Origin of the sequence: Sodalis sp. RH20, assembly GCF_047324205.1 — a bacterium.
Classification (GTDB): Bacteria; Pseudomonadota; Gammaproteobacteria; order Enterobacterales; family Enterobacteriaceae; genus Acerihabitans.
Window position 1 is genome coordinate 5,873,270 of sequence record NZ_CP178733.1, and the last position, 99,360, is coordinate 5,972,629.

Here is a 99,360-nt window from a genome sequence, read left to right on the forward strand (position 1 = left end):
ATAAGCCCCACCGTTTCGGTGGATTGCTGCGCCAGCGCCCGGGCATTGGCGTTGGGATGATATTGCAGCTCTTCCATGGCGCCAAGCACCGCCTGGCGGGAATTGTCGCTGGCCTTCGGTGAATTATTGATAACGCGCGAGACTGTGGCGACTGATACACCCGCCAGTTTAGCTACATCCTTTATGGTGGCCATATCGCTTACAAGCTCTCAATAGGGTAATCGTTTACATTATTAAGTTTTACGGAAAAAGCCCGCCGATGCAAGGCGTTGGCGCACAGCTTTGGTGATCGCTGCGGTATAAATGAAAATTATCGCCGCGACTGATTTTCTGCTTTGTGGCGGGGGGGCGATTAATGTTAGTTTTATGTTTCAATTCCTGAACAAGACACCAACAGCATGGCTATTTCACGTTTCCCCCATCTGGCCCATTGGGGGGCGTTTACCGCAGTGGTCGAGGACGGCAGGTTAATCGGCTGCGAGCCCTTCGCCGGCGATCCGGACCCGTCGCCGCTGCTGGACTCCATCGCGCCGATGCTATACTCGGACCAGCGGATCCGCCAGCCGGCGGTGCGCCGCTCCTGGCTGCAAAAAAGGGAGCGCAGCGACGGCGCGCTGCGCGGCCGGGAAGCCTTTGTCGATGTCAGCTGGGATGTGGCGCTGGACCTGATTGCCGATGAGAACCGGCGGGTGCGCGATCGCTACGGCGCGTCCGGCATTTTTACCGGCTCCTACGGCTGGTCTTCCGCCGGCCGTGTCCATCATGCCCGCTCGCTGGTCAGGCGCTTTTATTTTGCCGGCGGCGGGGCGGTAGACCAGGCGGGCAACTACAGCTGGGGCGCCGCGCAGTTTTTCCTGCCGCATGTCATCGGCACCTTCAGTCCGTTAACCGGGCGCGTCACCGCCTGGCCCAGCGTGATTGCGCACTGCCGGCTGTTTATCGCCTTTGGCGGCCTGGCGCTGAAGAATGCCCAGGTTTCGTCGGGAGGCGCGGCCGAGCACACGCTGAAACCCTGGCTGAAGCAACTGGCGGCTAAAGGCACGCCGGTGATCAACATCAGTCCGACCCGTGATGATTGCCCGGCGTTCCTCCAGGCGGAGTGGATCCCCATCCGCCCGAACACCGACGTGGCGCTGATGCTGGCGCTGGCCTATGAAATCCAGCGCCTCGGCGCGCAGGATGACGCCTTTCTGGCCCGCTATTGCGTCGGATATCAACAGCTGGCCGGCTATCTGCGCGGGCAGGATGACGGCATCGGCAAAACGCCGGCCTGGGCCAGCGCCATTACCGGCATACCCGAGGCGCGCATTGCACGCCTGGCGCGCCAGCTTATCGGCGTGCGCAGTTTCATGACCTGTTCTTACGCCGTCCAGCGGGCGCACCGGGGCGAACAACCCTATTGGATGGTGATTGCCCTGTCCGCCATGCTGGGGCAGGTTGGCCTGCCGGGGGGCGGTTTTGCCTTCGGCCACGGTTCGATGAACGGCGTGGGCAATCCGCGCCTGGACGCCCAGGCGCCGACCCTGCCGCTGGGGCCGAACGCCGCCGCCGGCCTGACCATTCCCGTGGCGCGCATCGCCGATATGCTGCTCAATCCCGGCGGACATTACACCTTTCAGGGCGAGGACCGGCGCTATCCGGATATCCATATGATCCACTGGGCGGGCGGCAATCCCTTCCATCACCACCAGCAGCTTAACCGCCTGCTGGCGGGCTGGAGCAAACCCGATACCGTGGTTGTGCAGGATATCTGGTGGACGCCGGCGGCGAAGCTTGCCGATATCGTCCTGCCGGCGACCACCTCCCTTGAGCGCAACGATATCGGCGGGTCTTCGCGCGACAGTTACGTGCTGGCGATGCATAAGGCCGTGGAGCCGCGGCACCAGGCGCGTAACGATATGGATATCTTCGCCGATCTGGCCGATCGCCTGGGCTATCGCGCGGCATTTACCGGCGGACGGGACGAACAGGACTGGATAGAGCATCTCTACCGCCAAAGCGCCGAGTCCCACGCCCGCGCCGGCCATGCGTGGCCGGCGTTCGCGCAGTTCTGGCGGGAAGGCCATATCAAGGTGCCCGCGCCCGCGCAGGATTTTATCTTGCTGGGGGATTTTCGCCGCGACCCGCTCGCGCATCCGCTGAAAACGCCGAGCGGGCGCATCGAGCTGTTCAGCGCCGCCATCGCCGGTTTTGGTTATGCCGATTTCGCCCCGCATCCGCAATGGCAGCCGCCGGCGGAATGGCTGGGCAGCGCGCTGGCCGCAACCTATCCGCTGCATTTGATTAGCCTGCAGCCTAAAGATCGGCTGCATAGCCAGCTTGATCCCGCGCCCCTGGCCCAGGGAAATAAAACCGCCGGCAAGGAGACGCTCCATATTCATCCCGATGATGCCCGCCGCCGCGGCATCCAGGACGGCGAAATAGTGGAGGTGTATAACCAGCGCGGCCGGATCCTGGCGGGCGCCAGGCATAACGACGGGGTGGCGCCCGGCGTTATCCTCATGGCCACCGGCTCCTGGTTTTCGCCGGGGCGGCAGGGCGATGAGGCCGGTATTGAACAGTCCGGCAATCCCAATGCGCTGACGCTGGATATCGGCACCTCGCCGCTGACCCAGGGCCCCAACGCCATGGGTTGCCTGGTGGAAGTGCGCAGGCGGTAAGGCTGAACGCCGTCGCCGCCGCCGGCCGTGACCAGCCGCGACCGCATTGTTTTAGACGGTCCGGGCGATAACCTGGCCGAATGGAATCAATGATGGGGTAAATTTTACAGTTGGTTTCATTTCGAGCGGTAATCTTGCGATTATGCGGTAGTGTAATCGGGTGACGGACTATAGAGTAGGTACTCCCAGAGGTATTGATTGGTGAGAAATCAGCATACTCTGTATGTTGAAACCATTTCAGTTGCACCAACCTACGCGGATGCGTAGGTTTTTTTTTGCCCGCGCTTTTCAGTTCCCGCCGCACGCTATTGTTATCCCGGACTTTATGTATGACCGCTTTTAGGTTGTAATACCTTTTGTGCGCCGCTTTTTTTTCTCTTCACCGGTTACCAGGCAAAAGGACCAGATTATGCAACAGGCAACGTTGGTAAATGAATACGGCCAGCCTATCGGCGCCCGGCTTGCGGACTGGCAGTCCCGTCCGCTGCCGCAAAAAATTACCCTGGCCGGGCGTTTTTGTCGCCTGGAGCCGCTGGCGTTAACCCATAGCCCGGCGCTGTTCAGCGCCTGGCACAGTATCGCCGACGAACGCGACTGGACCTACTTTTCCCGCCGCCGGCCGGCGACCCCCGCCGCGTGCGATGCCCTGATCGCCGCCAATGCGGCCAGCGGCGATCCGCTGTTTTACGCGGTCATCGACCAGGCTACCGGGCTGGCGGCGGGCTCGGTGGCGCTGATGCGCATCGACCCGGCCAACGGCGTGCTGGAAATCGGCTGGGTTAACTGGTCGCCGCTGATGAAACGATCGCCCTGCGGCACCGAAGCCATCAGCCTGCTGCTAAGCTATAGCTTTGACACCCTGGGTTACCGGCGCTGCGAATGGAAATGCCATAGCCTGAACCAGCCTTCCAACCAGGCGGCCCGCCGGCTGGGGTTTCAGTACGAGGGCACCTTCCGCCAGGCGGTGGTGGCCAAAGGACACAATCGCGATACCTGTTGGTATTCCATTATCGACAGCGAATGGCCGGCCGTCGGCCGGGCGTTGCGGGCCTGGCTGGATAGCGATAATTTTAGCGCCGAAGGCAGGCAAAAGCGGCCGCTGGCGGATTTCAGGTCCGCAAACCAATAAGGAGATGGTATGCTTTTTTCTGTGTTGCGCCGGCTGTTCCGGCTGCTTTATCGGGTGGAACTGATTGGCGATACGCGGGTATTGCAGCAGCCGAAGATCATGATTACCCCGAATCATGTCTCGTTTATGGACGGTATTCTGCTGGCGCTGTTTTTGCCGGTAAAACCGGTATTCGCCATTTATTCCACGATTACCGACGTATGGTATATGCGCGTGGTAAAACGTTATGTGGATATCCTGCCGCTCGACCCCACCAAGCCGCTCAGCATTAAACAGCTTATCAAGTATGTCGGCAGCGGCCGGCCGATTGTGGTCTTCCCCGAGGGGCGCATTTCGGTCACCGGGTCGCTGATGAAAATCTACGATGGGGCGGCGTTCGTTGCGTCCCGTTCGGGCGCAACGGTGGTGCCGGTCTGGCTGGATGGGCCGGAACTGACGCCGTTCAGCCGCATGGGCGGCATCATCAAGCGCCACTGGTTTCCCAAAATCACCCTTCATCTGCAGGCCCCGGTGTCCCTGCCGATGCCCGCGGCGCCCAGGGCGCGCGATCGCCGCCGGCTGGCCGGCGAGAACCTGCATCGCATCATGATGGAGGCGCGCATGGCCTCCCGGCCCCGGCAGACGTTGTATCAGGCGCTGCTGGCGGCGGCCCGGCGCTATGGCGTCGGCAAGCCCTGCATCGAGGATATCGCCTTCAGTCCGGACAGCTATCGCGGATTATTGAAAAAAATCTTCGGCGTCAGCCGGATTCTCGAACGTTTTACCGCCCGCGGCGAGCATGTCGGCCTGCTGCTGCCCAACGCCACCATTACCGCCGCCGTTATCCTCGGCGCCGGTCTGCGCGGACGCATTCCCGCGTTGCTGAACTATACCTCCGGCGCCAGCGGCATCAACAACGCGCTTAAAGCCGCCACCATCAATACTATCGTCACTTCCCGCCAGTTCCTGGACAAAGCCAAGCTGGCCGGCCTGCCGGAACAGGTCACCGGGGCGCGCTGGGTCTATCTGGAGGATCTGAAAGATCAGGTGACGCTGCGGGATAAGCTGTGGATCCTTGGGCATTTACTGTTCCCGGACCGGGCCGAGGTGGCGCAACAGCCCGGCGACAGCGCGCTGGTGCTGTTTACCTCCGGCTCGGAAGGCACGCCGAAAGGCGTGGTCCATTCCCATGACGGCATCCTGGCCAATATCGAGCAAATCCGCACGGTGGCCGATTTCACCCCGCGTGACAAATTTATGTCGGCGCTGCCGCTGTTCCATGCGTTCGGCCTCACCGTCGGTTTGCTGACCCCGCTGCTCACCGGGGCGCGGGTGCTGCTTTATCCGAGCCCGCTGCATTATCGCATTATTCCCGAGCTGGTTTACGACCAGAACTGTACCGTGCTGTTCGGCACCTCCACCTTCCTGGCGCAGTACGGCCGTCTGGCCCACCAGTATGATTTCGCCCGGGTGCGTTATGTGGTCGCCGGGGCGGAAAAATTGTCCGAAAACACCCGCTTGCTGTGGCAGGAAAAGTTCGGCATCCGCATTCTGGAGGGGTATGGCGTCACGGAATGCGCGCCGGTGGTGGCGATCAATGTTCCGCTGGCGGCGAAGCCTCATACCGTCGGCCAGATCCTGCCGGGCATGCAGGCGCGGATCATCGCGGTGCCGGGCATTGAACAAGGCGGGCGGCTGCAGCTGCGCGGGCCCAATATCATGCGCGGCTACCTGCGGGTGGAACATCCCGGCATCCTGGAAACGCCGGCGGCCGACAACGAACAGGGGGTGCGCGAAGAGGGCTGGTACGACACCGGCGATATCGTCACCCTGGACGCCCAGGGATTTTGCGCCATCCAGGGCCGGGTAAAACGCTTTGCCAAGCTGGCCGGCGAAATGGTGTCCCTGGAAAGCGTCGAGCAACTGGCCCTGAAGGTATCGCCGGACGCACGGCACGGCGCATCCGCCAAAAACGATAAAGCCAAGGGCGAGGGCCTGGTGCTGTTTACCACCGATGCCGCGCTGACGCGGGAGAAGCTGTTCCAGCAGGCCCGGCAGGACGGTATTGCCGAAATCTACGTGCCGCGGGATATCCGCCACCTCGACGCGCTGCCGTTGCTCGGCAGCGGCAAGCCCGATTATGTAGCCTTGAAAAAAATGGCGGAAGCCACGGAGCCACAGGGATGAACCCATCTGTAACCACTCCGGCGGGCGTATTATCCCGACCGATGCTGGCGGTCATGTCCGCGCAGTTTTTTTCCGCGTTTGGCGATAATGCGCTGCTGTTCGCCACCATTGCATTGATCAAGGAACAGCAATATCCGGCGTGGAGCCAGCCGGTGCTGCAAATGTTGTTTGTCGCCGCCTATATCGTGCTGGCGCCCTTTGTCGGCCAATTCGCCGACAATTTCGCCAAGGGCCGGGTGATGATGGCGGCTAATTCCCTGAAGCTTGCCGGCGCGCTGCTTATCTGTTTCGGTTTTAATCCGTTTATCGGTTATTGCCTGGTGGGGATTGGCGCGGCGGCTTACTCGCCGGCCAAATACGGCATTCTGGGCGAATTGACCCAGGGCGGGCAATTGGTCAAGGCCAACGGCCTGATCGAAGCCTCGACCATTGCCGCCATCCTGACCGGTTCCGTGGCCGGCGGGGTACTGGCCGACTGGCATCTGATCACGGCGCTGGCGGTCTGCGCCCTGACCTATGGCGTGGCGGTGGCGGCCAATCTGTTTATCCCGCGCCTGCCCGCGGCGCGCAAGGACAGCTCCTGGCATCCGGCGCGCATGGCGGGCCATTTCGGCACCGCCTGCCGCCTGCTCTGGCGCGACGGCTACACCCGCTTTTCCCTGATCGGCACCAGCCTGTTCTGGGGCGCCGGGGTGACCCTGCGTTTCCTGCTGGTGCTCTGGGTGCCGGTGGCGCTGGGCATTAACGATAACGCCACGCCGACCACCCTCAACGCCATGGTGGCGGTGGGCATCGTGTTCGGCGCCGGCGCCGCGGCCAGGCTGGTCACGCTTGAGACGGTACGGCGCTGCATGCCGGCGGGCATCCTGATGGGCGTGGTGGTGGTGGCGCTTTGCCTGCAACATCATTTGTTGCCGTCGTATCTGCTGCTGGCGCTGATCGGTATCCTGGGCGGCTTTTTTATCGTGCCGTTAAATGCGCTGCTGCAACAGCGCGGCAAGGAGAGCGTAGGCGCGGGCAATGCCATCGCGGTGCAGAATTTCGGCGAGAATATCGCCATGCTGCTGATGCTGGGGCTGTATTCGCTGGTGGTCAGGCTTGGCGTGCCGGCCGTGATTATCGGGGTGGGCTTCGGCGTCGTATTCGCGCTGGCGATTGCCTTGCTGTGGCTGACCACCCGCGCCGGCAAAACCGCCGGCTGAAGCCGTGGCGACACGCGGAGCGACCGATAGCGCCGCTCCGTGCGGGTTAAGGCGCCGGGATGGTAAAGCGCTGATGGATGTTTTCCAGTTCGGCGATAATCTCGTCGTTTAACGTCAGTTCCAGGCTATCGAGATTGGTCTGTAACTGTTCCAGGGAAGTGGCGCCCAGCAGGGTAGACGCCACAAACGGTTGCCGGCGCACAAACGCCAGCGCCATCTGCGCGGGGTCAATGCCGTAGCGCTGCGCCAGCGCCACATATTCGGCAATCGCCTGCTGGGTATGGGGCGCGCTGTAGCGGGTAAAGCGGCTGAACAGCGTATTGCGCGCGCCCGCCGGTTTGGCGCCATTGAGGTATTTACCGGTCAGCGTGCCGAAGGCCAGGCTGGAATAGGCCAGCAGCTCCAGCCCTTCAAACTGGCTGATTTCCGCCATGCCCACTTCAAAACTGCGGTTCAACAGGCTGTAGGGATTCTGCACCGTGACGATGCGCGGCAGATCGTGCTTTTCCGCCAACTGCAGATAACGCATGGCGCCCCAGGGCGTCTCGTTGGAGATGCCGAGATAGCGGATTTTCCCCGCCCGTACCTGCTCGGCCAGCGCTTCCAGCGTTTCGAGTATGGTTACCGCCAGTTTTTCGTCGGTGTACTGGTAATTCAGTTTGCCGAAGCAGTTAGTGGCGCGCTGCGGCCAGTGCACCTGGTAGAGATCGAGATAATCGGTGCCCAGCCGCTGCAGGCTGGCGTCCAGCGCCATGCGGATATTCTTGCGATCCAGTATCTGCTGGGGCCGGATGCCGGCGTCATTGCCGCGCGTGGGGCCGGCGACTTTGCTGGCCAGGATCACCTTTTCCCGTCCGCCCCGTTGCTTAAGCCAATTGCCGATATAGGTTTCGGTCAGTCCCTGGGTTTCGGGGCGCGGCGGCACCGGATACATTTCAGCCGTGTCGATCAGATTCACCCCGGCGGCAACGGCATGATCCAGCTGCGCATGGGCATCGGCCTGCGTATTTTGCTCGCCAAAGGTCATGGTGCCCAATCCCAGAACGCTGACTTCTAGTGAACTATGGGGAATACGGTGATAATGCATTGAGGCTTGTTCCTTAATGTCTGAAAAGATCAGGCGTCAACAGGCGCCGCCCGATCAGACTATAACCAAGCCAGGGCGCGGGGAAAAGCGCAAAATGGGCGGGCGGGGATGTTTAACCGACAAGGGCGCCGAACGCTCAGCGCGCGATCATCTGCGATACCTCATTACCGTTAATCTGCATATCATTGCCCTGCTCGTCGGTATAGCGAATCAGGCCGGTGGACTTATCCAGTTTAGGTTTGCCCTGGGTCAAAATCATCCGGCCGTCCTTGGTCGCCATCACATAATCACTGGCGCAACCCGATAGCATGACGGTGAATAACACCGCCGATACGATTGCCACTTTTTTATTCATGTTATGTCCATGTTAAGCATTGGATCAATTACGACGGGCGTGGCTGACTTTCTTATTCCTGAGAAGGTTCAGCGCCTCGACGCCCATAGAGAAAAACATCGCAAAATAAATGTAGCCTTTAGGTACATGAATATCAACGCTTTCGAGGATCAGGGTAAAGCCGATTAAAATCAGGAACGCCAGCGCCAGCATCTTGACCGAGGGATGGCGGGCGACGAACTCTCCTATCGGCCGCGCGGCGAACATCATCACGCCCACCGCGATCACCACCGCCGCCATCATGATAAACAGGTGATTGGACAGGCCGACGGCGGTAATCACCGAATCCAGGCTGAAGATAATATCCAGCAGCATGATTTGCGTGATGGCGCCGAGAAACGAACTGACATTGGTGCTTTGATCGGCTTCACCCCCTTCCAGCGCCTGGTGGATCTCCCGGCAGGATTTCCAGATAAGGAACAATCCTCCCAGCAGCAATATCAGGTCGCGAATCGATACCTCGGTCGCGAAAACGGTAAACAACGGGTAGGTAAGGCGAATCACCCACGAAATGGACGCCAGCAGGCAAAGCCGCATGACCATGGCGCCGAACAGGCCCAGACGGCGGGCTTTGGCTTGCTGTCTCGCGGGCAGCTTGGCGACGACCAGGGAGAGAAAAATGATATTATCAATACCAAGGACGATTTCCAGAACAGTCAGTGTTCCCAGCGCCAGCCACGCATCGGGATCCACGATCCAATCAAACATTGTGATCCATTACCTAAATGTAAACGAAGCTTAAACGAATATTATAAACAGGTCCAAAGGGCAGCAGGCAAGGTAAAATGCATTTACATCAGGAAATGCCGTGCCAGCATTGGCCCGGTGAAGGTCTTTTTCAGGTAAAACCCGCGCGGTAACGTCATGATCGGCTGGCCGAATTCGCCGATGGCCCTGGTCAGCGCCCGGCTATTGGCGGCCTTGGGCCTCAACTGCAGCACCTCGCCGTGGCGCGCGGTGATATGTTCCACGCGCCCGAGTACGATTAAATCCATTAATTCCTCCCAGTCATTTTGCAACAGCGATTCTTCCTCGGCGCTGGGACTCCACAGCAGCGGCGTGCCGATACGGCGTCGGGTGAGCGGGATCGCGCGTTCGCCTTCCACCGGTATCCACAGTACCCTGGCCAGCTTATACCTGACATGGCTGGACGCCCAGGTGACGCCGCTGTTGCCGGTCAGCGGCGCGACACAGACAAAGGTGGTTTCCAGGGGGCGGCCGCGGCTGTCGACCGGTATGGTTTTCAGTTCCACCCCGATGGCGGCAAAATCCTGCTCGGGTTTACTGCCCGCGCTGGCGCCCAGGTAACGTTCCAGCAAGACGCCGATCCAGCCTTTATCACGTTTCAGGTTGGCCGGCAGCACCAGGCCCGCGTGCGCCGCCAGTTCACCCAGATTATAGCCCGCCAGGGCGCTGGCGCGCGCCAATAGCTCTATTTCGTCCCCCGGCGGGAGGATCGGTGTGGCGATGAGGGGAAGGGTCATAAATAGTTATCCGCGTGCTGTATAAAAACTAATCGGCCGCCGGGGCCGTCCGACCCAGGATCGGCATTTAATCATCAGCCATAAATAATAGCATGATTTCACACTCTTTTTTAAGCGCCGATCGCGTTTTGCCGCCGGCGCGCCCGAGGTTGTACACCTGAAGCGGGCGACAATGAACAGGATCTTACACCATGTTATCCACAGAAGTATGGGATAAACCTAATAAACTGGCACTACTGTCACTATTTACAGCCTTGACGCCCCTGTTTTTTACAGGTTTGTACATATATCGCCGCGCTTTACAGCATAATTTGTGGATAAAATCATCATCGTCTGTTTTTTAACCTCATCGCGCGCAACCGGTGGACAGGCGGATCCCGCACGATCGTTCCCACTGCGGGATCCGGCAACAGGCGATTGAAAATCATTGTGTTTTCCCGCGGCGCGTTTTGCAAAGCCGGCGCGCGGCGAAAAGTTTTCCCTCTTTAACCCAGTGTTCTGCACATACCTATCCACAGAAAAAGTGAATAAAAGCACCGGCAGTTATCCCCGGCTGTTGATAACCATGCCGCATCCGGACGCCATTCGACGTCCAGGAAGTCGGACATTCCTTAAAAGCAGTGGTTTACCGTATTGAGCGAGTGTGAAACAATCAGGCTATCTTGCATTTTATGTAATCGAGGTAGTCCGGTGATCGATGATGATGGCTACCGCCCGAATGTTGGTATTGTGATCTGTAATCGTGATGGGCAGGTGGTATGGGCCAGGAGATATGGGCAGCACTCATGGCAGTTTCCCCAGGGCGGCATTAATCCCGGCGAAACCGCGGAACAGGCCATGTACCGTGAACTGTACGAAGAGGTCGGGCTGAGCCGTAAGGATGTGCGCATACTGGCCTCCACCCGTAACTGGTTGCGTTACAAGCTGCCGAAGCGTCTGGTACGCTGGGACACCAAGCCGGTTTGTATCGGCCAGAAGCAAAAATGGTTCCTGCTGCAGCTCATGTGCCCGGACGCCGATATCAATATGCAGCGCGGGGGCACCCCTGAGTTCGACGGCTGGCGCTGGGTCAGTTTCTGGTACCCGGTGCGCCAGGTGGTTTCTTTTAAGCGGGACGTTTACCGCCGGGTAATGAAAGAGTTTTCTACTATTGTCATGCCGTTGCAGGAAAGCGCTGTGCAACGGACTCTCCCAGGCTACAGACGGAAGAGGGGTTAAGCCACGCAGAATATGCTCACGCGCTTGCGGGAAATCGTTGAAAAGGTCGCCGCCGCGCCGCGCCTGTCGGATACGCTGGAAATTCTGGTCAATGAGACCTGTCTGGCGATGGATACCGAAGTCTGTTCGGTTTATCTGGCCGATAACGATCGCCGCTGCTACTACCTGATGGCCACGCGTGGTTTGCAAAAACCGCGCGGGCGCACCATCACGCTGGCTTTCGACCAGGGGATCGTCGGGCTGGTGGGCCGCCTGGCGGAGCCCATCAACCTGGCCGATGCCCATAACCATCCCAGCTTCCAGTACATTCCGGCGGTAAAAGAAGAGCGTTTCCGCTCCTTCCTCGGCGTGCCGATTATCCACCGCCGCCAGCTGCTGGGCGTATTGGTGGTGCAGCAGCGCGAACATCGCCAGTTCGACGAAAGCGAAGAATCCTTTATGGTGACGCTGGCCACGCAAATGGCCGGTATTTTGTCGCAATCCCAGCTCAACGCGCTGTTCGGCCAATACCGCCAGACGCGCATCCGCGCGCTGGCCGCCGCCCCCGGCGTGGCGATAGCCCAGGGGTGGGTGGACAACAGCCAGCCTTCGCTCGATCAGGTTTTTCAAGCTTCGTCGCTGGACAGCGCGCGCGAGCGCGAGCGCCTGACGCTCGCCCTCGGCGAAGCGGCGGCGGAGTTCCGCCGTTTTAGCAAGCGTTTCACCGCCAATGCGCAAAAAGACAGCGCGGCGATTTTCGATCTCTACTCCCATTTGCTTAACGACGCGCGCTTAAAGCGTGAGCTGTTTGCGCGAATCGATGCCGGCGCCATGGCCGAATGGGCGGTAAAACAAGTTATCGAGCTGTTCGCCGAGCAGTTCGCGCAGTTGAATGACAGCTATATGCGCGAGCGCGCCGGCGATTTACGTGCCCTCGGGCAACGCCTGCTGTTTCATCTGGGCGATAACATCCAGGGCGAGACGCCCTGGCCGTCGCGTTTTATCCTGGTGGCCGATGAGCTGAGCGCCACACTGCTGGCCGAGATGCCGCAGGACAAAATGGTGGGCGTGGTGGTCAGGGACGGCGCCGCCAATTCCCATGCCGCCATCCTGGTGCGGGCCATGGGCATCCCAACCGTTATGGGCGCCGATATCCAGCCGGCGCTGCTAAACCAGCGGCTGTTGGTGGTGGACGGTTATCGCGGCGAGCTGCTGGTGGATCCCGAACCGGTGCTGGTGCAAGAGTACCAGCGTTTAATCAGCGAGGAAAAACAGCTCAGCCGCCTGGCGGAAGACGATGTGGAACAGCCGGCGACCATGAAAAGCGGCGAGCGCATCCAGGTGATGCTTAACGCCGGCCTGAGCGCCGGACATGAACAGCGTCTGGGCAATCGCGTGGACGGCGTCGGCCTCTACCGCACCGAAATTCCGTTTATGCTGCAAAGCGGATTTCCGTCCGAGGATGAACAGGTCGCGCAATACCAGGGCATGTTGCAGCTGTTCCCGGCCAAGCCGGTGACGCTGCGCACGCTGGATGTCGGCTCGGATAAGCAACTGCCCTATATGGCGCCGCTTAATGAGGAAAATCCCTGCCTGGGCTGGCGCGGTATCCGCATCACGCTCGATCAACCGGAAATTTTCCTCATCCAGGTGCGCGCCATGCTGCGGGCCAACGCGGCTACCGGTAATCTCAGTATCCTGCTGCCGATGATCACAAGCGTCGACGAAATCGACGAGGCCCGGCGCCTCATCGACCGCGCCGGGCGCGAGGTGGAGGACATGCTGGGGTACGCGCTGCCGCCGCTGCGCATCGGGGTGATGATTGAAGTGCCCGCCATGGTGTTTATGCTGCCGCTGTTGATCAACCGGGTGGATTTTGTCTCGGTGGGCAGTAATGACCTGACCCAGTACCTGCTGGCGGTGGATCGCAACAATACCCGGGTGGCGGCCATGTACGACAGCCTGCATCCGGCCATGCTGCAGGTATTGGTGAAAATCGTCGCCGAGTGCCGCCTGCTGGGGCTCGATTGCAGCCTGTGCGGCGAAATGGCCGGCGACCCCATGGGCGCGCTGCTGCTGGCCGGCATGGGTTATCGTACCCTCAGCATGAATGGACGCAGCGTCGCCCGCATCAAATACCTGCTGCGTAATGTGGAGCTCGGCGACGCCGTTACCCTGGTGGAACGGGTGCTCACCGCGCAAAATGCCATCGATGTGCGTCATCAGGTGGCAGCGTTTCTGGAGCGCCGCGGGCTGGGCGGTCTTATCCGCGGCGGCAGGTAGGACGGCCGGCGGCGCAACCCGATATTAAAAACGCGTAAATTTTCCGTCGCCCCGCCGCGAACATTAGGCCGCTATGCTATGATATGCCGCCATCGGACGAACCAGGCGCACGGCGACGCAACGCTTTTTCGTGACCGAACGGCCTGCCGCCCCGTCGCACCGACGCGGTGAAAATGACTTAAATCGTGGTGATGAATGACAATGAATTATCTGGCCTTCCCGCAGTTTGACCCGGTGATTTTTTCCGTGGGACCGGTGTCGCTCCATTGGTACGGCCTGATGTACCTGGTCGGTTTCGTCTTTGCCATGTGGCTGGCGGTGCGCCGCGCCAACCGGCCCGGCAGCGGCTGGACCAAGGATGAAGTGGAGAATCTGCTGTATGCCGGGTTCCTGGGCGTGTTCCTGGGCGGACGCATCGGCTATGTGCTGTTCTATAACCTGCCGCAGTTCCTCGAGAATCCGCTTTATCTGTTTAAGGTATGGGACGGCGGCATGTCGTTCCATGGCGGCCTGATGGGCGTTATTATCGTGATGCTGTGGTTTGCCCACCGCACCAAACGCCATTTCTTCCAGGTGGCGGATTTTATCGCCCCGATGATCCCCTTCGGCCTGGGCGCCGGCCGGCTGGGCAATTTTATCAACGGCGAACTTTGGGGGCGCGTAACGACGGATACCCCGTGGGCGATGCTGTTTCCCAGCTCGCGCGCCGAGGATCTGGCCCTGCTGCCTTCGCATCCGCAATGGCAGGCGCTGTTTAACCAGTATGGCGTATTGCCCCGCCATCCCTCGCAAATTTATGAACTGCTGCTTGAAGGCGTGGTGCTGTTTATCATCCTGAATGTGTTTATCCGCAAGCCGCGCCCGCTGGGCAGCGTCTCCGGCCTGTTTCTGATGGGGTACGGCGCGTTTCGCATCATCGTGGAGTTTTTCCGCCAGCCCGACGCGCAGCTCGGATTATTCGACGATGCCATCAGCATGGGGCAAATCCTGTCGTTGCCGATGATTATCGCCGGTCTGATTATGTTTATCTGGGCCTACCGCCGCCGCCCCCAGCAACAACTGTCCTGAGGTCACATGAAACAGTATTTGGAACTGATGCGCCTGGTTCGGCATCAAGGCACGCCGAAAGCCGATCGCACCGGCACCGGCACCTTATCGATTTTCGGCCATCAGATGCGCTTTAACCTGCAGCAGGGTTTTCCGCTGGTCACCACCAAACGCTGCCACCTGCGCTCGATCATTTATGAGCTGCTGTGGTTTCTCAACGGCGATACCCAGGTGGATTATCTGCACGAGCACAACGTGTCCATTTGGGACGAGTGGGCGGATAAGGACGGCAATCTCGGCCCGGTGTACGGTAAGCAATGGCGCGCCTGGGGCGCGGCGGACGGCCGCCGGATCGATCAGCTGAGCCGGGTGATCGAGCAGTTGCGCCAGGACCCCGACTCACGGCGCATTATCGTTTCCGCCTGGAATGTGGGCGAGCTGGATCAGATGGCGCTGGCGCCTTGCCATGCCTTGTTCCAGTTTTATGTCGCGGACGGTACGCTGTCCTGCCAGCTTTACCAGCGCTCATGCGATATTTTCCTCGGCCTGCCGTTTAATATCGCCAGCTACGCGCTGCTGGTGCATATGGTGGCGCAGCAGTGCGACCTGCGGGTGGGGGATTTTGTCTGGACCGGCGGCGATACCCATCTTTACAGCAATCATCTGGAGCAGGCCGACCTGCAGCTGACGCGCGCGCCGCGTGAACTGCCGCGCCTGGTGATCAAGCGTAAGCCCGCGTCGCTGTTCGACTACCGTTTTGAGGATTTTGATATCCAGGGTTACGACCCGTATCCGCCAATCAAGGCGCCCGTGGCAATCTGATATTGCGCGCCCGTTAACGCGTCTGCTTTGCAAGGGAGGTTAACGGGCCTGCCGCGCCGTGGGGCGCCATAGTTTTGTTATGCTCCCCGCAATATTTTGTCTGTTTGCACCTCTCCCCTAAATCCATGCGACAGCCCGTCGCACTTTGCGTCTTACCCGGTAGCGCGGCGGGATGGATAGCCGCTATCCTGCGGTGCATGAAAATTCCCAACCTGTCACAGCGGGGCTATACCCTGATTGAAATGATGCTGGTGCTGGCCTTGACGGCGATGCTGGCGCTGTCGGGCACGTTTGTCTGGCGGCATTACCAGCATAAATCCCAGCTCGAACACGCGGCGCGCCAGATAGCGGATTTCATGCAGCGTTTACAGTGCCGGGCCGCCTGGGGCAATCATCATTATCGCATCAGGGTGCGAACCGGCCTGGACTGGTCGCTGGAGGCGCGTGGGGACGCGCAGGCGCACCCTATGCCGGCGCCGGCAATGACCTTGCGGCGGCAGGCGTCCGCCGGGAGTATCCGGCTGGAGATTTCCACGCCCGGCTACCTTATCCTGGCGGGGCTGCGCAATACCGCCACGCCGGCCCACCTGACGCTCAGCAACCCGGCGGGCAGGATCAGGGTTATCCTGTCTGGCAAGGGGCGGGTCAGGGTGTGCAGCGAGCACGGCCGCTGGGCGGGGATCGGGCCGTGCTAAACCGGGCGCAGCGGGGGGCGGGCCTGGCGGAAACCCTGGGCGCCCTGGCGGTGGTGTCCCTGCTGCTGCTGGCCGGCCTGCGGCTGTTGCCGCTATTGCATCGCCTCAGCCACGGCGGCATGCAACAGGCCAGGCTGGTTCGGCAGATTGATTACAGCCTGCTGGCCATGGAAAAAGATTTGCGCCGCGCCGGTCATTGCCGGCCGCCCTGCGCACGGTCCGGCGTCGTGCTGGGGCAGCGACGCGGCGAGCGTGAAAATTCCTGCCTGATCGTCAGTTACGCCTTTTATCCGACCGGGGCCAGAACGGCGGGAGGCCGCGTCGTCAACGATACCTTCGGCTACCGTTTGCATCGCGGCGCCTTGGAAACCCAGCGCGGCGTCAGGCATTGCGACGAGGCGGGCTGGGCCAATATGCACGATCCCCGGCAGGTGCGGATAACACGGCTCAGGTTTGAACCGGTGGCGGCCCATGCATGGCGGATCACGCTGCATGGCGTGCAAAGCGATCGTCCCGGCAGCGGGTATCGGACCAGCCGGATCGTTGTCGGGCGTAATGGATGAATACTCAATCGCAGCGGGGCGGCGGCTCCCTGGCGGCGCTGCTGGCCGTATTGTTTACCGGCATGGCGGCCCTGGCGGCGTGGCAGCGTTTTATGGATGCTTCCCTGGCGTTGATTGCCGATGAACAGCATTACCTGAGCGCTTTTCATCAGGCCGAATCCGCGCTGTCGTGGGGAACCGGCCAGTGCTGGCGGGGGGAGGACGGGCAATGCCTGCGGCCGCCGGGCGGAAATTTCCAGGCCTGCCTGCTGGCGGGGGCGGGCGGCAGATGGATACTGCGCGGCCACGGCGATGGTGTAGCCGAACCGGTGTATCTGTACCGCGTGGTGGCGATGCGCCCTGTGGGGCAGTTGGGGGACGGCGCAACATCATGGCGTCTGACGCCGCTGCCCGCGGGCTGGCTGGACTACCACCCGGGCTGAATCCTTTGCGAGGTGTAATGAAAAGCTATCATCAGCGGGGGCACGGCATGCCGGAAGCATTAATGGCGGTACTGTTGTTTTCGCTGGTGGCGCTGTTTATGCTGCACTATCTGCAGCGGCTGGCGAACCGGCAGGAAGATGTGCGCCAGTACCGCCAGGCATTGACGCTCAGCCACCAGGCGTTGGAAGGATATCGCCTGCCAAGCCTGCGGGACAGGCTGACAGCATGGACCTGCCCGCCGGTTGGCGGCTCGATATCGTCGTACAGCCGCTGGCCGGCGGCTGTACGCGGGTCAGTGCCGGGGTCGCAACCGCGCGCGGGCAACGGGCAACGCTGTGCGAATGGTTTTGTTTGCCCGTGGATGCGAAGCGACGTGGGGGTGATACCGTCGATGGCGGGTGATCAACGCTTGTTTTCAGCGCGAATACCGCTAGAGTGTCGGCATGAGTAACACCCGTTGGTTCAGGCGAAAGGGGGCGGCATGTTTACGGTGTACCATTCAAACCAGCTGGATTTGCTTAAAGCGCTGGCCGCCGCGCTGATCGAGGGGCGTCCGCTGCGCGATCCGTTCCAGCCGGAGGTGATCCTGGTGCAAAGCTCCGGCATGGCCCAATGGATGCAGATGGCGCTGGCGGCGCGGTTCGGCATTGCCGCCAATATCGAATTTCCCTTGCCGGCAAGCTTTATCTGGCAAATGTTCACCCGCGTATTGCCGGATATCCCGCAGGAGAGCGCGTTCTCCAAGGATGCCATGACCTGGAAACTGATGGCATTGCTGCCAAAGCTGTGCCAGCAGCCCGGGTTCGAGGTGATCTGCCAGTACCTTAAGGATGACGGCGACCGGCGTAAATGTTTCCAGTTTGCCGCCCGTATCGCGGATCTTTTCGATCAATACCTGGTCTTCAGGCCGGACTGGCTGGAGCGCTGGCAGCGCGCAGAGCCGGTGCCGGACCTGGGCGATGCCCAGTCCTGGCAAGCCCCCCTGTGGCGGGAACTGGTGGCGTTCACCGACCGGGCCGGGCAATCTCCCTGGCATCGCGCCAACCTCTACGCGCGGTTTATCCAGACGCTGGAAGAGGCGGCCGAATGTCCGCCGGGCCTGCCCGAACGCGTATTTATCTGCGGCATTTCCGCCTTGCCCCCCACCTATTTACAGGCGTTGCAGGCGCTGGGGCGCCATATCGACATTCATCTGCTTTTCACCAACCCTTGCCGCTATTATTGGGGCGATATCCGCGATTACGCCTTCCTGGCCAAGTTGCAAAACCGCAAACGCACCCATTACCAGGAGCCACGGGAACAGGGCCTTTTCCGCCGGCCGGCGGAGGCCGGGGCGCTGTTCAACGACGCGGGAGAACAGCAGGTCGGCAATCCTCTGCTGGCTTCCTGGGGTAAACTGGGCCGCGATAACCTGTATCTGCTGGCCCAGCTGGAGGGCGTCCAGGAAGTAGACGCCTTTGTCGACCCGCCGGACGACGGCCTGCTATCCACCCTGCAGCGCGACATACTGGAACTGGAAGATCATGCCGTGGTCGGCATGACCCGCGAGACGCTGGAGAACAGCCGGACAAAACGGCTGCTGCAGCCCTCCGATCGTTCCCTCAGCCTGCATGTCTGCCACAGTCCGCAGCGCGAGGTGGAAGTGCTGCACGATCGGCTGCTGGCGATGATCGGCGACGATCCCAGCCTGTCGCCCCGCGACATTATCGTCATGGTGGCGGATATCGATCGTTATACGCCCGCGATCCAGGCGGTATTCGGTCATGCCGGCAGCGGGCGCTATCTGCCGTTTGCCATTTCCGACCGGCGCGCGCGCCATATCCATCCGGCGCTGCCGGCGTTTTTGTCCTTGCTGGAGCTGCCGCAAAGCCGCTTCGCCGCCGAACAGGTGCTGGCGCTGCTTGAGGTGCCGGCGGTGGCGGCGCGTTTTTCGATTAACGAGGACGGGCAGAAGTTGCTGCGGCAATGGGTCGCCGAGTCGGGCATCCGCTGGGGCCTGGACGACGATAATATCCGCGAGCTGATGCTGCCCGCCACCGGCCAGCATACCTGGCAATTCGGACTGACGCGCATGCTGCTGGGGTACGCCATGGACAGCCATAGCGGGGACTGGCGCGGTATTCTGCCTTACGACGAATCAAGCGGGCTGATTGCGGAACTGGTGGGCCATCTGGCGGAATTGCTGGCGCAGCTCAGGCGCTGGCGGGACATCCTGCGGGAACCGCGCGACCTGGCCGGATGGCTGCCCTGTTGCCAGGAACTGGCGGCGGACTTTTTCCTGCCGGACAGCGAGACCGAAGCCGCGCTGGCCCTGCTGGAAACCCAATGGCAGGAGATCCTGCAATTCGGCCTGCAGGCTGCCTATGACGAACCCTTGTCGATCACGCTGCTGCGCGACGAATTATCCGCCCGGCTGGATCAGCAGCGCGTCAGCCAGCGCTTCCTGGCGGGCACGATTAATTTTTGCACGCTGATGCCCATGCGATCCATCCCTTTCAAGGTTGTGTGCCTGCTGGGCATGAACGACGGCGTCTATCCGCGTTCGCTGCCGCCGCTGGGGTTCGATTTAATGGCCGGCCAGGCGAGACGGGGCGACCGCAGTCGCCGCGACGATGACCGCTACCTGTTCCTGGAAGCATTGCTGTCGGCCCAGCAGCGTTTTTACATCAGTTTTATCGGCCGTTCTATCCAGGATAACAGTCAACGCTATCCGTCGGTGCTGGTCAGCGAATTGATCGAGTATGTCGCGCAGAGTTTTTACCTGCCGGGGGATGAGGCGGTGGATGTGGACACCAGCGCCGCCCGGGTCAGCGCGCATCTGTGCCAGTGGCACAGCCGCATGCCGTTTGCCGCCGAGAATTTTATCAAGGATACCGAACAGCAAAGTTTTGCCGCGGAGTGGCTGCCCGCCGCCAGCGCGGGCGGCAAGCCCCATCCCGAGTTTACCCGTCCGCTGGACCCGCAGCCGGTTACCCTGCTGGCGTTTGACGTGCTGAAACGGTTTTACGGCCACCCGGTGCGCGCCTATTTCCAGCAGCGCCTGGGCGTCTATTTCCGCCTGGAAGAAACCGAGCTGTCCGCCGACGAGCCGTTTGTCGTCGAAGGCCTGGACCGCTACCAGCTTAACGACCAACTGCTTAATACGCTTATCGCCGGGGAAGATCCCGACCGGCTTTACCGTACCTTCAGGGCGGCCGGATACCTGCCCTACGGCGCATTCGGCGAACTGTATTGGGCCAAACAGCGCGATGAAATGGCCCTGCTGGCTGAAACGGTGCGCGAACAACGCCGTGATGGAGCGCAAAGCATTGAGATAAGCCTGATGCTGGGCGACGTCGAACTGAGCGGCTGGCTGCCCCAGACGCAGAGCGACGGCTTGCTGCGCTGGCGTCCGGGCGTTTTATCGATGAAAGACGGCATGGCGCTGTGGCTGGAGCATCTGGCATGGTGCGCCATGGGCGGCGGCGGGGAAAGCCGCATGTACGGCACCAAGGGCCAGTGGCGTTTTGCCGCGTTGACGCCGGAGCAGGCGAAAGCGTTTTTACTGACGCTGGTAACGGGTTATGGCCAGGGCATGAGCACGCCGCTGCTATTATTACACCGCGCCGGCGGCGCATGGCTGGCACAAAGCTACGACCACGACACGGGCGCCATTGACTGGGGGGAATCCTGCCAGCTCCAGGCGCGCGATAAGCTGATGCAGGCCTGGCAAGGGGACGGCTACACGCCCGGCGAGGGACAAGACCCCTACCTGCAGCGGCTGATGCGGCAATTAAACTCGCCGCACGTCGAGGCGATTATCCAGGCGGCGCAAACTTACCTGCTGGCGCCGTTCAGCCTCAATCTGGCGGAAGCCGAAAAGGCACGACGGGGGAAAAAAAGCACGTTAAGCTAACAACACCGGCGATAGCCGGTAAATACATCGCGAAATAAGCGAAGAGGCCATGGCCGGCCCTTCAGGGTTGTTGGAGAGTGGAATGCGTAGATTGGTTGTGGGATTGTTCAGTTGTGCTGTGTTGTGTTGTTTGGGCATTGCGCCTGCCGTAGCGGATGTCGCCGGCTGGCAGCCGATAAAGGAGACCATCCGCAAGAGCAGCAAGGACATACGCCAGTACCAGGCCGTCAGGCTGGCCAACGGCATGACGGTATTGCTGGTCAGCGATAAGCAGGCGGTGAAGTCGCTGTCCGCCCTCGCGGTGCCGGTGGGATCGCTTGAGAACCCGGATGACCAGTTGGGCCTGGCCCACTATCTTGAACATATGATCCTGATGGGGTCGAAAAAATACCCACAGCCGGAAAACCTGGCGGAATTCCTGAAAAAGCACGGCGGCGATCATAACGCCAGCACCGCCTCCTACCGCACCGCATTTTACCTCGAGGTGGAAAATAACGCCCTGGAGCCAGCCATCGATCGCCTGGCGGACGCCATCGCCGAGCCGTTGCTCGATCCCGGCAACGCCGACAAAGAACGTCATGCGGTCGATGCCGAACTCACCATGGCCCGCGCCAATGACGGCTTACGCATGGCGCAAATCCGCGCCGAAACCATGAATCCCGCCCATCCCGGCTCGCGTTTTTCCGGCGGTAACCTCGACACCCTACGCGATAAGCCGGGCAGCAACCTGCACCAGGCGCTGAAGGCGTTTTATCATCGTTATTACTCCGCCAACCTGATGGTGTCGGTGATCTACGGCAACCAGCCGTTGCCCGAATTGGCGCGGATCGCGGCCGCCACCTACGGACGCGTGGCCAACCGCCACGCCACGGTGCCCAAGATTACCGCACCGGCGGTGACAAAAAAGCAAACCGGCGTCCTGATCCACTACCAGCCGGTGCAGCCGCAGAAAATGCTGCGCATCGAGTTTCCCATCACCAATAACAGCCAGGCTTTTCGCAGTAAAACCGATACTTATATCAGTTACCTGATTGGCAACCGCAGTCCGAACACCCTGGCTGACTGGTTGCAGAAACAGGGACTGGCGGATGCCATAGACGCGGGCGCCGATCCCATGGTCGATCGCAACGGCGGGGTGTTCGCCATCGCCACGTCCCTGAGCGATAAAGGGCTCAGGCAACGGGATGAAGTGGTGGCGGCAATCTTCAGTTACCTGAAGACCCTGCGCGAACAAGGGATACAGAGGCAATATTTCGATGAGATTGCCCATGTGCTGGAACAGGATTTCCGCTACCCGGTGATTACCCGCAATATGGATTATATCGAATGGCTGGTGGACTCCATGCTGCGGGTGCCGGTACAGCACGTGCTCGATTCCGCCTATGTGGCGGACCGCTACGATCCCAAGGCCATCGCCGCGCGCCTGGACGGCATGACGCCGGACAAGGCCCGCATCTGGTTTATCAGTCCGGACGAGCCGCATAACAAAAGCGCTTATTTTGTCAACGCGCCTTACCAGGTGGATAAAATCCCGGCGCAACGGCTGACGTTATGGCGCCAAACCCAGCCTCATATCCAGCTGTCGCTGCCGGCGCTCAATCCCTATATCGCCAGCGATTTTTCATTAATCAAAGCCACCGCGGCGCCGGCCTATCCGCAGTTGCTGATCGACGAACCGGGACTGCGGCTGCGTTATATGCCCAGCCGGTATTTCGCCGACGTGCCGCGGGCGGATATCACCCTCAATTTCCGTAATCCCGCCGTCATGGCTTCCGCCCGCAATCAGGTGCTTTATTCCCTGAACGACTATATCGCCAGCCAGGATCTGGCCGAGCTCAGCAATCAGGCCTATGTGGGCGGCATCAGCTTTTCCACCTATGAAAACGACGGGTTGACCATTAAAGCCTCGGGGTATACCCAGCGCCTGTCGCAACTGGTATTAAGCCTGGTGGAGCGTTACGCCACCTTTACGCCGACGGTTGATCAGCTGTTACAGGCCAAAAGCTGGTATCGCCAGCAGCTGGACGGCACGGAAAAAGAGAAGCCGTACGCGCAGGCGATGATCCCGGTCAAAGTGTTGTCGGCCCTGCCGTATGTGGAACGGGATGAGCGGCGCGCCCTGATTGACGGCATGACGGTACAGGATGTGATTGATTACCGCGAAACCCTGTTCAAGCCCACCGCGCTGGATATGCTGGTGGTGGGCAATATGACGCCGCAGCAGGCCACCGAACTGTCGGCACAGCTGAAGAAACAGATAGGTTGGACGGGCACGCAGTGGCGGCGCGCCGACAAAGTGCAGATTACCCGGCCGCAGCTGGCCGTGATGCAAAAACAGGGCGGCAGTTCTGATGCGGCGCTGTCCGCGGCGTATGTCCCCGCCGGCTATGACCGGATACAGGGCATGGCTAATAGCTATATGCTGGCGCAAATCGTGGAGTCCTGGTTCTACCAGCAGCTGCGCACCCAGGAACAGTTGGGATATGCGATTTTTATGGTGCCGGTATTTGTCGGCGACCAGGGCGGGATCGGTTTTGTGCTGCAAAGCGGCACCCGGCAGCCCGCATACCTTTACCAGCGCTACCAGGCGTTTTTCCCCGAGGCGGAACGGCGGCTGCGCGCTATGGCGCCCGCGGATTTCGAGCAGTATAAGCAAGGCATTATCAGCCAATTGCTACAGCAGCCGCAGACGCTGGCCGAAGAAGTGGGACAATATACCGATGACATCGAGCGCGATAACCTGTCTTTCGATACCCGTGCTAAAGTAGTGGCGGCGCTGCGGCAGATGACGCTCGCGCAGCTGGCTGATTTTTTCCATCAGGCGGTAATTGCGCCGACCGGGCTGGCGCTATTATCCCAGATTGGCGGCAGCGGCGACGGCCACGCTCCGGCGGAATATGCCGCGCCCGCGGGCTGGCAGCTTTATCCCAACGCCTCGGCGCTGCAAAGGACGTTACCCGTACTTGCTCATCAATAGAGGAAAACAGCATCCTTGACCGCGCAGATACTTAATCCGCTGACGTTGCCGTTGCAGGGCGCAAGCCTTATCGAGGCGTCGGCGGGTACCGGGAAAACCTACACGCTGGCGGCGCTTTATCTCCGCCTGCTGCTGGGGCTGGGCCAGCAGGCGGCTTATCAGCGCCCGCTCAGCGTGGAAGAAATCCTGGTGGTGACCTTTACCGAGGCGGCCACCGAGGAACTGCGGGGACGCATCCGGGAGAATATCCACCGCCTGCGGCTGGCCTGCGTGCGTGGTCCTGCCCTGAGTGAACCCGGCAAGGACGACCTGTTTCAGGAACTGCTGGCCCAGGTCGCCGATACGGAGCATGCCGCCCGTTTACTGCTGGCGGCCGAACGGCAGATGGATGAAGCGGCGATTTATACCATTCATGGCTTTTGCCAGCGCATGCTCGGCCAGAATACCGTTGAGTCGGGTATGTTGTTCCAGCAAACCCTGGTGGAAGACGAATCGGCGCTCAGACGCCAGGTCTGCGCCGACTTTTGGCGCCGCCATTGCTACCCGCTGCCTTACGCCATCGCCCAGGCCATACACCAGGAATGGGACGGTCCGGAAAAACTGTTGGCTGAATTGCTGCCTTATATGCAGGGCGAGGCGCCGGTGGTGCGCAATCCGCCGGATAAAACCGAGTCCATCCTGGCGCGGCATGAGCGCATTATCGCCCGCATCGACGCCCTTAAGCGGTCATGGCGCCAATCCGCCGGTTTGTTGCCGGCCCTGGTGGGCGACTCAGGCGTCGATAAGCGCTCATACAGCAGCAAGAACCTGCCTGTGTGGCTGGATAAAATGTCAGCCTGGGCCGCCGCGCCAACCGATGATTATGCGGTGCCAAAAGAGCTTGAACGCTTCCGCCAATCGGTACTGCGCGCCAAAACCATCAAGGGCAGCCCGCCCGAACATGCCCTGTTCGACGAAATCGACCGGTTTTTCCAGGAGGCGTTGACGCTGCGCGAGCTGATTTTTGTGCTGGCGCTGGATGAAATGCGCCTCGCGCTGCAACTCGAAAAGCGCCGGCGCGGTGAACTGGGCTTTGACGATCTGCTTAGCCGTTTTGACGAGGCGCTGCGGGGCGAGGGCGGTGACGCCCTGGCGCAGTCGGTGCGCGCGCGCTATCCGGTGGCGATGATTGACGAATTCCAGGATACCGACCCCCAGCAATACCGCATTTTCCGCCGCCTCTATGGCGGGCAGCCGGCCTGCGGCCTGGTATTGATTGGCGATCCCAAACAGGCGATTTATGCTTTTCGCGGCGCGGATATTTTTACCTATATGCGCGCCCGCAGCGAAGTTAGCGCCCACTATACTCTCGGCACCAACTGGCGCTCCTCGCCGCCCATGATCGGCGCGGTGAACCGCCTGTTCCAATCGCTCGCAAACCCCTTTATTTTTGCGCAAATTCCCTTTTTGCCGGTCGCCGCCGCCCCGGAAAACGACGCGCTATCGCTGATGGTCGACCAGGCGCCGCAGCCGGCGCTGCGGGTCTGGCTGCTGGCGGGGGACGGAACCGGTGTAAGTGAGTACCAACATTTAATGGCGCGCCAGTGCGCCGCCGCCATCAGCGACCTGCTGACCGCCGGCCGGGACGGGCGCGCCTGGCTTAACGGCCGCAAGGGACGCGAGGCGCTGCAGGCCTCGGACATGACGGTGCTGGTGCGTAACCGTAATGAAGCCTCCCTGGTGCGCGACGCGTTAAGCGCATTGTCGATCCCCGCGGTTTACCTGTCCAATCGTGACAGCGTTTATGAAACGCCGGAGGCGCGCGAGCTGCTGTGGTTGTTGCAGGCAATCCTGATCCCGGGCCAGGATAACGCCCTGCGCTGCGCCCTGGCCACCAGCCTGATGGGGCTAGACGCCCAGGATATCGATGCCGTCAACCACAACGGCCAGGCCTGGGACGCGCTGGTGGATGAGTTCGCCGGGTATCGCCAGCTGTGGCGGCAACGCGGTGTGCTGCCGATGCTGCGCCAGGTGATGATTGCCCATCAGATAGCGGAGAACCTACTGGCCAGCGTTAATGGCGAACGCAGGCTGACCGATCTGCTGCATCTGGCCGAACTGCTGCAGGAAGCCTCGGCGCAGCTGGATAACGAACACGCGCTGGTGCGCTGGCTGGCGTTGCAGATTGAACAGCCCAACACCCAGGCCGATAACCAGCAGCTGAGGCTGGAAAGCGACCGCCATCTGGTGAAGATCACCACGGTGCATAAGTCCAAGGGATTGGAATTTCCCCTGGTATTCCTGCCGTTTGTCGCCGATTTCCGGCTGCAAAAGCGCCCCTTGTTCCATGACCGCAGTGATTTCCAGGCCTGGCTGGATCTGGCGGCCTCCGAGGAGAGCCTCGCGCTCGCGGAGGAAGAGCGGTTGGCGGAAGACCTGCGCCTGCTGTACGTGGCGCTGACCCGTTCCATTTATCAATGTTGCATCGGTATCGCGCCGCTGTTTCGCGGCACCCGTGCCAAAAACGGCGATACCGATGTGCATCAAAGCGCGTTGGGCTACCTGATACAGCAGGGCGAGCCCGGCGGCGGCGCCGTCCTGCGGGCGCGGCTTGAGCAACTGTGCGCAGCGGATATCGCCCTGGACGTGATTACCCAGCCGCAGGGGCACCCCTGGCAACCGGCCGTGACGGCGCGGCATAGCCTCGCCGCCCGGCGCTTTCAGCCGCGCGCGCAGGACAATTGGCGCGTCACCAGCTATTCCGGCCTGCAACAGCACGGCGGCGGACCGGGGCTGATGGAACTGCTGCCCCGGCTGGACGTCGACGCGGTGGGCGAACGCCGTCAGGACGCCGAACCCGAGCTGTCGCCCCATACCTTTGCGCGCGGCGCCTCCCCCGGCACCTTCCTGCACGCCCTGTTTGAATCGCTCGATTTTACCCGGCCGCTTGATGAGGATTGGCTCAGTGGGCAACTGGCGCAAAACGGCATCAGCGACATTTGGCGACCGGTTATCGGGCAGTGGATGGACCGGGTATTAAACGCGCCGCTCGGCGCCTCCGGCATTACGCTCTCCCGACTGGCGCCGGGGCGGAAACAGGCGGAGCTGCAGTTCTATCTGCCGATCGACGCCACGGTGACCGCCGGCGCGCTGGATATGCTGTGCAAACGCTACGATCCGTTGTCCGCGCGCTGCCCGCCGCTGGATTTTCCCCAGGTGCGGGGAATGCTGAAGGGGTTTATCGACCTGGTATTTTGCTGGCAGGACCGTTATTACCTGCTGGACTACAAATCCAACTGGCTGGGCGAAGACGATGCCGCCTATACGCCCGAGGCGATGGCGCAGGCCATGGCGGAGCATCGCTACGATCTGCAATACCAGCTTTATACCCTGGCGTTGCACCGTTACCTGCGCCATCGCCTGGCGGATTATGATTATCGCCGCCATTTTGGCGGAGTCTTTTATCTGTTCCTGCGCGGCGTCGCGGCCGATAATCCCGGCAACGGCATATTTTACTGCCGCCCTGAACCGGCCCTGATTGACGGGCTGGATACATTATTCAGCCAGGGCGCGGCGGTCACCAGCGAGGATAAGGCGATTTAATGGACGTTGTGATCGAGCAGGCGCAATTACTGCGGCTTTGGCGGCCGCTGGATATCCAGTTTGCCCGCATGCTGGCGAGCGCGGATGAGCCGGCCCTGCTGCTGGCTTGCGCTTGCCTGAGCGCCGACGCCGGCGCCGGACATGTTTGCCTGCCGTTGACGCTATTGCAGCCCGGCGGCCTGTTCAACGGCCGGCATCCGCAGCTGGCCGAGCATGCCTGGCGCCTTGCCGGCAAGCCCTCGCCGGACGAGTGGCCGCGTTTGCTGAACGCGTCGCCGGCGGTCAGCGACGGTTCCAGGCCCACCCCCCTGGTATTAGATCAGGGCCGGTTGTATTTGCAGCGCATGTGGCAAAATGAACGGCGGGTCGCGCATTTTTTTAACGCCATCCGGCCCATGCCCGCTGGGGATGAAGCGCTTATCAGGCGGGTGCTGGACCGGTTTTTCCCGGCCGGCGCCGATGCGGTGGACTGGCAAAAAGTGGCGGCGGCGGTGGCTATCACCCATCCGGTGGCGCTGATTTCCGGCGGCCCGGGCACCGGTAAAACCTCGACGGTGGCGAAAATGCTGGCCGCCATGGTGGTGCTGGGCGGCGATGCCCGTCTGCGTATCCAGCTGGCGGCGCCCACCGGGAAAGCGGCGGCGCGCCTGAGCGAGTCCCTTGGCGCGGCGCTGGCGGCGCTCGGCCTTGACGAACGGCAGCGGCGGCTGTTCCCCGCGGAAGCCGTGACGCTGCACCGGCTGCTGGGCGCGCAGCCCAACAGCCAGCGCATGCGTTACCATCAGGATAATCCGCTGCATGTGGATATCCTGATTGTCGACGAAGCCTCGATGGTCGATCTGCCGATGATGGCCAGCCTGATCGCCGCGCTGCCGCCGCAGGCGCGGGTGGTTTTTTTAGGCGATCGTTGCCAACTGGCGTCGGTGGAAGCGGGGGCGGTGCTGGGCGACATCTGCTTTCTGGCGGAGAACGGCTATAGTCCCGGGCGTAATGCGCAGCTGCGGCGGCTTACCGGCTGCGAGGTGCCGGCGGGCACGCCCGTGGCGGGACACCAGACGGGGGACAGCCTGTGCCTGCTGCGTAAAAGCTACCGCTTTGACGCGGGATCCGGCATCGGCCGTCTGGCCAATACCGTTAACAACGGCGATGGCCGGGGGGCGCTGGCGTTGCTGAAAGCCGGGCGTGATGAGGACGTGGCCTACGCGCCGGTGCGCGACGGCGAAGACTATCTGCGCCTGCTCGACGGGTGCGTGGCGGGCTATCGTGATTACCTGCGGCTGGTGCGGGACGGCGCCGGGGCAGGCGCGGTGTTAGCGGCATTTGACCGCTACCGCCTGCTGTGCGCGCTGCGCGAAGGGCCTTTCGGCGTCGCCGGCCTTAACGCGCGGATTGAACAGGCGCTGGCCCAGGCGGGGTTGATTAAGCGCCAGGCGGATGCCGCCGGCAGGGGGTATGCGGGACGGCCGCTGATGATCACCCGCAATGCGCCGTCCCTTGGACTGTATAACGGCGATATCGGTATTATGCTGCCGGATGCGCAGTCTGCGCTGCGGGTCTGCTTCCCGCTGCCTGACGGCACCATCAAGGCGGTGCCGCTAAGCCGTCTGCCCGATCATGAAACCGCTTTTGCCATGACGGTGCATAAATCCCAGGGGTCGGAGTTTATCCATACGGCGCTGGTGCTGCCCAACCAGTTTCTGCCGGTGCTAACCCGCGAGCTGGTCTATACGGCCATTACCCGCGCCCGCGAGCGGCTGTCGGTCTATGCCAACGACGAGGTGATAAGCCAGGCCATCGCCACGCCGACCGAGCGGCGCAGCGGCCTGCGGGAATTGCTGTTAAAGGGGTAGGCCGCCGGCAGGCTTGCCGGCGCACGCGGTAGCCGGCGGGCGTCCCGGGAATGCTCGCCGGCGCAGCCCGGTTACTGGCCGGTGAGGTCCGCCACCAGGATTTTTGAACGGCGATGGTAGTTATACAGCGCCTGCTTCTGCTGCGGCAGCACTTCCACTTCCGCCGGGGTAAAACCGCGCTCCTGGAACCAGTGAATGCTGCGCGTCGTCAGTACAAACAGCTTTTTCAGCCCCATCTGGCGCGCCTGCTGCGTAATGCGCTGCAACAGCATTTCGCCGCGCGACGAACTGCGGTAATCGGGATGCACGGCCACGCAGGCCATCTCCCCCAGCTGTTCTTCCGGAAAGGGGTAAAGGGCGGCGCAGGCAATGGTCAGGTTGTCCCGTTCGATAATAGTGAATTTATCGATTTCCATTTCCAGCTGTTCGCGGGACCGGCGCACCAGGATGCCCTGCTGCTCCAGCGGGCGTATCAATTCCAGGATGCCGCCGATATCGTTAATGGTCGCGCGCCGCACCTGTTCCGCGCTTTCCATCACGATCTGGGTGCCGATGCCTTCGCGGGAGAACAGTTCCTGCACCAGCGCGCCGTCATCCTGATAGCTGATCAGATGGCAACGGCGCACGCCGCTGCGGCAGGCTTTCACCGCGCCGCGCAAAAAGCGCACCGTGCCGGAATGGTAATCGCCTTTTTTTTCCAGCGCGTCGATACGCAGCTGGGCCTCATTGGGAAACAGTTCGGATATTATCTCGCCCTTATCGTCACACACCCCTTGCGAAGAACAAAAGCCGATAATCTTTTCCGCTTTCAGTTTGATAGCCAGCTGGGTGGCCACTTCTTCCGAGGTCAGGTTAAAGCTCTCGCCGGTTACCGACACCGCCACCGGGCCGAGCAGCACGATAGCGCCGCTGTCCAGCTGGCGATGTATCGCCTCGTCGTCGATACGGCGGATGCGGCCGCTGTGGCAGTAGTCCACCCCGTCGTCCACCCCGAGCGGCTGGGCAATGATAAAATTGCCGCTGACCACATTAATATGCGCCCCCTGCAGCGGCGTATTGTTCAGGCTCATGGACAGCCGCGCGGTAATATCCAGCTGCAGCAGGCCGGCCGCCTGCTTGACCAGTTCAAGGGTCGGCGCGTCGGTGACGCGGGTGTGCTTGTGGTAAATAGGTTCCAGGTGGTGCACCGACAGATTGGCGTCGATTTGCGGCCGTGCGCCGTAGACCAGCACCAGGCGGATGCCCAGGCTGTGAAGGAGGCCGATATCATTAACGATGTTGGCGAAGTTTTCATGTTCGATGGCTTCGCCGCCTAACATGACGACAAACGTCTTGCCCCGATGGGCATTGATATAGGGAACTGAGTGACGAAAGCCTTGGACCAGTTCAGTACTACGTTCCTTCACGGCAAATCCTCTGTGAATGATTATTCTGATTTTGTGTATTTTTATTCTATAAATAGGGTATTGGCAAGCAGCATTTTTCCCCATTCTTGTTTGTAAAGAATCGAAAATAAACCCCGAAGCACTAAGCATAGAGCCTTTTAAGGATGACAGATACCGGCGGATTCGCTAAAGTTTTTGCCATTCGAAAAAATGACTGCTTTTTCATTATATTAGCTTTTATCCTGGGGCGATATGCCGGATTCACATCATAATAAGGGGCGCAGGCGGCTGCTGCAGGCAACCGCCGCCACCTGGCTGTTAACGCTCAGTCGCATCGGAATGGCGGCGCCGCTGGTGGTGGCCGTGCGCATCTGGCCCGCGGCCAGTTATACCCGCATTACGCTTGAATCCCAGTCCCCCTTGCGCTATCGCCAGTTTGTCCTTGGCAATCCCGACCGGCTGGTGGTGGATATCCAGGATGCCCAGCTTAATTCGGTGCTGAAGGGCGCCGGTCAATTGGTCAGGGAAGAGGACCCCTACATCAGCCGGATACGGGCCGGCCAGTTTGACGATCGCACCGCCAGGATGGTGATCGAACTGAAGCAGCCGGTCCAGGCGCGCTTCCTGGCCCTGCCGCCGGTGGCCGGGTTCAAACATCGTCTCATCATGGATCTCTATCCCCGGGCCGGCAGCCGTTCCGCGCTGCAGGACGATCCGCTGCTGGCGCTGCTGGAGGACTACAATCAGGGCGATCTGGCGCGCAGCCTGCCGCCCGAATCCCAGGCGCCGCGCGCCGGCAAAGCCGGGCGCGACCGGCCGGTTGTCATCATGCTCGACCCCGGCCATGGCGGTGAGGATCCTGGCGCCATCGGCAAGTTCCGCACCCGCGAAAAGGATGTGGTGCTCAAGATTGCCCGCCACCTGCGCGCCTTGATTGACCGCGAGTCCAATATGAAAGTCTATATGACGCGCAATGAGGATGTCTTTATTCCGCTGAAGGTCAGGGTGGCGAAAGCGCGCAAACAGCGCGCGGATCTGTTCGTCTCTATTCATGCCGACGCGTTTACCAACCGCGCGGCACGCGGCGCGTCGGTGTTCGCGCTGTCCACCAAAGGGGCCACCAGCGCCGCCGCGCGTTTCCTGGCGCAAACCCAGAACGCCGCGGACGATATCGGCGGGGTAGGCAAAAGCGGCGACCGCTATCTGGATCATACCCTGTTTGATTTGGTGCAGACCGCCACCATCAACGACAGCCTGAAATTCGGCAAGGCGGTGTTGCATCATCTGGGGACAATCGCGCACCTGCATAAACGCAGCGTGGATCAGGCAGGTTTTGCGGTGCTCAAGGCGCCCGATATTCCCTCCATCCTGGTGGAGACCGCGTTTATCAGCAATGTGGAAGAGGAGCGGCGCCTGCGCACCACGCATTTCCAGCAGCAGGTGGCGCACGCCATCCTGGCGGGCATCAAGGCGTATTTTGCGGCGGGTGGGGTGATCTCGGGCCGGTGAGGCGGCGCGTTTTGCGTAATGCAGACAACAAAAAACCCACCTTAGAGTGGGTTAAGCGCTTTAGCCTGTCATTTTTCAAGAAGTGGTTGCGGGGGCCGGATTTGAACCGACGACCTTCGGGTTATGAGCCCGACGAGCTACCAGGCTGCTCCACCCCGCGTCCGATATACTACATCTGTGAGCAGTCAGATGCTTGCTTCTTTTACTCTTTTTTTTAATTCTTTTCTTAACGTATGACTTTTACTGCTTAATTGGTTGCGGGGGCCGGATTTGAACCGACGACCTTCGGGTTATGAGCCCGACGAGCTACCAGGCTGCTCCACCCCGCGTCCGTGGAAGCGCACTATACTCCGGACAGCCTTTGATGCAACCCCTTTTTGCGATTAATCGCCTGCTATAATGATTTTTGTTTAAAGAGGCGCTTTTTTGCCTGTTTTATAAGCAAAACAGACGGTTGTTTTTGCAATAATGCATTTATCTATTGAACCGCCTTTGCTATCGTTCGCCGTTGATACATAGGCAAATGGAACCGGCATGAGAACGTTATGAACAAACAATGGGCACACTATCTTTTCATTGGCCTGATTTTCGCCATTCTGGCCGGCTGTTCGTCGCGCCCCACCGATCGTGGACAACAGTATAAAGATGGTCTTCTTACCCAGCCGTTCGGGCTGGTCAATGAACCCAATGCCAAGGGGCGACCGGTTAATGCCAAGGACTACGCCGATCAGGTGGCTGAAACGCAATACGCCGCCGCGGGCCTGTATAGCCGCAACAGCGCCAATTTCGACGCCGTCAAGCGCTGGGCCATGGCGGGCGCGGATACCCGCCAGCTCAGCCAGTTCGGCGTCAAGGCCTACCAGATGGAAGGGGTGGATAATTACGGCAATGTACAGTTCACCGGCTATTACACGCCGGTGATTCAGGCCCGCTATACGCCCCAGGGCGAATTTCAGTATCCGCTGTACCGCATGCCGCCCAAGGGCAGGAACCGCCTGCCCGACCGCGCCGCCATCTACGCGGGCGCGCTTGACGGCCGTAATCTGGCCATCGCCTACAGTAATTCGCTGATGGATAATTTTATGATGGAAGTGCAGGGCAGCGGCTATGTGGATTACGGCGACGGCCGGCCGCTCACCTTTTTTGGCTATGGCGGTAAAAACGGACACGCCTACCGCAGCATCGGTAAGATATTGATCGATCGCGGCGAAGTGGCGCGCGAGGATATGTCGATGCAGGCGATTCGCCAGTGGGCCTCGCGCCACAGCGAGACCGAGGTGCGGCAACTGCTGGAAGAGAATCCGTCCTATGTGTTCTTCAGGCCGGTTCCCTTCGCGCCTGTAAAAGGCGCCAGCGCCGTGCCGCTGGTGGCCAAGGCCTCGGTGGCGTCGGATCGCTCGCTGATCCCGGCCGGCACCACGCTGCTGGCGGAGGTACCCCTGCTGGACAACGCCGGCAAATTTACCGGTAAATATGAGATGCGCCTGATGGTGGCCCTGGATGTGGGCGGCGCCATAAAAGGACAGCATTTTGATATCTACCAGGGCATCGGCGCCGAGGCCGGCCACGCGGCGGGTTATTACAACCACTACGGCCGGGTATGGGTATTGAAAGGGTCGCAGGACAGCGCCCCGTTATTCACGGGCGAGAGCCAGGGCCTGACAACCCGGGCCAGCACCGGCCAGGTACAGGTTACCTACGATAATTAGATGCTATTGGCACCGCCAATAAGGTTAGCAAGATGAACGGGCACCCTTCACACGCGTACCAGTCAGACGCGTATCTGCAGCGGTTCGGCGGCACCGCCCGCCTGTATGGCCGGCAGGCGCTGGACGTGTTTTTCCGCGCCCATGTCTGCGTGATAGGCATCGGCGGCGTGGGCTCATGGGCGGCGGAGGCGTTGGCGCGCACCGGCGTCGGCGCCATTACGCTTATCGATATGGATGATGTGTGCGTCACCAATACCAACCGCCAGATCCATGCGCTGCGCGAGCAGGTGGGACAGCCGAAAACCGAGGTCATGGCCGCGCGCATCGCCTCGATCAATCCGGAATGCGTGGTGACCTGCGTGGATGATTTTATTACCGCCGACAACGTCGCGGCCCTGCTCGATCGCGGCTTCGACTATGTTATCGATGCTATTGACAGCGTGCGGCCGAAAGCGGCGCTGCTCTCATACTGCCGTCGTTATAAAATCCCGGTGGTCACCGTGGGCGGGGCGGGCGGGCAAATCGATCCCACCCGCATCGCGGTGGCCGATCTGGCGAAAACCATCCAGGATCCGCTGGCGGCAAAACTGCGCGAGCGGCTCAAGCATGATTTCAACGTGGTAAAAAACAGTAAAGGCAAATTGGGCATAGACTGTGTCTACTCCACCGAGCATCTGGTCTATCCGCAGCCGGACGGCTCGGTGTGCGCGTCGCCTGCCACCGCCGTTGGGCCCAAGCGCATGGATTGCGCCTCCGGCTTTGGCGCGGCGACCATGGTCACCGCCAGCTTCGGGTTTATCGCCGTATCCCATGCGCTAAAAAAAATGCTGGCCCGGGCGGCGCGGGGCGTCAGCGTTTAATATAGCTCTCGGCAATGGCGTTGATCCGCCCGGCGATAGCCGCCAGCCCGCCGGCGCGGCTGACGCTCAGCTCGGCGCGCAGCCCCAGGTCGTCAAACGGCGCCAGGGGATCCCTGTGGGACAGTTGTTCCGGCGTTTGGCCTTCGCTGCCGGCCAGCACCACGGCCAGCAGACCCTTGACGATGCGCCCGTCGCTGTCGGCATAAAAATGCAGCGTACCGTCGCGCAGCCGCTGATGGCCGAGCCAGACGCGGTTTTCGCAGCCCGTCAGTATCGTTGCCGGCGTTTTCAGCGTATCCGGCAGCGGCGGCAGCGCCTTGGCCAGCAGGATAATCTGCCGCAGGCGATCTTCCCAGGTCCGGCAGCCGGCAAAGCGTTGCGTCAATTCCCGCATAGCGATCTCGCCGCCGAAAGGATGGCTGCCCGCTTGATGTTCTGTCATGACGTTATCCCCATCAGAATCAATCCCTCAGCAGGGAGACGGCTTTTTCCACCGACGCGACCAGCCGGTCGACGTCATGGCGGGTATTATAGGGCGCAAAAGAGGCGCGCAGGGTGCCGGATACGCCCAGCGCCGCCATCAGCGGCTGGGCGCAATGCTGCCCGGCGCGCAAGGCAATGCCGTCCTGCGCCAGGATCATGGCGATATCCTGATGGTGAAGACCGGCAAACACAAAGGATAACACACTGGAACCCGGTGCGCGGAACGCGCGAAAACCCGGCAGGGCGGACAGACGTTGCGCGGCGAGGCCGGCCAGCCCGGCGCTGTATTCCTCCGCGGCCGCCAGATCCTGCGTGCGCAGCCAGTCGAGCGCGGCGCCCAGTCCAAGCACGCCGGCGATATTGGGCGTGCCCGCTTCAAAACGCAGCGGCGCCGCCTGCGGAATAAAACCGTCAAAACCCGCCGCGGTCAGCATCTTGCCGCCCCCTTGCCAGGGCGGCATGTCCTCCAGCAGCGCCGTTTTGCCATACAGCACGCCGATGCCGGTCGGGCCATACAGTTTATGGCCGGAAAAAACGTAGAAATCGATATCGGCGTCCCGCACGTCGGGGGGACGGTGCACCGCACCCTGCGCGCCGTCAAGCACGATCGCCGCCTGCGGGTAGCGGCGGACCAGGGCGGTGATGCCCGCCAGATCCGGGCAGGCGCCGGTGACGTTCGACATCTGTGTCACGGCCAGGATACGGGTTTTGCCGTTCAGCAGCCCGGCGAGTTGCGCCGGGTCCGGCAGCCAATCGCGTCCCAGGGGCCATCGAACCACCCGCGCGCCGGTCTGCTGCGCCACCATCAGCCAGGGGATGAGATTGGCGTGATGCTCGGCCTCGCTGACCAGGATTTCGTCACCCGCCCGCAGGCGCGGCCGGGCATAACTTTGCGCCACCAGGTTAATCGCCTCGGTGGCGCCCCGGGTCCAGATAATGCCGGCGGCCGGAGCGCCGATCCAGGCGGCGGCCTTGAGGCGCGCCTGCTCATAACGGGCGGTAAGCGAAACGGCGCCGGGATACTGGCTGCGATGGACATTGCCGGTGCCATGGCGATAAAAGGCGTCGGTGGCATCAATGACCGCGTCGGGCTTCAGGGCGGTGGCGGCGCTGTCCAGATACACCGCGTCATTATCCAGCGCGGGGAAATGACGGCGGAAGGCGGCAAAATCAAATTCGGTCATGGTTACCTCATACACCTTGTTTCGGCAAAGCAGAACTACAGACTTATCCTATTATCGCCGTCTGGAGGGGATAAGTGACAGGATTTAATCCGGTTTTATGGAAAAATGAACAATGCTTGTTATGCTGATTATTATCAGGTAAGCAAAATACCTGCCTGCCTGGAAGCTTAATAACAGAATTAAGTGGTGATTTTTTATTTTTAAAATGAGATTGCAAGGAGATAACGATGAAGAAAACAGCCGCAATGCTATCCGCTTTTTTGTTTGCCCTGACGCTAAGCGCATGTTCAAGCAACTATGTTATGCACACCAACGACGGGCGCACCATCGTGACGTCCGGCAAACCAAAGGTTGATGATGAAACCGGCATGATCGGTTATCAAGACGCCAACGGCACCGAGCAGCAAATCAACAGTTCCGATGTCAAAGAAATGATGAAGGCGCAATAAGCGCCCGTTTTTGCCAAGCCGGACAATACCAAACCCTGCCGCACTTCATGATTGCCGGTTATCAGGCATAAAAAAGCACCGCCTCAGGCGGTGCTACATATTTCACGTATTGGACAGACAGAAAAATGTTCAGTAAGGCTGAAAAGAATAAAAAATAGTCACCTGGCACGATAAGACCGGTTACCGTAAATACCACAGGCCCGAAAGACAGACCAAAAAGGGCAAACACAACACCACACCGCAGGCCAAAAGCTCGCCTGAATGGCAAAATCCAGACTTACCTTTCGTTCCGGCCCGCGTGGTAGAGCGATACTATAGGTATTTGCTGGTGCATCCACAACGGACAAATTATAATGTCTCGGATAAAAAAAACTAATAGGTCAATTCTTCGTGCCCATCTTACTTGCCACCGGCGCAGAAAAGCGTCTCGCCCATGTCTAAACGCTTACCGCCGCTAAATGCCTTGCGGGTATTTGATGCCGCCGCCCGTCATTTAAGCTTTACCAAAGCGGCCGAGGAGCTGTTCGTCACCCAGGCGGCCGTCAGTCACCAGATCAAGTCCCTGGAAGATTTCCTTGGGTTGAAGCTGTTTCGCCGCCGTAACCGATCGCTGTTGCTCACCGAGGAAGGACAAAGCTACTACCTGGATATCAAGGAAATTTTCTCGGCGCTCATCGACGCCACGCGCCGGCTGCAATCGCGCAGCGCCAAAGGCGCGTTAACGGTCAGCCTGTTGCCCAGTTTCGCCATTCAGTGGCTGGTGCCGCGTTTATCCAGCTTCAATAGCGCCTGGCCGGGGATTGATGTCCTGATCCAGGCGGTGGATCGCGAAGAGGACAAACTGGCCGATGACGTTGACGTCGGCATCTTTTACGGCCGCGGCAACTGGCCCGGGCTGCGGGTGGAAAAACTGTATGCCGAATATTTGCTGCCGGTCTGTGCGCCCGCCCTGCTGAGTGGGGCGCACCCGCTGAAAACGCCCGGGGATTTAGCCTATCATACCCTGCTGCATGATGCGTCGCGCCGGGACTGGCAGGCCTATACCCGTCAGTTGGGGCTCACTCATCTTAACGTGCAGCAGGGGCCGATTTTCAGTCACAGCGCCATGGTACTGCAGGCCGCCATCCATGGTCAGGGGGTGGCGCTGGCCAATAATGTCATGGCGCAGACGGAAATCGAGGCGGGCAGGCTGACCTGTCCGTTTAACGACGTATTGGTCAGTAAAAACGCTTTTTATCTGGTTTGTCATGACAGCCAGGCGGAAGTGGGTAAAATAGCCGCCTTTCGCCAATGGATCATCGGGCGCGCGGCGAGCGAACAGGAAAAATTCCGTTTCCGTTATAATAACGGTCATACGGTTGAATCCGAATAAATATCACAAAAATAACACCCTAATCAGGATTAATACGATGCGTAGTCGCGCTATGTTGGTATTTGCCGCCGTCAGTGGTCTAATCTATGTCGCCCTTGGCGCTTTCGGCGCCCATATCCTTAGCCAGACGCTGGGCGAGCTGGAATTGGCCTGGCTGAAAACCGGCCTGGAGTATCAAGGATTTCACACCCTGGCCGTGATGGCGCTGGGGGTTGCCATGCAGCGTAACGCCAGCGTGTGGTTTTACTGGAGCGGTGCGCTGCTGGCCATCGGTATTGTCCTGTTTAGCGGCAGCCTCTATTGCCTGTCGCTGTCGCATCTGCGTCTGTGGGTTTATGTTACGCCGATAGGCGGGGCCTGCTTTGTGGCGGGTTGGACGTTAATGTTAATTGGCGCGCTGCGTCTGAAGAAAAAGGCCGATCGCCGTGAATAAAGTTATTTTATATTGCCGACCCGGATTTGAAAAAGAGTGCGCCTCGGAGATTACCGAAAAAGCCGGCGCCCTGGAAATCTATGGTTTTGCGCGGGTTAAGGACAACAGCGGCTACGTGATCTTTGAATGCTATCAGCATGAAGAAGCAGACCGGCTGATCCGCGAGCTGCCGTTTCGCGAGTTGATCTTTGCCCGGCAAATGCTGCTCACCGGGGAATTGCTGCGCGATTTGCCGGTGGACGACCGCATCACGCCGATAGTCGGCATGCTGACCGGCGCGGTGAAGGGCGCCGGCGATTTGCGGGTGGAAGTGCCGGATACCAATGAAAGCAAGGAACTGATGAAGTTCTGCCGCAAATTTACCGTGCCGCTGCGCGGGGTCCTGCGCGCGCAGAAAATACTGGCCGTGCGGGAAGAGCCGTTCCGTCCGGTGATCCACGTGTTTTTTATTGCCCCGGGCTGCTGTTATGTCGGGTATTCCTATAGCAATAACAACTCGCCGTTTTATATGGGCATCCCGCGCCTGAAATTCCCGTCCGAGGCGCCGAGCCGTTCCACGCTGAAGCTGGAAGAGGCATTTCATGTTTTTATTCCACGTGATGAATGGGATGAACGGCTGGGCAGCGGCATGTACGCGGTGGATCTGGGCGCCTGCCCCGGCGGCTGGACCTATCAGCTGGTCCAGCGCAGCATGATGGTGCATGCGGTGGATAACGGCGACATGGCGGAGAGCCTGATGGCGACCGGGCAGGTCATCCACCACCGCGAGGATGGATTCAGGTTCGAGCCGCCGCGCAATAATGTGTACTGGCTGGTCTGCGATATGGTGGAAAAACCGGCGCGGGTGGCGCAGTTGGCCGCCGATTGGCTGGTCAAGGGGTGGTGCCGCGAGGCTATCATCAATCTTAAGCTGCCGATGAAAAAGCGCTACGAGGAAGTGAGCCAGAACCTGGCGCTGCTGCGCGCGGCCCTGAAGGAAAATGATATTCATTCCGAGGTCCACGCCAAGCAGCTTTACCACGATCGCGAAGAGGTGACGGTGCATATCCGCCGGTTCTGGAGCGCGGTGCCGGGACGGCGGGACGAACGCTGAAGCCCGGGGTCAAGTTAATCATTATTCTCGCTCACCATGGCGTCGTCAGGCCGGCCCCGGTCTTCCCAACGCAGGCGAGGGTGGCGGATTAAACCCAGGCGGCGTCGGTTATAACGGCCTTGTACCCAATCTTAATTGCTGCAGATTGCCATCCAGATGGATGCCGGTATCAAGCGTCGCCACCTGTTGGCAGGTAAAGGCTATTTCCCGCTGCTGTTCGAGCCTGGCGCGCCACTTGCCGCCCAGTTGATCCAATTGCTGATACAGCGCGGCTAAGGATCCGGCCTGGCCGATTAGCAGGGCGGCGGTTTTGGGACCGATGCCGGTGACGCCCGGGATTTTGCTGCCGCTGATGCCGGCCAGGCCCCAGTAATCGGTAAGCTGCCGCGGCTGTACGCCAAAGGTATGGGTGACGAACGGCATATCCAGCCAGCGTTTCTGGAAATAATCACGGATTTGAATCGACGGCGACAGCAGTTGGCAATATCCCTTGTCGGTGGAAACCAGCGTCACGCGGTGGCCCGCCGCGGCCACTTTGCATGCCAGCGTCGCGGCAATATCATCCGCTTCATAGCCCGCCGCCTGCCAGCTGGATACGCCCGTTCGGGCAAAAGACTGTTTGATGTCCGGCAGCAGGAGCCGCAAATCCTCAGGCATCGGCGAGCGGCCGCCCTTATAGCCTGGCAACCGTTGGTGCCGCCAGCTCTCATGACGTTCCTCATCGTCGAATACCGCCACCGCGTGAGTCGGCGCGCTGTGCAGGATTAACTGCTGCAGCGCATGCAGGCAGGAGGCCGCGCAGGACGCTCCCTGCACCGCGTGGATGCGGCGTATCAGGTTTAACGCATCGACAATCAATAAGTGAACCGACATGGCATACCGTCCTGATCATTTACCGGCGCGGCGGCAAGCCGGGCCGGTAAGCCGTGGTGCCGCCCTGCCGGGCCGCGAGGCGCGGGATTAAATACAAATCTCGTAGCAGGGGATATAAGCGCTGCCGGGCAGCTTCATCCGGTGCTGGGCGACAAAACCCTGCAACAGGGCGTCCATGCGTTTCATGATGGCCGGGTCGCCATGCAGCTTATAGGGACCGTACTGCTCAATCAGGCGGATGCCGGTTTCCTTGACGTTGCCGGACACGATGCCCGAAAAGGCCCGGCGCAGCGCGGAGGCCAGCTGTTCGGCCGGCTGGTCGCGATGCAGGTTCAGGTTGGCCATATTTTCATGGGTCGGGTCGAACGGATGCTGCAGGTCCGGCGCGATGCGCAGCGACCAGTTAAAGCTGTAGGCGTCGCCGGTGTTGCGACGGTTTTCCTTCACTTCCGGCATCGCTTTTTTCATGCGCCGGGCCACTTCGGCGGCATCGTCGATAATGATGGTGTAATACCGGCGGGCCTGCTCGCCCAGGGTGCTGACAATAAACTCGTCCAGGACCCGGAAATAATCGGCGCTGATGCCGGGACCGGTCAGGATCAGCGGCAGCACCTGGTGTTTATTCTCCGGGTTCATCATGATGCCGAGCAGGTAAAGCAGCTCTTCGGCAGTGCCCACGCCGCCGGGGAAGATAATGATCCCATGGCCGATACGCACGAAGGCTTCGAGGCGTTTTTCGATATCCGGCATGATAATCAGCTCGTTGACCAGCGGGTTAGGCGGCTCGGCGGCGATAATAGAGGGTTCGGTCATGCCGATAAAACGCCCTTCCTTGTAGCGCTGCTGGGCATGGCCCACGGCCGCGCCTTTCATGGGCGCCTCCATGGCGCCCGGACCGCAGCCGGTGCAGATATTCAGCTCGCGCAGGCCCAGCTGGCTGCCGACATTGCGCGCATAAAGATATTCGGTTTCATTGATGGAATGCCCGCCCCAGCAGACGATCATGTTCGGCGCCTCGCCCACGTGCAGGCCGCGGGCGTTGCGCATGATGGAAAACACCAGGTTGGTGATATGGACGGAGTTTGTCATGTCCAGGTGCTGATGATGGCCGGCGCTGACAATCTGGCCGTTGACGAACAGGATATCGCGCAGCACCGCGAACAGGTTCGCCTGCAGCGAGCGGATAATCCGGCCGTCGACAAAGGCTTCCTCGGGCGGGTTGACCAGCTCGAGCTTGACGCCGCGCTCGCGGCGCAGCACGTTGATATCGAAATCCTGATAGCGGGCCAGCAATTCCTTGCTGCTGTCAGTCTGGCTGCCGGAATTGAGCACCGCCAGCGAACAGTTGCGGAATAAGCGGTAAAGATCGCTGCTGGCGGTACGCTTGAGCATATCGACTTCGAGTTGTGACAATAAATCCATTGAGCCAAGGGGGCTGATATGCGTAATCAATATAACTCCTTGTGTGCGACTCGGCACAAAATGCAAACAGACAGTCGACGCGGCCGCCGGAGCGCACGATGGCGGCGCGTTCGCTGTTTTCTAGTCAGGTTAACCATAATAATATCGGCGCGGTTTTACCAACGGTCCGCGCCAAAATGCCTCTGAGTTGCGCGCCTGCGCGCATTATTGCCGCGCCAGGCGGCTTTTTGACGGGACAAAATCCGTATTGCTCCGCCAGGGATTGATGTCCAGGCCGCCGCGCCGGGTATAGCGCGCGTACACCGCTAAGCGCTCCGGCCGGCAAAAACGCATCAGATCGGTATAAATCCGCTCCACGCATTGCTCGTGAAATTCATTATGCTGGCGAAACGATACCAGATAACGCAGCAGGGCTTCGCGATCGATACGCGGGCCCCGGTAGCTGATTTGGACGGACCCCCAGTCGGGCTGGTGGGTAATCAGGCAGTTGGATTTCAGCACGTGGCTGACCAGGGTTTCGCTGACCGGCTGGGCGCCCGCGGCGGCATTCTTCAGCCAATCGGCGTTGAAGGCGTAGTCATCGATGGCGATGTCCTGCTCGTCGATGCACTCGCCGGTAAAATCGGCAACCGGCTGATTTGTCAGCTCGCCGAGCCTGAACAGCGTAACGCCCACTTCGCCCACGGCGCACCGGGCGAGATCGCGGGTTAATATTTCCCGCACCGTGGCCCAGTCGGCAAACCGGGTTTGATTGAAACTGTTAAGATAGAGCTTAAAGCTTTTGGATTCAATCAGGTTAAGGCTTTGCGCGTTCAGGATGACTTCACCCATTGCGACCTGGGGCAGGCCCTTATCGTTGAGCCATGACAGTTCATAAAGCGTCCAGATATCGGCGCCGTGAAACGGCAGCGCCCGCGCGTCGATGCCCAGCGGCTCGCGATTGAGCGCGCGCGGCACCGCCTGCAGCAGCGTGGCGTCGTACCGGTCGCGATAGGCGGTGGGTTTACCCAGCGTCAAATGATCCAGGGTGTGGCGTTCTTCATTCAAGGACATAATAGAGTATCCGGCATGTTCCGTAGTGCAATGCGCTTAGTGTAACGTAGAGAGTCGTAAGATGAGAGAGAATATGGATTACCAAGTGTCACAGTCATTACAGGATTTCACCCGCCGTTATCTGCGCCACTGGCAGTCTCTCACCGGCCATGGGCCCGCCAGCCAGGCGCTGTATGGCGTTCCTTCTCCCTGCGTGGTAAGCGAGGACGACGGCCGGGTAGTCTGGCAACCGCGCCAGCCGGAAGAGGCGCTGACCCTCGCCGGCGTCGAGCGGGCGATGGACATGCAGCTGCGTCCGGCGGCCTGGGATTTTTATTGCACCCAGCTTGCCGGCGATATGGCCGCCTCTTTCCAGGGCCAACCCCTGGAGCTGCTGCAAGTCTGGAGCGCGGCGGACGGGGTGCGCATCCAGGAAAACCTCATCGGCCACCTGCTGATGCAAAAGCGGCTTAAGCTCCCTCCCAGCGTATTTATCGCCACCACCGACTCCGAGCTCAGCCTGGTGTCTTTATCCAACCTGACCGGCGAAGTCCTGCTCGAAGAAGTCGGCCGGAAAAAAAATACGGTGCTGGCGCCGACGCTGCAGGACTTTTTATCCCGCCTCGATCCCTGTGTTACATGAAAAACCGAGCGGGTTTTGCAACAATGCATGTGAGAGATCTCTTACATTTCATGTAAGACAAAGCTATTAATTCAGGTTTTTTTAATCACTGGAAAGCGGAATTAAACGCTATTAATCAATAAATTAATTAGCAGAATTAACAGTGCGGTGGTAAACAATGTTCGCTATTAACAGTGATCGTCTTGTATAAGCGGTTCGATTAAGCGATCTTACCATTCGGTTCAGGACGCGGCAAACGCCGTTGGTATTGGGCCAGCCTATTAGGGAAGGGCCCAGGACGGGCTGCAACAGGGATGGCTTCATGAAGAGGCCCGGACGATTCAGGATGATGAGCGGGACACCTCCAGGATGGAGAATGTGCGCGGGTCAGGGAGTACCGGCGGGGCGGGAATGCCTGCAGGAAATACGTTGGAGAACGTAGGCGGCTTTCACGGATGGAGATTGCCGACAAGGAGTGTTGCCAAGTTATCGTGAATATAACGCTTATCATGGATGAAGGCAGGGAGCACAACAATAGCGGGATTGCTATAAACGAACCGGGGGTACTGTAGCGATACAGTACCCCCTTTTCTTTGGCGCGCCGGGCATGGCGCGTAGCGTCTTGACAGGCGCTGTCCCTTGACCGTGGTGGTTAAGGGGCGACTTGGCGGTGAAAGCCCTCTGCACACCCGGCGAGGGGGACGTGCTAGCTGAACGGCAAGGGTGCCCACCGCGAGGTGGGATCTGAAGGCAGCTGAAGGCAACATGCTGGCCTAACGAACAGGGATCGGTTTAGGCGAGACAGCGGGATAAGGAGGCAAATATCATCAAAGCCCCAATACTTGCACAGAACGCTGTGACATACAGTGGAGAGGTATAAGCAGGGCGGTCACGCGCATCATCCGGGGAGAGCTATACGTTTGCCATGGTACTACCGAGCGCTGAGAGGCGACGGAATGAACGTACAGAAGTCAGCCGAGGCCCGTAGTAGCGGTGCAAAACCGGCATGGTGAAGGGCTGAACATTTACAACCGTGATCAGGACAGGTTATTTCGATGCGTATTGATGAGGCACAAGCGCAGAATGCCGCGGCCCGGACAGGAGGAAGCGCATAGTATTTGCAAGAGCCTGACGCGGATGCTGAAATGCGCACGGCGCAACCTGAGCAAACGAAAGCGGAACAACCGTTGTCAATCGAAGCGGTGATAACCCGCAGCAACCGGGTGCTGGCCCGTCAGCGGGTGATTGAGAACAAATGCGCGCCGGGTGTAAATACCCTGGGCCTCGGGGAACTCAAAGACTGGCTGAAACGGCTTTGGCCGACGGTCAAAGCGGCCCCGCTGGACGGTAGCTTTATACCGCGGGCGATACGTCGGGTCGAGCTCCCCAAACCTAATGGCGTAGTCAGAGTCCTGGGTATCCCCACGGCCGTGGACCGATTGATCCAGCAGGCCATCCAATAGCACCTCACCCCTTAATATGAGCCTACGTTTTCCGAGTTTAGCTACGGCTTTAGGCCGGGACTCAACGCATGGCAGGCAGTGCGTCAAGCACAGGCCTAAGTGCGAAGTGGTCGGCGCTGCGTGGTGGATAGGGATCTGGAAAAATTCTTTGACCGGGTTAACCACAATATCATGATGTCGAGACGAAGCCGCAAAATCAAAGATGCCAGATTGCTCAAGCCCATCAGGCGGTACCTGGAAGCGGACCTGGTCAATGGTAAGGTGGCGACAAAGCGACGGGAGGGAATGTCGCAGCGCAGTCCGTTATCGCCGTTACTCTGCAACCTGCGATTGACCGACCTTGACCTTGAGCTGGAGCGCAGGGGGCGCCGGTTCCGCCGTTACGCAGATGACTGTAATAATACGTGAGCAGTCGCAAAGCGGGGAAAAGGCGATGAACTCGATAAGCCGGTACCTGTAAAAGCATCTCCATCTGTCGGTAATTCCAAACAAAAGCGCGATGGCCGGGCCCTGAGAGCGCAAGTTCCAGGGATATAGCCTGACGTGGCACAAACGGGTAAAACTGAAGATAGCCGCGAGCAGCGTGGCAAGGCTGAAGGATAAAATCCGCAGCCTGACGACAGGCGACTGTTCAAAAGCGCTGAAAACGGTGATCGGCGGGCTTGCGCCGGTGCTACGAAGGTGGATAAGTTACTGCCGGCTGACCAAAGTCAAAGGGATACTGGACGAAATGGATGGCTGGGTTCGCCGTAAACTGCGTTACTGCTGTGGCGGCACTTGAAAAGGACGAGCAAGCGGGCAAGGATGCTGATGAAAATAGGCCTAGATGAAGAAAGGGCGTGAATATCGGCGACGATCCGACGGGGTCTCTGGTAGAACGCGGGGGCCAGTCATATGAACCACGCGTTAGCGAAGAAAGTGTTCGAGCGCTTAGGACTGTGAACACTGCTGGAGTTGTATAGTGAGTTCCAGCGCTGTAAATGAAGCGCCGTATACGGAACCGTGAGAGGACGGTAGGAGCAATCCCGCCGCCTACTCGATGGCGCGCCGCCTATTACGCAAAGTATTTTGCCGTGCGTTGCCCCCCTGGATTTTCCTGCCGGTTAAAAGAAATTAAATATAATTAAATCTATTAGATATCTATTTATTTGAATTTACCCGCCGGCATCAACCAAACATCAACAAGTGAATGTTTTGTTTATAAAGCCCGCTATTATAATTGTGTTTTTTCTAGAAAAAACAGTACGCTGGCAACCTGATTCGCTCATCTTATAATAATGAGAACTGATTATGCCCATAAATAATGTACAACAAAATTTAAATCATACCCTTTCTTCACTGATGGAAGAAGGTAAAAATAACAATCATTTGCTCAAGAAAGAAATAAGAATTATTTATACAAAAGAGGTCCATGGGGAAATTGAGTCTTTTGAAAAAATGTTTTTAACAAAATATATTCTTCAAGTGAAGAATGATTTCGATGATATAATTGATATAATGGGATTTGATAAGCATTTAAGCAAGTCTATAAATATATTCATTCAAAAATTGGCAGACCCAAGTGAGATACATCCCTCGATTAAATATAATATATATCATGAGCTTAGTAATTGGCTTCTGCAATTAAAATCCCTTAAGAAACCAATATGCGAGACGATAGTAGATGAAGTTAGAAATACGCTCAGCGATCTTGAATATTGTGTTTCCGGTTCACTGATTAGAATCCAACAGACGTGCCATAAAATTAATCTAATCAAAAGTGCAGGGTTGGTTGAAAAACTTGAAAATGAAAAAAACACGATAGCGAATGATGTGATTTCCTGGTTTGTGAGTAATAATCACCAATCTATATCCGTAGCTATGGAAATACATTATGTCAATGCTTATAAATTGATGCTAAACAAAGAACATAACTGGAATCTGGCAAGCTCTGACAGCGATCCTTTCCATGGCGTGCATATGAAAGAAGAAATCAGTGAACTATTTCCACGTTTATTGATAGAGATTAATAATAACTGTCAGGTGCCCGCGCTAATAAAAAAATATGGTGATTGTATTTATGAGCAGCTTGTAAATATTAGTAATAAAAAAGCTAACCATGTTATCGACGGTACTCAATGTTATTTGACTGTAGAAGGATATCGCGCCATCTTTGGCAGCCCAGAGGTTATTTCCCTTAAAATAAATGATTGGGCGATTGTAGAGGAAGGTGATATAGCCGGCCAATATCACTTGTTGCCGAATGCTGAAGGTATTTATATTGCCTTGGCCACGGCGCTTGTGGATTCTGGACAAGCTACATTAAAAAATGAAATTAGCACTCCCGACTTCAGTTTAATGTCAGCGGCCAATATATTTTGGTTTTTAGATAAAAATTCAGATATTCGTAGCCTTGTTACTCTTGAATTATTACAACAAAATAAAATAAGTGGCAAGCAAAGTTCTGAACTTTTGTATTTCGCTATTGATAATACATTAACGGAAAAAGTTTCTTATTTTTTTGACACCGAATGGTTAATAGATATTAAGGATTTTTCCAATAATATTGATAACGAAAAACGTTACAAGGCTTTATTGTTTTGTATAAATAATAATATTTTTAATGAAAAAGATTATGCCGAGTCGATGAACAAATTCGTGATGTATGCCTTGACATATAATGATACCGAGATGGTTAAGAAATTAATAACTAATAATAAGAAAACTTATAACATAAATTACAAAGATCTTCATGGTAAGACAACCTTGTTTTACGCTCTGGAAAATAATATCTCTGTTGAGATAATTGAATTTTTATTGGCAAATAATCTCGATCAAGGTAATGAAGTTCTTGCCCTCGATCAAGCCTTAATTGCGTCCGTTAATAAGAAGCGCCTCGAAGTGGCGCAGGTTTTACTGAAATATGGCGCCAAACTCATGCCTCAGAAGCATAATGGGGAAACTGCGCTGTTTATAGCTATAAAGAACGAAGATATAAACATGGCTAAACTTTTACTGGAACATAGCGCGAGCGCGGACGTCGAGCATGTCAACATGAAGGGAAATGCTCCGTTGACCTTCGCGGTCGCCAGCAATAATTTAGAAATGGTTAAATTATTACTCAGCCATGGCGCTAATATCAATCATGCCGATCTAAATGGAAAAACCGCTTTATTAATTGCCATTGCAGCTAAATATTATGACATGGCTAAAATTTTACTTGAGAATAACGCCTCTGTTCATTTTAAGGATAGAGATGGGTGGGATGCTTTGGTAAATTCAATTTATATGGACGATTTAGATTTAGTGAAGTTGATTGTTGATTACAAACCAGATTTTTATTCAAAAGATCAAGATGGAGTTCCAATGGGTATTTTGATGGCTCTAACCCAAAAACGTTACGATATAATTGAATTTCTTTTAAAAAACAATTTTGATGTGAATGAAATGATAAGTTTGGGCGCCGAAAGACCTTCATTTCCAGCTCAATTCATAGCGATCGAAGCGAATGACATTAAAATTTTCAAGATGTTTATTGATAGCGGTAAGCTAAATTTGAATATGCAAACAGATACCGGCAAAACATCGTTATTATATGCAATTGAAGTGGGAGCAACCGAGATAATAGAACTTTTGTTAAATGAGAAAAAAATCAATTTCAATTTAGAAGATGCATCAGGCGTAAATGCGTTAATGATGGCTGCTAGTAATGATTTGGGTAGTATCGTTGTTAAATTGTTCGAGAAGATTAAGTCCAATACCGATGAAACTGCTTTACCTTTGAAAACGGCTTTTTTCCTGGCAGTGGAAAGTGGACGGTTCGATCAGGTTGAAAACTACGTTAAACAAGATCACTCTTTAATTGATTCGACACAATTAACCGGGAAAACGGCTCTGTATATCGCCAGTCTGACGGGTGATACGCAAATGATTGATTTTTTGCACAAAAAATGTAATGAAGCTGGATTTTGACAATAATATTGCCAAATGAATATGTAGCCCGATAGAGAAGGATAGGGTTGCGATACGGGCAAAGCCGAGACGGTTAAAAGCGGATGCAGGTAATCAAACCGTGCCCGCTGGGCGCAAGTTAAGAAGGGTAAGATGCTTAAAAATCCTGAATGGCGCCTGGTATCGCCTTTCAGGATTATCTCCTCGCTTAGCGTTCGGGCTATTCCACGCATTGTTACAGACGGTCGCGGTCGCCGGTGCCAGCAGCTGTAATTATCAGGCTAACTTTATATGTCATAATTAGTACCGGACAAAGTTAAGTGCTATGCTTTGCCGCTTTGTCAGATCAGGCGCAGCAGTCCTTTACGGGGAGCATACGATGGATTTCCACCAACAGGTTCGCCAGCGGCTGTTTGCCGTTGAGCAGGCGATGCGTTCATTGTCAATATGGCAGCCGCAGCCGCCGGCGCGCGAGGCGTTTGAAAGCCGGGAGCCGTTTTGTATCGATACCATGCGCCCCGAAGAGTGGCTGCAGTGGATCCTGCTGCCGCGTATGCACGCCTTGCTCGATCAGCAGGCGGCACTACCGCGGCGCTTCGCCATCACGCCCTATTTTGAGGAAGCGTTTGCGCACGCTGCCGGATTGCTTACCCAGTTACAGCGGCTGGACGACTTACTTAATATCGATTCCCCCCAGGATCCCCCTACGCAGGCGCCGAAAATTCAGCATGATTGAGATCTGTTACCAGGACGAATATATCGTGGCGGTCAATAAGCCGGCAGGGTGGTTGGTACACCGCAGCTGGCTGGACCGCAAGGAAAAAATAGTGGTGATGCAAACGGTGCGCGACATGCTGGGACAGCATGTCTTTACCGTCCATCGCCTGGACCGCCCCACGTCCGGCGTGCTGTTGCTGGCGCTGTCCAGTGACGTGGCGCGCAGCTTATCCGAACAGTTCGAACAGCACGGGATCAGGAAAACCTACCATGCGGTGGCGCGCGGTTATATGGAAGGCGACGGCGTGATCGATTATGCCCTGACCCAGGAACTGGACAAGATAGCCGACAAATTCGCCCAGCCGGACAAGGCGCCGCAGCAGGCGATAAGCCATTACCGGACGCTGGCGCAGGTAGAAATGCCGGTGGCTATCGGCCGCTATCCCACGTCCCGCTACAGCCTGATGGAACTGCTGCCGCAAACCGGGCGCAAACATCAGCTGCGCCGCCATATGTCCCATTTGCACCATCCCTTGATCGGCGATTCCACCCACGGTGATTTACGCCAGAATCGCGGATTTGCCCGCACCTTTGACTGCGCGCGGTTAATGCTGCACGCCAGCTGCCTGGAGTTAACCCATCCTGTCACCGGGAAACCGTTAAAAATCAACGCCGGCTGGGACCAGACCTGGCAGGATCTGATGGTACGGTTCGGCTGGACCGGTATTATCCCTGACTATGAAAGGGTTGAGTTTCCCGGGGCATCGGGTCAGGATATGGCATCTTCTACGCTGACGGAATGAAAGGGAGTCAAAGCATGGCCCAAGTGGGTATTTTTGTCGGGACAGTCTACGGTAATGCCTTATTGGTCGCCGAAGAAGCGGAAACCCTCCTGGCCGAGGCGGGCCACGAGGTAAAATTATTTGACGAGGGCACGCTGGAGTCCTGGCAATATTATCGGCAACATCATGTGCTGATCGTGACCTCCACCACCGGGCAGGGCAATTTCCCGGACTCCATCGCGCCGCTGTTCCAGGCGGTAAAGGATCATGTCGGCTACCAGCCGGAACTGCGGTATGGCCTGATTGCCCTGGGCGACAGCAGCTATGACAATTTCTGCGGCGCCGGGCATACCTTTGACGCGCTGTTGCAGGAGCAGGGCGCGGTCAGGGTGGGGGAGCTGCTGGAAATCGATGCGCTGGCGCACCCTGAACCGGAGGTGATCTCCGGCCCCTGGGTCAAAAAATGGGCCGAACTGATCAAAAGTTAACGTCGAGCCCCGGCGCGCTATGCCCGCCAACGCCGAACTCAACGCAGTCGTGTTCAAGGGAGAGCGTGCCAATGGGGTCGAATCGGGCGTGGTGTTCCCGCCCGACCGAGGCCCCATGGCGCGGTATGTCCGCCAACGCCGATCTCAACGCAGTCGTGTTCAAGGGAGAGCGTGCCAATGGGGTCGAATCGGGCGTGGTTTTCCCGCCCGACCGAGCGCCCCATGGCACGGTATGCCCGCCAACGCCCATCTCAAAGCAGACATGTTCAAGGGAGAGCGTGCCAATGGGGTCGAATCGGGCGTGCTTTTCCCGCCCGACCGAGCGCCCCATGGCACGGTATGCCCGCCAACGCCGAACTCAACGCAGACGTGTTCAAGGGAGAGCGTGCCGATGGGGTCGAATCGGGCGTGCTTTTCCCGCCCGACCGAGCGCCCCATGGTGCGCTAGGCCCGCCAACGCCGAACTCAACGCAAACGTGTTCAAGGGAGAGCGTGCCGATGGGGTCGAATCGGGCGTGGTGTTCCCGCCCGACCGAGGCCCCATGGCGCGGTATGCCCGCCAACGCCGAACTTAACGCAGACGTGTTCAAGGGAGAGCGTGCCAATGGGGTCGAATCGGGCGTGCTTTTCCCGCCCGACCGAGGCCCCATGGCATGCTAGGCCCGCCAACGCCGAACTCAACACAAACGTGTTGAAGGGCGGACGTGCCGGCGGGATTATGGCTTATTGCGGGTCAGCTTTTCCAGATCGGCCTCGATCTCGGCGATCTTATTGGACACCACGCTGTCCAGATGGCGCAGATCTTCCAAAATCTTATGTTTCAAATCCACCTCGGTCTGATCGCGCAGACAAAGCTGATCCAGCTCGTCAATCACATAACGCAGATTAGGGCTGATTTCGTTAATTTCGCGATAGCCCTCGGCGACGTTATCGGAAACCACGGTTTTACGCTGGCGCGGATATTTAAATTTAACGCTCTTGGCAAAAAATTCGCCTTTATCCCGCCGAAAATAAATTTTCAAAATATCGTTATTGGCTTCCTGACGCAGGCTGTATCTGTCGATATCGTCCGGATGATTAACGCCAAGGCTTTTAAGATTATCGTACATAGCGCTACCTCTGGTATGTAATGCCGGGGTTCCGGGATGATTATGACGCCCGCGGGCGCCATAAAATGTGATTAACGGCTAAGATTGCAGCCAGATATCCGGGCGGTTAACGCTTTCGCCACTAAAGATATTAGTCTATCGTACGCAACAGCTCATTGATACCGACCTTGCCGCGGGTCTTGGCGTCGACTTTCTTGACGATAACCGCGCAATACAAACTATAACTCCCGTCCTTTGAGGGCAAATTGCCGGAAACCACCACCGAACCGGCCGGCACGCGACCATAGTGCACCTCGCCGGTCTCACGGTCATAAATCTTGGTGCTCTGGCCGATAAACACGCCCATGGAGATCACCGAACCCTCCTCGACTATCACGCCTTCCACCACTTCCGAACGGGCGCCGATAAAACAGTTATCCTCGATAATAGTGGGATTGGCCTGTAGCGGCTCCAGCACGCCGCCGATACCGACGCCACCCGAGAGATGAACGTTCTTGCCAATCTGCGCGCACGACCCCACCGTCGCCCAGGTATCCACCATGGTGCCTTCATCCACGTAGGCACCGATATTCACATACGAAGGCATCAGCACGGTATTGCGGGCGATAAACGCGCCCTGGCGCACGCTGGCGGGGGGCACGACGCGAAAACCTTCGCGCTGGAAACGGGCGGCGTCGTATTGGGCGAATTTCATCGGCACTTTATCGAAGTAGCGCGTTTCCGCCCCTTCCATAACCTGGTTATCGCTGATGCGAAAAGACAGCAATACCGCTTTTTTCAGCCATTGATGAGTGATCCATTCGCCGTTGATTTTTTCCGCCACGCGCAGTGCGCCGCTGTCCAATTGGCTGATAACGCGCTGGACGGCGTCGATGGTGACGCTGTCGGCCGTGGCCGGCGTAATGTCCGCGCGGCGCTCGAAGGCGTTTTCAATGATCTGTTGTAATTGCTGCATCCTGTCTCAGTCCCGTCTCTTGTCAAATGGATAAATGGGCGCAGCGGACCTGCCGTCCGCGCACGCACCCGTTGTATCATATTTTATCGTTTGGATTGAGCGCCTCTGTCAAGCGCCGTTCCAGTTCCTGCTGTATTTCCGGACTTAATGCGCGCCGATCGCTGCCCGCCAGGATAAATAAGTCCTCAACCCGTTCGCCGATGGTGGAAATCCTGGCGCCGTGCAGCGACACGCCCATATCGACGAACACCTCGCTGACGCGGGCCAGCAGGCCCGGCTGATCCAATGCCGTCAGTTCCAGATAGCTGCGCCTGTCGGAATGGGTCGGCAGGAACACCACCGAGGTGGCGACATTAAAATGCCGCAGCTTCGGCGAAGGACGGCGCACGCGCGGATGCTGATACTTGCCCGGCTGCAGCGTTTGCAGCAGCGCCTGGCCGATAACCTGATGGCGATCCGGCGCCAGGGGGCTGCCGTCCGGCTCCAATACCACAAAGGTATCCATGGCCATGCCGTCGCGGTTGGTAAAGATCTGCGCGTCATGCACGCTCAGGTTGCGCCGGTCCAGCTCGCCGGTCACGGCGGCGAACAAATAGGGACGGTCCTGGTTCCAGATGAAAATTTCGGTGCCGCCGCGGGTGGCCTGCGGGCTTATCAGTACCAGCGGCTCATTGGACCGGTGGCGCAGCAGATGGCGGGCGTGCCACGCCAGCTGATTCGGCGAGTGGCGCAGAAAATAATCCGCGCGGCAACGGCTCCAAATGGCGTGCAGCGCTTCTTCGTCGATGTTCTCCATCCGCAGCAGCGACAGCGCCTGCATCCGGTGGTGGCGGATCCGGGCGCGCATATCCGGCGCGCTTTGCATACCGCGGCGCAGGAGTTTTTCGGTGGCGAAAAACAGCTCGCGCAGCAGGCTCTGCTTCCAGCTGTTCCAGAGGGTTTCATTGGTGGCGCAGATATCCGCCACCGTCAGGCACAGCAGGTAATGCAGCCGGTTTTCGGTTTGCACCTCGGCGGCGAATTCCCGCAGTACGTCCGGATCCTGGATATCCCGCCGTTGCGCCGTGACCGACATGACCAGATGATAACGCACCAGCCAGGAGACCAGTTGGGCTTCGCGGGCGTGCAGGCCGTGCAGCTCGGCAAATTCCAGCGCGTCTTTCGCCCCCAACTGGGAATGATCGCCGCCGCGCCCCTTGGCGATATCATGGAACAGCGCCGCCAGCAGCAGCAGATGCTGGTGCGCCAGGCGCGGGAACAGCTCGACGCATAACGGATGCTGCGGACGCACTTTTTCGTCGGCGAAACTTTCAAGCTTCATCAAGACGCGGATGGTGTGCTCATCCACCGTATAGGCATGGAACAGGTCGAACTGCATCTGCCCGACGATATTGCTCCACTGCGGCATATAAGCCCAAAGCACGCTATGACGGTGCATGGGCAGCAAGGCGTGCCGCACCGCGCCGGGATGGCGCAGGATGGCCAGGAACAACTGCCGCGCCTTGGGGTTGTTGCACAAGGGTTCGGCCAGATGACGGCGGGCGTAGCGCAGCTGGCGCAGCGTGGCGGAATAGATGCCGGTGATCTTCTGGTGCACCACCATCTGGTAGAACATGCGCAGTATGGCTTCCGGCTCGCGCGCGAACAGCGTTTCGTCGCGCAGGTCGATAAGGCTGCCGCGCAGCTGGAAGTCGGCGTCCAGCGGCTGGGGTTTATCGTCCGGCCCCAGGGCCAGGATGGCCTCGTCGAACAGCTGCAGCAGCATCTGGTTCAGCTCGCCGATGCGGCGGGTGACGCGGAAAAAATCCTTCATCATCCGTTCGACCGGCAGATTGCCCTCGCCGCCGTAGTGCAGGATTTGCGCCACGCTTTGCTGGCGGTCGAACAGCAGCCGGTTATCGTACCGGTTCAGCACCAGGTGCAGCGCGAAACGGATGCGCCAGAGAAAACTCTGGCATTCGATAAGTTCATCGCGCTCGGCCTGGGTAAGAAAACCGAAGCCGACCATTTCATCCAGCGACGTGGCGCCGAAATGACGATGGGCCACCCAAAGCAGGGTATGGATATCCCGCAGGCCGCCCGGGCTGCTTTTGATATCCGGCTCCAGGTTATAGCTGGTGCCGTGGTAGCGCTGGTGCCGCTCTTCCTGCTCCGCCAGCTTGGCCGGGAAAAATTCACGGGAAGGCCAGAATTCCTCGCTGAAGATGCTCTTTTGCAATTTCAGGAATAACGCCACATCGCCGCAGATCAGCCGCGACTCGATCAAATTGGTGGCGACGGTCAGGTCCGCCAGCCCTTCCTGCAGGCATTGCTCCAGGGTGCGCACGCTATGGCCGACTTCCAGTTTTAAATCCCACAGCAGCGTCAGCAGCTCGCTGACGGCATGGGCCTGCGTGGCCGAAAGCGGATCCTGGCTCAGCACCAGCACGTCGATATCCGATAAGGGATGCAGCTCCGCGCGGCCATAGCCGCCTACCGCCACCAGCGCCGTTTCCGGCGCCGCGCCGAAGCCGTACAACCGCCACAGCTGGCGCAGCAGCTGATCGATATACAGCGCCCGCGCGTCGATCAGCGTCTCCGCCGACACCCCGGCGTTAAACGCCTCGGCCAGCCAGGTCTGGAAATCATCCAGCCGGCTTTTGAGAAAAGTGCGGTTCAAGGCGTCGTCCGGCCAGGTCAGCGGCGAGGCGGGCTTGGCCGGCAGGACGGCGGTGGCGGCGGGCTTGTCGGCGTACAGCAGGATTTTATCCGGCATAGGAGACCCATGGTAAAGCCGGTAGGTCCGGGGCGGGGCACATCGGCCCCGGACTACCCGCGGGAGGAGAAGACATGGCGCGCGGGACGCCGCCGGCGGGCGGGCGCCGCGCGGTTAACAATCAGGCCGCGTGCGTAATGACCGTCGGCAGCGTATCGTCGCTGCGCAGGGTCATGATTTCACAACCGCTGTCGGTGACCACAATAGTATGTTCGTATTGCGCCGACAAGCTGCGATCCTTGGTCTTTACCGTCCAGCCGTCCTTCATGGTGCGGATGCGGTAGTCGCCGGCGTTGACCATGGGTTCGATGGTAAACGCCATGCCCGGCTGCAGTATCACGCCGCCGTCATCGGCATCGTAGTGCAGGACCTGCGGCTCTTCGTGAAAACCCTCGCCGATGCCGTGCCCGCAATATTCGCGCACCACGGAAAAATTTTCCGCCTCGACAAACTGCTGGATGGCCTTGCCCAGCGTGCGCAGGCGAATGCCGGGCTTCACCATATTGATGGCCAGGTACAGGCTCTCCTTGGTGATGCGGCACAGGCGCTCGCCGAGGATGGTCGGCTTGCCGACGATAAACATTTTCGACGTGTCGCCGTGGAAGCCATCCTTAATGACCGTCACGTCGATATTGATGATATCGCCGTCCTTAAGTATTTTTTCATCCGAGGGAATGCCGTGGCACACGACTTCGTTAACCGAAATGCAGACCGACTTCGGGTAACCGTGATAGCCGAGGCTGGCGGAAATGGCGTGCTGATGAACGGTGATATGCTCATGGCACAGGCGATCGAGCTCGCCGGTGCTGACGCCCGGGACAACATAGGGCTCGATGATTTCCAGCACTTCAGCGGCAAGCCGGCCGGCAACGCGCATTTTGGCGATATCATCGGAATTTTTAATTGGAATGGCCATGAATAGATCCACAGTCGGCGTGAAAGTCGACAAATTATGATTAAGCTTAAGTAGAGGATAATGTTACCAGTCCAGCCATAAGACTGCCAAATTATCATTTGGTGCCGGTGCCGTGACTGAACAAAGAGTGGAGTCCGGGCGCGGATTATGGTATAAAGCGCGCCGACGATCGGCGTAGAGTATTTTGGTCCTATGCGCCGTTCAGATCAACTAAACTCAATTGTGTAATTACACACACGTGTCGGCACATGCGCCGGGGTGCCTTGGCCAGTAAGGCGGGGTCGGTCGTATGGGACACGTGGAGGCATAACCCCAAACTTTAACAAGAGGTTTAATCATGGCTACTGTTTCCATGCGTGACATGCTCAAAGCGGGTGTACATTTCGGTCACCAGACCCGTTACTGGAATCCGAAAATGAAGCCTTTCATCTTCGGTGCGCGTAATAAAGTACACATCATCAACCTTGAGCAGACGGTACCGATGTTCAACGACGCCCTGGCCGAATTGAACAAAATTGCCTCCCGCAAGGGTAAAATTCTGTTTGTCGGCACCAAGCGCGCGGCAAGTGAAGCGGTAAAAGAAGCTGCCAACAGCTGCGATCAGTTCTTCGTGAATCATCGCTGGTTAGGCGGGATGTTGACCAACTGGAAAACGGTTCGTCAGTCCATCAAGCGTTTGAAGGATCTGGAAACCCAGTCCCAGGACGGCACGTTCGAAAAGCTGACCAAAAAAGAGGCGCTGATGCGCACTCGCGAACTGGCCAAGCTGGAAAACAGCCTGGGCGGGATCAAGGATATGGGCGGCCTGCCTGACGCGCTGTTTGTTATCGATGCCGAGCACGAGCACATCGCTATCAAAGAAGCGAACAACCTGGGCATCCCGGTGTTCTCTATCGTTGATACCAACTCCGATCCGGACGGCGTGGACTTCATCATTCCGGGTAACGATGACGCCATCCGCGCCATCAACCTGTACCTGACCGCCGTTGCCACCGCCGTTCGCGAAGGCCGCTCTCAGGACCTGGTTGAACAGGCCGAAGAAAGCTTTGTAGAAACTGAGTAATAAGGCATGCTCTTCATTGAGCCCTTATTAACCAAGTTTTAACTATGTTGGTTAGAGGGCCTGGCTTCAGGCCCTCTTTTTTACCTATCCCCCTCATGGGATAACGAGGAAAAAATAATGGCTGATATTACCGCCGCCCTGGTGAAAGAACTGCGTGAACGCACTGGCGCAGGCATGATGGAATGTAAAAAAGCGCTGGTTGAAGCTCAAGGCGATATCGAGCTGGCTATCGACAATATGCGTAAATCCGGTCAGGCCAAGGCCGCCAAGAAAGCGGGCCGCGTTGCCGCCGAAGGCATCATCCTGACTAAAATCGCCGCCGACGGCAAATACGGCGTTATCGTCGAGCTGAACTGTGAAACCGATTTCGTGGCCAAAGACGGCGGATTCAAAGCCTTCGGCGACGAAGTGATCAGCGCGGCCCTGGCCGAACGCATCACGGATATCGAGACGCTGAAAGCCAAATTTGAAGATCAGCGCGCCGCGATGGTTGCCAAGATCGGCGAAAACATCAATATCCGCCGCGTAGCCGCATTGGCGGGCGACGTGCTGGGTTCTTACCTGCACGGCGCGCGTATCGGCGTTATGGTGGCCGCTACCGGCGCCGACGAAGAACTGGTCAAGCATATTGCCATGCATATCGCCGCCAGCAAGCCTGAATATGTCCATGCCGAAGACGTACCGGCGGACGTGGTGGCCCGTGAGCACCAGATCCAGCTGGATATCGCCATGCAGTCCGGCAAGCCGCGTGAAATCGCCGAGAAAATGGTTGAAGGCCGCATGCGTAAGTTTACCGGCGAAATCTCCCTGACCGGCCAGCATTTCGTGATGGATCCGAGCAAGACCGTGGGCCAGTTGCTCGAAGAGCATAAAGCCACTGTTGCCGACTTCATCCGTTTTGAAGTGGGTGAAGGCATCGAAAAAGCGGAAGTCGACTTCGCCGCCGAAGTTGCCGCCATGAGCAAACAGTCTTAAATTAGAACTCCGGAACCGCCATCAGGCGGTTCCTTTTTATGAGCTGAAATAAAGTCAGGGGACTTTTGCCGCATAAAAACTGCAACGCGCGGTCCAGCAGTCGGATCCGCCCATCTCGTTATCGCTGCTTAGGAACAGAACAAATGGCAACCAATGCAAAACCCGTATACCAGCGTATCCTGCTTAAATTGAGCGGTGAAGCCCTGCAAGGCGCAGAAGGTTTTGGTATCGACGCTAGCGTCCTGGATCGCATGGCCCAGGAAGTGAAGGAGCTGGTCGAGCTGGGCATCCAGGTCGGCGTGGTGATAGGCGGCGGCAATCTGTTTCGCGGCGCGGGACTGGCCCAGGCGGGGATGAATCGCGTGGTCGGCGATCATATGGGCATGCTGGCGACGGTAATGAACGGGCTGGCGATGCGCGACGCGCTGCATCGCGCCTATGTCAACGCCAGGCTGATGTCGGCCATTCCGCTTAACGGCGTGTGCGATAACTACAGCTGGGCCGAGGCCATCAGCCTGCTGCGCAACAACCGCGTGGTCATCTTCTCCGCCGGTACCGGCAATCCTTTCTTCACCACCGACTCCGCCGCCTGCCTGCGCGGCATTGAGATCGAAGCCGACGTGGTGCTGAAAGCCACCAAGGTGGACGGCGTATTTTCCGCCGATCCGGTGAAAAACCCTGATGCTACACTGTATGAACAGCTCAGCTACCAGGACGTCCTGGAGCAGGAGCTGAAAGTGATGGATTTGGCGGCGTTTACCCTGGCGCGGGATCATAATATTCCCATCAGGGTATTCAATATGAACAAACCCGGCGCGCTGCGGCGGGTGGTGATGGGCGAGAAGGAAGGCACGCTCATTACCAAGTAGCATTTGTTCGCCAGGTTACAGTATCATGCCGATTTTACGGCAATAATAGACACGACTGGCTGCGGCTGGTCAGACTATCACGGGCTTGACGTAAGCTTAAGCCCGCCCGGATAACCAGTTTCCAAGGGTTCGCAACGTGATTAATGAAATCCGCAAAGATGCAGAGCAACGCATGGAAAAATGCGTAGAAGCATTCAAAAACCACATCGGCAAAATCCGTACCGGCCGAGCGTCTCCGAGCCTGCTTGATGGTATTCAGATCGAATATTACGGTACGTCCACGCCGCTGCGCCAGCTGGCGAACGTGGTGGCCGAAGATTCACGCACTTTGGCCATTACCGTATTCGATCGCTCCCTGAGCGCCGCGGTGGAAAAAGCCATCATGGCCTCCGACCTGGGCCTGAATCCCTCGTCCGCCGGCACCGTGATCCGCGTTCCGCTGCCGCCGCTGACCGAGGAACGCCGCCGTGATCTGATCAAGATCGTGCGCGCCGAGGCCGAGCAGGGCAGGGTATCGGTGCGCAACGTGCGCCGCGACGCCAACGATAAAGTCAAAGCCATGCTCAAGGATAAAGAAATCAGCGAAGACGAGGATCGCCGTTCGCAGGATGATATCCAGAAGCTGACCGATGCCTTTATCAAGAAGGTCGACAGCGCCCTGGCCGACAAAGAAGCCGAGTTAATGGAAATCTAAGCTAACGGCGCTACGCTGACGTCATGCCGGCCTGCAGGGGCCGGCAGCGCGCCGGCCCGTCAAACACGCCGCGGCGGCCAATCAATTATATTGTTTGTCCGCCGCGGTTTTTTTTGTCGGCAACGTCATAGACAAATGTTGCGCAACGTTCCAGACTACTGTGCCTTCTTTATTTTTAACACGCGGTTGTCCAGAGTACCTCATGAGAAATTTGACGATTCTCGGCTCCACTGGTTCGGTTGGAACCAGCACACTGGCCGTTGTTCAGCAAAATCCGGAAAAGTTCGCCGTGCGCGCCCTGGTGGCCGGACGAAACAGCGCCGTCATGGCCCGACAATGCCTGGCTTTTCGTCCCGCGTATGCCTGTATGGCCGACGAGGCGTCGGCGCGTGAGCTCAAACGCCTCCTGCATGAGGCGGGGAGCGCCACCGAGGTCATGGCGGGGCCGCGGGCCGCCTGCGAACTGGCGGCTCTCGACGGGGTCGATCTGGTGATGGCCGCCATCGTGGGCGCCGCGGGGCTGCCGTCGACCCTGGCGGCAATCCGCGCCGGTAAATCCGTGCTGCTGGCCAATAAAGAGGCGCTGGTGACCTGCGGCAGGCTGTTTATAAACGAGGTTCGCCAGAGCAAAGCGCAACTATTACCGGTGGACAGCGAACATAATGCGATTTTTCAGAGTTTACCCGAACCATTTCAGCGTCAGTTAGGGTACGCTTCCCTGGAGGCGCATGGCGTGTCGAGCATCATCCTCACCGGTTCCGGCGGCCCGTTTCGCACCACGGCCCTGTCTGAACTGGACGCCATGACGCCGGATCAGGCCTGCGCCCACCCCAATTGGTCGATGGGGCGCAAAATCTCCGTTGATTCGGCGACGATGATGAACAAAGGACTGGAGTATATCGAGGCGCGGTGGTTATTCAACGCCTCGGCGGCGCAAATGGAAGTGATTGTGCATCCGCAGTCGGTGATTCATTCCATGGTGCGTTATCGCGACGGCAGCGTGCTGGCGCAGTTGGGTTCGCCGGATATGCGCACCCCCATCGCCCACGCGATGGCCTATCCCGAGCGGGTGGCGGCCGGGGTCGAGGCGCTCGATTTCTACCGCATCGGCGGGCTGACCTTCGAGCGGGCCGATGAAGCGCGCTACCCGTGCCTGCAATTGGCGATAGACGCCTGCGAACGCGGCCAGGCGGCCACCACGACGCTGAATGCCGCCAACGAAATAGCCGTGGCGGCGTTTTTGCAGGGGCGGGTGCGCTTTACCGCCATCGCCCCCCTGGTGCGCGCTACGCTTGAACGGATGGTATTGCCGGAACCGGAGAGCGTGGACGACGTCGTGGCGATTGACGCCGAGGCCAGAAGCGTGGCGGAGCGCGAAATGGCCGCTTTTATGCAGTAAAATCAGCCGGCGCGGGTCGTTGCGTCGGTCGCGGCCTGATTTGTTCCGCCGCTGCTGAAATGATATAGTCAGCGCCAATTGTCTCCAGGATGATGGCTGGCCATAAGAAATCCGGAGTGAGCCGTGTGAGTACACGGCTTTTTTGCGCATTCGGGGCCTACTGTTCCGGAAAGACGGTTGTATTCTTATTGAGGAAATACGTAAGCGTTATGTCGTCCGAAAATCAGCACGAGGCTACTATTCTGTCATCATCCACTCCCCGTCACGTGGCCATCATCATGGATGGCAACGGACGTTGGGCGAAAAGCCGGGGAAGATTACGCATCTTCGGGCATAAAGCGGGGGTGAAGTCAGTCCGTCGCGCGGTCAGTTTTGCCGTCAGCCATCATTTTGATGCTCTGACGCTCTATGCCTTCAGCAGCGAAAATTGGAACCGGCCGACGCAGGAGGTGTCCGCATTGATGGAATTATTCGTCAGGGCATTGGACAGCGAAGTAAAAAGCCTGCATAAACATAACGTTCGTTTACGTATTATCGGCGATACTAGCCGTTTCGGCCTGCGTTTGCAGGAGCGAATCCGCCGCTCAGAGGCCCTGACGCAAAATAACACTGGCTTAACCCTCAATATTGCCGCGAATTATGGCGGCCGTTGGGATATTATTCAGGGCGTGAAGCGACTGGCCGAAGAAGTGCAGGAAGGGATATTGCGTCCCGACCAGATAGATGAGGACGCCCTGTGCCGGCATGTCTGCCTCAATGAACTCGCGCCGGTGGATTTGGTAATTCGCACCGGCGGAGAACATCGCATCAGTAATTTTTTATTATGGCAGATAGCCTATGCCGAACTCTATTTTACCGATGTGCTGTGGCCGGATTTTGACGAAGACGTTTTTGAAGGTGCGCTGAATGCTTTTGCTCAACGTGAGCGGCGCTTCGGAGGAACTACGCCTAATGATGCCAACGCGTCCTAGGGGGGATTTTTGCTGAAGTCTCGCTTGATCACTGCCTTTATTCTGATACCTGTTGTTATCGCCGCGATCTTTTTACTGCCCCCGCTGGGGTTTGCGCTGGTTACGCTCGTTGTCTGCATGCTGGCGGCGTGGGAATGGGGGCAGCTTGCCGGCCTGGCGACCCGAAGCCAGCGCATCTGGCTGGCTATTCTGTGCGGGCTGCTGCTGGCGTTAATGATGTTCACTATTCCGGATTACCATCCGTTCGTCACCGCCACCATGGTGAAATACGCGCTGGGAGCCTCTCTGGCGTGGTGGGCCGCGGCCTTGGTGCTGGTGCTGTTCTATCCGCGCTCCGCCGCGTTCTGGCGCCATTCATGCGCGCTGCGGCTCGTGTTCGGCGTCCTGACCATCATGCCTTTTTTTTGGGGCATGCTCACCCTGCGCCAGTACCACTACGCGGTGAATCATTTTACCGGCGCCTGGTGGCTGCTGTATGTGATGCTGCTGGTGTGGGGGGCCGACTCGGGCGCCTATATTTTCGGGCGCGCGCTGGGCAAGCATAAGCTGGCGCCGAAGGTCTCTCCCGGCAAGACCTGGGAAGGCCTGGCGGGCGGGCTGGTGACCTCGGCCGTCATTTCCTGGCTGTTCGGCAAATACGCCCCGCTGGACGCGCTGCCGCTCAGCCTGCTGCTGTGCTCGGTGATTGCCGCCCTGGCGTCGGTGCTGGGCGATTTAACGGAAAGCATGTTTAAACGCGAGGCCGGTATCAAGGACAGCGGGCACCTGATTCCGGGGCACGGCGGCATCTTGGACCGCATCGATAGCCTGACCGCCGCGGTGCCGGTTTTCGCCTGTTTAATGCTGCTGATTTTTAGAGCTATTTAATCGAGGGGCCAGGAGTTATCATGTTGCACTTTCTCTGGAGTCTCGCCGCATTTATCGTTGCGTTGGGTATATTGATCACCGTGCACGAGTTCGGTCACTTCTGGGTGGCCCGCCGGTGCGGTGTTACGGTGGAGCGATTCTCCATCGGATTCGGCCGCGCGCTGTGGCGTCATCGGGATAAGCGCGGCACCGAGTATGTTATCGCGGCCATCCCCTTGGGGGGCTATGTGAAAATGCTGGACGAACGGGTGGATACCGTCGCCCCCGAACGCCGGCATGAAGCGTTTAACCACAAGAAGGTTTGGCAGCGCGCCGCCATTATCAGCGCCGGCCCCATCGCCAACTTTATTTTTGCGGTGTTTGCCTACTGGCTGGTATTTTTGATCGGCGTGCCGAGTTTTCGTCCGGTAATCGGTGAGGTTACCCCCAATTCTATCGTCGCGCAGGCCGATATTTCGCCCGGCATGGAACTAAAGTCGGTTGACGGTATCGAAACGCCTGACTGGGATTCGGTGCGGCTGGAGCTTATCGGCAAGATTGGCGACGGCCAGACCAGCGTCGGGGTGGCGCCTTTCGGGTCTTCCCATATCGAACGGAAGATACTCGATCTGCGCGGGTGGGATTTTGAACCGGATAAGCAGGATCCTATCATCGCGTTGGGGATTATTCCCCGGGGTCCGCAGATAGAACCGGTGCTCGCCGAGGTGCAAAATGCATCGGCGGCGGCAAAAGCCGGTTTGCAAGCGGGCGACAGGATCGTTAAAGTCGATGGTCAGCCTATCGGCCGCTGGCAGAATTTCGTCATGCGGGTGCGGGATAATCCCGGCAAGCCGCTGGCCCTGGAAATCGACCGACAGGGTGAAAGCCTGCCGGTGACGTTGGTGCCCGACGAGAAGTCGGTAGGTAAAGGCGAAGTGGAAGGCTTCGCGGGCGTGGTGCCGAAAGTGACGCCCCTGCCCGAGGAATACAAAACGATACGCCAGTACGGCCTGTTTCCCGCGTTTTATCAGGCTGGCGAAAAAACCTGGCAACTGATGAAATTGACGGTCAGTATGCTAGGCAAACTGGTCACGGGAGATGTTAAGCTGAACAACCTGAGCGGGCCGATATCAATAGCCCAAGGCGCGGGGATGTCAGCGGAATATGGTTTGATCTACTACCTGATGTTCCTGGCGCTTATCAGCGTCAACCTGGGTATCATCAACCTGTTCCCGTTACCGGTGTTAGATGGTGGTCACTTGCTCTTCCTGGCGATAGAAAAGCTTAAGGGGGGGCCGGTTTCCGAACGAGTGCAGGATTTCAGTTATCGTATCGGCTCGATTTTGCTGGTGCTGTTAATGGGCCTTGCTCTTTTCAATGATTTCTCCCGGCTCTAGCGCCGGGGATTATGTTAGGAAGAACGCATAACCACGATGGCGATGAAAAAGTTGCTCATAGCGTCGCTGCTTCTTAGCAGCGCCACCGTATACGGTGCAGACGGGTTCGTAGTGAAGGACATTCATTTCGAAGGACTGCAACGGGTCGCCGTCGGTGCGGCGTTACTCAGTATGCCGGTACGTGTCGGAGACACGGCCAGTGATGAAGATATCGGCAATACTATCCGCGCCTTATTTGCCACCGGGAACTTCGAGGATGTCCGGGTGCTGCGTGATGGAGACACACTGCTCGTTCAGGTCAAGGAACGTCCCACTATTGCCAGTATCACCTTCTCCGGCAACAAGGCGGTGAAGGAGGATATGCTCAAGCAGAATCTCGAGGCTTCCGGCGTGCGCGTCGGCGAGGCGTTGGACCGCACCACGATTTCCAACATCGAGAAAGGGCTGGAGGATTTCTACTACAGCGTCGGTAAATACAGCGCGTCGGTGAAAGCCGTGGTCACGCCGCTGCCGCGTAACCGGGTAGATTTAAAACTGGTCTTTACCGAGGGCGTTTCCGCCAAGATCCAGCAAATCAACATTGTCGGCAATCATGCCTTCACCACCGACGAACTGGTTTCGCGCTTCCAGCTGCGCGATGAAGTGCCGTGGTGGAACGTGGTCGGCGATCGTAAATACCAGAAGCAGAAACTGGCGGGCGATCTCGAGACCCTGCGCAGCTTCTACCTTGACCGGGGCTATGCCCGCTTTAATATCGACTCGACCCAGGTGAGCCTGACGCCGGACAAAAAGGGTATCTATATCACCCTGAATATCACCGAAGGCGCGCAGTACACCCTGTCGGGCACCGTGGTCAACGGCAACCTGGCCGGCCACTCCGCCGAGATCGACGCCCTGTCGCGCGTTAAGCCGGGCGAGCTGTACAGCGGCGCGAAAGTCACCAAGATGGAAAACGACATCAAGCAGCTGCTGGGCCGTTATGGTTATGCCTATCCGCGCGTGGTGACGCAACCGGAAATCAACGACGCCGACAAAACCGTCAAACTCCATGTCAATGTGGACGCGGGCAACCGTTTTTACGTCAGGCACGTGAAGTTCGAAGGCAACGATATCACCAAAGACGTGGTGTTGCGGCGCGAAATGCGCCAGATGGAAGGCGCCTGGCTTGGCAGCAACTTGGTGGATCAGGGCAAGGAGCGCCTGAACCGCCTGGGCTACTTTGAAACGGTTGACGTGGACACGCAGCGTGTTCCCGGCACCGATGATATGGTGGACGTGACGTACAAGGTGAAGGAGCGCAACACCGGCAGCATCAACTTCGGCGTGGGCTTCGGCACCGAGAGCGGCGTCAGCTTCCAGTTCGGCATCCAGCAGGACAACTGGCTGGGCACCGGTAATTCCGTTGGTTTCAGCGGCACCAAGAACGATTACCAGACCTATGCCGAACTTTCGCTGACCGACCCGTACTTTACGGTGGACGGCGTCAGTCTCGGCGGGCGCATTTTCTACAATAACTTCGACGCCGATAACGCCGACCTGTCGGATTACACCAACAGGAGCTATGGCTTAGGCACCACGCTCGGTTTCCCGATCAGTGAAACCAGTGCGCTGCGCCTGGGCGTGGATTATGTCCATAACGATCTGTCGAATATGTATCCGCAGATTGCCATGTGGCGTTACCTGGAATCCACCGGTTTCCAACCCAAGGTCGTGGCGGGCGAGAAGAAAGACAACGACGCTGATTTCAGCGCCAATGATTTCTTCCTGACCACCGGCTGGAATTACAGCAACCTGGATCGGGGCTATTTCCCTACATCGGGTACCAGCGCCAGCCTGACCGGCAAGGTCACCGTGCCGGGTTCGGATAACGAATACTACAAGGTGACTTTCGATACCACCAGCTATGTGCCGCTGACCGACTCCGGCAGCTGGGTGCTGATGGGCCGTGGGCGCGCGGGTTACGCCGATGGCATCGGCAGCAAGGAAATGCCGTTCTACGATAACTTCTACGCCGGCGGTTCTAGCACCGTGCGTGGTTTCCGGTCCAATACCATCGGGCCGAAAGCGGCGTATTATAAGTGCGGCGGCGGCGAGTCGTCGCTTGGCGATTGCCCGCTGGATAAATCCAGCGATGCGGTGGGCGGCAACGCCATGGCGCTGTTGAGCGCCGAGCTTATCGTGCCGACGCCGTTTATCAGCCCGAAATACGCCAACTCGGTACGTACCTCGCTGTTCGTGGACAGCGGCACCGTCTGGGACACCGCGTGGGAAAACACCGCGCAGACCCGGCAATACAACGTACCTGACTACAGTAATCCGGGTAATATCCGCATTTCCAGCGGTTTTGCCCTGCAGTGGATGTCTCCGCTCGGGCCGTTGGTATTCTCTTATGCCCAGCCGGTCAAGAAGTACGATGGCGATAAGGCGGAGCAGTTCCAGTTTAATATCGGTAAAACGTGGTAACATTGCGTCGATTCACAGCGCAGGCACCATGCAAGGCAGCGAACGGAGCCTGAATGACATGACCGGCGGCCATGCCGCCGGTTTGGGTGTTAGTTCCTGCCGCGTTGAAATGTTTTCAAACTTAAATGTAGTGTTAAGGAGTTTATAGTGAAAAAGTGGTTGTATGCCGCGGGCCTCGGATTAGCATTGGCTGCCTCAGCCAGCGTGCAAGCTGCTGATAAAATTGCTGTTGTCAATATTGCCAATATCTTTCAGCAGTCTCCTCAGCGCGCTGTTGTCGCTAAACAACTCGAAAATGAGTTCAAGGGCCGGGCAACCGACCTGCAAGCGCAGGAACGTGATCTGCAGACCAAAATGCAGCGCCTGCAACGTGACGGCTCTACCATGAAAGCCGCCGATCGCAGCCGTCTGGAGAAGGAAGTCATGGCGCAACGTGAAGACTTCTCCGGCAAGGCGCAGGCCTTTGAACAGGACAATCGTCGCCGTCAGGGTGAAGAACGCAATAAAATCCTGAGCCGTATTCAGGATGCGGTGAAAGCCGTCGCCAGCAAACAAGGTTATGACATCGTTATCGATGCCAACGCCGTGGCGTATGCCGGTTCTGCCAATGACATTACGGCTGATGTGTTAAAACAGGTTAAATAAGTCATGCCATCAATTCGACTTGCTGATTTAGCGCAGCAGTTGGATGCACAATTGCACGGTGATGGCTCTCTTGTCATCACCGGCATTGCTTCCATGGGCTCCGCCAAGGCGGACCAGATTACGTTTCTGGCTGATAGCCGTTTTCGTGAAAAACTTGCTTCCTGCCAGGCCGGCGCGATCGTTCTTACCGAAGCCGACCTGCCCTTTTGCCACAGCGCCGCGCTGGTGGTTAAAAATCCCTACCTGACCTATGCGCATATGGCGCAATTGCTAAATACCACGCCCGCCGCCGCACAGGATATCGCCCCCAGCGCGGTCATTGCAGCCGACGCGCAGCTTGGCAGCCAGGTGGCCGTCGGGGCCAACGCGGTCATTGAATCCGGCGTGATCCTGGGCGATAACGTGGTTATCGGTCCGGGCTGCTTTATCGGTAAAAATACGGTCATCGGCGCGGGCACCCAGCTGTGGGCCAACGTCACCGTTTATCATGAAGTGCGCATCGGCGAAAAATGCCTGATCCAGTCGGGCACCGTTATCGGCGCCGATGGTTTCGGTTATGCCAACGATCGCGGCAACTGGATTAAGATTCCCCAACTGGGCACGGTTGAAATTGGCGATCGGGTTGAAATTGGCGCCTGCACCACCATCGATCGCGGCGCGCTGGATAACACTATTATCGGCAATGGCGTCATCATTGATAACCAGTGCCAGATTGCACATAACGTCATAATTGGCGACAATACCGCGGTTGCGGGCGGCGTTATTATGGCCGGCAGCCTGCGAATAGGCCGCTATTGCATGATTGGCGGCGCCAGCGTCATCAACGGCCATATGGAAATATGCGACAAAGTGACCATCACCGGCATGGGAATGGTGATGAGACCTATCACTGAACCTGGCGTATACTCCTCGGGTATTCCGCTGCAACCCAATAAAGTGTGGCGCAAGACCGCAGCGTTAGTAATGAATATCAACGAGATCAGCAAGCGGTTGAAAGCTATCGAGCGAAACCTGGCAAAAAACTAATCGCCTTCGCCAGATAGTGATAATTATGCGCGTTCAGGCACTTAAAGCCTGGCAAGACATTTTTTATTTGCGGCCTGCTAAATTGTCCTGTGTGGGATTGTTGCAGGCCGTGTTGTTAATGCCATCGTTTTTTCAGACAGGAAGAGTATTTTGACTAATGACACTCATGCTCATACTCTGCAGATAGAAGAGATATTAGAACTATTGCCGCACCGTTTCCCTTTTTTGCTGGTGGACCGGGTGCTGGATTTTGAAAAAGGGAAATTCCTGCGTGCGGTGAAAAATGTTTCTTTTAACGAGCCGTTTTTTCAGGGACATTTCCCCGGCAAACCCATCTTCCCCGGTGTGCTAATCCTGGAAGCGATGGCGCAGGCAACGGGTATCCTGGCTTTTAAGAGCGTCGGTAAGCTGGAGCCGGGTGAGCTATACTATTTTGCAGCGGTGGATCACGCGCGCTTTAAACGCCCGGTGCAACCAGGCGACCAAATGATCCTTGAAGTCGAATTCATTAAAGAGCGCCGCGGAGTTGCTCGTTTCCAGGGGGTTGCCAAGGTGGACGGCGAGATCGCTTGCGAAGCGTCAATGATGTGCGCCCGTCGTCGGGAGTCCTGAAAACGTGATTGATCAATCCGCCTTTATCCATCCCAGTGCCATAGTTGAAGACGGCGCCATCATTCATGCCGGTGTACAGATCGGGCCGTTTTGCTTTATCGGCCCGCAGGTCGAGATTGGCGCCCGCACGGTGCTGAAATCCCATATCGTCATCAACGGCATTACCAAGATCGGTGAAGATAACCTGATCTACCAGTTCGCCTCCATCGGCGAAGTGAACCAGGATCTGAAGTACGCCGGCGAACCCACCCGTGTTGAAATCGGCGATCGCAACAGCATCCGCGAAAGCGTGACCGTGCATCGCGGCACCGCCCAGGGCGGGGAAGTGACCCGCATCGGCAGCGATAATCTACTGATGATCAATACCCATATCGCTCACGATTGCGTTATCGGCGATCGCTGTATCCTGGCCAATAACGCCACCCTGGGCGGCCATGTCTCGGTGGGCGATTACGCCATTATCGGCGGCCTGACCGCTGTGCATCAGTTTTGCAGCATCGGCGCCCATGTTATGGTCGGCGGCTGCTCGGGCGTGGCCCAGGACGTGCCGCCGTTTGTCATCGCCCAGGGCAATCACGCCACGCCGTTCGGCATTAATATCGAAGGGCTTAAGCGCCGCGGTTTCGATAAGGAAGCCCAACACGCCATTCGCGCCGCGTATAAGCTTATCTATCGCAGCGGCAAGACCCTGGATGAAGTAAAACCCGAACTCGACGCCATGGCGGTCCAGCATCCGGTGATTTCCGCCTTTACCGATTTCCTGGCCCGTTCGCAACGGGGTATTATCCGCTGAACATGCAGGCTTGCGCGGTGGTAATCGGCTTGGTAGCCGGCGAAGCATCGGGGGATGTCCTTGGCGCCGGCTTGATCCGCGCGCTGCGCCGGCATCTGCCCGACGCCCGTTTTGTCGGCGTCGCCGGCCCGCGTATGCAGGCCGAAGGCTGCGAAGCGTGGTACGAGATGGAAGAGCTGGCGGTGATGGGCATCGTCGAGGTGATAGGGCGGCTGCCGCGGCTGCTGCACATCCGTCGCGACCTGACCCGGCGTTTCACCGCGCTGCGCCCGGCGGTGTTTGTCGGCATCGACGCGCCGGATTTTAATATCACCCTCGAAGGCCGGCTCAAGCGGCGCGGTATCCGCACCATTCATTACGTGAGTCCGTCGGTATGGGCCTGGCGCCAGAAGCGGGTATTTAAAATCGGCAGGGCCACCGACAACGTACTGGCATTCCTGCCGTTTGAGAAAGCCTTTTACGACCGGTATAACGTTCCCTGCCAGTTTATCGGCCACACCCTGGCCGACGCCATGCCCCTCGATCCGGATAAAGCGGCCGCCCGGCAACATTTGGGCATTGCCCAGGATGCCCGCTGCCTGGCCCTGCTGCCCGGCAGCCGCGGCGCGGAAGTCGAGATGCTCAGCGCCGATTTCCTCCATGCCGCCCAGCTGCTTAGCACCCAATATCCCGGACTCGATATCCTGGTGCCGCTGGTCAATGCCCGCCGCCGCGCGCAGTTCGACGCCATTAAAGCGCGGGTAGCGCCGGATCTTCAGGTGCATCTGCTCGACGGGCAGGCGCGCGAGGCGATGGTGGCCAGCGACGCGGCCCTGCTGGCCTCCGGCACCGCCGCCCTTGAATGCATGCTGGCCAAATGCCCCATGGTGGTGGGCTACCGCATGAAACCTTTCACCTACTGGCTGGCGCGGCGCCTGGTGAAGACGCCCTATGTCTCGCTGCCCAACCTGCTGGCCGGGCGCGAGCTGGTGCAGGAACTGCTGCAGGAAGACTGCGTGCCGGAAAAATTGGCCTCGGCGCTGGCGCCCTTGTTAAAAAAGAGTGTCGATAGCCAGGTGCTTAAAGAGACTTTTCGCGATTTGCACCAGCAAATTCGCTGTAACGCCGACGAGCAGGCCGCCCAGGCGGTGCTGCAACTCATCGCGCAGCCTGCGCGTTCACGGTAGCTATCATGATGGAATTGTTTGTTTATCCGCAGGCCGCCTGTATCGCAGGCGTTGACGAAGTCGGCCGCGGGCCGCTGGTCGGCGCGGTGGTGACCGCGGCGGTGATCCTCGATCCCCGGCGGCCGATAGCCGGCCTGGCGGATTCCAAAAAACTCAGCGCCAAACGCCGCGAATCGCTGTATGACGAAATCACCGATAAGGCCCTGGCCTGGTGCCTGGGACGCGCCGAAGCCGAGGAAATCGACCGGTTGAATATCTTCCATGCCACCTTGCTGGCGATGCAGCGCGCGGTCCAGGGGCTGCATATCCCGCCGGACTTTGTTTTAATAGACGGCAATCGCTGCCCGCTGTTGTCCATGCCGTCGCTGGCGGTGGTCAAAGGCGATAGCCGGGTGGCGGAAATCAGCGCGGCCTCCATCGTGGCAAAAGTGTCGCGGGACCGGGAGATGGCGGTGCTGGATCTGGAGTTTCCCGAATATGGTTTTGCGCAGCATAAAGGCTATCCGACGGCGTTCCATTTGGAAAAACTGGCGCTGCTGGGCGCCACGGTGCATCATCGCCGCAGCTTCGCGCCGGTAAAACGGGTACTGGGGCTGGTCTAAAAGGCCGGTATCCCGGTGGATTTCGGGTCTTCACCACAAAAAATCAACTTTTGGTAGCAGGATAATGGCCGAACCACGTTTTATTCACCTTCGCGTTCATAGCGACTACTCGATGATCGACGGGTTGGCTAAAATCGGCCCGCTGGTTAAAAAAACGGCGGCGCTGAATATGCCCGCCCTGGCCATTACCGATTTCATGAACCTGTGCGGCCTGGTGAAATTCTACGGCAGCGCGCACGGGGCCGGGATCAAGCCTATCGTCGGGGCGGATGTCCTGGTGCAGAGCGATATGCTCGGCGAGGAAATGGCGGAACTGACTATTCTGGCGGCCGATAACGTCGGTTATCAACACCTCACGCTGCTGATTTCCGAGGCCTACCAGCGCGGCTACGGCGCGGCGGGTCCGATAATCGATCGGGACTGGCTGATAAAGCATAACGAAGGGCTGCTGCTGCTCTCCGGCGGTCGCAAAGGCGACGTCGGCAAGTTCCTGATGCGCGGCAATATGCCGCAGGTTGACCAATGCCTGGCGTTTTATCAACGGTATTTTCCCGATCGTTATTATCTTGAACTGACCCGTACCGGCCGCGCGGATGAAGAAAGCTACCTGCATGCCGCGGTCGCCATCGCCATCGAGCGCGGGCTGCCGGTGGTGGCCACCAACGATGTGCGTTTTATCGGCGAAGGCGATTTTGACGCCCACGAAATCCGCGTGGCGATCCATGACGGCTTTACCCTGGACGATCCGAAACGGCCGCGCAATTACAGCCCGCAGCAGTTTATGCGCAGCGAAGAACAAATGTGCGAGCTGTTCGCCGATTTGCCGGAAGCGCTGCAAAACAGCGTTGAGATTGCCAAGCGCTGCAACGTCACCATCCGGCTGGGGGAATATTTCCTGCCGCAGTTCCCCACCGGCGACATGACCACCGAGGATTTCCTGGTGGCCCGCTCCCGCGAGGGGCTGGAGGAACGGCTGGCCTTCCTGTTCCCGGACGAGCAGGAACGCAGCGTCAAGCGTGCGCCTTATGATGAACGCCTGGAAATCGAGCTGAAGGTGATCAACCAGATGGGATTTCCCGGCTACTTTCTGATCGTGATGGAATTTATTCAGTGGTCGAAGGATAACGGCGTGCCGGTGGGGCCTGGGCGCGGGTCGGGCGCGGGTTCGCTGGTGGCCTACTCATTAAAAATCACCGATCTCGATCCGCTGGCGTTCGATCTGCTGTTTGAACGGTTCCTCAACCCGGAACGCGTCTCGATGCCCGACTTCGACGTGGATTTCTGCATGGAGAAGCGCGACCTGGTTATCGACCACGTGGCCGAGACCTACGGCCGCGAGGCGGTATCGCAGATCATCACCTTTGGTACCATGGCGGCGAAGGCGGTGATCCGCGACGTCGGCCGGGTACTGGGCCATCCTTATGGTTTTGTCGATCGCATCTCCAAGCTGGTGCCGCCCGACCCGGGCATGACGCTGGAAAAGGCCTTTGCCGCCGAGCCGCAGCTGCAGGCGATCTACGACGCCGATGAAGAAGTCCGGGCGCTTATCGACATGGCGCGCAAGCTCGAAGGCGTCACCCGCAACGCCGGCAAACATGCGGGCGGGGTGGTTATCGCCCCCACCCGGATAACCGACTTCGCCCCGCTCTATTGCGACGCCGAGGGTAATCACCCGGTCACGCAATTTGATAAAAACGATGTGGAATATACCGGGCTGGTGAAGTTCGACTTCCTGGGGCTGCGTACCCTGACCATCATCAACTGGGCGCTGGAGATGATTAACGCCCGCCGCGCCAGGCACGGCCTGGCGCCGGTGGATATCGCGGCGATCCCGCTCGAGGATAAAAAAAGCTTCGATATGCTGCAGCGTTCGGAAACCACCGCGGTATTCCAGCTAGAATCCCGCGGCATGAAGGATCTGATCAAGCGCCTGCAGCCCGACTGCTTCGAAGATATGATCGCCCTGGTGGCGCTGTTCCGTCCCGGTCCGCTGCAATCCGGCATGGTGGATAACTTTATCGACCGTAAACACGGGCGCGAGGCTATTTCATATCCGGATATCCAATGGCAGCATGAATCCCTGAGCACGGTACTGGAGCCGACCTACGGCATTATCCTCTACCAGGAACAGGTGATGCAGATAGCCCAGGTGCTTTCGGGCTATACCCTGGGCGGCGCGGATATGTTGCGCCGCGCCATGGGCAAAAAGAAACTCGAGGAGATGGAAAAGCAGCGTTCCATCTTCAAGGAAGGGGCGGAAAAAAACGGTATCGACGGCGAACTGTCGATGAAAATCTTCGATCTGGTGGAGAAATTCGCCGGTTATGGGTTTAATAAATCCCACTCCGCCGCGTATGCCCTGGTCTCGTATCAGACCCTGTGGCTGAAGGCGCACTATCCGGCCGAGTTCATGGCGGCGGTGATGACCGCCGATATGGACAATACCGAAAAAGTGGTCGGCCTGGTGGACGAGTGCTGGCGCATGGGCCTGAAGGTCTTGCCGCCGGATATCAACAGCGGGCAGTATCATTTCCATGTCAATGACGAAGGCGAAATCGTTTACGGCATCGGGGCTATCAAAGGCGTGGGCGAGGGCCCGATCGAAGCGATTATCGATGCCCGCAACCAGGACGGCCATTTTAAAGAGCTGTTTGATCTTTGCGCCCGCACCGATATCAAAAAGCTTAATCGCCGCATGCTGGAAAAACTGATTATGTCCGGGGCGTTCGACCGCCTTGGGCCGCACCGCGCCGCGTTAATGAATTCCCTTAACGATGCGCTTAAGGCGGCGGACCAGCACGCCAAGGCGGAAGCCATCGGCCAGGGCGATATGTTCGGCGTGCTGGCCGACGCGCCCGAGGCGGTGGAGGCATCCTATAGCACCGTGCCGCCCTGGCCGGAACATGTGGTGCTGGACGGCGAGCGCGAAACCCTGGGGCTGTACCTGACCGGCCATCCCATTACGCGTTATCTGCGCGAAATCGAGCGTTATGCCGGCGGCCTGCGCCTGAAGGACATGCATCCCACCGATCGCGGCAAGATGATTACCGCGGTGGGCCTGGTGCTTTCCGCCCGCATTATGGTGACCAAACGGGGTAACCGCATCGGGGTCTTGACCCTCGACGACAGGTCCGGTCGCCTCGACGTGATGTTGTTCACGGATGCGTTGGAAAAATACCAGCATTTGCTGGAAAAAGACCGTATCCTGATCGCATCTGGACAGGTCAGCTTTGATGACTTCAACGGGGGTCTTAAAATGACCGCCCGTGAACTGATGGATATCAGCGAAGCACGTGAAAAATATGCCCGGGGTCTTGCTATCTCGCTGACTGACAGGCAAATTGATGACCAGCTTTTAAACCGTCTCCGCCAATCGTTGGAACCACACCGATCCGGGACGATTCCAGTGCATCTTTATTATCAACGCGAAGATGCTCGCGCCAGGTTGCGATTTGGCGCGACATGGCGTGTCACGCCGACCGACCGGTTGCTGAATGATTTGCGTACCCTGGTAGGCAACGAACAGGTAGAACTGGAATTTGACTAATATAGGAATACTATGAGTCTGAATTTTCTTGATTTTGAACAGCCGATTGCAGAGCTGGAAGCGAAAATTGACTCGCTGACCGCAGTCAGCCGTCAAGACGAAAAATTAGATATTAATCTGGATGAAGAGGTGCAGCGGCTGCGTGAAAAAAGCGTAGAGCTGACCCGTAAAATTTTCTCCGATCTGGGGGCCTGGCAAATAGCCCAGCTGGCCCGTCATCCCCGCAGGCCTTATACGCTGGATTACGTCCAGCATATTTTCACCGACTTTGATGAGCTGGCGGGCGATCGCGCCTATGCCGACGATAAAGCGATTGTCGGCGGCATGGCCCGCCTCGACGGCCGGCCGGTGATGATCATCGGCCATCAAAAGGGCCGGGAAACCAAAGAAAAAATCCGCCGCAACTTCGGCATGCCCGCGCCGGAAGGCTATCGCAAGGCCCTGCGGCTGATGGAAATGGCCGATCGTTTTAACCTGCCGCTGCTGACCTTTATCGATACCCCAGGCGCCTATCCGGGCGTCGGCGCCGAGGAGCGTGGCCAGTCCGAGGCCATTGCCCACAACCTGCGCGAAATGCCGGGGCTGCGGGTACCGGTGGTCTGCACCGTTATCGGCGAGGGCGGCTCCGGCGGCGCACTCGCCATCGGCGTGGGCGATAAGGTCAATATGCTGCAGTACAGCACCTACTCGGTGATTTCACCGGAAGGCTGCGCGTCCATCCTGTGGAAAAGCGCCGACAAGGCGCCGATTGCCGCCGAGGCGATGGGCATCGTCGCGCCGCGTCTGAAGGAACTGGAGCTTATCGACAGCATAGTTCCCGAGCCGCTGGGCGGCGCGCATCGCGATGTGCTGGCTATTGCGGCGTCATTAAAAGCGCAGTTGCTCTCCGACCTGGACGAGCTGGACAGAATGAGCGAAGAAGAGCTGCTGAACCGCCGTTATCAGCGGCTGATGAATTACGGCTACTGCTGATACCCACCCGGCCGCGCCGGCATGCGCTGCCGGCACCGCGCGGTCGATCACGGCCAAACACCCCGCCAGCGTGCGCTCGCGGGGTGTTTTTTCATGGGCCGCGCGCAACCGCCGGCGTTTGCGGCCATGGCCGTGACGAAGTCATCTATGCTTATTGGGCGGCGTAGTATTGCCAGGGAAGTTTTCAAGGGAACTTTTTAAGCGACATCTTCAGGTAAAATAGACCCAGGCTAAAAGGACCGGCTGAATGAACATCATTGCAATACTAAGTCCGGAGCGGGTATTTTATAAAAATGAACCCATCCGTGAGCTGGACGAGGCGTTGAAAACGCAGGGTTTTCAATTAGTCTATCCCACCTCGAGCGGCGATCTGGTCAAGCTTATCGAGCAGAATCCGCGCATCTGCGGCGTGATTTTCGACTGGGATCAGTACAGTATGGATCTCTGCATCGAGATCAATGAACTGAACGAATACCTGCCGCTCTACGCGTTTATCAACACCCATTCGTCACTGGACGTCAGCCTGAACGAAATGCGTATGGTGCTGTACTTTTTTGAGTACGGCCTGGGCGTGGCCGACGATATCAGCGTGCGCATCCGTCAGTATACCGACGAATATATCGACGCCATTATTCCCCCCTTTACCAAGGCGCTGTTCAACTACGTGAAGGAGGGTAAATATACTTTTTGCACCCCCGGACACATGGCCGGCACCGCCTATCAAAAAAGCCCGGTGGGCAGCCTGTTTTATGATTTTTTCGGCGCCAACACCCTGAAGGCGGATGTCTCGATCTCGGTAACCGAACTGGGATCGCTGCTCGATCACTCCGGCCCGCACCTGGAGGCGGAAGAGTTTATCGCCCGCATCTTCGGCGCGGAGCAAAGCTATATGGTGACCAACGGTACATCCACCGCCAATAAAATGGTGGGGATGTATGCCGCGCCGTCGGGCAGCACGGTGCTTATCGATCGCAACTGCCACAAGTCGCTGACGCATTTGCTGATGATGAGCGACATTGTGCCGATCTACCTGTGTCCTATCCGCAATGCCTACGGGATCCTGGGCGGCATTCCCAAACGTGAGTTCAGCCGGGAAAGCATTGCGCTGAAAGTAGCGCAAACCCCCCACGCCTCCTGGCCCGTGCATGCGGTGATCACCAATTCAACCTATGACGGCTTGCTGTATAATACACAGTATATTAAAGAAACCCTGGAGGTGGCCTCGATCCATTTTGACTCCGCCTGGGTGCCTTATACCAATTTTCATCCGATTTACCGCGGCAAAAGCGGCATGAGCGGCGACCGTATTCCCGGCAAGGTGATTTTTGAAACCCAGTCCACTCATAAACTGCTGGCGGCGTTTTCCCAGGCCTCGTTGATTCATATTAAAGGTGATTATGACGAACGCACCTTTAACGAAGCCTATATGATGCATACCACGACGTCGCCGAATTACGGCATCGTGGCGTCGATTGAGACCGCGGCGGCCATGGTGCGCGGCAAGCCCGGGCGGCGGCTGATCCTGCGCTCCATCGAGCGGGCGCTGCATTTTCGCAAAGAGGTGCAGCGTCTGCGTGAGGAGTCCGAGGGCTGGTTTTTCGATATCTGGCAACCGGAGATTATCGAGGAGGCGGTGTGCTGGCCCATCGAGCCGGGCGCGCCCTGGCACGGTTTTAACCATGCCGACGCCGACCATATGTATCTCGACCCGATCAAGGTCACCATTCTGACGCCAGGCATGGATGAGTTCGGCAACATGGCCGAGGAAGGCATACCGGCGGCGCTGGTGGCCAAATTCCTCGACGAGCGCGGCGTGGTGGTGGAAAAAACCGGCCCCTACAACCTGCTGTTCCTGTTCAGCATCGGCATTGATAAAACCAAGGCCATGAGCCTGCTGCGCGGGCTGACGGAATTTAAACGGTCCTATGATCTGAATTTGCGGGTGAGGAATATGCTGCCGGATCTGTTCGCCGAGGATCCCGATTTCTATCGCAATATGCGTATCCAGGATCTGGCCCAGGGCATTCACCGCTTGATCCGGCAACACCGGCTGCCGCATCTGATGTTAAGCGCCTTCGACGTGCTGCCCGAGATGAAAATGACGCCCCATGCCGCTTTCCAGCAACAGGTGCGGGGCAATGTGGAGACGGTGGAGTTGCCTGACCTGCTGGGACGTATTTCCGCCAATATGCTGTTGCCGTATCCGCCGGGAGTGCCGGTGGTGATGCCGGGTGAAATGATCACCGAGCAAAGCCGCGGCGTGCTGGATTTCCTGATTATGCTGTGCACCATCGGGATACATTATCCGGGATTTGAAACCGATATCCACGGCGCCCAGTTGACCGAGGACGGTCGTTACCTGGTGCGGGTGCTGAAAACCGATAGCCCGGCCTGAGGCCGCGGTGATAAGCATGCGGCATCCGGGCCGGCCGGCGGCGAACCGGTGCGGCCATTCCCCGGGCCGGCAAAGGCGGCGGTCGTGTCAGCCCATTTTCAGGCAAAGCGGCCGGCGGCCTGATACCATGGGCCCTGATCAACGCGTTCAATGGCGCACGCGATTTCCGCAATATATACACTGAATCTCTCCATCATGTCGTCGAAATCATCGTGCTGCCTTAGGGTTAATCTGGCCAGGATCAGATTATCGGCGGCGCAGAAGCTCATATCGCTTTTGCCATTTAGCGCTAACAGCTCTAGCAATTGCGTCTGCTGCGCCGGCACGGGAAAACAAGGACAAAGCAAGAAGATATCCTTATCTGTTTCATCAAAATAAATAACCACATCTTCATTAATATATAATGTGTTTTCTTCATGGGGGATAATATTATAACGGTCGTATATACCCTGCAAAAAGGTTTCCATACTCTCTCCTATACGTATTTAGAAAAGCCTTCTGCCTGGTCGGCTATTTTTTTGTCGCCAATGCTGCGGCGCAATGATAATTTGCCGAATAAAAAATTAAGTATTTTATTGTTCTTCATACATTTGTTGCCGGGAACGCCGGTGTTATGCTGCTGGATTTGCAAATTTCCGCTGTTGAGCATCACTTTCTGCATCAGCGCTTTGTTCTCTGCATCAGGCAATACATTGTCTGCACCGGTTTTACGCAGGTATTGACTTACGGCCTGATGCTTAATGACCGCATCCATTATACCGGTGCGGTCTTTTCCGCTCTTGCAGTTCCAGCAGGGGGTAATGCCTATTTCATGGGATAATAACGCCACCCGCACGGCCGCCTTGTACGGCTCGCCTTTATCGGCACGGTACGTCTTCTTGGCCCAAATTTGTTTCAGTTCGCTGGCAAGCGAAGAAACCCTGTCGGCATTATCCGGCCGGGAAGCGAGATATTCCCCCACCCAGCCTCCGTGCGCCGAGCCGGGGGAAAGATCCTTGCCGAGCAGCTTGACCAGGGCGGAGCGATTATAGGCGTCGGCTGTGCGATGTCCCAGATGCAACCGTTTCAACGCCAGCTCATTGACCCCGAAATTAAAGGCGGCGATGTTAAGGCGCAGGGTGACCCGCACCATTTCGCCTTTCTCGTTCCTGATAGGTATTTCTACCGGGCCGGCGCCCAGTTTCTCCCAGGCTTCCATCTGATCCCTGAATTGTGATTCCTCCGTTGACGGCCCGATATCCACCGGTGTCAGCAGGCTCGTCGACGTAAGCGGCAATACTACCGTCTGGCCCGCCAACGCCGCGGCCAGTTTTTCCGGATGCAGGAACAACGCGGCGGCGGCCACTTCCCTGGCCCGATTCAACGCGCCTTGTTGACGTTCCGCGCTGCCCGCTTTCAGGCCGAAGGGACTCAGTACGCCGTGGCGGATGCCGGAAAACAGCGGATCCCGGTTATCGTCTCCCGCGTAAAACGTCGAGATCCACATATTCATCGCATGGGTGGTTTCCTCATTGGATTTACTGCTGATCCCTTTGTTAGCGTAGCCCGCGGCAAAAATATCCTGATCACCCAGTTTTATTTGACCCGCGGGTATTAATGTACTGTTAAAGTGAGTACCGCGAAAACGAAAACTGTCTTCAACGGTATTCCAATCCAGATTGTTCAATACATCTTTACTGGACGTATTAAAAAGCGCTTTGGCCTCGCTGCTGGCTTTGCGGGAACTGCATCCGCTGTGTTTCTTTATAAAATTGGCTAACAATTTTATAATCCCTTTTTCCAGCGCCAGTACGGCCTTGTAATCCTTATTTTCCCTGGGCGTATCATCATCGTCTTTTTCATTATCCAGCATGACGGCAAAATAATTTACGCCTTCGTCGTCGCCCAATTTCTCCGCGGCGCCGAGCCCTGCCGCCAGCGCCAGCCTGCGCCGCGCCGCAATCGGGGAGCGTGGGAAACCGGCGGCTGAAGGCCTGCCCATGATATTGACCGGATGACTGATACGCGGCGCTTTCAAATGCGCAAATGTTCCGGTAACCGCCTCGCAAGGGCTAATACCCGCCACTTGACCGGTAGCGAACCGGCTGGGGTCGGCTGGACGATTAATAAGGATGTGGGAGGAACTGCTCATGGCGTTACCTGTTGCTATGCATCAATTTAATGGAAGGTGTATATAATTTAATCAGATGCTAAATCAATGAAATGGATAATTCCAGGCATTACTCCGGGCGTGAGCGTTTTATGCATCTTGCCGCGCGCATGACAGGCGGGCGAGGGCGGAGAGAGTGTGGTAAATTGCCTTTGAACGCCGGGCGGCAAACCCGGGCAACGCGCATTAACGGAATAAAAAGGACTATGCCGATGCTAAAACTACAGCAGGTGCACCATATCGCCATCATCGCGTCGGATTACCCGCGCAGTAAGCAATTTTATTGCGACATCCTGGGGTTCACGTTGTTAAGCGAGGTATATCGCGCCGAACGCGATTCCTGGAAAGGCGATTTGGCGCTCAATGGCGACTATATTATCGAGCTGTTCAGTTTTCCCAACGCGCCGGCCAGGGTCAGCCGCCCGGAGGCCCGCGGTTTGCGCCACATGGCGTTCAGCGTGGCGGACATTGCCGCGGCCGTCAGCGCGCTTCATATCGACGGCGTCGACTGCGAGCCGATCCGCATCGATCCCCTTACCGGCAGGCGCTTTACCTTTTTCACCGATCCCGACGATCTGCCCCTGGAGCTCTATGAAGCCTGATGACGGTGAGGCGCTCTGCCGCCATATCGCCGCCAGGCTTGAGCGGCGCAGAACGGTGCTGGTGGCCCTGAGCGGCGGACTGGACTCCACGGTGCTGTTGGATGCGCTGGCATGCCTGCGCGGGCGGCAACTGCCCGATCTCGCCCCGCGCGCGGTCTATGTTCATCATGGCTTGAGCGCCCATGCCGATGATTGGGCGCAGCATTGCCAGGCGCTGTGCCGCCATCTGGCGATTCCGTTCCAGCAGGTCAGGGTGAGCGTGGATCCCGCCGACGGCGGTATTGAAGCGGCGGCGCGCTCCGCGCGTTACCAGGCGCTGGCCCTGGCGCTGCTGCCCGGAGAGACATTGCTGACCGCCCAGCATCAGGACGACCAAAGCGAAACGCTGCTGCTGGCGCTAAAACGCGGCAGCGGACCGGCCGGATTGTCGGCCATGGCCGCCGCGTCGCCTTTCCACGGGCACGAGCTGCTGCGTCCTTTACTCGATATCAGCCGGGCGCAGCTGCGCGACTATGCCGAAAGCCGGCGCTTACGCTGGATTGAGGATGAGAGTAACCAGGATCAACGCTTCGATCGTAATTTTCTGCGCCTGCGCATTCTCCCTCTGCTTAAGGAGCGCTGGCCCCATTTCAGCCGGGCGGCGGCGCGCAGCGCTACGCTTTGCGCCGAACAGGAAACCCTGCTCGACGAGCTGCTCGCCGAGACGCTGCAACAATTAACCCGCGATGACGGCTCACTCGAACTGGCGCCGATGATGGGCATGAGCGCTATCCGGCGCGCGGCCGTATTGCGCCGCTGGCTGGCGTCGTTTGGCATGGCCATGCCCGCGCAGGAACAACTGGCCAGGATCTGGCAGGAGGTTGCGTTAAGCCGCCAGGACGCCGAGCCCATGATGCGGCTGGGTGACCGGCAGATCAGGCGCTTTCGCCAACGCTTGTTTATCCTGCCGCTGTGGCCCCCGCTCAGGGGGCGGGTGCTATTATGGGAGGACACCGGACAACCGCTGCCGCTGCCGGAGGATCTCGGTCTGCTGCGCCTGGGTTCCGGCGGCGGGGCGGTGCGCCGGCCGCGGATGGACGAGCGGGTAAGCGTGCGGTTTTCGGCGACCGGTACCCTGCATATCCTGGGCCGGCGCCATGGACGATCGGTAAAAAAATTATGGCAGGAGCTGGGTATCGCGCCCTGGCAGCGCGAGCGCACACCTCTGGTGTATTACAATGAGCAACTGATAACCGCACCCGGCATCTTTATTACTCGCGAAGGACAGGCCGGGGAGGAGGAAACAGGCCTGAATGTGGAATGGATACGATAGAGTTACGCTAACGGGTAGCAATCCTACTGCCCGTCAGGAAGGAAGGGGCGAGGGGGTTATTCGCTAACCACCACTGTACCGAGTTCAGGATGGGTGAAACTGGCAATATGGTCCAGCCGTATTTCATGGCTGCCGCCAGCGTCATCGATAACCAGATACTCGACATGTTTTCTTGAGATCATATCGCGCGCCGTGCCGGCAACGGTATCTCCATTCTTAAGCGTCAGAGTGAGGACCCAGTGGCGCTGACAGGCGAGCTCAAGATTATCGTAATCATCACAATTAATGGGTTGATATTCTTCATTCGTTGACATAATAGCTCACCTACTTGTTACGGCGGTAAATACCGCCTGTTCCCTGAGGGAGGATGAAGTGCGATTTTCATCCGCCGCTCATCCCGCCTACATCTTTCAACAGTATTTCCTTATCAGACTATAGCACAGAGCGCCCCTATCCCTGGAATAAATGGTTTAGGAATTAATAGAGCCGACACTATGCATTTACCGCTTTTCTGGCGGCCGACGGGCGATGTCAGGTACACTGCCGGGCAAAGCATATCTTACGGAATCACCATGGCGTTAAAAGCGACTGTACATAAAGCGGCGGTCAACATCGCCGATATGGACCGGAATTATTTTTCCGATGTTAATCTGGTACTGGCCCAGCATCCCTCGGAAACACCGCAGCGCATGATGCTGCGGCTGCTGGCATGGATTTATCATGCCGACGATCGCCTGGAGTTTACCCGCGGCCTCAGCGCCGAAGATGAGCCTGCATTATGGCTGCGCAACGATCACGGTGAACCGGAGTGGTGGATTGAGCTGGGGCTGCCGGAGGAAAAACGGCTGCGTAAAGCCTGCCACCTGGCGCGCAATGTGGTGCTCTATGCCTATAACGAGCGCGCGGCGCGGATTTGGTGGCGACAGGTCGAGCCAATGTTATCCCAGCACGACAACCTGAGCGTTTATTTTGTCGACGATGCGCAAATGGCGCAGCTGGCCGCGCTGGCGGCGCGTAATATGTCTTTGCAGGCAACACTGCAGGACGGATTGATGTGGCTGTCGGATCAGCAAACTCAGCTGGAAATTACCCTGGCGACCTGGAAAAACGCGGCTGGCTAAGGACTTTGGCTGCGCCGATAAGCCCGAGCCGCACAGCGGCGTCGACGATGCATCCCCAGAAGAAGTTGCGCGGTTCATGGCGAATGGCCCGCGTAATAAACGCTATTTAATATCCCCCCGGCACCGGCGCAGCGTAATGATTAAATATTGATTAACCTGATCCGCGGTTGACGCTTAGCCGCCGCAAAAGATAATGTTCGCCATTGATTATAGCCTCTTCCAATCATCAACCTGATCACCGTGAATAAAAAAGGATATAATATCTATGCTAATAGCGAATGCAACTCAACTTTTTTCTATTATTTCTTTCTTTAATAATAAAACGAAAATAAATAATTCGCCGCAAGTCACCTGGGGAGCGCATAGTCTAACCAACGTTTCAAATAGAGAACAACATGGGGAGGGCGTCACAATACGTCAGTTTAAGAATGATGAAAATAAATTTTATGGCAATAAAGATATATTAAAGGCTTCGCATCCAGTAATCAATGATACGTTGCTGTACTATTTGCGCTATGGCAGTGAGGCTATCTCCGGCAATAAATGGCTGGAGGAATTACCGCCTGAGGAACAACGGGAGGCGAGAGGAGTACTTTGCGCAGTCAGAGATGCCGCTGAACGCGTTCATCCGCTATCCCGGCAAAAGATTCGATTTACCGCGGCGCTGCTTGAGGCGTTCGCCTCGATCAGACTGCCCGGTTTCTCTCTTATGCCATCAAAAATATATCCAGGATGGGACGATAGCGAGGCTATCGCCCCGCTAAAGGCGCAGCCAGCCCGGGATGGATCGCCATACCCCGCCATTATTACCCGCTGCGTGGTTCCCGCGGAAAGAATATCGCAAGGCAAAATAAAAAAAAAGCAGAGCAGATAAGCGATAAAATCTTACGTGGCAGAAGGCAAATAACTGATGAAGCTCAATCACCCGCTTGTGCAAGCCAGGAAGAGCACATGGCGTATTGGCGGACGTTGCGTGAAAAAATAAATACATATTCTCAGATGAACGCGGCCATGGATAAACCGACAGCAGATGGACATTATCCTTCTCCACCCGATTTGGCGCCTGTTAACCCGAATCCCAACCGAAATAACATGTCCCGACACCACATGATGCTGGAACGTAATCAATGGCTGCATACATTCGGTGTTTCCCAAGAGTTTCCGGCGGCACGTGATAACGTGACCCTGAATTTTGTTGATATGATGTTAAGTGACCTGGTACAGAGAAAATACGGCCTGTCCCTGACGGCGCATCAACTTTCCAGAAAAATCTCCCTGCTTATTCTTTTTATGAAACACGACCGCAAAGGCATGCAGCCGACAACGCATATAAAAGAAGGGATCTATAGCGTCCGGCAGCTGTTGCTAAAGGAATTCTCTAACGCCATATTAAATATAGGTAATAATGCAAAAGAAGATAATGATTATATCATTATTAAAACTACCATTTTGGGATCTGATAAGGAAAATTTTCTCTCCTATCTGGAATTTATTATTAATGGTGACGCCATCACCCTGACGGCTGAGCTAGAACGGTTGCTTGAATACTTTGGTGCTAGTACGGATATCAGCGCCGCTTATATTACTATGGCTAAAAACCGGATGGTCGCGGCGTTGTTCCCATTTATGGCCAGCGACGCGGATCGTGATTTACGAAATATGATTGATCGCTGGATGGATGGACTGATAGGCGAGCGGCTGATCAGTGTGGCTACCCCTGAAGGCCGGTTCACTGTTCCGGGCATTGTCGCTATCGCCGAGCCAACAGGCGGGTTATTTATCTCCCTGGCAACGGGCAGAATTTATCTTTGGACTCCTGACGACGCATCCACCGCATTAAAGCACTTTATCGCCGGGCACCTCTCGATTCAACATAAAGCATGGCTAGAATCAACCAGTCTGACACCAAGGTTGAATAAGCCTGCCTGTATTTTAGAATCCACTATCGTGTTGATCAATCAGGTCAATATTTGGGAACGTTTAAGACATCTGGATATGGAAAAACTGGACGAGCATATTGGTTATAATGCTCTGGTTTCAACCAATCCAAACGATGCCGGCCCTGATGACGTGACACAACAGCGTTTACTGGCTGCAAGCAATGCCATTTCTCTGCTGGCGCTGTTTTTCAGCGGCGGTTCACCTGCGGGCTGTGCCGCCATGATACTGGGCGATATGCTGGCGGGTGCCGGTAGTGTTCTGCAACTGCAAAGCGCCGCCCGCGAACAGGACGCGCAAAGGCGCCAGAAGGGCTGGGAATCAGCCTTGTTAAGTATAGTGATTACCGGCATAACCGGCGCGGCGGATATCTATGGCGTGATAAAATCCTATGGTAGCCAGGGATACGCATTACTGCACGAGCAGGCGGGCAGGATCGGTGAATTGTTAAAGTCCGCCACCACCGCCACACAGGTGGCCGAGACTTTTACCAAAGGGGAAACACGCGATCGTATGGTCATGTTGGTTAAAGCGCTGGTAAATGAAGAAAAAGGTCGTTTAAATATCCTGGGAAATAACAACATTAAGGCGATGCTGCAAGTGTTTCAGCTATGTCGCCGGATAGATGATGAAACCTATCAATTTGCCAATGAACTTTATTTTTGGGATGAAAGTTCTAGTCCAAAAATAATTTTACGCGAAAGGGAGTCATTGCGTTTCATTCCCCCTGGCTATAAAGTTGCGGTAGTGGATAATTTAACCAATAAATTGACGCTATTATTGCTTAGTCTAGGTAACGACAGATTTGCCGGCTTTGGACTGCAAAAATTGGATCACTCTCTTTCCGCCTCGCAGTGGCAAGAAGTTGGCGGCGACGCCTTCATAATGAATAACCAGCAACTGATATTAAAGAATGGCAGGTCCGCCACCTTGTATGTTGAGGATTATAATGTGGTATCAACATCGACGTTAGACAAGGAAATTTTCAGTTATGATGATAATTTAGCCTTAAGGTTTCGTCGTTATTGCAATCGATTCAAATTTGAAGGGAATTTAAAACAAGCATTAAAAGGAGTGGAACGCTTTGCCATTAATCATGGATTTTATAATGTCCGTTATCGCGCACTATTTATTTTCGACCCAATTATAAATAGTGAAGTTATTCGCCATTACTTGTTGGCCGCTAAATATAAAAATATAGATTATCTACTTGAGCCTAATGCTGAAAATTTACGGTCTATAAAACTGCCTGACATCGAAGATGTGGCGATTTTAACTGAGGATAAATGGACCCTGAGCTTTAAAAATTCCGGTTCCGCCGCTTTGATCACTTATAAAGACTTCGCTACGGAACAACTGGCTCAAGATTATCAGGAAAGTTTTATGATTAGCCGCGACAATGAACAATTATTATTGTCGCCGCCGGGTTTCAGTGAATTGCTGCAGCCGGCTACGCCGATAACGTTTTCAACTTTTTTATCGCATTATGATGGTGTGGAACAACAGTTATTGCTGCAAAAAAAAATACGTAAATCCATTATCAAAGATCAAACGTCTAAAAACAGTTATGAATTTATTATATCGGTTATGCAAAAAGCCGGACAGCTCACGCTTAATCAGAAGGATAATTTATTGGCAGCATATAAAAAAAACTCCCCAGAAGCGATGCTTGAGATTATACCACATCCCTTTCAGATCAGGACTTATAGCGACATGCTGCGTATTGAACCGGGAAAACTGGTTCGTTTTACTAATCTTCAAGACAGTTCAATCTCACATCTGATGCTCAGCGTGGGTAACGGCAGGTTTACCGGGATGAATAATAGCCTGCTGGATGCGGAACTCAGTGATGAAAAATGCATTTTGATTACTGAGCAATTGGGACATTTCAAGGACGATGTGTTAGTTACTTATAACCAATGTAAAAGCTTTATGGTTGAAAAAGGGGATTTTCCGCACTCAAGCCCGACAAGCAAAAGTATCATGGATATTGCCAAAGAACTTAGCGCTAAAAGTTCCAACGAAAAAACCAGCATCCGTTTTGCACTGGAAATTTTAATTGCCGCTAAACATCTCGTACCTCAGCAAGCCGATGCGCTGGAACGTTTGGCAAGGCTAATGATCGGAAAAATGGATGGTAATAGGATATCAATAATAAAGCTCAATAAATTTATGGTTATAGATAAGTATATTGACAATAACGCTCAGCTTGCCAATGTGGCTGCCGGAAAGTTGTTGGTTTTTTATACCGATGATAAAGATTTTCATATGATGGTCAGCTTGGGGGACGATCGTTTTGCGGGACTTAACAATGATTATATCAATAATATGCTGAGGAGTGATCAGAGGATAGTTTCTTCGCAAGAGATAGGGGATATCACTAACGGCAGAAGGATTAATGATCAAAAATCCTTTAAGGTTGTGGTCGGAGAGGGTAATTTAGAAAAAAACCGGATTTCAGCATTATTAGGGCCTGATGGTCGTATTGACTACGTTCGCAACGGGCTAAATAGCCTGCAAATGGAAATAAAGGCCCATGGCGCCCTGGCTTCCATCAATCATTACGACGCCGTTGAACTATCAAATATTATTCTTGGGTTACATCGCTCGCTGCACCCGGATCAGCCTATTAGCCATATCGAGCTGATCTCGTGCTTTGGCGCGTTAGGGGGACGGCGCTCTTCCGCGCAGATTATGGCCGACAGGCTGGGTGCCACGGTAGAAAGTTATCGCGGGGTGATTACCGACAGTAAATCGCGTAATCGGGGGACGGGAGTTATGTTTAAGCCGCAGCGTGGCTGCGGTATTGAACGGCGGCGGGATAACGAGCGCTGGCACCGGCGTATCCATGATTTCATCGAGGACGCTCTTAGCCTCATTGGAAATTTGCCATTCCAGCGCCACAGCAGGGCGGTTAGTGAAAACATTCCCTTCGGCATGGTGGTAATTGATGTGCTGCATTTTCTCAGGAAAGAAATCGGCGCGCAAACGCTGATGGCTTATTATCCCGGCCTGATGACGGCGGAATCCCTTTATCAGGCCAGCTTGCTGGCAAACCCCACCGGGGATGAGGAAACGCTTATCGCCGCCATGCTGACCATTTTTTATGGCAGCCGGACTATGAGCAACGCCCTGGATGCCTATATTTTGTCGCGGGAATATAAGGAGATGCCGGCGGGGACTCTCGTCGTGGACGGACAAGATTTACGCCATCCGCTGCATTGGCGGGATGTCCTGCCGTCGCTGGACACCTTCCGGCAGCTCCCCTCGATCGTTGTTTCCAGGAATCTGCTGAGCAAGAGCAATATTTATATCTCTTTAACGGACGATAAAGATCATTTGAGAGAATATCTCATCCGCCTGGGTAGTGAATGCCATCGCAAGACATTATGGCCACTTTTACTGGCTAATTTTTTCAAGGAAAAATCTGCTTTCTTTCCCATTATGGCGGGCGTCAGAGATCAGGATATTTTAAGCATGGGATTTGATTTCTCGCATTTTCATTTTTATCTTAATTCCTGGTTAAGGTCTGATTTCAGCCTGCAAATCGATATGACCACCGACGAACCCAGGCTTGATCCCATTCAGCCCGCGCACTATGTTCATTTTAGCGAAACAGGCGGAAGGCGTACCGATACGCGCGATGATATCGGATTAGGGCATTCCCTGTTGGTGGAACAAGTAGGGCGGCTCGCTTTGCAAATGAATGAGACGTTAATCGTTGACCGCCCCGGCGGGCCCGATGATGGTGAAAATAACGGTTCGACAATGTCCCCTTTGCCGTCAACGCCAAGGGTGGTCATCACACTGCTGGAAAACAGGGAAAGGCTGGTGATGTTGCAAAGGAATATTCCAAGCGAAATATTTTCCGACCAGGGAGAGATCGCTTTTTTTATTGCCACCGAAGTTAATAAATATACCGAAACCATTAAGCTTGGCGCCAAGGATCATCTGGATATTAGACCGGTAAAATCGAACAGCCGCAACTTTATCTATGGTGACCCGGGCATCCTGCAAAAAAGCTGGATATTGATCAATCTCATTCACAATGATTAACAGATGGCGGGTTTAATCCGGCGATCGGAAAAAACGGCCGGCATATTGCCGGCCGGATAGTGGGCGGATTACCGGCTTAACGGCCGGCGTTGCTGATTTCAGCCACCAGATAGTCGACGATAGCGCTGATTTTCATCATCTGCTTTTCGCCAATCCGGCGGTGTTTATATTCAATCTCTTCGCTGTCGAGATTGCGGTCGCCGATAACAATGGTGTGCGGTATGCCAATCAGCTCCATATCGGCGAACATGACGCCCGGGCGCTCCTTGCGATCGTCGAGCAATACGTCGATGCCTTTGGCGCGCAACGCGTTATAGATGCCTTCCGCCGCATCCTTGACCCGGAAGGATTTATGCATGTTCATCGGCAGGATGGCGACCTGGAACGGAGCAATGGTTTCTGGCCAGAGGATGCCGCGCTCATCGTGGTTTTGCTCAATCGCCGCCGCGACCACCCGGGAAATGCCGATACCGTAGCAGCCCATGGTCAAGGTTTGGTTACGGCCGTCCTCGCCCTGAACGGTGGCATTCATCGCCTGGGAATATTTGGCGCCCAGTTGAAAAATATGGCCGACTTCAATGCCGCGCTTAATCTGCAGCGTGCCCTTGCCGTCCGGGCTGGCATCGCCTTCCACGACTTTGCGCAGATCGGCGGTTTCCGCCAGCGGCAGATCCCGTTCCCAGTTAATGCCGAAATAATGCTTGCCGTCGGTATTGGCGCCGGCGCTGAAATCGCTCATCGCCGCCACGCTGCGGTCAATCACCAGCGGAATCGGCAGGTTGACCGGCCCGAGGGAACCGGGGCCGGCGCCGACGGCCGCGCGAATTTCTTCTTCGCTGGCGAACTCAAGAGGGCTTGCCACCTGCGGCAGTTTCTCCGCCTTGATTTCATTAAGCTGATGATCGCCGCGTATCAGCAGTGCGACCAGCGCGTGGCCCGCCTCGTTATCGCCGTGAACGATCAGCGTCTTGACGGTTTTGCTCACCGGCAGGTTGAATTGTTCCACCAGTTCATTAATGGTCTTGGCGTTGGGCGTGTCCACCAGGCGCAGCTCTTCAGCCGGCTGCGCGCGCGGATGGGACGGGGCAACCGCTTCGGCCAGTTCGATATTGGCGGCGTAGTCCGAACCGCTGGCGAAAACAATATCGTCCTCGCCGCTGTCGGCCAGCACCTGGAACTCATGGGAGGCGTTGCCGCCGATGGAACCGGTATCCGCCTGTACGGCGCGGAAGTTCAGGCCGATACGATTGAAAATGGCGCTGTAGGCTTGGTACATGGCGTCGTAAGTCGCCTGCAGGGATTCCTGGCTGGTATGGAACGAGTAGGCGTCCTTCATCAAAAATTCGCGCGCGCGCATCACGCCAAAACGCGGGCGTACTTCGTCGCGGAATTTGGTCTGGATCTGGAAAAAATTCAGCGGCAGCTGTTTGTACGAACTGATTTCATTGCGCACCAGATCGGTAATCACTTCCTCATGGGTGGGGCCGAGCACGAACGGACGATCCCCGCGATCGACAAAACGCAGCAATTCCGGCCCGTACTGTTCCCAGCGTCCGCTCTCCTGCCATAGATCCGCCGGTTGCACCACCGGCATGGAAACCTCAATGGCGCCGGCGTTGTTCATCTCTTCACGCACGATGGCTTCGACTTTTCGCAGTACCCGCAGGCCGGTGGGCAGCCAGGTATACAGGCCGGATGCCAGCTTGCGGATCATTCCGGCGCGCAGCATCAGCTGATGGCTGATAACCTCGGCGTCGGCGGGGGTCTCCTTAAGGGTGGAGAGCAGATATTGAGTAGTACGCATGATAGTTGGGTTCCACAAGAACGGCTTAATGCCACAGGCTGCTTATCGGCAGCAAAGTATCAAAAGTGAATCAGTTTACCAGTGCAGGCGGGCGGCCAAAAGAGAGCAAATGGAAAAATCGCAAAAACCTGTCCGCGGCCGGTATGCGTTCGCCGGCGACGGCCGCTGATTACCGGCTCTCGCCTGCCGCGGCGCCGGGATAATCCTCGATCGACAGCACTTCGGTCACCTCGCCCAAGACACGCCAGCTGACATTAAAGGTCAGCAACAGCGCCGCGTAGGTGCGCTCGCCGTCGCGATCCCGGCGATAGGCTGGGCGCGGATCCTGCGCCAGCACATCGGTGAGGAACCGGCGCAAGTGGGGATAACGGCCCGCCAGCGCGGCCAGACGATGCTCCGCCGCTGTGGTAAAGGTTACCGCCATCGAAGCCGCGGGAGGATGCAGGGCGAAACCGGCCCGCGCCCCGGGGATGCTTTCGGCATAGGGCAGATAGGGTTTGATGTCCACCACCGGCGTGCCGTCCACCAAATCCAGGCTGCCCAGTTCCAGTATCACTTCCGCGCCCTGAAGGCGGATACCGCGCAGCGCCACCAGGGACATACCTATGGGGTTGGGGCGAAACGTTGAACGAGTGGCAAACACGCCGATACGGCTATTGCCGCCCAAGCGCGGGGGGCGCACCGTAGGATGCCAGCCCTGTTCCATCGTTTGGTGAAAGATAAACAGCAGCCAGATATGGCTGAACGCCTCCAGCCCGCGCACGGCGTCCGGCTGGTTATAGGGCGCCAGCAGCCGCAGTTCGCCGGTACCGTCCGGCACCAGTCCCGGCTGGCGGGGAACGGCAAATTTTTCTTTATAGGGCGAATGGATTACGCCGATTTGCCGCAGGGGGTAGGCGCTCATTGCGAAACTTTCAACGCCGTGCCCTGGCAAACGGCCTGCTGATAGCATCCCGCCACCGCCCGCACCGTTTCACACTGGTGCAGCAATACCGCGTTGCCCTTCATATACGCCGCGCGCATCTGCATTTCCTTGCGCGCCGCGGGCAGGCTTGGCGGTGGATCCTGCAAGCTCACCTGGCAGGTGGAGCCATACACTTCGCCCAGATCGCGGAACGGTTTACCGACCAGCTCTTCGGCGGATTTATACAGTTTGGCCGGCTGCGGGCGCGCGGGGGCCTTGTGGGCGGGCGGCGCGCTCTTGAACGGAGAGACGGGTGCGGCCTGGGTCGTCGTGGACGAAGGGGGCGTATGGACCCATGCACACCCCGTCAACGAGAGCACCAAAATACATCCAGGTAAAGCACGCATACATTTTCCTCTGATTATTTTTATTTCAACGGCGCTATTGAATCAATCTACGGCATAAATAACAAGACGGGCCGTAGCCCGTCTGGTCAAAAACGCACGTTATTAATGTATAAAGATTACCAGCCTTTAACGGCGCCGCCATTGAAGACTTTATTGGCGGCATCGTTAACTTCATCGGATTCATATGCCTGCACGAATTTTTTTACATTTTCGGCATTTTTATTATCTTCGCGGGCCACGATCAGATTGACGTAGGGAGATTCCTTATCTTCCACGAACAGGCCGTCTTTCGCCGGGGTCAAGCCAATCTGGCTGGCATAGGTGGTGTTGATAATCGCCAGGGCAATTTGCTGATCGTCCAGGGAGCGCGGCAATTGCGGCGCTTCCAGTTCAACCAGTTTCAGGTTTTTCGGGTTGCCGACCACATCCAGCGCGGTTGGCTGCAGGCCGACGCCGTCCTTAAGGGTGATCAGGCCCACTTTCTGCAGCAGCAGCAAGGAACGGCCCAGATTGGTCGGGTCATTGGGCAGGGCTACCTGTGAGCCTGGCTTCAGTTCATCCAGGGATTTGATTTGTTTTGAATAACCGGCAATCGGATACACAAAGGTATTGCCCACGGGCGTTAGCTTATAACCGCGATCCTTGATTTGCTGATCAAGATAAGGTTTGTGCTGGAAGGCATTGGCGTCGATATCGCCTTTGCTCAACGCTTCGTTAGGCAGCACGTAATCGTTGAAGGTGACCAGCTCGACATCCAGACCATATTTTTCCTTCGCCACTTTTTGCGCCACTTCGGCAACCTGCTGTTCCGCGCCGACAATCACGCCGACCTTGATATGGTTTGGATCTTTTTCTTCCTGCCCGCAGCCTGCCAATGCCAGGGAACCGATCAACGCGCTGACGGTAGCCAGAGTTTTTATTTTAGAAAACATATCCCTTTCCTCTTGTGGATAAAGTTGCCGCAATGAAACGCCGGAATGGCAGTTTCATTATTGACTATTTATGGGTAACGGCTTTGACGATTCTATCGCCGCCGATTTGTATTAAAAACACCAGGATAACTAATAACGCCAAGACAATATTCATGATGGTCGCGTTATAACCGATATACCCGTACTGGATACCGATTTGACCCAGGCCGCCGGCGCCCACCGCCCCCCCCATGGCGGAATAGCCCACCAGGGTGATAAGCGTGATGGTGGCGGCGTTCACCAGGCCAGGCAGCGCTTCCGGCAACAGAACCTTGCGGATAATCTGCAGCGGCGTGGCGCCCATGGCGCGCGAGGCTTCAATCAGGCCGGCCGGGATCTCCAGCAGGGCGTTCTCCACCATGCGGGCGATAAACGGAGCGGCGCCGACGGTCAATGGGACAATCGCCGCCTGCAGGCCGATTGACGTGCCGACAATCATGCGGGTAAAGGGGATCATCCACACCAGCAGGATAATAAAAGGAATGGAGCGAAAGATATTCACCAGCGCCGAGGTTGTGCGATAGACCTTGCCGTTTTCGATAATCTGCCCGGGCCGGCTGATATACAGCAATACGCCGATGGGCAGTCCCACGACGAACCCCAGGAAACCGGAGACAAATGTCATCATCAGTGTTTCCCAGATTCCCTTGGCGAATAACGCCACCATGGCTTCAGACATAACCCAGTACCTCTACTTTAACGTGCTGCTGCTGCAAAAAGGCGATGGCGTCACGGGAATTTTGTTCATCCCCGGCCATTTCCGTCAGCATAATGCCGAACTTAACCCCACCGGCATAATCCATCTGCGCGCTGATTATATTATTGTTGACGTTAAAACGCCGGGCGGCCTCGGATAATAACGGCGCATCCACCGACTGGCCGGTAAACTCCAGCTGCAGAATGGGGATTTTACCCGCCGACGGCGCGTCGGTCATGCGCTCGCGATAGTCGTCCGGTATATCCAGATGCAGGGTGGACTTGATGAATTGCTGGGCCAGCGGCGTTTTGGGATGCGAAAACATTTCGCTCACGGTGTCCTGTTCGATCAATTCACCCTGGCTTATTACCGCCACCTGATCGCAGATGCGCTTCACCACGTCCATTTCATGCGTAATTAACAAAATGGTCAGGCCGAGGCGGCGATTGATATCCTTCAGCAAAGCCAAAATAGAACGGGTGGTGGCCGGATCCAGGGCGCTGGTGGCTTCATCGCACAGCAGCACCTTGGGGTTGCTGGCCAGCGCCCGGGCAATGGCGACCCGCTGTTTCTGGCCGCCGGACAGGTTGGCCGGATAGGCGTCGGCCTTATCCTCAAGCCCGACCAGGGTCAGCAGCTCATTGACCCGCGCGGTGATATCGCGCCTGGATAATTTATCCAATTCCAGCGGCAGGGCGATATTGCCGGATACGGTGCGCGAGGAGAGCAAATTAAAATGCTGAAATATCATGCCGATTTGCCGGCGGGCGGCAATAAGCTGACGCTCAGGCAGGTTGGTAAGATCTTTACCATCGACCAGCACCGTACCCCTGGTGGGACGTTCCAATAAATTTACGCAACGGATAAGCGTGCTTTTACCGGCGCCGGAAGCGCCGATAACGCCATAAATCTGACCTGGCGCAACGTGCAGGGAAACATCCGACAGGGCATTAATAGTCAGGGCGCCCTGCGAATATTGCTTGGTAATATGAGAGAGTGTGATCATGCTTTTTTAGGGTTACTGGTTACCTGTTGCGAGAATAAATGGCACCTTTACGATATCCGCAGATATCAGCGTGCGTGGATGTTAGGGCGTCTAGACGGCTAAGTCAACTGGGTTTCATTTTCTCCGTTTCTCTTCGCCCGATAAAACATGCGATACTGGGCGCCGTTTATGTTGTCAGGAGCCAATCAGTGACACAGCCTGTCCCAGCTATATTTTTAGACCGCGATGGTACCATTAATGTCGATCACGGTTATGTACATGAGATCGATGAATTTCAATTTATCGACGGTGTTATCGATGCCATGCGGGAATTGAAAACCATGGGATTCGCCCTGGTGGTGGTGACGAACCAGTCCGGTATTGCACGGGGTAAATTTACCGAAGATCAGTTTATGCGCCTAACCGAGTGGATGGATTGGTCGCTGGCCGATCGCGACGTGGAATTGGACGGCATCTATTTCTGCCCGCATCATCCCGACGGCGTGGAAGGGGAATACCGCCAGGATTGCGACTGCCGCAAACCCAAACCCGGCATGCTGCTCGATGCGCAGCAGTTCCTGAATATCGATATGGCGGCCTCCTATATAGTAGGTGATAAGGCCGAAGACATGCTGGCGGGGCAAGCCGCGGGCGTCGGCGCCAAAGTGCTGGTGCGCAGCGGCAAGCCGCTGGACGAAAAGGCCCAGGCCCTGGCGGATTGGGTGATAGACAGTCTTGCGCAACTACCGGCTGCCATTAAACAGCATGCAAAAGGTGCATAACGGTTAGATTTTAACCGGTCGGTTAAAATGACGTTTTTTTTACTTGCCATTTTTCCGTACCCCCCTATAATGCGCCTCCATCGACCGGTAACGTGAGCAGTATCACACTCTACCGGAAACGAGTCAGAAGACAGGCCGAACGGGCTTGACACTGAAAGAGGAAAGCGTAATATACGCCACCTCGCGCCAGACTGATTACAGCGGCGCACTGCTCTTTAACAATTTATCAGACAATCTGTGTGGGCACTCACAAGACCGTATCGAAACACAAAAATACCAAGTCTTGAAGAGTGAACAAACAGTTAATTCATAAGATTAACAGTATGACAATCTTTGAGCATCAAGCTTTTAATTGAAGAGTTTGATCATGGCTCAGATTGAACGCTGGCGGCAGGCCTAACACATGCAAGTCGAGCGGCAGCGGGAAGTAGCTTGCTACTTTGCCGGCGAGCGGCGGACGGGTGAGTAATGTCTGGGGATCTGCCTGATGGTGGGGGATAACTACTGGAAACGGTAGCTAATACCGCATAACGTCGCAAGACCAAAGTGGGGGACCTTCGGGCCTCACGCCATCGGATGAACCCAGATGGGATTAGCTAGTAGGTGAGGTAATGGCTCACCTAGGCGACGATCCCTAGCTGGTCTGAGAGGATGACCAGCCACACTGGAACTGAGACACGGTCCAGACTCCTACGGGAGGCAGCAGTGGGGAATATTGCACAATGGGCGCAAGCCTGATGCAGCCATGCCGCGTGTGTGAAGAAGGCCTTCGGGTTGTAAAGCACTTTCAGCGGGGAGGAAGGCGATAAGGTTAATAACCTTGTTGATTGACGTTACCCGCAGAAGAAGCACCGGCTAACTCCGTGCCAGCAGCCGCGGTAATACGGAGGGTGCGAGCGTTAATCGGAATTACTGGGCGTAAAGCGTACGCAGGCGGTCTGTTAAGTCAGATGTGAAATCCCCGGGCTTAACCCGGGAACTGCATTTGAAACTGGCAGGCTAGAGTCTCGTAGAGGGGGGTAGAATTCCAGGTGTAGCGGTGAAATGCGTAGAGATCTGGAGGAATACCGGTGGCGAAGGCGGCCCCCTGGACGAAGACTGACGCTCAGGTACGAAAGCGTGGGGAGCAAACAGGATTAGATACCCTGGTAGTCCACGCTGTAAACGATGTCGATTTGAAGGTTGTGGCCTTGAGCCGTGGCTTTCGGAGCTAACGCGTTAAATCGACCGCCTGGGGAGTACGGCCGCAAGGTTAAAACTCAAATGAATTGACGGGGGCCCGCACAAGCGGTGGAGCATGTGGTTTAATTCGATGCAACGCGAAGAACCTTACCTACTCTTGACATCCAGAGAAGTTTGCAGAGATGCGAATGTGCCTTCGGGAACTCTGAGACAGGTGCTGCATGGCTGTCGTCAGCTCGTGTTGTGAAATGTTGGGTTAAGTCCCGCAACGAGCGCAACCCTTATCCTTTGTTGCCAGCGAGTAATGTCGGGAACTCAAAGGAGACTGCCGGTGACAAACCGGAGGAAGGTGGGGATGACGTCAAGTCATCATGGCCCTTACGAGTAGGGCTACACACGTGCTACAATGGCGCATACAAAGAGAAGCGAACTCGCGAGAGCAAGCGGACCTCACAAAGTGCGTCGTAGTCCGGATTGGAGTCTGCAACTCGACTCCATGAAGTCGGAATCGCTAGTAATCGTGGATCAGAATGCCACGGTGAATACGTTCCCGGGCCTTGTACACACCGCCCGTCACACCATGGGAGTGGGTTGCAAAAGAAGTAGGTAGCTTAACCTTCGGGAGGGCGCTTACCACTTTGTGATTCATGACTGGGGTGAAGTCGTAACAAGGTAACCGTAGGGGAACCTGCGGTTGGATCACCTCCTTACCGAAAGATACGTAATGTGTAGTGTCCACACAGATTGTCTGATAACTGTAATGAGCAAACAGCTCGTATGGTTTACACGTGAAGCCCGGCTTCGCACGTGCAAGGCATCGTCCGATGATAGGAGAGCAACGCGATGCGTTGTTCGACTAGAAAGAGGTCGCTTACTTTCATTAATGAAAGTTTCGCCTTACACGGAAAAGCAACGCGGCGCGTTGCAAGCATTTTCCGTGTCCCCTTCGTCTAGTGGCCTAGGACACTGCCCTTTCACGGCGGTAACAGGGGTTCGAACCCCCTAGGGGACGCCATAT

Annotated in this window: 79 protein-coding genes, 3 tRNA genes and 1 rRNA gene (1 of these 83 running past the window's edge); 57 read left to right on the top strand and 26 right to left on the bottom strand. The window is 57.3% G+C overall.

What is annotated here, in order from left to right; translation table 11 throughout:
- Positions 1 to 194, bottom strand: the 5' end (the start) of a protein-coding gene (gene galR / locus ACL2XM_RS26860) for an HTH-type transcriptional regulator GalR (RefSeq protein WP_410013669.1). 808 nt of this gene lie to the left of the window's left edge; only the first 194 of its 1,002 coding nucleotides appear in the window; its start codon is at positions 192 to 194; its stop codon lies beyond the left edge, outside the window.
- A 204-nt stretch (positions 195 to 398) separates the two neighbouring features.
- Between galR and ACL2XM_RS26865 the strand changes: the two genes are divergently transcribed.
- The 4 genes from ACL2XM_RS26865 to lplT all read left to right on the top strand — a co-directional run bounded on the left by ACL2XM_RS26865 (position 399) and on the right by lplT (position 7,157).
- Positions 399 to 2,660, top strand: coding sequence for a molybdopterin-dependent oxidoreductase (locus ACL2XM_RS26865; RefSeq protein ID WP_413732020.1), 2,262 nt, complete (start codon positions 399 to 401; stop codon positions 2,658 to 2,660).
- 409 nt (positions 2,661 to 3,069) lie between these two features.
- The gene (locus tag ACL2XM_RS26870) at positions 3,070 to 3,789 is read left to right on the top strand and encodes a GNAT family N-acetyltransferase (RefSeq protein ID WP_410013671.1); all 720 of its coding nucleotides are present in this window, start codon (positions 3,070 to 3,072) and stop codon (positions 3,787 to 3,789) included.
- A 9-nt stretch (positions 3,790 to 3,798) separates the two neighbouring features.
- On the top strand, positions 3,799 to 5,955 hold the full coding sequence (aas, locus tag ACL2XM_RS26875; protein WP_413732022.1) for a bifunctional acyl-ACP--phospholipid O-acyltransferase/long-chain-fatty-acid--ACP ligase: 2,157 nt from the start codon (positions 3,799 to 3,801) through the stop codon (positions 5,953 to 5,955).
- Positions 5,952 to 7,157 carry a lysophospholipid transporter LplT gene (lplT, locus tag ACL2XM_RS26880; RefSeq protein ID WP_410013673.1) on the top strand — a complete coding sequence of 402 codons (1,206 nt, stop codon included), beginning with the start codon at positions 5,952 to 5,954 and terminating at the stop codon, positions 7,155 to 7,157. Before aas ends, lplT begins: the two co-directional genes overlap by 4 nt.
- A gap of 46 nt (positions 7,158 to 7,203) precedes the next feature.
- Here lplT and ACL2XM_RS26885 read toward each other — a convergent pair whose 3' ends face one another.
- The 4 genes from ACL2XM_RS26885 to mutH all read right to left on the bottom strand — a co-directional run bounded on the left by ACL2XM_RS26885 (position 7,204) and on the right by mutH (position 10,122).
- Complete coding sequence (locus ACL2XM_RS26885; protein ID WP_410013674.1) at positions 7,204 to 8,244, bottom strand: NADP(H)-dependent aldo-keto reductase; 1,041 nt, start codon at positions 8,242 to 8,244, stop codon at positions 7,204 to 7,206.
- A gap of 136 nt (positions 8,245 to 8,380) precedes the next feature.
- Positions 8,381 to 8,599: a YgdI/YgdR family lipoprotein gene (locus tag ACL2XM_RS26890; RefSeq protein ID WP_410013675.1), complete on the bottom strand. Its 219-nt coding sequence runs from the start codon at positions 8,597 to 8,599 to the stop codon at positions 8,381 to 8,383.
- Positions 8,600 to 8,623: 24 nt separating this feature from the next.
- Positions 8,624 to 9,346 carry a TerC family protein gene (locus ACL2XM_RS26895; RefSeq protein WP_410013676.1) on the bottom strand — a complete coding sequence of 241 codons (723 nt, stop codon included), beginning with the start codon at positions 9,344 to 9,346 and terminating at the stop codon, positions 8,624 to 8,626.
- A gap of 83 nt (positions 9,347 to 9,429) precedes the next feature.
- Positions 9,430 to 10,122, bottom strand: a complete 693-nt coding sequence (gene mutH, locus ACL2XM_RS26900; protein ID WP_413721345.1) for a DNA mismatch repair endonuclease MutH — start codon at positions 10,120 to 10,122, stop codon at positions 9,430 to 9,432.
- Between the two features lie 690 nt (positions 10,123 to 10,812).
- Between mutH and rppH the strand changes: the two genes are divergently transcribed.
- The 12 genes from rppH (at position 10,813) to recD (ending at position 29,456) form a co-directional block, all read left to right on the top strand.
- Positions 10,813 to 11,340 carry an RNA pyrophosphohydrolase gene (gene rppH, locus ACL2XM_RS26905; RefSeq protein WP_410013678.1) on the top strand — a complete coding sequence of 176 codons (528 nt, stop codon included), beginning with the start codon at positions 10,813 to 10,815 and terminating at the stop codon, positions 11,338 to 11,340.
- Positions 11,341 to 11,352: 12 nt separating this feature from the next.
- Complete coding sequence (gene ptsP, locus ACL2XM_RS26910; RefSeq protein ID WP_410013679.1) at positions 11,353 to 13,602, top strand: phosphoenolpyruvate--protein phosphotransferase; 2,250 nt, start codon at positions 11,353 to 11,355, stop codon at positions 13,600 to 13,602.
- A gap of 195 nt (positions 13,603 to 13,797) precedes the next feature.
- A complete protein-coding gene (gene lgt / locus ACL2XM_RS26915; protein ID WP_410013680.1) occupies positions 13,798 to 14,670 on the top strand; it encodes a prolipoprotein diacylglyceryl transferase in 873 nt (290 codons plus the stop codon).
- A gap of 6 nt (positions 14,671 to 14,676) precedes the next feature.
- Complete coding sequence (gene thyA, locus ACL2XM_RS26920; protein ID WP_410013681.1) at positions 14,677 to 15,471, top strand: thymidylate synthase; 795 nt, start codon at positions 14,677 to 14,679, stop codon at positions 15,469 to 15,471.
- Between the two features lie 197 nt (positions 15,472 to 15,668).
- Entirely contained in the window at positions 15,669 to 16,166 is a 498-nt protein-coding gene (locus ACL2XM_RS26925) for a prepilin-type N-terminal cleavage/methylation domain-containing protein (RefSeq protein WP_413732023.1), read from the top strand.
- Positions 16,124 to 16,729 (top strand): prepilin peptidase-dependent protein, encoded by a 606-nt coding sequence (locus tag ACL2XM_RS26930; protein WP_413732025.1) that lies wholly within the window; start codon positions 16,124 to 16,126, stop codon positions 16,727 to 16,729. Before ACL2XM_RS26925 ends, ACL2XM_RS26930 begins: the two co-directional genes overlap by 43 nt.
- On the top strand, positions 16,726 to 17,151 hold the full coding sequence (locus ACL2XM_RS26935; RefSeq protein WP_410013684.1) for a DUF2509 family protein: 426 nt from the start codon (positions 16,726 to 16,728) through the stop codon (positions 17,149 to 17,151). The genes ACL2XM_RS26930 and ACL2XM_RS26935 overlap by 4 nt, the downstream gene beginning before the upstream one ends.
- A 226-nt stretch (positions 17,152 to 17,377) precedes the next feature.
- Complete coding sequence (locus ACL2XM_RS26940) at positions 17,378 to 17,554, top strand: prepilin-type N-terminal cleavage/methylation domain-containing protein (protein WP_413732027.1); 177 nt, start codon at positions 17,378 to 17,380, stop codon at positions 17,552 to 17,554.
- 79 nt (positions 17,555 to 17,633) lie between these two features.
- Complete coding sequence (gene recC / locus ACL2XM_RS26945; RefSeq protein ID WP_413732028.1) at positions 17,634 to 21,047, top strand: exodeoxyribonuclease V subunit gamma; 3,414 nt, start codon at positions 17,634 to 17,636, stop codon at positions 21,045 to 21,047.
- 82 nt (positions 21,048 to 21,129) lie between these two features.
- Complete coding sequence (ptrA, locus tag ACL2XM_RS26950) at positions 21,130 to 24,024, top strand: pitrilysin (protein ID WP_413732030.1); 2,895 nt, start codon at positions 21,130 to 21,132, stop codon at positions 24,022 to 24,024.
- A 15-nt stretch (positions 24,025 to 24,039) separates the two neighbouring features.
- Positions 24,040 to 27,606 carry an exodeoxyribonuclease V subunit beta gene (gene recB, locus ACL2XM_RS26955; RefSeq protein ID WP_413727745.1) on the top strand — a complete coding sequence of 1,189 codons (3,567 nt, stop codon included), beginning with the start codon at positions 24,040 to 24,042 and terminating at the stop codon, positions 27,604 to 27,606.
- The gene (recD, locus tag ACL2XM_RS26960; protein WP_413732032.1) at positions 27,606 to 29,456 is read left to right on the top strand and encodes an exodeoxyribonuclease V subunit alpha; all 1,851 of its coding nucleotides are present in this window, start codon (positions 27,606 to 27,608) and stop codon (positions 29,454 to 29,456) included. Before recB ends, recD begins: the two co-directional genes overlap by 1 nt.
- Before the next feature lie 71 nt (positions 29,457 to 29,527).
- Here recD and argA read toward each other — a convergent pair whose 3' ends face one another.
- Entirely contained in the window at positions 29,528 to 30,862 is a 1,335-nt protein-coding gene (gene argA, locus ACL2XM_RS26965) for an amino-acid N-acetyltransferase (RefSeq protein WP_410013690.1), read from the bottom strand.
- A 231-nt stretch (positions 30,863 to 31,093) separates the two neighbouring features.
- Between argA and amiC the strand changes: the two genes are divergently transcribed.
- On the top strand, positions 31,094 to 32,350 hold the full coding sequence (gene amiC / locus ACL2XM_RS26970) for an N-acetylmuramoyl-L-alanine amidase AmiC (protein WP_413732033.1): 1,257 nt from the start codon (positions 31,094 to 31,096) through the stop codon (positions 32,348 to 32,350).
- An 83-nt stretch (positions 32,351 to 32,433) separates the two neighbouring features.
- Here amiC and ACL2XM_RS26975 read toward each other — a convergent pair.
- Positions 32,434 to 32,510 (bottom strand) — tRNA-Met (locus ACL2XM_RS26975).
- Between the two features lie 92 nt (positions 32,511 to 32,602).
- Positions 32,603 to 32,679, bottom strand: a tRNA-Met gene (locus tag ACL2XM_RS26980).
- 216 nt (positions 32,680 to 32,895) lie between these two features.
- Here ACL2XM_RS26980 and mltA point away from each other — a divergent pair.
- Complete coding sequence (gene mltA, locus ACL2XM_RS26985; RefSeq protein ID WP_410013692.1) at positions 32,896 to 34,059, top strand: murein transglycosylase A; 1,164 nt, start codon at positions 32,896 to 32,898, stop codon at positions 34,057 to 34,059.
- A 32-nt stretch (positions 34,060 to 34,091) separates the two neighbouring features.
- Complete coding sequence (tcdA, locus tag ACL2XM_RS26990) at positions 34,092 to 34,919, top strand: tRNA cyclic N6-threonylcarbamoyladenosine(37) synthase TcdA (protein ID WP_410013693.1); 828 nt, start codon at positions 34,092 to 34,094, stop codon at positions 34,917 to 34,919.
- Here the strand turns inward: tcdA and csdE are convergent.
- Positions 34,909 to 35,361, bottom strand: coding sequence for a cysteine desulfurase sulfur acceptor subunit CsdE (gene csdE / locus ACL2XM_RS26995; RefSeq protein ID WP_410013694.1), 453 nt, complete (start codon positions 35,359 to 35,361; stop codon positions 34,909 to 34,911). The two genes, tcdA and csdE, sit on opposite strands and share 11 nt — an antisense overlap.
- A gap of 19 nt (positions 35,362 to 35,380) precedes the next feature.
- Positions 35,381 to 36,586: a cysteine desulfurase CsdA gene (csdA, locus tag ACL2XM_RS27000; protein ID WP_410013695.1), complete on the bottom strand. Its 1,206-nt coding sequence runs from the start codon at positions 36,584 to 36,586 to the stop codon at positions 35,381 to 35,383.
- 227 nt (positions 36,587 to 36,813) lie between these two features.
- Here csdA and ACL2XM_RS27005 point away from each other — a divergent pair, with 227 nt between their 5' ends.
- The 4 genes from ACL2XM_RS27005 (at position 36,814) to rlmM (ending at position 39,933) form a co-directional block, all read left to right on the top strand.
- The gene (locus ACL2XM_RS27005) at positions 36,814 to 37,035 is read left to right on the top strand and encodes a YgdI/YgdR family lipoprotein (protein WP_410013696.1); all 222 of its coding nucleotides are present in this window, start codon (positions 36,814 to 36,816) and stop codon (positions 37,033 to 37,035) included.
- A 433-nt stretch (positions 37,036 to 37,468) separates the two neighbouring features.
- On the top strand, positions 37,469 to 38,407 hold the full coding sequence (locus tag ACL2XM_RS27010; protein WP_410013697.1) for a transcriptional regulator GcvA: 939 nt from the start codon (positions 37,469 to 37,471) through the stop codon (positions 38,405 to 38,407).
- Positions 38,408 to 38,444: 37 nt separating this feature from the next.
- The gene (locus ACL2XM_RS27015) at positions 38,445 to 38,840 is read left to right on the top strand and encodes a DUF423 domain-containing protein (protein WP_410013698.1); all 396 of its coding nucleotides are present in this window, start codon (positions 38,445 to 38,447) and stop codon (positions 38,838 to 38,840) included.
- Positions 38,833 to 39,933, top strand: a complete 1,101-nt coding sequence (rlmM, locus tag ACL2XM_RS27020) for a 23S rRNA (cytidine(2498)-2'-O)-methyltransferase RlmM (RefSeq protein ID WP_410013699.1) — start codon at positions 38,833 to 38,835, stop codon at positions 39,931 to 39,933. Before ACL2XM_RS27015 ends, rlmM begins: the two co-directional genes overlap by 8 nt.
- A gap of 108 nt (positions 39,934 to 40,041) precedes the next feature.
- On the opposite strand, the gene xni is transcribed toward rlmM, so the two are convergent.
- From xni to queF, 3 genes are all read right to left on the bottom strand, one after another.
- Entirely contained in the window at positions 40,042 to 40,806 is a 765-nt protein-coding gene (gene xni, locus ACL2XM_RS27025; protein WP_413721337.1) for a flap endonuclease Xni, read from the bottom strand.
- An 87-nt stretch (positions 40,807 to 40,893) separates the two neighbouring features.
- Positions 40,894 to 42,258 carry a nucleotide 5'-monophosphate nucleosidase PpnN gene (gene ppnN / locus ACL2XM_RS27030; protein ID WP_410013701.1) on the bottom strand — a complete coding sequence of 455 codons (1,365 nt, stop codon included), beginning with the start codon at positions 42,256 to 42,258 and terminating at the stop codon, positions 40,894 to 40,896.
- Positions 42,259 to 42,432: 174 nt separating this feature from the next.
- Positions 42,433 to 43,281 carry an NADPH-dependent 7-cyano-7-deazaguanine reductase QueF gene (queF, locus tag ACL2XM_RS27035; protein WP_410013702.1) on the bottom strand — a complete coding sequence of 283 codons (849 nt, stop codon included), beginning with the start codon at positions 43,279 to 43,281 and terminating at the stop codon, positions 42,433 to 42,435.
- Positions 43,282 to 43,354: 73 nt separating this feature from the next.
- Between queF and syd the strand changes: the two genes are divergently transcribed.
- The 8 genes from syd (at position 43,355) to ACL2XM_RS27075 (ending at position 51,262) form a co-directional block, all read left to right on the top strand.
- Positions 43,355 to 43,903 (top strand): SecY-interacting protein, encoded by a 549-nt coding sequence (gene syd / locus ACL2XM_RS27040; protein WP_410013703.1) that lies wholly within the window; start codon positions 43,355 to 43,357, stop codon positions 43,901 to 43,903.
- Between the two features lie 1,097 nt (positions 43,904 to 45,000).
- The gene (locus tag ACL2XM_RS27045) at positions 45,001 to 45,345 is read left to right on the top strand and encodes a hypothetical protein (RefSeq protein WP_410013704.1); all 345 of its coding nucleotides are present in this window, start codon (positions 45,001 to 45,003) and stop codon (positions 45,343 to 45,345) included.
- A gap of 123 nt (positions 45,346 to 45,468) precedes the next feature.
- Positions 45,469 to 45,753: a reverse transcriptase domain-containing protein gene (locus ACL2XM_RS27050; RefSeq protein WP_410016737.1), complete on the top strand. Its 285-nt coding sequence runs from the start codon at positions 45,469 to 45,471 to the stop codon at positions 45,751 to 45,753.
- A 175-nt stretch (positions 45,754 to 45,928) separates the two neighbouring features.
- Complete coding sequence (locus tag ACL2XM_RS27055; RefSeq protein WP_410013705.1) at positions 45,929 to 46,126, top strand: group II intron maturase-specific domain-containing protein; 198 nt, start codon at positions 45,929 to 45,931, stop codon at positions 46,124 to 46,126.
- A 509-nt stretch (positions 46,127 to 46,635) separates the two neighbouring features.
- Positions 46,636 to 49,296, top strand: a complete 2,661-nt coding sequence (locus ACL2XM_RS27060; protein ID WP_413732036.1) for an ankyrin repeat domain-containing protein — start codon at positions 46,636 to 46,638, stop codon at positions 49,294 to 49,296.
- A 358-nt stretch (positions 49,297 to 49,654) separates the two neighbouring features.
- Positions 49,655 to 50,011 (top strand): YqcC family protein, encoded by a 357-nt coding sequence (locus ACL2XM_RS27065; RefSeq protein WP_410013707.1) that lies wholly within the window; start codon positions 49,655 to 49,657, stop codon positions 50,009 to 50,011.
- Positions 50,004 to 50,795, top strand: coding sequence for a tRNA pseudouridine(65) synthase TruC (gene truC / locus ACL2XM_RS27070; RefSeq protein ID WP_413729533.1), 792 nt, complete (start codon positions 50,004 to 50,006; stop codon positions 50,793 to 50,795). Before ACL2XM_RS27065 ends, truC begins: the two co-directional genes overlap by 8 nt.
- Positions 50,796 to 50,809: 14 nt before the next feature.
- The gene (locus tag ACL2XM_RS27075) at positions 50,810 to 51,262 is read left to right on the top strand and encodes a flavodoxin (RefSeq protein WP_410013709.1); all 453 of its coding nucleotides are present in this window, start codon (positions 50,810 to 50,812) and stop codon (positions 51,260 to 51,262) included.
- A gap of 716 nt (positions 51,263 to 51,978) precedes the next feature.
- Here the strand turns inward: ACL2XM_RS27075 and ACL2XM_RS27080 are convergent.
- From ACL2XM_RS27080 to map, 4 genes are all read right to left on the bottom strand, one after another.
- A complete protein-coding gene (locus tag ACL2XM_RS27080) occupies positions 51,979 to 52,371 on the bottom strand; it encodes a DUF3461 family protein (RefSeq protein WP_410013710.1) in 393 nt (130 codons plus the stop codon).
- 130 nt (positions 52,372 to 52,501) lie between these two features.
- A complete protein-coding gene (gene dapD, locus ACL2XM_RS27085) occupies positions 52,502 to 53,326 on the bottom strand; it encodes a 2,3,4,5-tetrahydropyridine-2,6-dicarboxylate N-succinyltransferase (protein WP_410013711.1) in 825 nt (274 codons plus the stop codon).
- Positions 53,327 to 53,402: 76 nt separating this feature from the next.
- A complete protein-coding gene (glnD, locus tag ACL2XM_RS27090; RefSeq protein WP_410013712.1) occupies positions 53,403 to 56,081 on the bottom strand; it encodes a bifunctional uridylyltransferase/uridylyl-removing protein GlnD in 2,679 nt (892 codons plus the stop codon).
- A 121-nt stretch (positions 56,082 to 56,202) separates the two neighbouring features.
- The gene (gene map, locus ACL2XM_RS27095) at positions 56,203 to 56,997 is read right to left on the bottom strand and encodes a type I methionyl aminopeptidase (RefSeq protein WP_410013713.1); all 795 of its coding nucleotides are present in this window, start codon (positions 56,995 to 56,997) and stop codon (positions 56,203 to 56,205) included.
- Positions 56,998 to 57,334: 337 nt separating this feature from the next.
- Between map and rpsB the strand changes: the two genes are divergently transcribed.
- From rpsB to ACL2XM_RS27185, 18 genes are all read left to right on the top strand, one after another.
- Complete coding sequence (gene rpsB / locus ACL2XM_RS27100) at positions 57,335 to 58,060, top strand: 30S ribosomal protein S2 (RefSeq protein ID WP_410013714.1); 726 nt, start codon at positions 57,335 to 57,337, stop codon at positions 58,058 to 58,060.
- 117 nt (positions 58,061 to 58,177) lie between these two features.
- A complete protein-coding gene (gene tsf / locus ACL2XM_RS27105; RefSeq protein ID WP_410013715.1) occupies positions 58,178 to 59,035 on the top strand; it encodes a translation elongation factor Ts in 858 nt (285 codons plus the stop codon).
- Positions 59,036 to 59,178: 143 nt separating this feature from the next.
- Positions 59,179 to 59,904, top strand: a complete 726-nt coding sequence (gene pyrH / locus ACL2XM_RS27110) for a UMP kinase (protein ID WP_410013716.1) — start codon at positions 59,179 to 59,181, stop codon at positions 59,902 to 59,904.
- A gap of 136 nt (positions 59,905 to 60,040) precedes the next feature.
- Positions 60,041 to 60,598 carry a ribosome recycling factor gene (gene frr / locus ACL2XM_RS27115; protein ID WP_410013717.1) on the top strand — a complete coding sequence of 186 codons (558 nt, stop codon included), beginning with the start codon at positions 60,041 to 60,043 and terminating at the stop codon, positions 60,596 to 60,598.
- 202 nt (positions 60,599 to 60,800) lie between these two features.
- Complete coding sequence (gene ispC, locus ACL2XM_RS27120) at positions 60,801 to 61,997, top strand: 1-deoxy-D-xylulose-5-phosphate reductoisomerase (protein ID WP_410013718.1); 1,197 nt, start codon at positions 60,801 to 60,803, stop codon at positions 61,995 to 61,997.
- A 209-nt stretch (positions 61,998 to 62,206) separates the two neighbouring features.
- Positions 62,207 to 62,968 (top strand): (2E,6E)-farnesyl-diphosphate-specific ditrans,polycis-undecaprenyl-diphosphate synthase, encoded by a 762-nt coding sequence (gene ispU, locus ACL2XM_RS27125; protein WP_410013719.1) that lies wholly within the window; start codon positions 62,207 to 62,209, stop codon positions 62,966 to 62,968.
- Positions 62,969 to 62,977: 9 nt separating this feature from the next.
- Positions 62,978 to 63,835, top strand: coding sequence for a phosphatidate cytidylyltransferase (gene cdsA / locus ACL2XM_RS27130; protein ID WP_410013720.1), 858 nt, complete (start codon positions 62,978 to 62,980; stop codon positions 63,833 to 63,835).
- Positions 63,836 to 63,855: 20 nt separating this feature from the next.
- Positions 63,856 to 65,211, top strand: coding sequence for a sigma E protease regulator RseP (gene rseP / locus ACL2XM_RS27135; RefSeq protein ID WP_410013721.1), 1,356 nt, complete (start codon positions 63,856 to 63,858; stop codon positions 65,209 to 65,211).
- Positions 65,212 to 65,247: 36 nt separating this feature from the next.
- Positions 65,248 to 67,674, top strand: a complete 2,427-nt coding sequence (bamA, locus tag ACL2XM_RS27140) for an outer membrane protein assembly factor BamA (protein ID WP_410013722.1) — start codon at positions 65,248 to 65,250, stop codon at positions 67,672 to 67,674.
- A gap of 147 nt (positions 67,675 to 67,821) precedes the next feature.
- A complete protein-coding gene (skp, locus tag ACL2XM_RS27145; protein ID WP_410013723.1) occupies positions 67,822 to 68,319 on the top strand; it encodes a molecular chaperone Skp in 498 nt (165 codons plus the stop codon).
- Between the two features lie 3 nt (positions 68,320 to 68,322).
- Complete coding sequence (gene lpxD, locus ACL2XM_RS27150) at positions 68,323 to 69,345, top strand: UDP-3-O-(3-hydroxymyristoyl)glucosamine N-acyltransferase (protein ID WP_410013724.1); 1,023 nt, start codon at positions 68,323 to 68,325, stop codon at positions 69,343 to 69,345.
- Between the two features lie 150 nt (positions 69,346 to 69,495).
- Positions 69,496 to 69,957, top strand: a complete 462-nt coding sequence (fabZ, locus tag ACL2XM_RS27155; protein WP_331119968.1) for a 3-hydroxyacyl-ACP dehydratase FabZ — start codon at positions 69,496 to 69,498, stop codon at positions 69,955 to 69,957.
- 4 nt (positions 69,958 to 69,961) lie between these two features.
- Positions 69,962 to 70,750 (top strand): acyl-ACP--UDP-N-acetylglucosamine O-acyltransferase, encoded by a 789-nt coding sequence (gene lpxA, locus ACL2XM_RS27160; RefSeq protein WP_410013725.1) that lies wholly within the window; start codon positions 69,962 to 69,964, stop codon positions 70,748 to 70,750.
- 2 nt (positions 70,751 to 70,752) lie between these two features.
- On the top strand, positions 70,753 to 71,916 hold the full coding sequence (gene lpxB / locus ACL2XM_RS27165) for a lipid-A-disaccharide synthase (RefSeq protein ID WP_413729534.1): 1,164 nt from the start codon (positions 70,753 to 70,755) through the stop codon (positions 71,914 to 71,916).
- A 5-nt stretch (positions 71,917 to 71,921) separates the two neighbouring features.
- Entirely contained in the window at positions 71,922 to 72,518 is a 597-nt protein-coding gene (gene rnhB / locus ACL2XM_RS27170; RefSeq protein ID WP_410013727.1) for a ribonuclease HII, read from the top strand.
- A 64-nt stretch (positions 72,519 to 72,582) separates the two neighbouring features.
- Positions 72,583 to 76,065, top strand: a complete 3,483-nt coding sequence (gene dnaE, locus ACL2XM_RS27175; RefSeq protein ID WP_413727753.1) for a DNA polymerase III subunit alpha — start codon at positions 72,583 to 72,585, stop codon at positions 76,063 to 76,065.
- Positions 76,066 to 76,077: 12 nt separating this feature from the next.
- Positions 76,078 to 77,037 carry an acetyl-CoA carboxylase carboxyl transferase subunit alpha gene (gene accA, locus ACL2XM_RS27180; RefSeq protein WP_410013729.1) on the top strand — a complete coding sequence of 320 codons (960 nt, stop codon included), beginning with the start codon at positions 76,078 to 76,080 and terminating at the stop codon, positions 77,035 to 77,037.
- Between the two features lie 247 nt (positions 77,038 to 77,284).
- Positions 77,285 to 79,432 carry a lysine decarboxylase LdcC gene (locus ACL2XM_RS27185; protein ID WP_410013730.1) on the top strand — a complete coding sequence of 716 codons (2,148 nt, stop codon included), beginning with the start codon at positions 77,285 to 77,287 and terminating at the stop codon, positions 79,430 to 79,432.
- A gap of 98 nt (positions 79,433 to 79,530) precedes the next feature.
- On the opposite strand, the gene ACL2XM_RS27190 is transcribed toward ACL2XM_RS27185, so the two are convergent.
- Positions 79,531 to 79,899: a hypothetical protein gene (locus ACL2XM_RS27190; protein WP_413732038.1), complete on the bottom strand. Its 369-nt coding sequence runs from the start codon at positions 79,897 to 79,899 to the stop codon at positions 79,531 to 79,533.
- 8 nt (positions 79,900 to 79,907) lie between these two features.
- Positions 79,908 to 81,563 (bottom strand): inositol phosphate phosphatase SopB, encoded by a 1,656-nt coding sequence (locus ACL2XM_RS27195; RefSeq protein ID WP_413732039.1) that lies wholly within the window; start codon positions 81,561 to 81,563, stop codon positions 79,908 to 79,910.
- Positions 81,564 to 81,793: 230 nt separating this feature from the next.
- Here ACL2XM_RS27195 and ACL2XM_RS27200 point away from each other — a divergent pair, with 230 nt between their 5' ends.
- Both ACL2XM_RS27200 and tilS read left to right on the top strand, forming a co-directional pair.
- The gene (locus tag ACL2XM_RS27200) at positions 81,794 to 82,183 is read left to right on the top strand and encodes a VOC family protein (RefSeq protein ID WP_413721326.1); all 390 of its coding nucleotides are present in this window, start codon (positions 81,794 to 81,796) and stop codon (positions 82,181 to 82,183) included.
- A complete protein-coding gene (gene tilS / locus ACL2XM_RS27205) occupies positions 82,173 to 83,495 on the top strand; it encodes a tRNA lysidine(34) synthetase TilS (RefSeq protein ID WP_413732041.1) in 1,323 nt (440 codons plus the stop codon). The genes ACL2XM_RS27200 and tilS overlap by 11 nt, the downstream gene beginning before the upstream one ends.
- A gap of 56 nt (positions 83,496 to 83,551) precedes the next feature.
- On the opposite strand, the gene rof is transcribed toward tilS, so the two are convergent.
- The gene (gene rof, locus ACL2XM_RS27210) at positions 83,552 to 83,809 is read right to left on the bottom strand and encodes a Rho-binding antiterminator (RefSeq protein ID WP_410013735.1); all 258 of its coding nucleotides are present in this window, start codon (positions 83,807 to 83,809) and stop codon (positions 83,552 to 83,554) included.
- 258 nt (positions 83,810 to 84,067) lie between these two features.
- Between rof and ACL2XM_RS27215 the strand changes: the two genes are divergently transcribed.
- The 3 genes from ACL2XM_RS27215 (at position 84,068) to ACL2XM_RS27225 (ending at position 90,610) form a co-directional block, all read left to right on the top strand.
- Positions 84,068 to 84,616: a YaeQ family protein gene (locus ACL2XM_RS27215; RefSeq protein WP_410013736.1), complete on the top strand. Its 549-nt coding sequence runs from the start codon at positions 84,068 to 84,070 to the stop codon at positions 84,614 to 84,616.
- Positions 84,617 to 84,881: 265 nt separating this feature from the next.
- A complete protein-coding gene (locus ACL2XM_RS27220) occupies positions 84,882 to 85,490 on the top strand; it encodes a hypothetical protein (protein WP_413727758.1) in 609 nt (202 codons plus the stop codon).
- A gap of 77 nt (positions 85,491 to 85,567) precedes the next feature.
- Complete coding sequence (locus ACL2XM_RS27225; RefSeq protein ID WP_413732043.1) at positions 85,568 to 90,610, top strand: hypothetical protein; 5,043 nt, start codon at positions 85,568 to 85,570, stop codon at positions 90,608 to 90,610.
- 76 nt (positions 90,611 to 90,686) lie between these two features.
- On the opposite strand, the gene proS is transcribed toward ACL2XM_RS27225, so the two are convergent.
- From proS to metN, 6 genes are all read right to left on the bottom strand, one after another.
- Positions 90,687 to 92,414 carry a proline--tRNA ligase gene (gene proS, locus ACL2XM_RS27230; RefSeq protein ID WP_413732045.1) on the bottom strand — a complete coding sequence of 576 codons (1,728 nt, stop codon included), beginning with the start codon at positions 92,412 to 92,414 and terminating at the stop codon, positions 90,687 to 90,689.
- A 169-nt stretch (positions 92,415 to 92,583) separates the two neighbouring features.
- Positions 92,584 to 93,318 (bottom strand): tRNA (N6-threonylcarbamoyladenosine(37)-N6)-methyltransferase TrmO, encoded by a 735-nt coding sequence (gene tsaA / locus ACL2XM_RS27235; RefSeq protein WP_413732046.1) that lies wholly within the window; start codon positions 93,316 to 93,318, stop codon positions 92,584 to 92,586.
- Complete coding sequence (rcsF, locus tag ACL2XM_RS27240) at positions 93,315 to 93,725, bottom strand: Rcs stress response system protein RcsF (protein ID WP_410013740.1); 411 nt, start codon at positions 93,723 to 93,725, stop codon at positions 93,315 to 93,317. Before rcsF ends, tsaA begins: the two co-directional genes overlap by 4 nt.
- A gap of 116 nt (positions 93,726 to 93,841) precedes the next feature.
- Positions 93,842 to 94,657 (bottom strand): MetQ/NlpA family lipoprotein, encoded by an 816-nt coding sequence (locus ACL2XM_RS27245; protein WP_410013741.1) that lies wholly within the window; start codon positions 94,655 to 94,657, stop codon positions 93,842 to 93,844.
- Between the two features lie 64 nt (positions 94,658 to 94,721).
- A complete protein-coding gene (locus ACL2XM_RS27250; protein ID WP_410013742.1) occupies positions 94,722 to 95,375 on the bottom strand; it encodes a methionine ABC transporter permease MetI in 654 nt (217 codons plus the stop codon).
- A complete protein-coding gene (gene metN, locus ACL2XM_RS27255) occupies positions 95,368 to 96,399 on the bottom strand; it encodes a methionine ABC transporter ATP-binding protein MetN (RefSeq protein WP_410013743.1) in 1,032 nt (343 codons plus the stop codon). Before metN ends, ACL2XM_RS27250 begins: the two co-directional genes overlap by 8 nt.
- Before the next feature lie 188 nt (positions 96,400 to 96,587).
- Here metN and gmhB point away from each other — a divergent pair, with 188 nt between their 5' ends.
- The 3 genes from gmhB to ACL2XM_RS27270 all read left to right on the top strand — a co-directional run bounded on the left by gmhB (position 96,588) and on the right by ACL2XM_RS27270 (position 99,357).
- On the top strand, positions 96,588 to 97,160 hold the full coding sequence (gene gmhB / locus ACL2XM_RS27260) for a D-glycero-beta-D-manno-heptose 1,7-bisphosphate 7-phosphatase (RefSeq protein ID WP_410013744.1): 573 nt from the start codon (positions 96,588 to 96,590) through the stop codon (positions 97,158 to 97,160).
- A 349-nt stretch (positions 97,161 to 97,509) separates the two neighbouring features.
- Positions 97,510 to 99,052: ribosomal RNA gene (locus ACL2XM_RS27265) — 16S ribosomal RNA — on the top strand.
- A 229-nt stretch (positions 99,053 to 99,281) separates the two neighbouring features.
- Positions 99,282 to 99,357 (top strand) — tRNA-Glu (locus ACL2XM_RS27270).
- The last annotated feature ends 3 nt before the right edge of the window (positions 99,358 to 99,360 follow it).

Coding starts and splice junctions, on each gene's coding strand:
- ACL2XM_RS26865 (WP_413732020.1), top strand. CDS start 399: ATGGCTATTTCACGTTTCCCCCATCTGGCCCATTGGGGGGCGTTTACC.
- ACL2XM_RS26870 (WP_410013671.1), top strand. CDS start 3,070: ATGCAACAGGCAACGTTGGTAAATGAATACGGCCAGCCTATCGGCGCC.
- aas (WP_413732022.1), top strand. CDS start 3,799: ATGCTTTTTTCTGTGTTGCGCCGGCTGTTCCGGCTGCTTTATCGGGTG.
- lplT (WP_410013673.1), top strand. CDS start 5,952: ATGAACCCATCTGTAACCACTCCGGCGGGCGTATTATCCCGACCGATG.
- ACL2XM_RS26885 (WP_410013674.1), bottom strand. CDS start 8,244: ATGCATTATCACCGTATTCCCCATAGTTCACTAGAAGTCAGCGTTCTG.
- ACL2XM_RS26890 (WP_410013675.1), bottom strand. CDS start 8,599: ATGAATAAAAAAGTGGCAATCGTATCGGCGGTGTTATTCACCGTCATG.
- ACL2XM_RS26895 (WP_410013676.1), bottom strand. CDS start 9,346: ATGTTTGATTGGATCGTGGATCCCGATGCGTGGCTGGCGCTGGGAACA.
- mutH (WP_413721345.1), bottom strand. CDS start 10,122: ATGACCCTTCCCCTCATCGCCACACCGATCCTCCCGCCGGGGGACGAA.
- ptsP (WP_410013679.1), top strand. CDS start 11,353: ATGCTCACGCGCTTGCGGGAAATCGTTGAAAAGGTCGCCGCCGCGCCG.
- lgt (WP_410013680.1), top strand. CDS start 13,798: ATGACAATGAATTATCTGGCCTTCCCGCAGTTTGACCCGGTGATTTTT.
- thyA (WP_410013681.1), top strand. CDS start 14,677: ATGAAACAGTATTTGGAACTGATGCGCCTGGTTCGGCATCAAGGCACG.
- ACL2XM_RS26925 (WP_413732023.1), top strand. CDS start 15,669: ATGAAAATTCCCAACCTGTCACAGCGGGGCTATACCCTGATTGAAATG.
- ACL2XM_RS26935 (WP_410013684.1), top strand. CDS start 16,726: ATGAATACTCAATCGCAGCGGGGCGGCGGCTCCCTGGCGGCGCTGCTG.
- ACL2XM_RS26940 (WP_413732027.1), top strand. CDS start 17,378: ATGGACCTGCCCGCCGGTTGGCGGCTCGATATCGTCGTACAGCCGCTG.
- recC (WP_413732028.1), top strand. CDS start 17,634: ATGTTTACGGTGTACCATTCAAACCAGCTGGATTTGCTTAAAGCGCTG.
- ptrA (WP_413732030.1), top strand. CDS start 21,130: ATGCGTAGATTGGTTGTGGGATTGTTCAGTTGTGCTGTGTTGTGTTGT.
- recD (WP_413732032.1), top strand. CDS start 27,606: ATGGACGTTGTGATCGAGCAGGCGCAATTACTGCGGCTTTGGCGGCCG.
- amiC (WP_413732033.1), top strand. CDS start 31,094: ATGCCGGATTCACATCATAATAAGGGGCGCAGGCGGCTGCTGCAGGCA.
- mltA (WP_410013692.1), top strand. CDS start 32,896: ATGAACAAACAATGGGCACACTATCTTTTCATTGGCCTGATTTTCGCC.
- tcdA (WP_410013693.1), top strand. CDS start 34,092: ATGAACGGGCACCCTTCACACGCGTACCAGTCAGACGCGTATCTGCAG.
- csdE (WP_410013694.1), bottom strand. CDS start 35,361: ATGACAGAACATCAAGCGGGCAGCCATCCTTTCGGCGGCGAGATCGCT.
- csdA (WP_410013695.1), bottom strand. CDS start 36,586: ATGACCGAATTTGATTTTGCCGCCTTCCGCCGTCATTTCCCCGCGCTG.
- ACL2XM_RS27005 (WP_410013696.1), top strand. CDS start 36,814: ATGAAGAAAACAGCCGCAATGCTATCCGCTTTTTTGTTTGCCCTGACG.
- ACL2XM_RS27010 (WP_410013697.1), top strand. CDS start 37,469: ATGTCTAAACGCTTACCGCCGCTAAATGCCTTGCGGGTATTTGATGCC.
- ACL2XM_RS27015 (WP_410013698.1), top strand. CDS start 38,445: ATGCGTAGTCGCGCTATGTTGGTATTTGCCGCCGTCAGTGGTCTAATC.
- xni (WP_413721337.1), bottom strand. CDS start 40,806: ATGTCGGTTCACTTATTGATTGTCGATGCGTTAAACCTGATACGCCGC.
- queF (WP_410013702.1), bottom strand. CDS start 43,281: ATGTCCTTGAATGAAGAACGCCACACCCTGGATCATTTGACGCTGGGT.
- syd (WP_410013703.1), top strand. CDS start 43,355: ATGGATTACCAAGTGTCACAGTCATTACAGGATTTCACCCGCCGTTAT.
- ACL2XM_RS27060 (WP_413732036.1), top strand. CDS start 46,636: ATGCCCATAAATAATGTACAACAAAATTTAAATCATACCCTTTCTTCA.
- ACL2XM_RS27065 (WP_410013707.1), top strand. CDS start 49,655: ATGGATTTCCACCAACAGGTTCGCCAGCGGCTGTTTGCCGTTGAGCAG.
- truC (WP_413729533.1), top strand. CDS start 50,004: ATGATTGAGATCTGTTACCAGGACGAATATATCGTGGCGGTCAATAAG.
- ACL2XM_RS27075 (WP_410013709.1), top strand. CDS start 50,810: ATGGCCCAAGTGGGTATTTTTGTCGGGACAGTCTACGGTAATGCCTTA.
- ACL2XM_RS27080 (WP_410013710.1), bottom strand. CDS start 52,371: ATGTACGATAATCTTAAAAGCCTTGGCGTTAATCATCCGGACGATATC.
- dapD (WP_410013711.1), bottom strand. CDS start 53,326: ATGCAGCAATTACAACAGATCATTGAAAACGCCTTCGAGCGCCGCGCG.
- glnD (WP_410013712.1), bottom strand. CDS start 56,081: ATGCCGGATAAAATCCTGCTGTACGCCGACAAGCCCGCCGCCACCGCC.
- map (WP_410013713.1), bottom strand. CDS start 56,997: ATGGCCATTCCAATTAAAAATTCCGATGATATCGCCAAAATGCGCGTT.
- rpsB (WP_410013714.1), top strand. CDS start 57,335: ATGGCTACTGTTTCCATGCGTGACATGCTCAAAGCGGGTGTACATTTC.
- tsf (WP_410013715.1), top strand. CDS start 58,178: ATGGCTGATATTACCGCCGCCCTGGTGAAAGAACTGCGTGAACGCACT.
- pyrH (WP_410013716.1), top strand. CDS start 59,179: ATGGCAACCAATGCAAAACCCGTATACCAGCGTATCCTGCTTAAATTG.
- ispC (WP_410013718.1), top strand. CDS start 60,801: ATGAGAAATTTGACGATTCTCGGCTCCACTGGTTCGGTTGGAACCAGC.
- ispU (WP_410013719.1), top strand. CDS start 62,207: ATGTCGTCCGAAAATCAGCACGAGGCTACTATTCTGTCATCATCCACT.
- rseP (WP_410013721.1), top strand. CDS start 63,856: ATGTTGCACTTTCTCTGGAGTCTCGCCGCATTTATCGTTGCGTTGGGT.
- bamA (WP_410013722.1), top strand. CDS start 65,248: ATGGCGATGAAAAAGTTGCTCATAGCGTCGCTGCTTCTTAGCAGCGCC.
- lpxD (WP_410013724.1), top strand. CDS start 68,323: ATGCCATCAATTCGACTTGCTGATTTAGCGCAGCAGTTGGATGCACAA.
- lpxB (WP_413729534.1), top strand. CDS start 70,753: ATGCAGGCTTGCGCGGTGGTAATCGGCTTGGTAGCCGGCGAAGCATCG.
- rnhB (WP_410013727.1), top strand. CDS start 71,922: ATGATGGAATTGTTTGTTTATCCGCAGGCCGCCTGTATCGCAGGCGTT.
- dnaE (WP_413727753.1), top strand. CDS start 72,583: ATGGCCGAACCACGTTTTATTCACCTTCGCGTTCATAGCGACTACTCG.
- accA (WP_410013729.1), top strand. CDS start 76,078: ATGAGTCTGAATTTTCTTGATTTTGAACAGCCGATTGCAGAGCTGGAA.
- ACL2XM_RS27185 (WP_410013730.1), top strand. CDS start 77,285: ATGAACATCATTGCAATACTAAGTCCGGAGCGGGTATTTTATAAAAAT.
- ACL2XM_RS27190 (WP_413732038.1), bottom strand. CDS start 79,899: ATGGAAACCTTTTTGCAGGGTATATACGACCGTTATAATATTATCCCC.
- ACL2XM_RS27195 (WP_413732039.1), bottom strand. CDS start 81,563: ATGAGCAGTTCCTCCCACATCCTTATTAATCGTCCAGCCGACCCCAGC.
- ACL2XM_RS27200 (WP_413721326.1), top strand. CDS start 81,794: ATGCTAAAACTACAGCAGGTGCACCATATCGCCATCATCGCGTCGGAT.
- tilS (WP_413732041.1), top strand. CDS start 82,173: ATGAAGCCTGATGACGGTGAGGCGCTCTGCCGCCATATCGCCGCCAGG.
- rof (WP_410013735.1), bottom strand. CDS start 83,809: ATGTCAACGAATGAAGAATATCAACCCATTAATTGTGATGATTACGAT.
- ACL2XM_RS27215 (WP_410013736.1), top strand. CDS start 84,068: ATGGCGTTAAAAGCGACTGTACATAAAGCGGCGGTCAACATCGCCGAT.
- ACL2XM_RS27220 (WP_413727758.1), top strand. CDS start 84,882: ATGCTAATAGCGAATGCAACTCAACTTTTTTCTATTATTTCTTTCTTT.
- ACL2XM_RS27225 (WP_413732043.1), top strand. CDS start 85,568: ATGGCGTATTGGCGGACGTTGCGTGAAAAAATAAATACATATTCTCAG.
- proS (WP_413732045.1), bottom strand. CDS start 92,414: ATGCGTACTACTCAATATCTGCTCTCCACCCTTAAGGAGACCCCCGCC.
- tsaA (WP_413732046.1), bottom strand. CDS start 93,318: ATGAGCGCCTACCCCCTGCGGCAAATCGGCGTAATCCATTCGCCCTAT.
- rcsF (WP_410013740.1), bottom strand. CDS start 93,725: ATGCGTGCTTTACCTGGATGTATTTTGGTGCTCTCGTTGACGGGGTGT.
- ACL2XM_RS27245 (WP_410013741.1), bottom strand. CDS start 94,657: ATGTTTTCTAAAATAAAAACTCTGGCTACCGTCAGCGCGTTGATCGGT.
- ACL2XM_RS27250 (WP_410013742.1), bottom strand. CDS start 95,375: ATGTCTGAAGCCATGGTGGCGTTATTCGCCAAGGGAATCTGGGAAACA.
- metN (WP_410013743.1), bottom strand. CDS start 96,399: ATGATCACACTCTCTCATATTACCAAGCAATATTCGCAGGGCGCCCTG.